Genomic DNA, 89732 nt, shown 5'->3' on the forward strand with positions numbered 1-89732 from the left:
GCCCAGCCCGTTGCCCTGCCAGCGCGGGTCCACCGTCAGGTTCAGCAGGTGGGCCTCGCCCGCGGCCACGCTCAGCACGGTGTGGCCCACCTGGCGGCCATCCACCTCGAGCACCCAGCAGTCATAGCCCACACGGATGCAGTCCTCGAAGATGCGGGCGGTCCACGGGTAGTCATAGGCCTCGCGTTCCACGCGCATCACCCCCTCCACATCCGCCGTCTGCATACGGCGCAACTCGGGCTGGACGCGGGGTTCGGCACTCATGTCGCAGCTTCCTCCTGAACGGGGTGAACGAAGGGGATACGGGGCGCTTCCGGGAGTTCCGAGCCCGGGAATGCTGCCCGGGTTCCCATCTCCACAACGGGAATCGGGTTACTCCAGGAAGGCCCGGGCGCGCTGCAGGTCCTGCCAGGCCTTGCCCTTGTCTCCCGGCTTTCGCAGCAGGTAGGCCGGGTGATAGGTCACCACCAGCGGCACGCCCTGATAGCGGTGCTGCGCCCCGCGCAGGCGTCCCAGGGGCTCCTCCGATGCCAGCAGGCTCTGGGCCGCGATCCGTCCCAGGGCGACAATGACCTGGGGCTGGATCAGGGCGATCTGGCGATCGAGGTAGGCGCGGCAGGCCGCCGCCTCCTCCGGTTTCGGGTCGCGGTTTCCGGGGGGGCGGCACTTCAGCACGTTGGCAATGAACACATCGTGGCCCCGGTCCAGCCCCAGGGCCCGCAGCATGTTGTCCAGCAGCTGCCCGGCACGGCCGACGAAGGGTTCCCCGCGCCGGTCCTCCTCCGCGCCGGGGGCCTCGCCGATGAACAGCCAGCGGGCGCGCGGATCGCCTACCCCGAACACGGTCTGCGTACGTTCGCGCGCCAGCTCGGCACAGGCCTGGCAGCCGCTCACGCGCGCCTGGAGGGCCTCCCAGTCCAGGGTCACGACGGCGGCATCCTGCGCCCCGCCCCCCGCATCCGCCGCCCCGGACGGCACCTTCGCGGCTGGGGCCAGCGGTTCGCCCGGGGGCACTTCGATCGCCGGGGCGGCCGCGACTCGCGAACGCCACACGGGGATGCCCATGTCCGCGAGGATGCGGCGCTGGCGCACCGACAGCGACATGCGACTACTCCCCCGAGGGCGCCCGGCGGCGATGCCGGCGCCAGCGCTCCAGGGTCAGCAGCGGACCGGACAGGGCGTAGATCACGAAGCCCGCGAGGAGGACCTTGGGCGGATCCAGGGCCAGCAGCATCAGCGCGACCACCACGCCGACGATCGCCAGGAAGGGCACCCGGTGCTTGAAGTCCATGTCCTTGAAGCTGAAGTAGGTCAGGTTACTGACCATTGCCGCCCCGGACAGCACGGTGACCACCAGGATGCCGACCACGTACGGATCGGCCAGCTCGGCGGGGATGCCCCAGTCCTCCAGCACCCAGACCATGCCGACCAGGATCGCGGCACTGGCGGGGCTTGGCAGGCCCTGGAAGAAGCGCTTGTCGCTGACCGCGAGGCGGCTGTTGAAGCGCGCCAGGCGCAGCGCGGCGGCGGTGGTAAAGAAGAACGCCGCCACCCAGCCGAAGTTGCCCAGGTCATGCAGTTGCCACAGGTAGACGATCAGCGCCGGCGCAACGCCGAACGAGACCAGATCCGACAGCGAATCGTACTGCGCGCCGAACTCGCTCTGGGTGTCGGTCATGCGCGCGACGCGCCCGTCCAGGGTATCCAGCACCATGGCCACGAAGACCGCGATGGCGGCGGTGATGTATTCGCCGTTGATCGCCGAGACGATGGCGAAGAAGCCGGAGAAGAGCACCCCCGTGGTGAACAGGTTGGGCAGCAGGAACACGCCGCGCCGGCGCCGACGATGCGGGGGCTGGTCGTCGGCGATGGTGTCCTCGCCCTCGATGTAGTCGGGTTCCGCGCGCCGGTCGCCTTCGTCGCCTGTACTCATTGCAGCATCTCCACGGCCCCCTCGGCGTCCCCGGTGGATTCGGACTCCGGCAGCCCGCCCAGCAGGGCGGAACCGGCCAGCACCCGCTGACCCGGCTCGACCATCACCTGCGACCCGGCCGGCAACCACACCTCGAAGGTACCACCAAAGCCGGCGAACCCCATGCGCTTGCCACGCCCCAGACGATTGCCCGGGACGTTGTTCTGCATGCGGATCATCCGCGGCCAGTGATCGACACTGAGGGCCAGGGTCAACCGCGTGCCCTCGTCGGTCTCCAGCGCGTAGGCCAGGCGGCCCTCCAGCTGCGCATCCGGGGCTTCGTCGGTTTCCTTGCCTGGCCAGACCCGTTCGCGGATCTCGGCCTCCTGCGGGGCGTGCACGTTGTACTCGCCCAGCCGCCGCTGGCGCAGGCGGATGCGGACCGCCGGCTTTTTCGTGAACGGGTCGCGGGCCTCGGCGACCGATTCGATGGTGCCATCGGCCGGGGCGATCACGCCCAGGGCCGGCGCCGGGGCCTTGCGCCGCAGGTCACGGAACACGGCCATCAGGAACACGGTGAGGATCACCATGAACAGGCCCAGCTCCGCCTCCCCGACCAGCAACGTGATGACCGCCATCCACGCGGCGATGATCACGAACAGGCGGCCTTCAGGGGCTAGCGGAAACAGCATCGGACGCTCGGCAGGAACGAAGGACCACGGCGGGCCGGAACGCCCGCCGCGGGGAGCCGCATCAGTTGCGGGACTTGTCGACCAGCTGGTTGGCCTTGATCCACGGCATCATGGCACGCAGGCGTTCGCCCACCTGCTCGATCTCGTGGGCGGCGTTCAGACGACGGTTGGCGGTCATCGACGGGTAGTTCATCGCGCCTTCCAGGATGAACTGCTTGGCGTACTCGCCGTTCTGGATATTCTTCAGCGCCTCGCGCATCGCCCAGCGCGACTCTTCGTTTATCACCTGCGGGCCGGTCACGTACTCGCCGTACTCGGCATTGTTGGAGATCGAGTAGTTCATGTTGGCGATGCCGCCCTCGTACATCAGGTCGACGATCAGCTTGAGCTCGTGCAGGCACTCGAAGTAGGCCATCTCCGGAGCGTAGCCGGCCTCGGTCAGGGTCTCGAAGCCGGCCTTGACCAGCTCCACCGCACCGCCGCACAGCACGGCCTGTTCGCCGAACAGGTCGGTCTCGGTCTCGTCCTTGAAGGTGGTCTCGATGATGCCGGTGCGGCCGCCGCCGATCGCGGAGGCATAGGACATCGCGATATCGCGCGCCTTGCCCGAGGCGTCCTGCTGGATGGCGATCAGGTCGGGGATGCCGCCGCCACGCACGAACTCGGAGCGCACGGTGTGACCCGGGGCCTTGGGCGCGATCATGATCACGTCCAGGTCCTTGCGCGGCTCGATCTGGTTGTAGTGGATCGCGAAGCCGTGGGCGAAGGCCAGGGTCGCGCCCTGCTTCAGGTTCGGTTCCAGCACGTCGCGGTACAGCGCGGCCTGGTACTCGTCCGGGGCCAGCACCATGATCAGGTCGGCGCCGGCGGTCGCGGCGTCGACGTCGGCCACCTTCAGGCCGGCCTCTTCGGCCTTGGCGCGGGAACCGGAGCCCTCGCGCAGACCCACGGTCACATCCACGCCGGAGTCCTTCAGGTTGTTCGCATGGGCGTGGCCCTGCGAGCCGTAGCCGATGATGGCCACCTTCATGCCCTGGATGATGGAGAGATCGGCGTCTTTGTCGTAGTAGAGATTCATCACAATTTCCTTGATATCAACCCCGTACGGGGCCCATGGCAAACAAACAGGTCCGGCACCGCAGGCAGCGCCGGACCCGGGGATTCAGATCTGCAGGCTGACGTCGCCGCGGGCGATGCCCATGACGCCGGAGCGCACGACCTCCAGCACGGGGAACGGCTGGAGCGCCTCGAGGAAGGCATCCAGCTTGGAGCCCTCGCCGGTGATCTCGACGACATAGGTGTCGTGGGTCACGTCAATGATGCGGCCGCGGAAGATATCCGCCAGGCGTTTCGCCTCCTCGCGGTCGGCGGCCTCCGGCACGCGGACCTTGACCAGCGCCATCTCGCGCTCGATATGCGGGTAGGCGGTCATGTCGAGCAGCTTGATCACGTCGATCAGCTTGTTCAGCTGCTTGGTGATCTGCTCGACGATCTCGTCGGAACCACTGGTGACGATGGTCATGCGCGACAGCGACGGGTCGTCGGTCGGCGCGACGGTCAGCGACTCGATGTTGTAGCCACGCGCGGAGAACAGCCCGGCCACCCGCGAGAGGGCACCGGCTTCGTTTTCCAGCAGGACACTGATGATATGACGCATACGGCTCTTCCCTGTACCCGGCTCAGACCAGGATCATCTCGTTCTGGCCGGCACCGGCCGGGATCATTGGATACACGTTCTCGGACTGGTCGGTGATGAAGTCCAGGAACACCAGGCGCTCCTTCTGCGCCAGGGCCTCCTTGATGGCACCCTCGACGTCGCCGGGCTGGGTGACCTGGATGCCGACATGGCCATAGGCCTCGGCCAGCTTCACGAAGTCCGGCAGGGCATCCATGTAGGACATCGCGTAGCGGCCCTGGTAGAAGAACTCCTGCCACTGCCGGACCATGCCCAGGTAGCGGTTGTTCAGGTTCAGGATCTTCAGCGGCAGCTGGTACTGGAAGCAGGTGGACAGCTCCTGGATGCACATCTGGATGCTGGCCTCGCCGGTGATGCAGCCCACCGTCGCGTCCGGATGCGCGAACTGCACGCCCATCGCGAACGGCAAGCCCACGCCCATCGTGCCCAGGCCGCCGGAGTTGATCCAGCGGTTCGGCTTGTCGAAGCGGTAGAACTGCGCGGCCCACATCTGGTGCTGGCCGACATCCGAGGTCACGAAGGCCTCGCCCTGGGTGAGCTCCCAGAACTTCTGCACCACGTACTGCGGCTTGATCAGCTCGGAATTCTGGTCGTACTTCAGGCAGTCCTGCGCCTGCCATTCCTCGATCTGCTTCCACCAGGTGGCCAGAGCCTCGGCATCCGGCTTGCCACCGTTCTCGCTCAGCCCCTTGATCAGTTCGCGCAGCACCGGCTCCACCTCGCCCACGATCGGCACGTCCACCTTCACGTTCTTGGAGATGGAAGACGGATCGACGTCCACATGCACGATCTTCGCGTGCGGGCAGAACTTTTCGATGTTGCCGGTCACGCGATCGTCGAAGCGCGCACCGATCGCGATCAGCACGTCCGCGTGATGCATGGCCATGTTGGCCTCGTAGGTCCCGTGCATGCCGAGCATGCCGAGGTACTGCTTGTCCGACGCCGGGTAGCCGCCCAGCCCCATCAGGGTGTTGGTGATCGGATAGCCCAGCTTTCGGGTGAACTCCGTCAGCGCCTCTGAACCCTTGCCCAGGATCACGCCACCGCCGGTGTAGATCATCGGCTGTTTCGCCGACAGGATCAGCTCCACCGCCTTGCGGATCTGCCCGGTGTGCCCCTTCGAGACCGGGTTGTAGGAGCGCATGTGGATGCTCTCCGGGTACTCGAACTCGCAGCTGTCGGCGGTCACGTCCTTCGGGATGTCCACCACCACCGGGCCGGGGCGACCGGTGGTCGCCACGTAAAAGGCCTTCTTGATGGTGGTGGCCAGGTCCTTCACGTCCTTGACCAGGAAGTTGTGCTTCACGCAGGGACGCGTGATCCCCACGGTGTCGACCTCCTGAAAGGCATCATTGCCGATCAGGCTGGTCGGCACCTGGCCGGTGAACACCACCAGCGGCACAGAATCCATGTACGCATCGGCGATCCCGGTGATCGCGTTGGTCGCGCCGGGGCCGGAGGTGACCAGCGCCACGCCGGGCTTGTCGGAGGACTTGGCATAGCCCTCGGCCGCATGTACCGCGCCCTGCTCGTGGCGCACCAGTACGTGGGAGACCTTGTCCTGCCGGTACAGCGCATCGTAGATGTGCAGTACCGCGCCACCGGGATAGCCGAATACGACCTCGACGCCCTCGGCCTGCAGGCTGCGGCAGAAGATTTCGGCGCCGGTGATGGCGGTGGAGGAACTTGCGGTCTCGGACATGATGGTCGACTTCCTTACCGGGGGCTTGTGCACGATCGTCGAGCGATCATGCACCACAAATCAAAATAGCCCACCATCCTAATATGAAATCGCCCCCATTTCACGCCATGACGCGCGGAATCGGTGCAATTCATGCAGCGCCGAGGAGCCTGCCGCAACCCGCGTTGGGGTTGTGCCCAGAGATGGCCACGGCCCCGGCGGGGCCTCGCCATGACCGGCACGAAAAATAATCGTCATCGCGAGGCGCGCAGCGCCGCGGCGATCTCCAGGGAGCACCCCGGATCAAGGCTCAGCTGTGCTCGGCCCCAGCCTGCGCGGTGGGCAGCTCGGCGAAGTGCTCGCGGGCGCGGGCCACCAGCTGCGGCGGCAGGCCGTTCTTCTCCGCGATGGTCAGACCGAAGGAGACGCCGGGCTCGCCAATCAGCAACCGGTAGGTGGGCGACAGGGTCTCCGCGTCGAACTGCATCGAGGCGTTGACGATGCCCGCATGCTGTGCGGCGTAGTCCTTCAGCGGCGCCAGGTGGGTGTTCACGATCCCGCGCGTGCCCCGCGCGCGCAGTTCGTCCAGCATCGCCATTGCCAGGGCCGCGCCCTCGTCCGGGTCGGTGCCCGTGCCCAGCTCGTCCAGCAGGATCAGGCTCTCGGGGCCGGCGTTTTCGAGGATGCGTTTCAGGACCTCCACATGCCCGGCGAAGGTCGACAGGTGGTGGAACAGGCTCTGGTTGTCACCAACATCCACCATCACCTGATCGAAACGCCCGATGCGGCAGTCCTGTTCGGCCGGGATATGCAGCCCGCACCACGCCATGGTGACCAGCAGGCCCAAGGTCTTCAGCGCGACCGTCTTGCCACCGGTGTTCGGCCCGGTGATCAGCAACAGCGGCTGCTCGCCATCCAGCCGGATCGACAGCGGCACCGGCTGCGGGCCGTTGCCCTCGGCAAACTGCAACAGCAGCAGCGGATGGTAGGCCTCGACCAGCTCCACGCCCGCCTCGGCCTCCAGCCGCGGGGCGTGGGCATTCATCTGGGCCGAGAGCTGCGCCGCGGCCGAGGCGAGATCGATCCAGGTCAGCGCGGTCAGCATCAGCTCCAGCGGCTCGCCGTACTGGCGCACCACATCGGTCAGCTCGCGTAGCAGGCGCTGCTGCTCGGTGTTGATCTGACCGTTGACCGTATCCAGCTGGTTGTTCAGCGGCACCGCCTCGATCGGCTCCACGATCTGGTCGCGCCCGCCCATGGCCGTGCCTCGGCGCACGCCCTTTACCGCGCTGGCGGCATCCCCGCGCAGCACCATCACGGCGCGCTCCTGGTGCCACTGAACCTTCAGCGCGTCCTCGCCCTTCTGCGCGACATCGGAGGCTGCCAGACGCTTCTTTACCACCGCCTCGACCTCGCCGCGCAGGCGGTTGCGCTCGCCAAAGGCCTCGACCAGTGATGCACTGGCGTCCTCGCGCAGCGAACCCCCAGGATTCAGGCACGCGGACAGACGCTCTTCCAGTGCCTCGGGCGGATACAGTTTGTTCAGGTCGGCCGGGTAGATCTCCGGCGTATCGGCGAGCTGGTCCGCCAGCTCGCGGGCATGACGCATGATGGTCTGCAGGTTGTGCAGCGCCTGCACCGGGAGGGCCGCGCCGGGATTGGCCGCCTGGCGCAGCGCCGCGCGCACGTCGGGAAGCTGGCCCAGCCGCGGCAGGGTGCCGGCGTCCAGGCGCTGGCGCGCGACGGTTACCGCCTTTTGCAGGGCCCGGGCGGCATCCAGGTTCGGCGCCGGCTCCAGGCCGCGCGCGGCATCGGCACCGTAGGGGGTGGCAGTCAGGCGCTCCAGCAGGCGCTGGATCGCGGGAAATTCGAGGGCCTTCAGATCAACCTGCATGGCATACCCTTGTGCGTGAATTCTCTATCGCAGCCAAGGTCCGGGACCCTGTGGGAGCGTGCTTGCACGCGAAGCCCCTGCCAAAGCCGGATGCAGGCAGGGCTTCGCCGGCAAGCCGGCTCCCACCAGGGAAAGACCCGGCTCCGGCTTACTCCTCGGCCTTCTTGAACATGCCAAGGTAGGCCTTCTTGTCCATCATCGGCTCGCGCATCACCGCCAGCATGTCGTCCAGGTGCGCCGGCGTACTCATGCCGACCAGCGAGGTGCCCAGCCCCGGCGTGGAACGGTTGAACTGCATCGCGCGCTGGGCCGGATTAGGCAGGCTGGCCAGCTGCTGCTCGACCACCTCCACCGACTGCTGCGCCAGATGGCCCTTGAGCATGGAGTGCGAGGCAATCATGTACACCTCGAGCTGGTGGGCGGCCTGCAGCGGGCTCGCCACGTTGCCCTGCCCGGTGGCGGTGTTGAAGCGGGTGAACCCCTCCAGCATCACCTGGTTGAAGGGGAGCATCGCGATCTTGAAGTGATGCCGGGCATGGTCGTCGCCGGTGACGGTCTGCGCGGCGCGCTCGGCCAGCCCCTGCATCGAGGTCAGCGACTGGAACACCGCGGCATCGGTCTCCTCGCGGAAGCCCTCGAAGGTGGAGATGCCGTAGGCGCGGATCTTCTTCTCGCGCGCGGCCCGCTCCAGCACCTCGAACACCGGCTCCAGCTTGCGGTTGGTCGCTTCCTTGCCGATCTCGTGGATGTGCACCTCGGGCTGGTCGATGATGAAGGCATCCAGCGTCTCCACCCCCATCAGCGAGCGCGACAGCTCCATCTGGTAGTGGATGTATTCCGGCGTCAGCAGGTGCGCGCCCTTGGCCAGGTCGTCCTTCGTCCCCATGCCCTGGGACTCGATCTCGCGCTGGAACCAGGCCTCCATGTCCTCCGGCGGCCCGCCGCGCAGCGTCAGGAAGCCGCCCTTGGAGATCAGGAACATCGCCTCGCGCGGGACCCCGGCCTCCAGCGCGGTGCGCACACCCGCCCCGACGGCCGCCAGCGAACGCCCGTACCGGTAGTGCGCGCCGGTATCCACCACGTTGACGCCCTCGGTCAGCCCGCGCGCGACGATCGCGGAGATCTGCGCGTCCACCTCGGCGGTGGCCGCGCCGCCGAAGGTGCCGATGCCGAGGCTCGACAGGCGCATCTTCGCGCGCGAGAACTCGCTGTAATGCCCCTCGGCGGCCTTGCCCTCGGCCACGAACTGCTCCGCGTAGCGGCGCGTTGCCTTGGCGTTGGCGTATCCGGGTATCAGTTTCTGCTCGGACTCCATGCGTCTCCTCGCTCGGTCGCAGCCATCCCTCATCCGGCCAGCGGGGGCTGGCCGACCCGGGCCGAACGGGGTCCGGGCGCGGGAGGAATCCTACGTCAGCGGCCAGGATTTGCGAAAACCCGCAACGCGAGCGGGCCACTACTGCGCCGTTTCACCCCAAATGCACTGCGCCCCGGCATATGCCGGGGCGCAGGGTCAAGCGCGGAAAGGCCGAGAGGGGCCGGGCGCCTAGTGGGCTGCTGGACCCGCGCGACCGCGCCGGCGTACGACTAACACCAGCAGGGCCAGGCCAAGCCCCAGCAGCAGGAACGAACCGGGCAGCGACACCGGCGTACCGTTGGTGAACCGGCCACTGAGGTAGAGCTCCTCGAAACCATTGTTCAGGTCATTCATGAAGAAATCGATCCCGAACAGATAGCCGGCCCCGGCAAACAGACTGAGGTCCATGGTCGGCGCGAACACGATGTAGTCCAGTCGGCCGCTCCCGACATTGGCATTGGCCTCGTACACGGTGCCGGATTCGCCGATCACCTCCACGTTACCGGGCGAGAGCGCCGGGTTGCCGTTGCCATCGTCGAAGATCCAGCGGGCCACGCGTTCCCCGGTCTCGGGGTCGTAGATGAAGACCTCGGCCTGCACCCACAGATCGGGGGAGCCCCCGGTCTGGTTGTGGTCGAAAATGAAGGTGGGAATCGTCGCGCCCGGATTGATGGCGTCGAGGTAGGCCAGCAGATTATCCACCAGGACCGGGCCATTGGCCTGCGTGCCCATGCCCCAGGTGCCGTCAAACTCCGAGGTATTGCCGCTGGGGAAAGGCATGGGGCTCTCGAAACTGTAGCTACCCCCCGGCCCGATGTTCTGATTGTCCTGGCCACTGGATCCCGTGCCCACGATCAGGTCGAGCGATCCCGTGCCCTGACCGGTGTACTGGTTCTGAGTGAGGAAGCCCCACTGGTACAGCAGGGAACCGGAATAGGAATAAAAGTCGTTGTACTGCAGCGCGACCGGGATCCCGTCGTAGGTTTCATCGATACCCGGAAGCTCGATGATGGCGGCATTCGCCACCGATCCCGCGAGCATCACGCCCGCCAGCACTGCAACCTGATTCGCCCACCACTTGCGCATCGCACCCACCTCCAGCTCCCGGCCCCGCGGCCTTCGAGGGCGCCCATCGCCCCTTGCTGGAATACGAAGCAAACGCCGGACCAAATCCGTAAGCGGCTGGTTTGTTTATGCGTTTTCGTGAATATGTTCACCCCGAGAGGCTGTTATGTAAAAAGATCCGACGCTGAACGCCGAATATCCACCGTAGAGGCGTCGGACATCTTTACACCGGGGACCGAGGGGACCGGTCCTCCACTAAGGACGCCGCCCCTGCCGCCGCAGGGCCAGGCCGCCCGCGCTAGCCGCGCAGCAAGGGGTGTGTGGCGCACAGCTGCGCCAGTCGCGCCTCGAGCTCGGGGCGGACTGGGCCCGAGCGGTCGGCGTCGAGGCGGGAGACGAACAGGTTCTCGTACCAGTCCTCCTCCTCGTCCATGTCCCAGTCGACCTCGCGCAGCAGGGCCTGGCCGGCCGCCGGGATCGCGGCGGGTAGCTCGCGACCAGTCAGCAGGGCCCAGACCCCGGTCCAGCAGCGTGCCAGCGCCAGCGGGTGATAGCCGCCACCGCCCAGGACCAGCAGCCTCGGTGTGCCGTCGGCGTGGCGCGGGCTGGTCTCGATCACGTCGTCGATGCACTGGAGGAAGCACTGGGTGGAGATGCCGAACTTGCCGAGCGGGTCCGGCAGCAGCGCATCGGTCCCGGCCTGGACCACGACCGCATCCGGCTGCCAGCGGGTGCGCACGGCCTCCCAGACGGCCGTGAAGGCGGCGCGGAACTCCGTGTCGTTGGTCTCCTTGGGCAGTGGCAGGTTCACGGCGTTGCCCAGCGGTCCGGTGTCCTCGATGCGGCCGCCCTCGAAGGGGTAGCCGTATTCGGTGTCCATGTGCAGGGAGACGGTGAGCACATCCGGGTCGTCGGTGAACGCGGCCTCGACCCCGTCGCCGTGGTGGGCGTCGATGTCCAGATACAGCACGCGCTGCCCGGCCTGACGCAGGCGCAGGATCGCCAGCGCCGGGTCGTTGAAGTAGCAAAAGCCACGGGCCTGGTCGGGGGCGGCGTGATGCATGCCACCGGCCGGGTTGAAGGCCATGCGCCCGCCCAGCACCACCTCGGCCCCCTGGATGGAGCCCCAGGTGGCAGTCGCCGGAGTAGCGAAGAAACCGGCGAAGAACGGGTTCTCGAAGTTGCCGATGTTGTGGCGGTCGCGGTAGCGCTGGAAGACCTTGCCCAGCGCCTCGGCGCGCTGCATCGCGGCCACGTATTCGCGGGTGTGAAACCACTCGAGCTCGGCCGGCTGGGCGCGGCGGGTGACGGCCATCTCCACCGGGGTGATCGCGTCGTAGGCCTCGATCAGGTCGATGGTCAGCGAGACGCGCGGGATCCCGAGCGGGTGGTTGTCGCCGTAGCTGTGCCCGCGATAGCGCGGGGCATGCAACAGCGTGGCATGACGACGGGCCGGCTCCGGGTGCCGGGCCGCAGCCCCGGTGGAGGCGTCGATGGCTTCGGGGGTGGCACTCACTGGCGCAGCCTCAGGTAGATCTCGGGCAGACGGCGCGGCAGCTCGTCCACGTGGTCGATGATGGTGTAGTGACCGGGACCGAAGATCGCCGGCAGGTACTCGGAGCCGGACGGGTCCAGGGTGATGCAGAAGGGGTGGACGCCGGCGTCCACCGCCTCCTTCATCGCCATGCGCGTGTCCTCGTGCAGGTAGCGCTGATCGCCGCCGTCGTCGTAGTCGGCCGGGCGGCCGTCGGACAGGATCAGCAGCAGCCGGCGCTGGGCCGAGCTGCGCCGGAATGCCTCCAGCGAGTGCCGAATGCCCGCGCCCATACGCGAGGCCAGACGCCCGGAAACCCCGGCGATGCGGGCGCGGACGGTGTCGTTCAGGTCCTCGTTGAAGTCCTTCAGCCAGTAGTAGTTGACCTGGTCGCGCTGCTTGGAGGCGAAGCCGGAGATCGCGTAGGGGTCGCCGACCTTCTCGATCGCCTCGGCGAACAGCATCATCCCCTCGCGCACGCGGTCGACGATCTTGCCCTGCCCGCCCGGGTGGCGCGCCATGATCGAGGTGGACATGTCCGCCAGCATCAGCACGGCGGTATCGCGGTGCTGCACCGCACGGCGGCGGTAGATGAAGGCCTTGGGCGACAGCCCCGCCTTCTTGTCGGCGATGTAGTCGATCACCGCCTCGGTATCCAGTTCGTCACCGTCGAGCTGTTTCCTGAGCGGCGCCAGGCGCATCGGGCGCTGCATCTCCAGGCCGCGGGTCAGGCGTTTCAGGGTGTCGGCGTTCTCGGACAGGATGGTGGCCGCCCGCTCCGGGTCCTCGTCGTCCAGCACCCGCTCGTAGAGATTCACCCAGTCGGAGATGTAGCGCTGCTCGCGGTAGTCCCACTCCGGATACGGGATGCCGTCCTTCTTCGGGGTGTAGGGCGCGGCGCGCTTGGCCACCTGCGCCGGCTGCGGGATGCCCGTGCCGATGCGCCCGCCGGTGCCGGAAGTCTCCTGCTGCGGGGTCTGGATGTCGGCGTCCGGGTCCTTCTGCGCCTGCTCCGGGGCCTGCTGCGGCTGTTCTTCCTGTTTCTGATGCTCGAAGCGGTGCTCGTCGTGCGCCTCGTGGTCGCGGAAGTCGGCCAGGCTGCCGTCGCGTTTGCGCTGCGGATACACCGGCAGCGACTGGTTCAGCGACAGCCCGGGCAGATAGGCCTCGGCGCGATCCTCGATGGTGATCTCGGGGAAGGCCTCGTCGGCGAACAGCTCCTCGCCGACCGCCCAGGCGGTTACGACGTCCGCGTCCGGCTCCAGCACACGCGCCAGACGCGGGTCCTGCGGCTCGTCGCGCAGCAGGGCCTGGTGGGCCTGCAGTGCGAAGTCGAAATAGACGCCGGCCACGCCCTCCGGGCGACCGTGGACCTCGGCCAGCGCCACCAGGCGTGGCAGGAAGTTCGGGATGCGCGGGGCCAGGCGCGCATTTACGCGCAGATCTTCGGCCAGATCGAACAGCACCTGGAAGCAGAACATGCGCGCCTCGAATGGCGCGAACAGCGGGCGCCAGGTGATGCGCGACTTGTCGTCCAGCGGCGGATGCTCGGCGCCGGCGCGTGCGAACAGGCGCTCCACGTCGCTGTGCGCATAGGTATCGAAGGCGAGATGCGCGGCCGCATGCTGGGTGGCGACGATCGCCTCCTCGCGCGAGTCCATCACCGCCGGCATGTACAGCCGTCGGCCGTCGGTCTCGAGCATCGGGCGGCCCTCGCCCGGCTTCCAGCTGGAATCGGCCAGCGGGATGTCGGCGTCCAGCCAGGCCATCAGCACCAGACGCAGGAAGCGCCCGTGCATGCGAGGGCGAAAGCCCGGCAATGCCTCCAGCAGCAGCTTCAGGCTCTCGTCGCTCTCCAGACGAAAGTAGGCCTCGCCGCGCGAGCGCCCGGCCTTCAGCAGGTCCGCGCCGCGCCGCGCCCAGGACAGCAGGCCCTGGTCGCCGACCAGGTTGCGGGCGATCGGTGCACCCTCGAGATAGGCGTCCAGGGTCAGGCCGCGTTCGTCGAACAGCGTCTCGGCCGGCTCGATCAGGGCGCGCAGGCCGTCGATGCCACGCCCGCCGGCGAGCTTCTCGAAGTCGGTCTCGAAATAGGCCCGGGCATCCGGCAGGCTGCGCGCGCACCAGCGCAGGCCGATCTCGGCCCACTCGCGCTCGCCTTCCTCGCCCCATGTGGCGTAGACCCGGTCGGCCTGGGCCATGAAGCCTTCCAGCGCGTAGTTGGAATTGACCCACTCCTTGAAGCGGGTCGCCTGTTCCAGCCACAGCTCCACCGTCTGCATGTGCTCGGCCAGCCGCGCGGAGTGACGCATAAAGCTCTTGCCGGACTCCCGGTCATGGAAGAACAGGTCGCGGGCCGTCTCGATCCAGCGCCGCGCAATGGTGACGCCAAACGGGCGGATGGCCGGCAGGGCCTCTTTGGTGTCGCGGTGGGCGACGAAGCTGATGTCCTCCAGGTGCTGGAGGATTTCCTCGATCTCGACGAGTTCTTCCGCCTCCGGTTTCGCGCCGCCGTTGGTCGCGGTATCGCTCACGCGGCTTCGGACTCGGGGAAGTGGGCGTCGAAGATCTCTTCCAGCGCCTGGATCAGCTCGGGGTCGTCGGTGATCGGGGCGATCATCGCGGCACGGCAGGCCACACGCGGGCTCAGACCGGCCTGCATCAGTTCGCCAGCATAGGCGAGTGCTCGGGTGGAGGTCGCCTCTTCCAGCCCATGGTCCTTCAGGGCCCGGGCCTTGCGCCCGGCCGCCACGAGTTTTTCCACGCGGTCGGCATCCAGGCCGCCGGATTCCTTGGCCACGATCTCGCGCTCGACATCCTCGGCCGGGTAGTCAAAGTGGATGCCGACAAAGCGCTGCTTGGTCGAGGGCTTCAGATCCTTCAGCACGGTCTGATATCCCGGGTTGTAGGAGATCACCAGCATGAAGTCCTCGTGCGCGTCGATGATCTGGGACTTCTTGTCCAGCGGGAGCTGGCGCCGGTGGTCGGTCAGCGGGTGGATGACCACGGTGGTATCGGTACGCGCCTCGACGATCTCGTCGAGGTAGCAGATCGCGCCCTCCTTGACCGAACGGGTCAGCGGGCCGTCCTGCCAGACGGTCTCCTCGCCTTCCAGCAGGAAGCGGCCGACCAGATCGGAGCTGGTCAGGTCCTCGTGGCAGGACACGGTCACCAGCGGCTGCCCCAAGGTGTGCGCCACATGCTCGAGAAAGCGGGTCTTGCCGCAGCCGGTGGGGCCCTTGAGCATCACCGGCAGGCGCTTCGAGTACGCCGCCTGAAAGATCTCGATCTCGTCACCCTGGGGCTTGTAGAAGGGGGCACCGCCCGCGTCCCCCGGCTTCTCGATGACATCGCGTTCCACACCGCGGATGCGGTTGATCAGGTTCTTCATGGGATCTCCGGCAGGGACTGGTGTATGCGCGTGCGCAGCGTTACCCTCCAGCGCGCTGGGCGGGCGGCCAATCGTGTTCGCGCAGGCTTTGTTGTATCATTTGCTGTTTATATTCTATCGAACCTGCGCACTTGCATGAACCAAACGCCCCACGGCTGCGGGGTTGGGCGTGCGAAGGCGCCCGTCACTCGGATTCAGCGCTTCAACAGAGGACCCGGTATGAAACTTGTCAAACTCGTCAAGCTGAACAACCTGCAGTACAACCCGAACCGCGACCCGGAGGTGTACCGCCGTCCGATCAACGAGGAATTCCGGGTCCAGGCCATGCTGAACGGCTCCGGCAGCGCCAGCTGCAAGTTCTCGGTGGAAGGCGAAACCCTGTGCGAGGGCAGCGTGTCCCTGCCGGGCAGCTTCGACTGCAAGTTCAGCTTTGATACCGCCGGCACCCGCATTGGCGACCTGGTGATCGAGGGCAACGGCGAGACCTTCCACGAGAAGATCCGCATCGACGTGCTGGAGCACGCCTGGATCGGCTGATCCCGGATCGCCCCACCCCGCGGCTCGCCCCGGGGCGCGTCACTCAAAGGCCCCGCGGCGACCCGCCCGGGGCCTTTCGCGTTCCGGGCCGGGTGCACCGGTGGCCCACGCCCCAACAACAAACCTAGACATACGGCTGGCACCGCCACCATCCCGGCAGCCCCCTCCGCAACCCTGTCATCTCGGCCGCCCCCTACCCTCCTGTCATCCCGGCCGCAGCGCAGCGGAGAGCCGGGATCTTTCGAGCCTGCCACCAACGCATCGCCAGCCCCAGGAGATACCGGACGACCGCTTTGCAGTTTCCTGGATGACGATGATTGGTGAAAGGTTCTTGCGAGCAGGATGCGGTTGAGCGCCGCGAAACGCATCCATCCGGGCACCCGGCAGCCCAAGGCCGCAAGATGATGCGATTCGCGGTGCTCATCACATCCTGCCCTTTGGTAAGCCAGATCCTTTCTCCGTGAACTCTGTTCCCTCTGTGGTGAAAAGCCCTTGACCTGGCCCTTCTTCGTGCCTTCGTGCGCTTCGTGGTGAAACAAAATGCAGTGGACTGAACGAAGAAAGCCCCGCCGGGGCGGGGCTTTCGGGTGCTGCGGGTAGTCCGTGCTGATCAGTCGATCACGCCGGTCACCCAGTACTGCACGTACTCCGGGTGGTCCTCGATGAAGCGGTCCACGGCCTCGGCGTAGGAGTTCTCCTGGGCGTAGAACATCGCCTCTTCCAGCACGTCCAGGTTCAGGTGCATGCGCGAGATCATCATCGCGACATCGTGATACTCCTCGGCGAAGCCCTCGCGGGCCAGGGCATGGATGCGCTCGAAGCCGCCCAGGGCCTCTTCCGGGTCTTCCAGGTAGCGCAGGTCATAGGCGCCGAACTTCCAGTGCGGGCTCCAGCCGGTGACCACGATCCACTCGTCACGACGGATCGCCCGGTCCAGCGCGGAGGTCATGCCCGCCCCGGAGGAGATCTGCAGGCTGTAGCCGTCCAGACCGTAGGTCTCGAGGGCCTCTTCCGAGAGCCGGGTCAGGCCCGCGCCGGGGTCGATCCCGGTAATGCGGCCGTCCAGGCGATCGCGGACCGAGTCCTTCTTCAGATCCTCGATAGAGCCGAGTTCATCCTCGGGCACGTAGTCCGGCACCACCCAGCCCAGGCGGGCATTGCCGTACAGCGGGCCGAGGTTCACCACGTCCTGCCCGACACGTTCCATATAGTCGGCATGGGTCCCCGGCAGCCAGGCCATCAGCATCATGTCGATATCGCCGGAGGCCAGGCCCTGATACTGCGGGGCGATGTCGGTCTGGATCAGTTCGACCGAATAACCCATCTCGTCCTCGATGACGCGTTCGGCCAGCTTGGTCACGAACTCGGCGTCGGACCATGCGGTCCAGCCGATCTGGATATCGTCGGCCTGCGCGGTGGACAGGCCCATGGAGGCGGCCAGCACGCCGCCCAGCAGGGTTGAAGTCAGTGTCTTGTTCATCGTGCTACTCCTTCCTTCGAGTGAAACGGATGGCGCCGCGCACGAGCCCGAATCAGCCGCTCGCCTTGCGCCGCAGCCCTACGCTCTGGGTGATCCGGTCGAGCAGGATGGCGAGGATCACGACGCCCAGGCCGCCCTCGAACCCCAGCCCGACATCGAGCCGCTGGATACCGGTCAGCACGGTATTGCCGAGCCCGCCGGCACCAATCATCGACGCGATCACCACCATGGAGAGTGCCAGCATGATGGTCTGGTTGATGCCGGCCATGATGGACGGCATCGCCAGAGGTAACTGAATCTTGGTCAGAAGCTGGCGCCGATTGCAACCAAACGCCAGCCCCGCCTCGATCTGCTCGCGGTTGACCTGGCGAATACCAAGGTTGGTCAGGCGCACCACCGGCGGCATGCAGAACACCACCGTGGCGATCGCACCCGGCACGGTGCCCAGCCCGAAGAAGATCGCCGCCGGGATCAGATAGACGAACGGCGGCATGGTCTGCATCAGGTCCAGCACCGGACGGATCGACGCCTCGACCCAGTCGCTGCGCGCCATCGCCACACCCACCGGCATGCCGATCGCCAGCGCGACGGCGGTCGCCGCGAGCACCAGCGACAGCGTCTTGATCGTGGGCTCCCACAGGTCCATCCCCAGGATCAGCCCCAGCGCCACGATGGCGAAGATGCCGAAGCGCCAGCTGACCCGCCACCAGCTGAGCCCGACCAGGATCAGCACCAGCAGCCACGCCGGGATCGCCAGCAGCGCCCCCTCGAAGGAGTTGGTCAGCAGCCCCAGGAACCAGGCGATGCCGTCCAGCGCGGGCTCCAGGTTGTCGAGGATCCAGTCGACCGCGGTCTCGATCCAGTCCCCCACGGGGATGTTGATGCGTCCTTCCATGTCAGTGATCTCCGTTCGCGGCGGCCGCGGTCCGGCTGCGATCCAGGGCCTCGACCAGGCGCTGCAGGGTCACCAGCCCCCGGAACTGTCCTTCCGCATCCACTACCGGGATGGACACCGACGCCTGCGCCGCCCGGCCCGGGAGATTCGCGAGAGGCGTGTCCTCGCCCACCGGCTCGACCTCCACGGCCACCTCGCTCGCGGGGCGGTCCACGGTCAGCTCGCCCAGGCGCTTGGCCTGAACCACGGACTGGAAACGCCCCGCGGCATCGACGATCACGGCCTCGTTGCCGGGCACGCGCGCAATGCGGCTACGGGCCTCGCCGGCCGTGGTATCCGCCGCGAGGACGGGGATGGTCTCGCTGTCCATGATGTCGCGCGCCTGGAACACCTGGGTGATGTCCACCCCGTGAAAGAACGAACGCACGTATTCGTTGGCTGGATCGAGGATGATCTCCTTGGGCGTGCCAACCTGCACCACCTCGCCGCCCTGCATGATGGCGATGCGATCGCCGATGCGGATGGCCTCGTCCAGGTCGTGGGAGATGAACACCACGGTACGCCGGTGCTCGCGCTGCAGATCCAGCAGCCGGTCCTGCATCTCGGTACGGATGAGGGGGTCCAGCGCGGAGAAGGCCTCGTCCATCAGCATGATGGAGGGGTCGGTCGCCAGCGCCCGCGCCAGTCCCACGCGCTGCTGCATGCCGCCGGAGAGTTCGTCGGGATAACTGCGGGCATGGGCCTTCAGACCAACCTGGTCGAGCGCCTCCAGCGCGCGCTCGCGGCGCCGGGCGCGGCCCACGCCGGCGATCTCCAGCCCCAGCGCAGCGTTGTCGATCACGGTCTTGTGCGGCATCAGCGCGAAGGACTGAAACACCATCGCCAGATCCTCGCTGCGCAGCCGGATCAGCTCGCGCTGACTCATGCGCGTGACGTCACGCCCGCGGACCTCGACGGTCCCCGCGGTCGGCTCGATCAGGCGGTTCAGCAGCCGCACCAGGGTGGACTTGCCGGACCCGGACAGCCCCATCACCACGAAGATCTCGCCTTCGGCGATATCCAGGTTGCAGTCCTTCACGCCCACCGTGTTGCCGGTACGCTCAAAGATGGTGTCCTTGTCGAGCCCGTCCTCGATCAGCCGCAGGCCCTCCTGCGGGTTCGGGCCAAAGACCTTGTACAGCTCGCGCACCCGGATGATGGGGTCCATTCGACGATCTCCCTGCAATACACCTCGCGGCGCCAGGCCCCGCGCGGGCCGATGGCTACCAGTCGTACTGGCGGACGAATTCGGGCAGCTTTTCGATCATCTCGTCGCGCCCGAAGAAGCGATCGGCGCGGGCCAGGCGCATTTCATCCTGGATGTCCTGATCGCCACCAAAGCAGAATACCGGAAGGTTGATCTGGTATTCCATGCGCAGCATCCGGATCACGTCGAGCGGGTCGTAGGCCTCGATCTCGTCCAGGTCCAGCAGCAGGAATCGGTACAGCAGGATCTCGTTCCACGGCCCGAGCTCATCCAGGTCGGTGACCTGGTGCAACTGCCACTCCGGCGGCAGCTGGGCCTGCAGGCGCTCGCCCATCGCGCCGTCCCGGGTCATCAGGATCAGGCGTTTCTCCAGGCGGCGTTCGATCGTCGGTTCGGACATGCGGCTTCTCCGGCGTTCGTGGGGAGGGGGCTCGGGACCGGGGCCTGTCAGGCCGCTGCGATTCCGCGATAAAGCCCGTCGATGCGGGCACTGATCTCATCCACCATGCGGGCATCGAGCTGGCCGTTCAGGCGCGAGCGCACGCGCAGGCGTTCCGGCGATTCACCGACCAGGCGCTCCTCCAGGATGGCGGTGGTGGCCGCATCCTCGCACCAGATCCGCGCGATATGCGACCCCTCGACGTGCAGGCGCAGGCGCCCGCAGGCCCCGCGGGTCTCGAACACGTGATTGTCGCGGTTCACGCGGATGCCATCGCGCACCGACGGCGATCCCTGGCCGTCGGCGAGGTCCGTCAGCTCCTCGCGCCCCAGCGCCAGCCACTGATCGAGGGTCGCCCGGTCCGGCTCGATCCGGCGTGCCGGAATGCCGAAACGGCGTTCCAAGACACCCTGGAGGGCCGCCTCGACCTGCGCGGGCGCGGGGACCTGCGGACACTGGCGGGCGCAGTCGGTCATGCCCGTCTCCAGCGCCGGGCGCAACCAGTCACGGTAGCCCTCGCTGGGGGCATACACGCAGGCGAGGAAGCGCTCGACCGGGAAATGTCGCAGGAAACTGGCGCCGAACACACAGCCCTCGTCGAGCGTTGCGGCCCCAGTCCCCATGATCTTGCGCCCCTGGACCCAGACATCCTGGCCCCGGGCCTCCACGCCCTCCAGACCGAGCGCGCGCAGCACATCCATGGCGATGCCCAGGCCCACGGCGAATAGGTGGCGATGCCCGCGGGCGAGCACCTGGCGCGGCTGGATCAGGAAGAAACAGGCCTGGTCGGCGTCCACCCAGACCGAGCCGCCGCCCAGTGGACGCCGCACGACCGGCACACCCTGTTCGGCGCAGGCGGCCAGGTCCAGGTCGGATTCCGCGTCCTGGCTGGCCCCGATCGAGATGTGCGGCTCGTGCGCCTGCACCCACAGGATACGCGGGGGCGCATCCGGAGCGGTGGAGGCCGCGACACCGGTATACAGCGCGTGGAGTTCTTCGGCGGATCGGGCCCCGGCGTCGATCCACTCCGGGGTTACCGTGGATGCGACCAAGTGTCAGCCCTCGGGCTTGTCCTGTCCGGCACTGGAGTCGTCTGCCTTGTCTTCCTGGCCGGGCTGGTAGAAATAGCGGAAATAGAAGTCACTGCGCGAGAGGTCCTCGTACAGCTTGGCGCGCTCCTCGACCCCGCTGCGCATGATCTCGACCATGGCCATCGCCTGCTCGCCATCGATGATGTGGATGCCGCCGGTCAGCTCCTGATCGGTATCAAGGAAATGCGCCGCCAGCTCTTCCGGCTCCTGGATATACACCAGGAAGGACTTGCAGTCCGGGTCTTCCAGATCCAGCGGCTGCATCACGATCTTGCCCAGCCAGGCCAGGCGCGCCACTTGGTTGAACTGGTGGATATCGAGCTTCTTGCCCTTCTTGTACTTGTTGAGTTCGTTGCGGATCTCGCCAATGTTGGCGATCTTCATCGATTTCATGGATGTGCGTCCTGCCGCGAATGTTGCGGGAGCATAAAACAAGTGCATGTCCGGATCGTAAAAAAACCCCGGCGGACCGGGGTTCTTGAGTGGGCTACGCGGGAATTCCGCGCACCCTTGCGCCGTTCCATGGCGCAGGCGGTCTCCAGCGGTCTTACCACTCGAAGCCGGTATCCTCTTCTTCGTAACCCGCGACTTCCTTCAGGGTCTCTTCCAGCGCGCCGGGCGAGCTGCGCAGCCGCATGAAGCTGTTGTCCCCCAGCATGCGCAGATCCGGGAAGTGCAGCGCCTTGCGGAAACGCATGTGCAGGGCCTCGACCTCGCCGCCGCGGACCAGGATCTCGATCGGCACCGTCGCGGTATGGCGGAACTCGCCCACATCCACGATGCCAAGCTGGTGCAGATCGGCCGAGTCCTGGGCCGCCCCGTCGGACTCGCGCACGGCCACGCCGATCACGGTCACGTCCTGGCCCGGAATATCCACCCGGTAGATCTCGCTGACCCCCGCGACCCGGTTGCCCAGGTTGCTGTCCAGCTCGCTCAACGCGCCCCTCCGGTTGCCATGACTGGCCAGCTCGTAGGGCGCATCGAAGCGCTCCATACCGAAGGTGTAGCGATAGCGATTCAGGTCGCGCTCGCTCATGCCGTCCTCGGACCCGAAGTCGCGCTCCGCTCCGAGGGTACTGGCCAGCCGGTCGCTGACACCGGACACGGGTGCGTCCAGGCGATAGGCATGACGGAAATACTCCAGGTTGTTGTAACTCACCTGCAGTTCGCCATCGACGGCCGTCACGGCCACACGGATCGGGGCGATGTAGCCGCCGCGTGCCTCGGAGCCGGCCACCGACAGCAGATCATCGTGGGTCACCACGACCACATGGCGGTCGTCACTGACCGGATATTCGCCCAGGAACCGGAAGTCGGCCCCCTCCAGGCGTTCCCGCACACGGGCCGCCTCGGCGGAGACATCCGTCCCCGAGTCGGTGTAGGCCAGCACGAACGGACGGTAATTGTCCGCCACCACGGTCTGGCTCGCCGCGAACAGCGCAACCGCCGCGACCATGCCGACGGCGCGGACACTCCCGCGAAAGGCGTGGATTGCTCGCATGGCATCCTCCTTTGAATTCTCTAATAAGTTCGAGCGGAACGCTCGACAGGAAGAAGGGCCCGGAACGCACCCCCGGTGCGTCACGAACTTCAGAATCACCCGCCCTCCCTGGCGGATCCGACCTTCCCCTCAAGGTCGGCGCGCCCCTCCCGGGCGCGTGACACCGAAGCTCCGCGGCGGTCAGGCGACCGCCCCCGGACCTCCCAATCAGAACCGGTACGCGTACCCGATCTCGAGCTCGTACTGACGCATCTCGATCTCGACTTCCTGAGCCGGGTCCAACGCATTCGGGCCGGAAACCCGCTGACGCGGGGCGTACATGGCTGCGAAATTGAGCTCGTGCTGACCGAACTCCTTGGTGAACCCTGCCGTGAAATGATCCTCCATCACGGCCGGCGCCAGGATATTCAGCACCACATCCTGGGAAGAGATCGGGTTTTCGCCGCGGTTGTACCCCACGCGCCAGGTCCAGCCGTTGCCGCCATCGATCTGGGCACCAAGCTTGAAGATGTTCACGTCATCCCACCCGAAGCCAGGACCGCCATCCGCCCCAAATTGAGCCTGCTGAACGTTGGCAACCGGATTCGCAATGGCATCAATCTCAGAATAGCGAATCTTTTGGTAATCGGCAGACAGCGTGATGTTTGGTGTCACATCGAGCGAGAAACCCAGGCCATAGGTCGACGGGATATCGAATTCGCCACCATTCGCGAACAGGCCTGCATATTTGTCAAAGTCCCCCGCGCGGATCTTCGAGCGATAGCTCGCACCGACGCGAGCCCCTTCGGCCAGCTCGGCCTGGAAACCGATCTGCCCACCATACCCCCACGAAGAATCCGTCCTGCCACTACTCAGATTCTCGGGATCCGAGCTATACCCGAAATCACCGAATGCACCGAGCCCTTCCGCGCTGAAACGCTGATAGCTGATGATCGGGCTAAAACCCACACTCACGCGCCCATCAGCAAACTTCTGCGCGTAAGTGGGAATAATCGCCAACTGCTCCAGGTTCACACCTGCCGTGCCGTCACAAAACGGCCCCGTACCAGCCGTGCCTGCTGGGCAGAACTGATTATCGAATGCCGGATAGTCCGTGTTCATCCCGCCATTACCGAGTAGCGCGATACCCCAGGACCGATCTTGGTCGATCTGCTGGACGAATCCGATCGAGGGAATGAAAAAGTTATTGCTATCGCTATCGACCTCCCCTGGCGCCAGGCCGAAGGTACCCTGCTGGCCAGACGGCATACCGGATACTTCATAGGAGCGCTCGGGACGGAAGTAGGTAAGCGAGCCGTCGATGCGGGTTTCCATGCCGGCGATGCCGGCGGGGTTGATGCCCGGGGCATAGGCGTCCTGGGAGATCGCCATCCCGACGCCCCCCATGCCCTTGGCCTTGGTGCCGTAGCCGTGGGCGAAGTAGCCGTTGGTGGCGTGCGCGACGCCGGCGGAGCCCATGGCCAGGCCGACCGCGATCGTCACCAGGCTGCGGCGAATGATGCGTGCTTCCATTTTGTATCTCCTTTGGTGGTCTTCTTGTTGTGTTGTGCGAACACCCCGGTTACGCGCGGCCCCCTTGTAATGCCGCCGGTCCGGTCTTGGTGGTGTCCCCACGGCCCGCGCCACGGTGACCGACCGTGTCGCGAGTTTTTCGGCAGGTCTGTTCAAGGGCACTCTTCGGAATGGCCTTGATAACCCTGCTCGAAACCTGAATATTCAAAAAGTCTTATTGATCCCCTGACGTGCGAAAGCCCCGGGGATGCCGGGGCTTTCGCTGGATACTACCACTATCGTTTTCAGGCTGTCTTCTCGTCTTCCGCCTCGTCGGCGTCGAAGTCGAAGGTGCCGACGTCTTCCCCGGCCATCTGCCGCTTGACGAACCCGACGTCGCTGCTGTTCAGCGCGAATGGGAACGACAGGATGTCCGTCGGGCTGGAATCGCCGTAAGGGCGATTGCAGGCCGAGACCTCCTCGTCCGACTTGCCGGGGCAGCCGGAGGTCTGGAACGGCTTGCCGGAGGCGATCAGTTCCTCGACCTCGGACTGCGGCAGACCGAAGTCCACCACCTGGCCGTCGGCGTTGAACTTCATGTCGTCGATGCGGCCACCGGCGTAGTCGATGACGAAGCGGCCCAGCTGCACGCGGCGCCACTGGTCACGCGGGACCGGGTTCCAGTCTTCCATCAGCGAGCCCTCTTCCGGGAAGAAGGCAAACATGTGGTTATGACCGCCCAGGTCGCGGATGCGCTGGCAGACCTGCAGGATCTCTTCCTCGGTCTCGCCCATGCCGCAGATCAGGTGCGCGCCGAACTTCTCCGGGCCGAAGATCTCGGCGGCCCACTCGATGGACTGCCAGTACTTGTCCCAGGTATGCGGGCTCTCCACCGACTTGCCACGGGTGCGCTCGAAGATCTCCGGGGTCACCGCGTCCAGCGCGACCGTGAAGATGTCCGCGCCCTTGTCGCGCAGGAGCTGGAGGTCTTCATAGCTCATGGTGGTCGGGTTCGACAGGATCGACACCGGGATATGGTTGACCTCGGCGACCCAGCGCTCCAGCAGCTCGACGGTGTCGGCATCGGAGTTCGGGTGCGTGATCATGGAGATGCACATGCGCTCGAACTGGCCGGCGTCGGCATGATTCTTGACGCGCTCGATCACCTCGTCGTACTTGGCGGTCGGCCAGTCGACGCGGATGAAGTTGCGATCGGCGTAGTCCCGCGATTCCTCGCGGTGGCGGGCCAGGCCGCAGTAGGAGCAGTTGGCGCGGCAGCCTTCCGGATAGGTCACCAGGAGGTTAAGGCAGTGCGTGCAGGACGTGCGATGCATCGTGCCCGGCACCAGGCCCAGCGTGATCGCGGCCGCGGTGGACATCTGCACGTACTCCGGCGAACGCATGTCCGGGGTCTTGATGTGATAGTCGGGCCGGTAAAAGTTGATCGGCGCGACCATCTCCTCTGCACTTGCACTCATGGGGTTCCTCCAGCGTTGTCTCGGGGATGCCAGGCATCCGTCGACCGGGTCCGATTACGCGGCCCGGTCACCATCGTTGAAATACTCGGAAAATGCAATCCATCCGCGGCGCTGGGTGGCGTCTTCCTGCGCCCGCGGGGTTCGCCAGTGTTCGTTGAGGAAGGCACGCCGTTCGCAGGCCCGCTCCAGCGCCGGCCCGTACTGGTCGCGCATCTCCTCGTCGTAGTCGGCGAAGGCCTCGGCATCGCCTTCCAGGTGGCCGATCGCGGCCTCGCCGGCGGCCTCGCCCGACACCACGGCGGCGGCGATGCCGGCGCCGGTGATGGGGTGGGTCAGCCCGGCGGCATCGCCGACAAACAGGACATCCCCCGCCACCAGTGACTCCCGCAGGCCGCCGACCGGGATCGCCCCGCCGGTGCGGTAGCGGATCTCTTCGCCCAGCAGGCCCTGCTCCACAAGCTGGGCGTGCAGGGACTCCAGCGGGGCCTTAAGGTCACCGGCGATCCGCTTGTCGGCGCCCAGACCAAGGTTGGCCCATTCCCCCTTGGGGAACAGCCACGCGTAGCCACCCGGATAATCGTCGGAGAGCCAGACATCGGTTGCGGTATAGGCCTTTTTCAGCGGCACGGTGTACTGGCGCGTCTGCACCGTGGGCAGAGACTCCAGGCCGAGCGATTCGGCGACCGGAGAATGCGGACCGTCGGCGGCAATCAGCACGCGATAGCCGACCTCCTGCTCCGCGCCCTGATGTTTCACCCGGGCGACGTGACGCTCGGCATCCACCGCCATCAGCGGCGTGGAGGTGACCAGCTGCGCCCCGTTCGCCTCGGCCGCACGGATGATGGCGCGGTCGAACTCGCCGCGATCCACCATCAGGCCGGGGAAGTCGGAATGCTCGACGGTGCCGGAGGGCAGGAAGCTCTGCATGGAATCGATGCGCTGCAGCAGAACGCCCTCGGGCTTTGCATAAGCGCCCATCGGGTTGGGGATAAACTCGGCGCACTGCACCGGCTCGCCAAACGCCTTGTTGCGCTCGACCGCCAGCACCGACAGCCCGGCCGCGGCACATACGCGCGCGGCGGAGGCCCCGCCGGGCCCCAGCCCCACCACCAGGACATCGACCCTGGACGGCAGCATCAGCGAAGGCTCCCTGCGCGGCTCACTGCGCGGCCGCCGAGTCGACCTCGGCCTGCGCCAGGGCCGACTGGATGGCGGCGATGAAGTCGTCGGCCGTGAGCTGCAGCATCTCCACGTCGCGTTCCGCGAAGAATGCACGCACGCGATCCTCCATCTCCGCCTGCGGCGTATCGCGCAGGGCAGCTTCCAGGTCCGCGATGGTACGCGCCGGCTTGACGAAGATATCGCCGGTAATCCAGAGCTGCTTGAGGCGCTTGCGCTCGGGATCGAGCGCCGCACCCACGCGCATCAGGCCACCGTCGGACTTGAAGATGCTCTCGAACATCGGGGCATCGGTCGCCGGGCGGTTGCGCTGGTACACCCACTCCTCGGTATCGATCTCGGCCAGGGCCGCGTCGAAGGCGCGACGCTCTTCCGGCAGCAGATCGGCGGCCTCGGTGCGCACACCGAACTCCTCGGCGAAGGCACGCGCGATGGCGTCCTTCACCACATCCAGGGCCGGCATCTCCTCCAGCAGCGTCGCCAGGTTCACGACCCGGTCCCGGGCGGACTCGATCGCCTTGTTCGAGAGCTTCTCGGCCGGAATGCGCAGGATGCGCAGCATGTCCTCTACATCGAATTCGATCAGCAGCGTGCCCTGATACATGATCGACTCGCCATCGAAGGCGCCGCCGGTACCGGAGATCTTGCGGCCATCGACCTCGATGTCGTTACGCGGGCGGAACTGCGCGTCCACGCCCAGCGAGCGCATGCCCGCGGCCGCCGCGTTGCAGATGCGGGCGGCGATCTGGCCCATGTCCGCCGTGCCGAGGAAGCGCTTGTCCAGGTACAGCTCCCAGCCGAGCTGCGTGGCATCGAAATAGATCGCACCGCCGCCGGTAATGCGCCGCTGGATCGCGATCCCGTGCTCCTTGCAGTACTCGGTGTTGATCTCCTGGTCGACGTTCTGGTGAAAGCCCACCAGCGCGCAGGGCTCGAACTGCAGGAAGCGCAGGGTATGCGGGGAAACGCCTTCCTGGTGACACTCCAGCAACGAGCGGTTGAAGGCCATGTTCTCGGCCGCCGGGCGCAGCCCGGTGTCCAGGACGCGCAGGGTCGTCTGATCGCGTTCAGGCATGACAGCCACCCCCGGATGCCACTTCGCCGCCTTCGGTCACGATGCGGATGCCGCCCAGGCCCTGGCGCGCCTTGCGCTCCTGTTCCCGACGGCGGGTCTCCTCCGCCACGATGGTGTCGAGGTCCAGCTCAACGCCGCTGCCGACGCCGGCGTCCTCGGCCATCACCTCGTCGCCGACCGCGATGGAACAGCAGGCCGGCGTGACCCGGACCTTCTTGCCCAGGCGCGCAGCGAGTTCCACCACACCCTCGGCCGGGTGCGCGATGCCGGACAGTCCCGCCATCACCGCGTAGCTGTCGATCTGGCTCTTGGCCTCGCCCGGCGGCCGGGCACACCCCAGCAGCAGCGACGTATCGCCCAGGCGCTCGCGCGCATCGTGGAAGAAGCGACCGACCGCGTGCACGTCCGGGGTCTCGAACGGACGGCTGGCCGGGGCGTAGAACGGCATGACCACCACCAACACCACCGCGTCGGGCAGATGGCGCGCCAGCATCTCCAGCGCGTTCCACTCGCCCAGCAGCTTGCCGTAGTGCAGGCCGATCACGATATGGGGGACCACCTTCATGTTGGTGTTCACCAGGCTCTCGAGCGTCTGCTCGAAGTCATCCACGCTACGGCGCAGGTGATAGACCTGGGTGATCGTGTCCTGGGCACCGATCACGTCCATCATAGCCGCGTCGATGCCGGCCTGCTCCATGGACAACGCGATGTCGTCATCCACCAGCGCCGTGTGCATGGCAATACGGAACTCGGGGAACTCGTCCTTGATCCGGCGGATGGTGGAGTAGTACGGGTCGTACTCCACCTCGTTGCGATGGTTGGAGCCTCCGGTCAGCAGCATGCCCTGGGCCCCCGACTCGATCACACCATTCACCTGGCGCCAGAGATCCTCCGGGGTGCGGACGGGGATCATCGGCTCCAGGATCTTCGCCTTGCAGTGATCGCAGGCCAGCTTGCAGTCACCGCCGGTGATGGACATGGCCGGCCAGGCACTCTTGCCGCAATCGGCCAGTTCCGTCGACTGATAGGACTTGAACGTCGGGGTGTAGAAGTGCACGGAACCCGGGTCACCGCTGTGTCGCAGGCTGTGCTGGAGGTCATCAACCAGCGACGGATCGACAGGGACGTCCTCGAGGGGCTCGACCCGCTGGATTACATCGTTCCAGCTCGTCATGGGCGTTCTCCGGGTTCGGCGAATTTCTTGAAGGTTTTACTCGGGTATTACCGAAAAAAAGGGGCCGCCGACCTCGAGGGAACGGCGGCCCGGACCGGAACCGGGATCAGCAGCCGCCGAAACCGTCCGCTTCCATCTTGGCTTCGAAGGCCGCCAGGGCATCGGAGCCGGTCTTCAGATCACCGACTTCGCCGTCCCAGTCTTCCGGCTTCAGCTTGATCAGCCAGCCTTCGCCGTAGGGATCTTCGTTGATCAGCCCCGGATTGGCAGCAACCTTGTCGTTGGTCTCGGTGACTTCACCGGTGACCGGGGTCTTCGCCGGACCCACCCACTTGCCGGATTCGACGGTGGTGCAGGACTTGTCCTTCTTGACCGTCTTGCCAACCTTCTTCGGGGTGTAGGACACGATCGTGCCCGCCAGCGAACAGGCGTAGGAAGTCAGGCCGACCGTCGCGGTACCGTCGCTTTCCTTGCGCACCCAAACGTTGTTTTCAACGTTGTACATCAGATCTTCCGGAATATCACAACCCCGAACTGCACCCATGTCTTCCTCCAGGAATATTCAAATAAAGCGGGAAAATTAAAACGTTATCGTTTTATCACTGCGTAGTATCAGGTCGGCTAGTTCGCTCGCCCGATTCACTTCATCGACTTCGTCGATGAGATCCGAAGACGCGTCGATTCTATACCCCGGCAGCGCGGGCTGGCAAACGTGCAGCCGCACTCCGGCGCGCTTCGCGTCCTGAATAAAATCCTTGATCAATTTGCCGTCTTCCATGGCCCGGAGATCGTCCGCGACCCCCTTCTCCATCAGGCGCACGCCTTCCATAGTGAAGAAGATATAGACATCCACGTCCATGGACGCCATCACGGAACCGAGATAGAACGGGGTGGCACAGCGCCCCGGCGTCGACGGGCCCGAGGTCATGATGATCACGACCGTCTGCTCGTCGTTGTCCAGGTAGTAGTCGTCGTCGAGATTCGCCATGGTTTCGCTCACCGCAGCTTGCGCTGGCACTGGATGTCGTCATCCTTGGCCCGCTTGCAATAGCCTTCCTCGGCCTTGTCCCCGGTGAGGAACTCCTCCAGCGCCGCCTCGACCCCATTGGTCGGCTCGACCCGGGCGATCCATGCATTGTACGGATCGGAGTTCAGCAGCACCGGATTCTCCAGCACCTCGTCATTGCCCTCGACGATCTTGCAGTCGATGAAGTTCGGGATCGGGCCTGCCCACTTGCCACTCTCGATGGTCGCCACCGGCTTGCCCGGGGGGCGTCGCGTGCCGGGGCGCCGAACGCGCACGTGGATGATCTTCCCCGCGATCGTCTGCGACAGGTCGGTCATCCCCACGGTCAGGGTGTCGTCGTCCTCGCGGCGCAGCCAGATCTGGAACTCGTCGTCGTAGAACAGTTCAGGGTGAAACTCGCAGCCGTTGCAATCCATGTTACGCCTCGTTCCCGGGACCGAGCGGACCCGTGCCTCCACAAAAAACGGGCGCCAGGCGCCCGTCTTCTGAACTCGTCAATGGGCCATGCTGGGCATGGATCGGGGGATCAGATGACCCCCTTCTCCTTCAGCAGACCGATCGAGTCACTCACGTTTTCGTGAATGCCCAGCTTGCGCGGGGACAGGCCCATAGCCAGACCCAGCAGCTGGGTGAAGTACAGCACCTTCACGTCGGTCTTGATCCCGAACTCGGTCTCGGCGCGCACCTGATGCATCTCCAGGCCGGAGTGGCAGGTCGGGCACTCGGTCGCGATCACTTCCGCGCCGGAATCCTCGGCCGACTGCAGCAGGTTCAGCACCAGCTGGGTCGAGGTGTCGGAGTCCGACAGCGTATGCGCCCCGCCGCAGCAGGAGGTCTTCAGAGGATACTCGACGTTCACCGCACCGGCGGCTCCCAGCAGATCATCCATGAAGTGCGGCTGGTAGCTGGAGTCGGAACCCGGACCATTGTCCTTCTCGGGGAAGATCTGGCGCGGCCGGGTATACATGCAGCCGTAGTAGTTGGCGACCTTGATGCCGTTCAGGCTCTTGGTCATCTTCTGCTTGATCCCCTCGGGACCCAGCTCTTCCATCAGCCACTCGAGCAGGTGCAGCGTGCGCACGTCGCCGCTGTAGACCGGGTCGTCCGACTTGCGCGCCAGATCCTGGACGGTATTCATCGCGTCCTCGGAGGTAGCAGTCTCGTACTCGGCCTTCTTCAGGTTGTGGTAGCAGCCGTTGCACGGCGCCATCACGGTGTCCATGCCCATCTGCTCGGAGGCGATCGCCATGTTCCGCGCGGACAGGTAGGTCTGCAGCATGGGATGGACATTCTTCACCTCCATCGCGCCACAGCAGTTCCAGTCCCGCAGGTTCTCCATCTCGAGACCCAGCGCCTTGACCAGCACGCGGGTGGAGCGGTCGTACGGCCCACCGGAGCCCTCGAGCGCGCAACCCGGATAGTAAGCAACCTTAGCCATGAGCGGCCTCCTTCTGTTCGCGCACGTAATTCTTCAGCACGTCCCCGGTCTTGCCCCAGGACTTCGTGCGCGGCGTATGAATCGTGTTGAAGCCCATCGCCATCAGATGCTTCACCGGCAGGTGCTTCATCATGCGGAAGATGAACACCTTCAGCCATTCCTGCACCAGCGGCTGGCCGGTCTTCTTGAAGAAGTTCTGCATGACCTTGCCGTCTTCGATGCGGCCGGTCTTGTAGATCTGGTCGGCAAACTCTTCGTCGAAGTGCGTGGACGGGGCCTTCTCGGTAATCCCTTCCTCTTCCATCCAGTGCGCCAGGGCCTTCATCACACCTTCCGGCTTCACGTCCTTCGGGCAGATGTTCGTGCACTTGTTGCACGAGACGCACTGCCAGATGATGTCCTTGTCCTTGACCAGCTCTTCCTTCATGCCCAGGCGGGTCAGGTAGATCCAGTAGCGCGGATTGAACTGCACGTTCTGCGCGTACATCGTGCAGGAGTTCGTGCACGAACCGCACTGCCAGCAGCGGTGGACGTTTTCGCCACCCGCGAAGCTCTGGATCTTCGATTCGAAATCGTCGTCGTAATCGCGCACCGTGCGCGGGGCGATCATGGTGTTCCAGTGGCCGGACACATCCACCCCGTCGACCACCAGCTCGTCGTGCTGCTGGAGGCGCTCGTCCTCGATCAGTGCCTTTTCATGTATTGCCATGACGTCTCTCCGAAAACCTGTGTAGCCAGGCTCAAGTTCGTTCCGTTATTCAATGCAGCGACGCATCGGTTCCTTTCAGGCGACCTTCCGGGGAGTCGATCCCCAGCATCTTGACAGCCAGTTCCAGCGGGTCCTGCTTGGTGCCGAACTGGTTGTCGATCATCCCCAGACTCATCGACAGCGACCGGGCATAGTCCGAATAGGCCTGCACCCAGACCAGGTCCGTCACGAACGGCAGGTCCCGATAGAAGCCTTCCTCGGCCAGCGCATCGAAAAACCAGCGCCGCGCCCCCTCGATCGCCCCGACCGAATCCCCGATGGGGATCGACCGGAGGGTGTCATTGCCGCGGATAAACTCCCGCAGCGCACCCGTCGTGGTCGACGTATCCCAGACCCAGCGACACACCAGCGGCATGGCCTCGGGGTCCGCGAAGTGCAGGATCTCGGCACCGAAGTCCCAGATCGCTCGCCGCAGCTTCTTGTCGTCGGCCGCCAGGTCCGCGAACCCGGCGAGGCGCTCGTTGACCTCGACATCCGGCCGGACCAGCGCCCGAACCCCGTCGACCAGCGCACCCTGTCGTTCGGCCATCAACGCGCCCAGCTTACGCCGGACCGAGAACACCAGACCGCCAAGGGTCCGGACATCTTCGGCATCGATCTCGTCGCCCTTGGCCACGATCGCGGCAAACACCTCGTGCTTCGACCGCAGGGCCTCGATGAAGGTCTCCAGTCCGTCGACCCCGCCGGCCTCGGCGATGGCCTCGTTCAGACTGTTCAGCTTCGTCGCAAGGATCTCCTTGTCGAAGCTGACCTCCAGCGGCTCCGGGGCAAGCCCGGAAGCCGCCGCGTCGCTAACGACCTCAGCCGGCTTTCTGAACCAGCGCATGCAGATCCGCAACCGCGCGACCACCAGCGGCGGCACCCTGGGCGATCGAGTCATCGATCGTCTCGGGACCGTAGGCCGCACCGCAGGAATAGACGCCCTTACGGGTGGTGCCACAGGTGTTGGTGTACTGCTCGGCGCGCTCCAGGAAGCCGTGCTTCTCGAGCCCGACACCGAAGACCTGCGAGATCTCGGGATTGTCGGCGTTCGGGTCCATGCCGATCGCGTGCACCACGATGTCGAACGGGATGACGATCGGACGCTTGACCAGGGTGTCTTCGCCCTTGACCAGCAGGCGGCCATCACCAGAGGCCGTCACTTCGGCGATACGCGCCTTGACGAACTTGGTTTTGAACTCTTCCTGGGACTTCCAGTAGAACTTGTCTTCGTACAGGCCGAAGGTCCGGATGTCCATGTAGTAGATGAACACGTCGGTTTCCGGCGAGATCTCCTTGATCTCCATCGCCAGGTTGGCGGACACGGTGCAGCAGATCTTGGAGCACCACTCGCGGCCGATCTGGCGGTCACGGGAACCCACGCACAGCAGGATGCAGACCCGCTCGGGCACACGGCCGTCGGACGGGCAGGCGATCTTGCCGCTGGCGACCATCTGCTCCATCTGGGTGGTGGTCAGGACGTCTTCGTACGTCCCGAAACCCCACTCCGGCTTGTTGATGGAGTCGAAATGGGTAAAGCCGGTGGCGAGCACCACGGCGCCGGCCTGGACCGATTCGCCATTGGTCAGGGTCGCGGTGAAGTTGCCGGCTTCGCCGTCCAGCTTCTCGACCTTGGCGCCCTTGTGCACGGTGGCGTTCGAGTCATCCTCGACACGCTTGACCATGCGGCCGATGGCGTCCTTCGCCCACTCGCCGGAGGGCACCAGCTTGGCGTAGCCCGAGAGGATCGGGGCGCCCCCCAGGACGTCTTCCTTCTCGACCATCACGGCCTTGAAGCCAGCCGAGGTGACATTCGCGGCGGCGGCCAGACCGGCCGGGCCACCACCCACTACTAGAACGGTATCTTGCTGCATCAGACCTTGCCCCCGTAAGCGAGTTCAGGATTGTAGAGGTATTCGATATTGCCGGCCTCGACCTCCTTCAGGTACTCCTGGAAGGTCTTCTTGGCCTCGGACCAGGACATGCCCATCTTCTCGACCAGGTCCTCGCAGGGCGACGCATGCCACTGCAGCTGGACGATCTTGAACGGATCCGCACCGCAGGCCAGGGCCGCGAACTGGACTTCCGCCATGATCGGAATCTGGAAGTTCTGGTTGTGGGCCTTACCGATCCACTGGTTCTTGTCCATGGTGGTGACGCAGCCGGTGTCGTTGGCCAGCATCACGTCGGCGTTGGCTTCCTCGCGGGCCACGCGGATCTTGCGATCCATCGTGAACGAGCGGGTGAACTCGCGCTCGGAGATGATGTGGCGGAAGCCGAAGCCGCAGCAGTCGTACCAGGTCGAGTAGTCGATCACCTGCGCACCCAGGGCCTGGGCGGTGGAGGTGATGATCGCGGTACGGTTGCCACCCAGCACGGACGGATCGTACACCGCGTCCTCGTGCACCATCTTGTAGTAATGGCAGGCCACGTGGGCGGTGGTGCGGATGTTGGAGACGTCGATGGTCTGCAGCTCGGAGGCGATGCGGTTGCGCATCACGTGCACCCACTCGGAGTAGTGGATGATCTCTTCCGGGATGACCAGCTTGCCGTCGACCAGGCGCCCCAGCTTGCCAAGGATCTTGGTGACCTTTTCGCGCAGCTCGGCGGACTCCACCAGATACTTGCGGATCTCCTTGTAGTTGCCGAAGGAGGTGCCGCAATGGACCAGCGGGTAGAAGTGACCCAGCTCGTGCCCGTGCTGCTTGCCGGAGACGTAGGCCTGGTGGAAGTTGCGCAGGAACACCGCCGCCAGCGACTCGACGTTCCCGATACCGGAACCGTGGTAGTTCCACGCGGTGCAGGAGGTCTGGTCGGTCTCGTCGAGGTAGTCCTTGCCCGGCTCGAAGCCGAACTTGTTCATGAACCACAGCAGCGAGGTCGGGTAGCCCGGGATGTTGCCGCACTGGCCGCAGGACTTGTGGTGCCACAGCTGCTTGGTCGGGACCTTCTTCTCCCAGCCGAACAGGGTGTTCACCGACATCGGCTCGTGCTGATCCTCGATGCGATGGATGATGATCTGGCCGTCCTTCTCGAGCTCGTACATATGCTCGCGGACGTCATCCATGCGATCACCAAGATCGATGGTGCGGCGGTCGACGTGCTTGCGCACCCAGTCGGTGGCCTTGACCGCGTCTTCCTTCGACAGATCGGTCGACTGGAAGAACGAACCGTGACCGGCAATGCCCTGGCCGTCGGTGTTGTGGTAGCCCGGCTTCATGGTGCCGGCGCCAGCGCCTTCACCATTCTGGTTGTGATTGCCTGGGGTCTGTTCACTCATAACGCTTCTCCTGATGTCTTGGATGCGGGATTCGGCGAGCGACTTATTCGTCGTCTTCCTCTTCCTGCTCCTCGAGCCAGTCTTCGTAGTCCTCGCGCTTCTCGTCGATGAAGTCTTCGATCACGTCGAAGAGGTTCTCGTCCATCAGTTCGAGGGACTTCAGGACCCCGGTCATTTCCCAGATGGTGTACATCTCGACCGAGGTCTTCAGGGACACTTCCCAGGCGGTCTCGACCGTCTGCAGCGTCTTCACCGGAATCGCCTTGCGCAGGATGCGCAGATCGCCTTCCACCTTCTGGATGTTGGGGCCCCAGTCAGGGAAGTGATCGGGCTGGATCATGTCGGGGGACAGCTGGTTACCCGTGGTGATCAGCTTGAGCATCACGCGGCCGAACGGACGGAGTACGTCCTTCGCGGACTGCATCTCGTGCTTGATGGCCACTTCGCGCATGATCGCGACCAGGCCACCGGGAGAGTTCTTGAACGGGCAGCGCGCCGCACAGGTCATGCACTGGGCGCAGGCCCAGATCTTTTCCTGCATCGCGTCGTAGATCTGCTCGACGTTCTCGGTCCAGAGCAGCTGGACGATCTCGCGTGGCGAGTAATCGTAGAACTGGGCGGACGGGCACGTGGCCGTGCAGATCCCGCAGTTCAGGCAGCCGTTGAGCTCGTGGTCGTAGCGAAAATCCCCGCGGATATCGTCGAAGATTTGCTGCATCTCAGCGTATGTCGCCATATCTCACACCTCTTCGCTTTAGGCGATGCAGGTTTCTTTGTGAACCTTGCGCAGCCAGCCTAGACCTCGTCCAGGCACCAATCCAGTTACCGCATGGCAACCGTCGTTATTCAGGATTCGGGGCGGTCAACCCTTGCGGATTGCCGCCCCGAATCAAGCGTTTGAAACGCTTCAGGCCTTCTTTACGAGGAAGTAGAACTTGCCGCCTTCTTCCTTGTGTTCCATCAGCTCGTTGCCGGTTTGCTTGGCGAAGGCCTGGAAGTCCTTCACGGCGCCCGGATCGGTGGCGATGATATGCAGAACCTGGCCGGCGTCCATCGCGGCGAGCGCCTTCTTGGCGCGCAGAATGGGCAGCGGGCAGTTCAGGCCGGAAGCATCGAGTTCTTGGTCAAAGTTGGCCATCGTTTCTCTCCTTTGAGTGCGTTTTATCAGTCGGGTACTGCAGTCCGAATCGGGCCCTGAACGCGACAGCCTCGACCGAACAGTTACCTGCCGAATTCCCCCTTATAGGCGAAACGGCATCGGAATACAACCGAATTCTAATCCGGGCTTACCACCGGCTTGCCCGTCTGTGCCCAGCCGACGATACCGCCACGCAGGCTGCTGGCGCAGTCGACACCCTGCTGGGCGAGAAAGGCACAGGCCTGCGCGGAACGCGCGCCACTCTGGCAGTAGATCACCAGCGGCGTGTCGTCGCCGGTGAACTCGTCCTTGCGCATCGGCAGGGTCGCCAGCGGGATCAGCTCGGCACCCGGAATGACCCCGCGCCCGGTCTCGCCCGGCGAGCGCACGTCGAGCAGGCGAAAGGTCTTGCCTTCGCTGCGCCACTGCTCCAGTTCGTCCGGGGTGATCTCGCTGAATCCGTACACGCTGTGCTCCGGGTCGTCTCGTCGTGGAATGCGAACTCTCGCGACTCCCGCCGGCATGCCTTCGGCGCTGACAGCGCAAGAGTGGGCGCGGAGCATAGCGAAACCGGCCGCAAATGCAAACAAGTCCGACGGCGGGCAGGTGGATGGTCGCCCGTGGCGAAAAGTTCTGCTATGGTCGCTCCCGCTTCAGGAAACGCTGATGCATACTGATCAGCTTCATTGCTTCGCGGAGGATATCCCGGTGGACAAGAGCGAATTCCAGGTGGACGGCCATTACGCCGTCACGCTGAAAGACGAAAACGGCAAGCTGCGCCCCGCCAACATCTATGTGCACGACATGCAGGACGACTACATGATCGCGCGCCGCACCTCCGGTGGCGACGTCGGCCTGCTGTTCAAGATGGGCTACGACGACATCGTTAAGAAGGTCCGGACTCACAAGGTACTGGATCGCAAGAAGTTCATGGTGCCCGAGGCGATGCTCAAGCCGAAGCTGTGGGAAACCCGTGACAGCATGCGCACCTATTCGTCGGCCCCGGGGCTTGGCAAGTAACTACGCCTCCCGGCATTGCCGCAATGCAGGGCCGGCGCCCGCCGGCCCTCGCGGCCTGCTGTTTATTGCTCATTTCCTGCTCGCCGCGCTGCTGGCGCTGGCACTACTGGCGGCCCCGCCCGCCCACTCCGGCGGGGTCTCCCTCCCTGATCTCGGCGAGGCCTCCGGCGGCGTCCTGACCCCCGCCGAAGAACGCGAGCTCGGTCGCTCGCTGCTGCGCGAGATCCGCCGCACCGCCCCGCTGGTCACCGACCCCGAGGTCGTGTTCTACGTGGACTCGCTCGGGCGCCAGCTCCTGGCTAACGCCCCCAGTGCAGACGGCCCCTTCTACTTCCTGACCGTAGACAACGGCCAGGTCAACGCCTTTGCGATGCCCGGGGGCATCATCGGCATTCACGCCGGACTGATCCTCGAGGTACGCGATGAAGCCGAACTGGCGGCGGTCATGGCACACGAGATCGCCCATGTGACCCAGCGTCACCTGGCGCGCATGTTCGCGCGCGGGCGCGACATCAACTTCACCACCGGCCTGGCGATCCTGGCGGGCATCCTCGCCTCCGCGGTCGACCCGACGCTGGGCTCGGCGGTCATCACCGGCGGCGTGGCCGGCGGCATCCAGCAGCAGATCAACTTCACCCGCGCGAACGAGGCCGAGGCCGACCGCGCCGGCATGCAGATCCTGCAAGGCACCGGGTTCGACCCGCACGCGATGGCGGATTTCTTCGAGCGGTTGCAGGAGCTCTCGCGCGGGGTCGGCGACCAGGTACCGGAATACCTGCGCACCCACCCGGTAACCCTCGACCGCATCACCGATGCCCGCAACCGGGCCAGCCAGATGGCCGCGACCGAAACCCGCGCCCGCGGGCCCGAATTCGAATGGATGCAGGCCCGCGTGCAGGCCCTGAAAGACCCGCGCCGCACCCTGGAGCGCTTTCGCGCGACGGACGCCCCATCCCCCGCGCGGCGCTATGGCGCAGCCGTCGCCTATCTCGAGCGCGGAGAGGCCTCCCGCGCGCGCGAACAACTGGAACGGCTCGATGCCGCCGATGCCCCCGGGCTGACCCTCGAGCTGGCGTTCACCGCCCTGCTGCGCGAGGAGGGCGAACATGAACAGGCCCTCGAGCGGCTCCAGGACCTGGACGCGGTGTACCCCGGCCACCCGGTGATCCGGGAACGCCTCGCCCGCGTACACCGGGATCTTGGCCAGCCCGATCGCGCGATCCGCATCCTGTCGGACATGGTCCGCCAGGAGGCCGCCCCCAACCCGGAGCTGCTGCGCCTGCAGGCCGACATCGCGGACGGCGCGGGCTATGTTGCAATCAGCCGCGAAGCCATGGCCGAATACTTCTTCCACCGCGCTCAGTATGAAGAAGCGGTCCGCCAGTTCGAGGCCGCCATGGACGCCTCGGATGCCAGCGATCGGGACCGCCAGCGTATCGAGGACAAGCGTGACTCCGCCCGCGAGACCGCGCGCGAGGCCCGCGAGGGGCGGCGCTAGGGAATGCACGCCGGCAACGGATCGTCTACCTCGCGTCGCAAAATGTCTTTACTGCCATTCACCACCAACCCGGAATAGAGAGGTAGGATTCCTCATGCACATCTCACGCCGAGAATTCATGCAGTTGCTGGCCGCCGCCAGCGCCGCCGGTTTCCCCCTGGGCACCGCTGCCTGCAGCAACAACAAGGGCGGCACCGCGGGTGATCCCTACGATGCGCTGGATCGCTTCGGCAACGTGCACCTGCTGCACTACACCGACTGCCACGCCCAGCTGAAGCCGATCTACTTCCGCGAACCGAACATGAACCTCGGCGTGGCCGACATGCGCAATCGCCCGCCGCATATCGTGGGCGAGCACTTCCTCAAGCACTACGACATCGAGCGCGACAGCATCTACGCGCACGCCTACACCAATCTCGACTTCATGGAAGCGGCCGAGAAATACGGTCGTGTGGGCGGCTTCGCGCACCTCAAGACCCTGGTCGACAAGCTGCGTGACTCCCGCCCGAACGCCCTCCTGCTGGATGGCGGCGATACCTGGGGCGGCGGCTCCGGCTCCGCGCTGTGGACCAACGCGCAGGACATGGTGGATGCACAGAAGCTGCTGGGCATCGACATCATGACCGGCCACTGGGAATTCACCTACGGCGCCGACCGCGTCGAAGAGGTCGTGAACGGCGACTTCGCCGACGCAGGCATCGACTTCGTGGCCCAGAACGTGCGCGACGTGGACTGGGGTGATCGGATCTTCAAGCCCTACGTGATCCGCGAGATGAATGGCGTGAACGTGGCGGTCGTAGGTCAGGCCTTCCCCTACACCCCCATCGCCAACCCGCGCTGGATGGTGGAGCAGTGGTCCTTCGGCATCCGCCCGGACGACATGCAGGAACAGGTCAACGCGGCCCGCGCGGAGGGCGCCGAGATCGTCGTCGCCCTGTCGCACAACGGCATGGACGTGGACATCAAGATGGCCGGTATGGTCGAGGGACTGGACGCCATCATGGGTGGCCACACCCACGACGCCGTGCCGCAGCCGCTGCCGGTGGAGCGCCCCGATGGCGGCACCTGCCTGGTCACCAACGCCGGCTCCAACGCCAAGTTCGTCGGCGTGCTGGACTTCGACTTCCGCGACGGCGCGATCCAGGACTGGGAATACCGCCTGGTGCCGGTGTTCGCCGAGATGCTGCCGGAACACCCGGGCATGGCCTCGTTCATCCACAACATGCGCAACAGCGAGGTCACCTGGAAGGGCGAAACCTTCAACATGGAGGAAAAGCTGTCCGAAGAACTGGCGGTCACCGACGACCTGCTTTACCGCCGCGGCAATTTCAACGGCACCTTCGACCAGCTGATCTGCGACGGCCTGATCGAATACAACGACGCCCAGATCTCCTTCTCCCCGGGCTTCCGCTGGGGCACCACGGTGCTGCCGGGCATGCCCATCACCTTCGAGCACGTGATGGACCAGACCGGCCTGACCTATCCGGAGATGACCCGCAACACCTTCACCGGGGCCCAGATCAAGGACATCCTGGAAGACGTCGCGGACAACCTCTACAACGCCGACCCCTTCTACCAGCAGGGCGGCGACATGGTGCGCGTCGGCGGCCTGAAATATGCCATCGATCCGACCGCCGAGATCGGCAACCGGATCTCCGAGATGGAACTGGACGGCCGCAAGCTGGATGCCGACAAGGAATACGTCGTCGCCGGCTGGGCCAGCGTGCAGCAGAATGTTCCGGGCGGTGTCGGGGTCGACATCTGGGATGGTGTCGCCGAATACCTGCGCAGCCTGGACGGCAACGTACGCATCAGCGACCTCAACGAACCCAAGGTCAAGGGTATCGGCGAGGACAACCTCGGTTTCGTTCCGACCACCGAGGACATGTACCGCCGCTCCTGATCGGTTGCCGGCACCCGTCCGGGCCTTGCCTGGAACGAGAAAGCCCCGCTCATGCGGGGCTTTTTTGTGGCTGCGCGGCTCTCGACAGCCGTGCTTGACCGGTTACCACCGGAACCCAAGACTGAGCGATCACGCCTGGACGTCAGACGTTCACCCAGCGCCCGCTGGCATCGCGGCAGGCCGTGCCCGTGATGGTCTCCGGATATCCGTCCATCGTTGCCTGCACCTGATACTCGCGGCAGTCCTGCCCCGAGGAACGGTAGGTGCGGGTGGGCGTGGCCTGATACTGATGCCCGGTGTTCGGATTGCGCCAGGTCGAGCTCTGCCGGTCCGGGACCGTCTCCAGCGTGCGCGACACCCGCATCCGGTCGACATCGTCCATGCTGCGCCCCACCGAACCGCCGATCGCCGCACCCGCCAGGGTGCCGGCAATAATCGCGGCGGTACGCCCGCGCCCGCCGCCGATCTGACTGCCGATCGCGCCCCCGGCGGCCCCGCCGATCAGGGCCCCGGTCTGCTGCTTGCTGATCGTCTGACATCCGGTCAGAAAGGCCACCGAACCAACCAATGCCATAATCAAAAACAATCGCCCTGCCATTTTCCACCTCCCGCCGTTTCCAACCGCCTTGATCGGACATCACGCGGTTAGCTTACGCCCGCGCATCTGAACGACAGGTGAAGGAATGGCGGACAGGAGGTGTACCCAGCAAGACACAGAAAGACGCCCGCAGCAGCCGCCAGGCACCCTGTAGGGAATAACGAAAAGGAAATGGTGGGCCGTGTAGGAATCGAACCTACAACCAATGGATTAAGAGTCCACTGCTCTACCAATTGAGCTAACGGCCCCCGGAACAAAAGGGGATGGGGTGACCGATGGGACTCGAACCCACGACAACCGGAGTCACAATCCGGGACTCTACCAACTGAGCTACGGTCACCACCGTGTCACTGTACAGCTACTTGCGCGAGGGGCGGCCCTGGCGCGCCCGGCAGGACTCGAACCTGCAACCGTCGGCTTAGAAGGCCGATGCTCTATCCGGTTGAGCTACGAGCGCGTTACCGCCGAGCATTGGGGCCATGGCGCCTGATTCGAACCTGCCTGCAAGCCTTGGCCGGGAGCCATGGTCGGGGTAGAGGGATTCGAACCCCCGACATCCTGCTCCCAAAGCAGGCGCGCTACCAGACTGCGCTATACCCCGTCGAGCCGTCCCCGCAAAAAGGGCCTACACAGCGAGCGCAGGATGGTAGCGCCGGAAGAGGGGACCGGTCAAGGAAAAAGGGGGAAATTTCGACCTGGCTCGCCCCCGGCAGCCGCCTGTCGTGGTAACGTCAAACCGAATCGTACGCAAGGCCGCGTCGCAGGGAGAAACGGATGCTCGACTGGGTAGCCAGTACGGCCATTGTGCTGGGGGCGGCAGGCCTTCTGTACGCCCAGTGGAAGCTCGCCCAGCTCCTGCGCCAACTGCCGCAAAGCCGCGTGCGTACGGGCTGGAAGATGATGGCCTTCCTGGTCCCGGTGTTCACCCTGGGCTATTTCGGCTACATCCCGTTGAACTGGGGCCTCTACCAGGGCCTGCCGGACCTGCTGGTCCCGGTGATCTTCCTGCTGGGCGGCTGTTTCGTCTGCACCGTGGTCGGCCTGACCTACAGCTCGGTGGAAAAGATCCGCCGCGTCACGCGGCTGGAGCATGAATCCATCACCGACCCGCTGACCGGTCTGTTCAACCGGCGGCACATGGATCGCCGGCTGGAAGAGGAGGTCTCCCGCGCGCGGCGCTACGGCCAGCCTCTCTCCCTGGTGATGCTGGACATCGACCAGTTCAAGCCGATCAACGACCGCCTCGGTCACCTGATCGGCGACTACATCCTGACCACCCTCGCCGAACGCATGCGACTGGTACTGCGGCGCTCCGACCTGGCCGCGCGTTTCGGCGGGGAGGAATTCGTCGTGATCGCCCCGCATACCGACCTCGAGGCGGCCATGGCCCTGGGTGACAAGCTGCGCAACGCAATCGCCGGTACCCCGATCACCCTGACTGGGCACCAGGCGGCCCCGCCCTGCGCCCCGGACGAACTGACCGTCACCGTCAGCGTCGGCATCGCCAGCCTCGCCAGCGACCCACAAGCCAGCGAGACCGCCGAGACCCTGATCGCCCGCGCCGACGACGCGCTCTATCGCGCCAAGCAGGACGGCCGCAACCGTTGCGAGGCCAGCCCCGCCACAACCAGCCTCTCCGCGGCGCTGTAACGGATTCTTCCTGCGTCCGCCGACAACACGGATTCCCGCCCGCGTCGGCTTGAGCGCCCGCCCCCGCCATGGGAAGATCGCGGGCATTCCTTCCAAGGCGAGACCCCATGACGGCCCAGCTCATCGACGGACGCGCGATCGGACAAAGTCACCGCGCACGGATCGCGACCGAGATCGAATCCATGACCGCCCGCGACCTGCGTCCGCCGGGTCTCGCCGTGGTCCTGGTCGGGACCAACCCGGCCTCCGAGGTGTACGTGCGCAACAAGCGCAAGGCCTGCGAACAGGTCGGCGTCGTCTCGCACTCCTACGACCTGCCGGCCGGCACCCCGCAGACCGACCTGCTGGCGCTGATCGACCAGCTCAACGCCGACCGCACCATCGACGGCATCCTGGTCCAGCTGCCCCTGCCCGACCACATCGACCCGGAAACGGTGATCGAGCGCATCTCTCCGGCCAAGGACGTGGACGGCTTCCACCCGTATAACGTCGGCCGCCTGGTGGCGCGCGTGCCGCGCCTGCGCCCGTGTACGCCCTGGGGCGTCATCCAGTTGCTGCGCCACATCGAGGAGCCGTTCAAGGGTCGCACCGCCTGCGTGATCGGTGCCTCCAACATCGTCGGGCGCCCGATGGCCCTGGAGCTGCTGCTGGCCGGCGCCACCCCGACCATCTGCCACCGCTTCACGCCGGACACCGCCGCCATCGCCCGCCAGTCCGACATCGTCGTCGCGGCCGTGGGCAAACCCGGCCTGGTCAAGGGCGACTGGATCAAGCCGGGGGCCACGGTCATCGATATCGGCATCAACCGCCGCGACGACGGGACGCTGACCGGGGACGTGGAATTCGATGCCGCCGCCGAGAAGGCCGCCTGGATCACGCCCGTGCCGGGCGGCGTCGGCCCGATGACCGTCGCGATGCTGCTGGACAACACCCTGCGCGCCCGCGCCTTCGGGACCCACGAAGCGGGCTGAGGACGCGCCCGGGCCCGCCCGGGACCCCGCTCAACCGGCCGCGGCAATCTCCTGCGCGGCCCGCAGCCGCGCCCGCACCCGCTCGCGCCCCAGATACTCCCAGATCCGCGGCAGCTCCGGGCCAAAGGTCTGCCCGGAGAGGGCTGCGCGCAGCGGCATGAACAGCTTGCGGCCCTTGGCACCCGTCGCGGCCCCCACGGCCTTGGCCAGCGCCGGGAAGTCCTCGGCCTCATCCAGCGCCGCCAGCGCGGCGCCATAGAACGCCGCCCCGGCCCCCGCCAGCTCCTCGCGGGCGCTGTCGCTGTACGGCATCGGGTCGTCCGCGAACGCCGCCACCCACACCGGGGCCTCGGCCGCCCGGCTGATGTTGTCCCGCAGCAGGCGCGCCAGGGCCGGTCGCTCTTCGGCGGCGACCCCCTCGAGCACACCGGCCGCTTCCAGATAGGCCTGCAGTGACTCGTCCGACAGCCCGCGCAGGGCCTCCGACTGCCAGTGTTCCAGCTGCTGCGGGTCGTGCCGGGCCGCGCTGTGCCCGATCCGCTCGCGGCTGAAGCCGGCCGCCAGCGCCTCGGCCGAGAGCAACTCGTCCGACTCGAAGCGATGCCCGAGCCGCGCCAGGTGGTTCAGGATCGCCAGCGGCAGATAGCCATCGGCGCGCAGCTCCTCGACGCTGGCGGAGCCGTTGCGCTTGGACAACGGCGCCCCGTCCTGCCCCATCACCAGCGGCAGGTGGTGATAGGCCGGCGCCACCAGCCCCAGCGCCTCCAGCAGCAGCATCTGGCGCGGGGTGTTGGCGATATGGTCCTCGCCGCGCACCACGTCGGTCACGCCCATCAGGGCATCGTCGATCGCATTGGAGAAGAAGAAGGCGGGCGTGCCGTCGGAGCGCCGGATCACGAAGTCGCCGATCTCGTCGGTCCGAAAGCTCACCGGCCCGCGTACCCCGTCCTCGAAACGGACCGTCCGGCCCAGCGGCACGCGAAAGCGCAGGGTCGGCTTCTGCCCCTCGGCCGCGCGCCGCTCGGCCTCCTCCGCGCTCAGGTGGGCGCAGGTCCCGGGATAGCGCGGCGGCTTGCCCTGGGCGCGCATGCGCTTGCGCCCGCGGTCCAGCTCGGCGGCCGAGCAGAAGCACGGATAGGCCAGCCCCTGATCGATCAACTGCCGGTAATAACCCGCGTAGAGTTCGCCGCGCTCGGATTGCGCGTAGGGACCGGCGTCACCCCCTGCGCCGAAGCCCTCGTCCCAGTCCAGGCCCAGCCAGCGGAGATCACGCTGCAGGGCCTCGACAAACTCCGGCCGCGAGCGCTCGGCATCGGTGTCCTCGATCCGCAGCAGGAAACGGCCGCCGCGCGACCGCGCCAGCAGCGCGCTGAACAGCGCGGTGCGGACGTTGCCCAGATGCAGCAGGCCGGTGGGACTGGGGGCGAAACGGGTTCGGGTCATGGTGTTCGTCATCGCGCGCATGGTAGCGGAGCGCCCGCGGCCTCACCAGCGCCGCCCCGCGACCTCCGCCCGCACGCTCCGGGCGAGGCGCGATTGAATGCGCATCCCCCGGGTGCGCCTGCTGGCAGCCCCCGCCGGTGGCGGGTACCATGCTCCCCTCGAATTCCCCGGAGGTCAGAACCATGCAGCGCATCCGCACCCGGCTTGCCATTGTGCTGGCCACCGCCCTTCTTGCCCTACTGCTTTCAGGAGCCCCCATGGCCGATACCAATCCGCAGGTCGCGATCGAAACCAACCATGGCCGCATCGTGCTGGAACTCAACGCCGAGGCCGCCCCGGAGACGGTCGCCAACTTCATGTCCTACGTGGATGATGGCTTCTACGACGGCACAATCTTTCACCGCGTGATCCCGGGCTTCATGGTCCAGGGCGGCGGCTTCGACAAGAACATGAGTCAGAAGTCCGCCGGCGAGCCGATCCGCAACGAGGCGGACAACGGCCTGAAGAACGAGGTGGGTGCGATCTCCATGGCCCGCACCCAGGATCCGCACTCGGCCACCGCGCAGTTCTTCATCAACGTGAACGACAACGACTTCCTCAATCACACGGCCCCGAATGCGCAGGGCTGGGGTTATGCGGTCTTCGGCAAGGTGACCGAGGGCATGGACGTCGTGCGTCAGATCGAGTCCGTGCCCACCGGGCGTTCCGGCATGCACCAGGATGTGCCGCAGGAGCCGGTCGTGATGGAAAGCGTGAAACGCGTCGAGGACTGAGCCACCCCGTGGCTTCGAGCGCGCCGGCCCTGGTCATCTCCGACCTGCACCTGGATCGCGAGCCCGGCCCCCTGCTGGAGGCCGTACTTGCCTTCCTGAAGGGGCCGGCGCGCAGCGCCTCGGCGCTGTACATCCTCGGCGACCTGTTCGAATACTGGGTGGGCGATGACGCCGGCTTCCCGGCGGCCGAACAGCTCGCCGAGGCCCTGCAGACACTCGAGATCCCGGTCGCCTTCATCCACGGCAACCGGGATTTTCTCGTGGGCCCGGACTACGCCAAACGGGCGGGGATGCAGCTGGCGCCCGAGCCATTGCATGCGGCCCTGCCCTGCGGGCCCGCCGTGCTGCTGCATGGCGATTCCCTGTGCACCGACGACACCGAGCACATGGCCTTTCGCCAGCAAGTACGCGGCGGCGAATGGCAGCGGGCGTTCCTCGCCCATCCGCTGGAGGAACGCATCCGCCAGGCCGAGGCCATGCGTGCCACCAGTCGTGACAACAGCCGGATGAAGGCCGACGCCATCATGGACGTGAATGCGAACGCCGTGGCGGACACCTTCCGCGACGCCGATGTCCCACTGATGATCCATGGCCATACCCACCGCCCCGCGATCCACGACCTGGCGGTCGATGGTCAGCCGCGCCAGCGCTGCGTGCTCCCGGCCTGGGACGAGCACCCGGGCTACCTGGAGGTCGCGGCGACCGGCCCCGTCCTGCGCGAACTGGACGGCTCGCCCTACCCGGCGCACCTGCTGCACGCCTGAACCACGCCCTTCGCGCTGTTGCCCGGCTCGCTCCGGGTCGTCGTCGGTGTTTCCGGCGGATTCGCTCGACCGCCTGCCTTGTTGTGGCTGGGCCTGGTTCTGCATCCGGTGTTAACGTGCCTTCGGTCCGCCGCCTGCCCGGCGCTGACTCGCCAGCGCGCCCCGAGGCACTTTCTTGCTTGCCCAAGAAAGTGCCCAAAGAAGGGCACCCGGATTTCGCCCGGGAACCTCGCTCCGGACGCGCTGGGCCGGCGGCGCTGAACTCGCTGCGCCTTCGGCTCCGCTCAGACATCCAGCGCCCCGAATTTATAGAAAACGGGCCGGCCCATCACGCCCTCCACGAGGGGCTCCATACGGGAGGCGAAGGTCAAAACCGAACGTGTCCCCACGTTTGCGCCTAACCATAGGCAACGCCGTCCGAAAGCCCCCGGCGCCCGCACCGCGGGCGCGGCACGCAACGGCCGAAGGCCGAGCGTGCCCAAGATGTGCGAAGACCTAGCCTTCATCCACTGGCTAGACCGTCGGGATGGCCGTTGTCTTGACCTTGACCCTCCCCGTTGTCGTCGCGCCGAGTGGAGAGGGTTTTCGCGGGATCAGAGGCGCTGGATGTCTGAGCGGAGCCGCAGGCGTAGCGAGTTCAGCGCCGCCCGCGAAAACCCTCGGAGCGAGGGAAACCCCGGCCCGCACAGCGGGCCGGGGTCGCGGCAGTCGGGCGTGTTTCTTGGTGACTTCTTTGCACGAGCAAAGAAGTCACTCGCGGCGCGCTGGCGAGTCAGCGCCAGGCAGTATGCGGACCGAAGGCACCGTAAACACCCGAGGCCGAACCAGGACCAGCCACCACGAGGCAGGCGGTCGGGGCTATGCCGACGGTTCGGTGGTGGCCTGGGCCGCCAGTTGCGCCATCTCGGAGTCGGTGAAGCCGGCGGCGCGGCGTGCCTCGTGGGCGAAGGGCGGGCGTACTCGGCCCGGCATGTACTCGGCCAGCAGCTCGAGGAACAGCGGCTCGGGATCGAGCCCCCGTGCATGGGCCAGCTCCCGGAACCAGCGCGTGCCGATCGCCACGTGGGCGACCTCCTCGCGCTGGATGATCTCGAGAAGCGCCACGGTCGCGTGATCGCCCGCTGCTGCCAGGCGCTCGATCATGCCCGGGGTCACGTCCAGCCCGCGCGCCTCCAGCACGCGCGGCACCAGGGCCATGCGGATCATCACGTCGTGGTCGGTCGCGAGTGCGGCCTCCCACAGCCCGTTGTGGGCCGGCAGGTCGCCGTAGTCCGCCCCCAGCTCGTTGAGCCGCGCACGCAACAGCCGGAAATGGCGCGCCTCCTCGGCCGCCACCTGCAGCCAGTCGCTGACGAACGGCGCCGGCATGTCGCGAAAGCGATAGACGGCGTCCAGCGCCAGATTGATCGCGTTGAACTCGATATGCGCGACCGCGTGCACCAGCGCCACCCGCCCGGCCGTGGTGTGCAGCCCGCGCCGAGGAAGATCCTTCGGGTGCACCAGCACGGGGTGTTCGGGCCGCCCCGGTACCTCCATGCGTTCCGGTGCCGGGGCACTCCCGGCCTCCAGCTCGCCCGCCCACCAACCGCGTATGAGCTCCAGCGCCCGCTCGCACTTGGTCTCCGGGTCCCGCTCGCGCAACGCGGCCTCGGCCGCGCGATAAACGACCGGGGACTCCGGCGCGGATTCAGGATTCGGGTTCGATGCTTGCATGCGGCACAGGATACCCGCTCAACGCTCGCCAGTCGGCATGCTGCGGCGCAGCAGGATGGAGTTGCCGATGACCGACAGCGAGCTGGCGGTCATGGCGATCACGCCGATCATCGGGTGCAGCAGGCCGACGGCGGCGATGGGGATGGCGGCGCTGTTGTAGCCCCAGGCCCAGAACAGGTTCTGGACGATCTTGCGGAAGGTCAGGCGCGAGAGCTGTACGGCCTCGACGACCTTGGTCAGCTCGCCGCGCACCAGGGTCACGTCGGCGGCCTCGATGGCCACGTCCGCGCCGGCGCCGATGGCGATGCCGACGTTTGCCTGCTGCAGGGCCGGGGCATCATTGATGCCGTCACCCACCATCGCCACGTGGTCGCCGTACTCGGCCTGCAGTTCGCGGATCGCCTCGACCTTGCCCTCCGGAAGCACGCCGGCGCGGACCTCGTCGATCCCGACCTGCGCGGCCACGGCCTTCGCGGTGCGCTCGTTGTCGCCGGTGACCATTACGCAGCGGATGCCCAGGCCATGCAGCTGTTCGATGGCGCTCTGCGACTCTTCCTTGAGGGTGTCGGCGACCGCGACGATGCCGGCCGGTCGATCGCCGATGGCCACCAGCATCGCGGTCTTCCCGGCATCTTCGAACTGCCGCAGCGATTCCAGCAGGCCGGACGGATCCAGGCCCTGCTCCTCCAGCAGCCGCTGGCTGCCGACCAGGACGCGTTCCCCGTCGAGGTGGGCCTCCACCCCGCGCGCGGTGTGCGACTGGAACTGTTCGACCTCGGCAATCGCCAGTTCCTGGTCGCGCGCGCCCTGCACGATGGCCTCCGCCAGCGGGTGCGCGGAGCCGGCCTCCACGGCCGCGGCCGCGCCCAGTACGCGGGCGTCATCGAAGCCCTCGGCCGCGATCACGTCGGTCAGGGCCGGCTGCCCGCGGGTGATGGTTCCGGTCTTGTCGAGCACGATCACACGGATGTCCTTCAGCGTCTGGATCGCGGAGCCCGAGCGGATCAGCACCCCGCGCTCGGCCCCCATGCCGGAGCCGACCATCAGCGCGGTGGGCGTGGCCAGCCCCAGCGCGCAGGGGCAGGCGATGACCAGCACGGCAATGGCCGCGAGGATGGCCAGCACGATCGGCGGCCGCTCCGAGTCCACCCACGGCAGGAAGCCCTCGCCCCAGATCAGGATCGGCTGCAGCGCCCCGGAGAACGCCAACCAGGCCGCGAACGCAGCCAGTGCGATCACCAGCACCGCCGGCACGAAGCGCGCGGTGATACGGTCCGCCAGCTCCTGAACCGGCACCCGCGAACCCTGAGCCTCGTTCACCAGACGGATCACCTGCGACAGGAAGGTGTCGGCCCCCACACGGGTCGCACGCACCTTCAACCGCCCCTGCTGGTTCAGGGTCGCGCCGAGCACGCTATCGCCCTCGCCCTTGTCCACCGGCACCGACTCGCCAGTGGCGATGGATTCGTCCACGGTGCTCTCGCCGGCAACCACCTCGCCATCGGTGGGGATCTTCTCGCCCGGGCGCACGATCATCACCTCGCCCACCTGCAGCGATTTCACCGGCACCTCGATCTCTTCGCCGTCGCGTTCCACCCGGGCCGACTTCGCGCCCAGATCCAGCAGCTTGCGGATCGCAGAGGAGGCCTCGCCCTTGGCGCGGTACTCCAGGTAGCGCCCGAGCATGTGGAAGGCCATGATGGTCGCGGCCATCTCGATGAACGAGGTCATCGGGTAGACAAAGCCGATCAGCCCCAGCAGATAGGGCGGCAGCGAGCCCATGGAGATCAGCACGTCCATGTTCAGACTGCCGCTTTTCAGCGCGCGCCAGGACGAACGGTGGGTGGCCGCACCCCCGGCCATGAACACCACCGGGAACGCCAGCACGGCGATGATCAGCAGATAGCCGGGGATCTCCTGCCAGAACATGTGCGGCATCATCAGCACCATGATCGCGATGGTCGGGATCATCGCGATCCACAGCCGGCGCCAGGCCTGCTTCAGATAGGCCGCGTCAATCTCGGCATCGTCCGCCTCGCTGCCGGCCTCCTCGGTCTCCAACGCCGCCACGTCATAGCCGGCCCCCTCGACCGCGGCGCGCAGGGCCTCGGCGTCGGGGCCACCGGGACCGGGTTCTATGGTCACACGGTGATCACCGATGTTGGTGCGCACCGCCTGGATGCCCTCCAGCTTCTCGATCGCACCCCGCACGATCCCCGCGCAGTGGTCCGACCCCATGCCGGGTACCACCAGACGCACCGTACCGGCGGCGCCCGTTTCGCCCTCGACTTGGGCGACGTCGTAGCCAGCCCCCTCGACCGCGGCCCGCAACCCCTGCGGGCCCACCTGCTCGGGGTCGTATCCCACGGTCACCCGGTGGCGGGCGATATTGGTCCCCACCGAGGCCACGCCGGGGGTCTTCTCCAGCGCCGCGCGCACGATCCCCGCGCAGTGGTCCGACCCCATGCCGGGGACGATCACCACCGCCTCGCGGGTGTCCGCTGGCCTCGCTTCCGTCGTCATCGCGCGACTCCTCAGCGATTGCCGAACAGGTACTTGATCAGGGCGGCGATCCCGAGGATCAGCAGCACCAGGACGAGCAGCCCGATCAGGCCCCCGCCAAGACCCATACCGCCCATCCAGCCAAAACCTTGTTCATTCATCATGATGTAGTCCTCCCCGGGACAGAGTGAAAGACGCAAAGCGCGGTAATGCGCAGTGCGTGGGTGATGCGCGATCACCCGGAGCCGGGTGGAACCCCGGCCAGGGAGGAATCAGAGGGGTGGGCGCAGATCCGGTGCCGCGGGGGTACCGGGGCCCATGGCGACGGGAAGGGAAACCAAAACGGGCGCGGCCGCCGTGACCGGCGTGCCGGCGGGTGAAGGCAAACCCGAGACCCCGCAGACGCCACAGACCGCGCAGGGCATCTCGCAGGCCGAGGGCTCGGCCGGGATCACGAAGTCTGCAGACAAGGACTCCGACGGCGATCCGGCTGCCTCACCCGCGCAGTGGTCCGCCGCAGTCATGCGGTCCGCGGCATCCCCGTGCATCATCCCGGCACCAGCGATCGGCGCCAGCAACAGGGCGGCGACGATCAGCAGGTTCAGCAGATGGTGCAGGGCTCGCGACACGTGTCGGCCTCGAAAAGGTATTCTGCCTGCAAGTCTAGCAGCCGCACCGGCGTTCGGCGTGACACAGATCAAGCCGCGCACGCGTGTACGTTGATCCGTGTTTCCCTACAGCACCGGCGCCAGCAGATAGGCGGCCCGCGCGGCCACGCGGCGCCACAGCGGCAGGTCGTCCACGTCCTGCCGGGTCATCTCGCGCGAGCGGGCGAAGTCGGCCTCGAACATGCGGGCGGACTCGTGGGCAAACCCCGGATCCAGCACCAGCGCGGTGACCTCGAAGTTCAGCCGGAACGAGCGGTTGTCCAGGTTCACGGTCCCCACCGCCGCGCCCATGTCGTCCACCACGAAGGCCTTGCCGTGCAGGAAGCCCTCCTGATAGCGGTAGACGCGCACGCCGGCATCCAGCAGCGGCCCCAGAAAGGCATAGGCCGCATGCGTGGTCAGCGGGTTGTCGGTGACCTCGGGGATCAGCACGCGCACGTCGACGCCACTGAGTGCGGCCAGCTTGAGCATGCCCTGTACGCCCTCGTCCGGCACGAAGTACGGGCTCGCGATCCAGATACGCCGATCAGCCGCATGGATAACCTGTTGCATCATCAGGCTGGCGGTCTCGAATTCGTCCGCCGGGCCGGAGGGCAGGATCAGTACTGGGACGCCGTCGTCCGCCATGATCGCCGGCTTCCATTCCAGCTCCGGGATGTCTTCGGTCGCCCAGTGCCAGTCCTCCAGGAACACCGACTGCAGCGCGAGGGCGGATGGCCCCTCGATGCGCAGGTGGGTATCGCGCCAGGGTCCGGTCTTCGGGTCCCGCCCTAGATACTCGTCCCCCACGTTCAGGCCGCCCACCCAGCCCTGTTCGCCATCGGCGACCATGATCTTGCGGTGATTGCGGAAGTTCAGCTGAAAGCGATTGCCCCGCCCGCGGGTCGAGTGGAAGTGCTGCACATGGACGCCCGCGTCGCGCATGGCGTCCAGATAGCTGCCGGGCAGGCGGTAGCTGCCGATCTCGTCGTACAGGAAGTAGACCTCGACCCCGTCCTGCGCCCGCTCCACCAGCCGTCGCTTAAGTTCGCGCCCGATCTCGTCATCGCGCACGATATAGAACTGCACCAGCAGGTAGCGCTCGGCCTGCTCGATCCCCTGAAAGATACTGTCGATGGTCGCCTCGCCATCCACTAGCAGCTCGACCTCGTTACCGTGGAGAAACGGCCAGCGGGCGAGCCGCTGCACCCCGTCCAGGTGCTTGCTCGGCTCTTGCGCGATGTACTGGTGGGACCACAGCTCCTCTGTCTTCGGCTGCAGGGCCCGCGCCAGAGCGGAGTCTTCGTCACGGCGCGCGACCACGTAGCCGCGAAACTCGCTGGCGCCGAATACCCAGTAGGCCGGCACGGCCACATAGGGAACGGTGTTGAGCGACACGATCCAGGCCACCGCGCCCTGCGGCGTCCGCGTGGACATCAGCGCATCCAGCGACGACAGGAACCCCAGCAGGTGGAAGCCAATAACGACCGTCAGCAGTACGCGCCAGCGCGGACGCCGGCGCGGCTTCGGATGGACATCACCGGATGCGGGTCTGGACATATCCGTGCGGTCGACCCGGGAGCCGCGTCAGAGCGCGTCGAGCCCGCGGGCCAGATCGCGCTGGATGTCGGCGACCGCCTCCAGCCCGACCGCGACCCGCACCAGGGCCTCGGTAATGCCCTGAGCCTCCCGCTTGTCCGGGTCCACACGGCCGTGGGTAGTGGTGGCCGGATGGGTGATGGTGGTCTTGGTATCGCCCAGGTTCGCGGTGATCGACAGGAATTTCGTTGCGTCGATCACCGACCAGGCGGCCTCGCGCCCGCCGGCGACCTCGAAGCTCAGCACGCCGCCGAAGCCACTTTGCTGGCGCTTGGCGATCGCATGCTGCGGGTGGGATTCGAGCCCCGGGTAATGCACGGCGGTGACCTTCGGGTGGGCCTGCAGCCACTGCGCCAGGGCGAGGGCGTTGTCGCTGTGGGCGCGCATGCGCAGGGCCAGGGTCTCCAGCCCCTTCAGGAACACCCAGGCGTTGAACGGCGACAGGGTCGGCCCGGCGGTGCGCAGGAAGCCGTAGACGTCCTTGCCGACGCGCTCGGCATCACCGACCACCGCGCCGCCCAGGCAGCGCCCCTGGCCGTCGAGGAACTTGGTCGCCGAGTGGATGATGATGTCGGCGCCCAGATCCAGCGGGCGCTGCAGGATCGGCGTGCAGAAGCAGTTGTCCACCGCGAGCAGCGCGTCGTGCCGATGCGCGATCTCCGCCAGCGCGGCAATGTCCACCACCTCGCCCAGCGGGTTGGACGGCGTCTCGCAGAAATACAGCCGGGTATTGGGCTGCGTGGCGGCCTCCCAGGCCTCGAGGTTCGACAGCTCGACGTAGGTCACCTCGACACCGAAACGGCCGAGGTAGTTGTTGAACAGCACCGTGGTCGTGCCGAACACCGAACGCGAGCAGACCACATGATCGCCGGCCTTCAGCAGGCCCATCATGGTCGCGAGGATCGCCGACATCCCGGAGGCGGTGGCCACACAGGCCTCGCCCCCCTCCAGCGCCGCCAGGCGGTCCTGGAAGGTACGCACGGTCGGGTTGGTGAAGCGCGAGTAGATGTTGCCAGGCGACTCCCCGCCGAAGCGCGCCGCGGCCTCCGCGGCCGAGCCGAACACGAAGCTGGAGGTGGGGAAGATCGCCTCGGAATGCTCCCCCTCCGGGGTGCGCTGGTAGCCATGTCGGATGGCTACGGTCTGCGGGTCGTAATCGGCAGGGTCGAAATCGGTCATCGGGGCATCCTTGGCTGCGGGATGCCACAGTGTACCGGGCTCAGTGCGCCGGCTGCAGGCGGTCGGCGACGCGGGTCAGCAGCTCGTAGCTGATGGTGCCCGCCGCGCGCGCGACCCGCTCCACCGGCAGCCCCTTGCCCCACAGCGTGGCAAGATCACCGACCCCGGCCTGGGGGCAGTCCGTCAGGTCCACCGCCAGCATGTCCATGGACACGCGGCCGATCAGCGGGCAGATCCGGTCACCGACCCGCACCGGCGTGCCTGACGGGGCATGACGCGGATAGCCGTCGGCATAGCCCATCGCGACGATCCCGGCGCGACCCGGTCGATCGGCCGTCCAGGTGGCGCCATAACCCACGCGGCTGCCCGGCTCCAGCGGCTGGGTCGCGATGACCGGGGCCTGCACCGTCATCGCCGGGCGCAGCTCGCCCTCAGGTCCTTCGGGCGGACGATCCTCCGGCACGGAGGCCGGGTGTGCCCCGTAGAGCATGATGCCGGGCCGCGCCCAGTAGTCGCCGGACGCGGCCCCCTCACCGCCCGAGCCCCAGCCGGCGAACAGCGCAGCGGAGTTGGCCACGCTGCGGTATCCCGGCCACGCCCCGACGGCGCCGGCAAAGCATTCCAGTTGGTGAGTATTCTGCGGGTGGCCGGGCGTGTCGGCGCAGGCCAGGTGTGTCATCCAGTGCAGCCCCTGCTGCCCGTGCCCGGCGGCCTGGAGGCGCATCGCCACCTCGCCCGCCTGGCGCGGCTCGAAGCCCAGGCGGTTCATGCCGGTGTTCAGCTTGACCCAGACCTCGGGGAGGCGGATGCCAGAGGCATCCAGATGATCGAGCTGAGCCGTGTCATGCAGGACCGGCTGCAGGGCGAACTCGGCACAGGCGCGTGCGTCGCTGGCATCGTGCGGCCCCTGCAGGACCAGCACCGGACCGTCGAAGCCGGCCGCGCGCAGCGCCCGGGCCTCGCCGACCTGGGAGACGGCGAGCCCGTCGCTGGCCGCCGCCAGGGCCTCGGCGGCCCATATCAGCCCATGGCCGTAGCCCTCGGCCTTGATCACCGACCACATCGGGACACCGGGCGCCAGGCGTCGCGCCACGGCCAGGTTGTGCCGCAGGGCCTCGGGGTCGAGCTGGATGGTCGCCGCTCGCTTCACGTCCCGGGTCAGGCCTCGTGGCCGATCTCGCCGTAGACGTCGGGGGCGTAGTTCTCGAAACGGGTGAACTGCCCGCGGAAAGTCAGGCGCACGGTGCCGATGGGGCCGTTACGCTGCTTGGCGATAATGATCTCGGCCGTGCCCTTGTCCGGGGACTCCTCGTTATAGACCTCGTCGCGGTAGACGAAGGCAATAATGTCGGCGTCCTGCTCGATGGCCCCGGACTCGCGCAGGTCGGACATCACCGGGCGCTTGTTCGGGCGCTGTTCCAGCGAGCGGTTGAGCTGCGACAGCGCGATCATCGGGACGCTCAGTTCCTTCGCCAGGGCCTTCAGCCCGCGCGAGATCTCGGAGATCTCGTGGGCCCGGCTCTCGCCACTGCCGGGAAACTGCATCAACTGCAGGTAGTCGACGACGATCAGACCCAGCCCCTTGTGTTCGCGCATCAGGCGGCGGGTGCGCGCCCGCAGTTCGGTGGGCGACAGCGCCGGTGTGTCGTCGATGAAAAGGGGCGCCTCGGAGAGCATCTGCACCGCGCTCGTCAGACGCGGCCAGTCGCCGTCCTCCAGGCGCCCGGAGCGCAGCTTCTGCTGGTTAATCCGGCCCATGGAGGACAGCAGGCGCATGGCCAGCTGCTCGCCGGGCATCTCCATGGAGAAGATCGCGACCGGCTCGGAGTTCTTCATCGCCACGTACTCGGCGATGTTCATCGCGAACGAGGTCTTGCCCATGGACGGACGCCCGGCGACGATCACCAGATCGCCCGGGTTCAGTCCGGAGGTCAGGGCATCCAGATCCTGATAGCCGGTGGCCACCCCGGTAATCGGGTTCTGGCTTTCGTAGAGATACTCGATCTGGTCGACCGCCGCGGTCAGCAGCGGCTTCATCCCGCGAAAGCCCTGGGCCCCGCGCGCGCCCTGCTCGGCGATGCGGAACACCTTCTGCTCCGCCACGTCCAGCAGTTCCTTGGAGTCGCGGCCCTCGGGGGTATAGGCCGAATCGGCGATCTCGGTGCCCACCGAGATCAGCGACCGCAGGATGGAGCGCTCGCGGACGATATCGGCGTAGGCCACGATGTTCGCGGCACTGGGGGTTTCCGCTGCCAGGCGGCCGAGATAGGCCATGCCCCCCGCGGATTCCAGCTCCGCGGTACGGTCCAGCTGCTCCGACACGGTGACCATGTCGAACGGGGCATTGCGATCCGCCAGCGTGGACACCGCCCGGAAGATCAGGCGGTGGTCGTGGCGATAGAAGTCTTCTGCGGTAATGCGGTCCGCCACCCGGTCCCAGGCGGCGTTATCCAGCATCAGGCCTCCGAGGACTGCCTGTTCGGCCTCCTCGGAATGCGGGGGGACCCGCGGATTCGGAGTCATGGGCGAGTTCATGCGACGAACCCGCCCACCTGCCGGGTATCAGCGACCCGGTGGGGCCACCCTCCCGACATCCGACGGATCACTCTTCGCCGATCACAACGACGCGAATGTCCACATCCACGTCCGAGTGCAGGTGCAGCCCGACCTCGAATTCGCCGGCGGTACGCAGCGGGCCTTCCGGCATGCGCACTTCCTTCTTCTCGACTTCGGTGCCCTTGGCGCTCAGCGCGTCGGCGATGTCCGCCGGGCCGATGGAGCCGAACAGCTTGCCTTCGCCACCGGCCTTCGCGGTGATCTCGAGCACAGTGCCGTCCAGCTTTTCCTTGCGCGCCTCAGCAGCGGCGAGGGCCTCGGCGGCGGCCTTCTCCAGTTCGGCGCGACGCGCCTCGAACTCGGCGATGTTCTCGGCGGTGGCGAACGTGGCCTTGCCCTGCGGCAGCAGATAGTTGCGCGCGAAACCGGGACGCACGTTGACACGGTCACCCAGGGTGCCGAGGTTATCGATCTTTTCCAGCAGAATGACTTCCATCTTTGTATTCCTGTAACGTTTGATCAGCCCCCGAAGGGGCGCATTCTACACCGGTCTCGGACCGGTCTCACGGATTGTTGTCGCCGCCCTGCCCACCCGATGCGGAGCCGGGGCCCAGCCGCGAGCGGATGTCCGCCCAGGCGTCGATGACGCCGATGGTGGCGAGCAGCAGGAACATCTGCGGCATCGCCAGCGCCAGCAGGACGTACATCCCCACCAGCCAGAAGCTGCTCATGCCCTGACGGAAGGTCAGCGCGTGCATCAGCGCGATCCCCTGCAGGAAGAACAGCACCGCGAGGATGAACGCCAGTTCGGTCGCCAGCGGCACCGGGCCCAGATGGCCGATCCCCGCCAGCAGCAGCGTGGCCGCGCTTGTGGCGCGCCCGAACTGCAGTGCCCGAAACTCCTCGCCGAACGCCCCCGGGTTGTACAGCAGCGCCTGCCAGTAGCGACCCAGGAGCACCGAGAGCGTGAGGCTCAGCAGCAGGATCCCGGCAAACAGCCCGGTCAGGTACGGGGCGGCGCGGCGCAACGCCGCCTCGAGTTCCTGCGGACCGGTCTCGCTACCTTCGACCAGGGGCCCCAGCAGTCTCATTCCGGCCTCGGCCCAGGTGGACTCGAGATCCGGGACGAGCATATGGACGGCCAGCACCCCGAACCCGGCGACCCCGGCGGCGGCCTGCAGCGTGCTGCGCCACGAGACGGTCCGTCGCAGCAGCTCCGCCAGCAGCGCCACCGGCGCCCATTGCACCACCCCGGCCACCACCCCCGCGAACAGCGGGGCCTCGGGCATCAGGGCAAACATCGCCACCCCGAGCACGACCGCGGACAGCGCCATCACCAGCAGCGCCTGCCCGAGCCCGATGCGCAGGCCCACCAGCGCGATCAGCGCACTGCTGAGCAGGGCCACCGGCGGCAGGAACAGCCCTGCCACGCCAAAGCCGGCGACCGCGCCCACGGCGCGGCCCCGGCTTTTCATCGCGAATTCGGCCAGTACGCGCATGGCGACGGCCCCCGGCGAACCGGTACGTGACTTAGTGGTTGTCGCTGTACGGCAGCAGGGCGAGGAAGCGCGCACGCTTCACGGCGGTAGCCAGCTGACGCTGGTACTTCGCACTGGTGCCGGTGACGCGGCTGGGCACAATCTTGCCGGTCTCGGTGACGAAACCCTTGAGCAGGTTCAGGTCCTTGTAATCGATGTAATCGATGCCTTCGGCGGTGAACTTGCAGTACTTGCGGCGACGCGGAAAACGGGCCATGTCAGATCTCCTTAAATCAATCGGTCAACGAACGGGCGGGACTTACTCGGCGGCGGCCGAGTCGTCGGAGGCGGCTTCGCCACCCTCGTCGTCGCGCTCGCGGCGACGGCCCTTGGAGCCTTCCTCTTCCTGGCCCTTGGCCAGCGGGGAGGTCTCGGTCACTGCCTCTTCCATGCGCATCGCCAGGTGGCGCAGCACGGCATCGTTGAACCGGAAGGCGCTGGCGAGCTCTTCCATCGCCTCTTCCGAGGCCTCGATGTTCATGAGCACGTAGTGGGCCTTCACCAGCTTCTGGATCGGGTAGGCCAGCTGACGGCGGCCCCAGTCTTCCAGGCGGTGGATCTTGCCTTCGTGGCCTTCGACCAGGCCCTTGTAGCGCTCGATCATCGCCGGGACCTGCTCGCTCTGGTCCGGGTGGACCAGGAATACAACTTCGTAGTGACGCATCGGGAACTCCTTGCGGGTATCAGCCTCCCGTCCACGCGGTGAGGCAAGGGTTCGACTCCGCGGGCGCACCCGCGGGGCAGAAAGGCGCGATACGATAACCGAAGCGGGCGACAACAACAAGCGACGAACAGGCCAGGCGGCCGACGCCCTCAGTCCGGCGCGCCGGCCTGGCGCTGGCGCACCGCCTCGAACAGGGTTACCCCGGTGGCCACGGAGACATTGAGGCTCTCCACCGTCCCGTGCATGGGCAAGGCGGCCAGGTGGTCGCAGGCCTCCCGGGTGAGCCGGCGCAGGCCCTCGCCCTCGGCCCCCATCACGATCGCGGTCGGCGGGCGCAGGTCCAGCGCGTAGAGCCTTACCCCGGCCTCGCCCGCAAGGCCGACGGTCCACATGCCGGCCTGCTTGAGCGCGGCCAGTGTCCGCGCGAGATTCCCGACCGTCACCACCGGTACCGTTTCGGCCGCGCCCGATGCCACCTTGATGGCCGCCGGGGTCAGGGCAGCGCTGTGGTGGCGCGGCATGACCACCGCGCCGGCCCCCGCCGCATCGGCGGTGCGCAGGCAGGCCCCGAGGTTGTGGGGGTCGGTGACCCCGTCAAGAACCAGCACGAGGTCCAGACCATCGCGCACCCTTTGGATCAGGCTCTTTTCATCCACCACCGGACGCGGGGTGCAGTGCACGATCACGCCCTGGTTCTGGAATCCCGGGTGCTGCTGGTCCAGGCGCTCGCGGCCCACCCGCTCCACCGTGAGACCACAGGCGCGGGCACGGTGCAGCAGGCGCTCCAGCGCGGGCTCGACCGGGTCGGTCGCGAGTTGCAGGCGCTTCACGCGTTCCGGGGCACGCTCCAGTACCGCCGCCACCGCATGAATACCGCCGAAGGTCTCCGCGCGGCTGCCCTTGCCGCCCTTGCTCACCACATCCCTCCACGGGACACAGCCGGCCGCGAACCCGCCGCGCGCTCGCGCGGGGGTACTGTCCCTCGCGATGGATGGCCCTGCGCACTCACCGGGTGGTGCCTCAGGACGAGGAGGGACGCCGGCGACGGCTGCGGCGACGGCCGGAACCTGCGGGCTTCTTGCCCGCCCCCTGGGCTTGCGGCTCCGACTCGACGATGGTGTTGCCGTCCTTGTCGGCCTCCGGTCGCGGCGGCGGGACCGCCTCGTTGCCGGGTTCCGGGGCATCGGGAATACCCTCGTCAGCGTCGGACGCCGGGGCCGCCTCGTTCCCCGGCTCGGGAGCCGGGTCCGGGGTCGTGTCACCGGAGGCCGAACCACGGCGGCGACCGCCGCGACGGCGACGCTTCTTCTTCGGTGCCGGGGCCTCGTCGTCGGCGGCGGGTGCCTGCGGCTCGGCCGGAGCCGGGTCCGCCGCAGCTTCGGCCGGCTGGGTCTCGTCCGCCGGGGTGGCGGCCGGGGCGGTCTCGGCATCCTTGCGGCGCTTGCTGCGGCGGCTGCGCTTCTTCGGTGGCGCGTCCGTCGGCTTCGGCTTGCCCGGTTCCCCGGCCAGCGCGAGGTCGATCTTGCGATCATCCAGACTCACCCGGGCCACCTGCACCTGCAGTTCGTCCCCAATACGGAACACCCGCCCGCCGCGCTCGCCGGTCAGGGTGTGACGGGTCGGGTCGAAGTGGTAGAAGTCATTGTCCAGGCTGGTCACGTGGACCAGGCCCTCGATGTAGACATCCTTGATCTCGACGAACAGCCCGAACCCGGTTACGCCGGAGACCACGCCGGTGAAGGTCTCCCCGACCTTGTCCTGCATGTACTCGGCCTTCAGCCAGGCCTCGGCATCGCGGGTCGCATCGTCGGCGCGACGCTCTGCCATCGAGCAGTGCTCGCCCAGGGATTCCATGTCGCTGTGCGAATACGGGAACGCCTTGCCACTGCCCTTGCGCAGCACATGACGGATGCCGCGGTGCACCAGCAGGTCGGGATAGCGCCGGATCGGCGAGGTGAAGTGCGCGTAGTCGTCCAGCGCCAGACCGAAGTGCCCGTCCAGCTCCGGGGCGTACACCGCCTGGCTCAACGAGCGCAGCAGCACCGTCTGGATCAGTTGCTGGTCCGAGCGCTGGCGCGCGGCCTTCAGCACGGTGGTGTAGTCGGCCGGCGTAGGTTCGGCCCCGCCGCCCAAGCTCAGGCCCGCGCCATTCAGGAACTCGCGCAGTTCCTCGACCTTTTCCGCCGGCGGCTGGTCGTGGATACGATAAAGCGCCGGCACCTTGTGCTTCTTCAGGAACCGCGCCGCCGCGACGTTCGCCATGATCATGCATTCCTCGACCAGGCGATGGGCATCGTTGCGCTCGGTCGGGACGATCTGCTCGATCTTGCGGTCCTCGCCGAATACGATTTTGGTCTCGGTGGTGTCGAAGTCGATCGCGCCGCGGCGATTGCGGGCCGCGTGCAGGGCCTTGAAGGCCTTGTGCAGGGTCTCCAGGTGCGGCATCACATGGGCGTTCTGCTCGCGCAGGGCCGTGTTGCCGTCGAGCATCGCCGCCACGTCGTCGTAGATCAGGCGCGCGTGGGAGCGGATCAGGCCCTCGTGGAAGCGATAGCTCTTCAGCGCCCCGCGCGCGCCGATCTCCATCTCGCAGACCATGCTCAACCGATCCACCTTCGGGTTCAGCGAGCACAGGCCGTTGGACAGGGCCTCCGGCAGCATCGGGATCACGTTGTCGGGGAAGTACACCGAGGTGCCGCGGGTGCGGGCCTCGCGGTCCAGGGCCGCATCGCGCTCGACATAATGGGACACGTCGGCGATCGCGACCCACAGGCGCCAGCCCTTGCCCTCCGGCTCGCAGTACAGGGCGTCGTCGAAGTCGCGGGCATCACTGCCATCGATGGTGACAAACGGCTTCTCGCGCAGATCCAGACGGCCCTTCTTGTCCTTCTCGGCGACCTCGGCACCCAGTGCGTCGGCGGCGGCCGTGACCTCGTCCGGCCACTCGTGCGGCAGGCCATGGGCACGGATCGCGATGTCGATCTCCATGCCCGGGGCCATGTGTTCGCCCAGGACCTCCAGCACATCGCCCTTCAGGCGCGCGGTGCGCGAGGCGGATTCGCGGATACGCACCACCACGATCTGGTCGTCCTGCGCCTCGCCCAGGCCGTCCGGCGGCACCAGGATGTCGTGGGTAATCCGCTTGTTGTCCGGGGTCAGGACACCGACCCCGTCCTCGATCTTCAGGCGCCCGACCACCTGGGTGGTGTTGCGCTCGAGGACCTCCACGATCCCGCCTTCACGGCGGCCGCGGCGATCCACGCCCATGACCCGGGCCAGCGCCCGGTCGCCATGGAATACGCCGCGCATCTGCTTGGGCGACAGGAACAGATCGTCGTCCTGCTCGTCCGGCACCAGGAAGCCGAAGCCGTCCGGATGCCCGATCACACGGCCGCGGATCAGATCTTCCTGGTTGACCGGCAGATAGGCCCCTCGGCGATTGCAAAGGGCCTGGCCGTCGCGCTCCATCGCCTTCAGGCGGCGGCGCAGGGCCTCGAGGCGATCGTCATCGTCGATCTGCAGCCGCTCCGCGATCTCGTCGTAGGACAGCGGGTTGTCGGCTTCCTGCAGGAGCCCGAGGATGAACTCGCGGCTGGGGATGGGGTTGTCGTACTTCTGCGCCTCGCGCTCGAAGTTGGGATCGGCGGGGGTCTTGCGACGTTGTCTTGGCATTCAGTGAACTCTGTGGATGTTGCAATGGGCAGCCCCTCGCCGGGAACCCGGCCGGGCGCGCAAGGGAAACGCTGATTCATGTGCACGCTCGCGCTCGAGCCGCTTTCCAGCGTGCGAACAAGATGCGATGAGCGCAGTGTAGCCGAGCGACACCAGCGGACCGCAACACCAGCGGGTACATGAATCGGCGCTTCCCGAAGCGCCCATTATGAGGCATGCAGAATTTTGTTGCGCAGCGCGGCTTCGCGCCGGCCCGCCGGCGCCCGTCCCGGACGGCGAATTTCGGCCCCCGAGGCGTTGACAGCCTCGCGGGCGCGCACTATATTGCGCGCTCCTGAAGCGCAGGACACTCGGTTTTCACCGCTGTGTCGTCCCTCGTGCCGAGGTGGCGGAATTGGTAGACGCGCTAGCTTCAGGTGCTAGTGGGGGTAACCCCGTGGAGGTTCAAGTCCTCTCCTCGGCACCATTTTTCTGCTTCAACACACTCCCTGAACCACCCCGTAACGCGCGGCATCCACATGGATGGCGTGGATTTTTTCGTGGGCGCTGCCTTCGCGGGCGCGGCCCGTGGAGCATTCACCCGGGCCATTCGCATACCACATGGGCAAACCTCGACGCCGCTTCATACGCACGCGTCATGCGCACCCGCGTGCACAGGCGCCGCCCCCCCGGGCCGGGACATCACCGAAGCCCGCGCTTGCTGACGCCCCGACCGTCCGGGCGAGATATCAGCTGTCGAACGGGTCGCGCAGCACCAGGGTTTCGTCGCGATCCGGGCCGGTGGAGACCATATCCACCGGGACCCCGACGACCTCGCTCAGCCGCTCCAGATAGGCGCGCGCATTCGCCGGCAGCTGCGCGTACTCGCGGATGCCGACCGTGGACTCCGCCCAGCCCGGCATCTCCTCGTAGATCGGGGTGCAGGCCGCATAGGCCTCGGCCCCAGAGGGCGGCACCTCGCGGCGCTCGCCACCACAGTCATAGCCGACACAGATCTGCACACTCTCCAGCCCGTCCAGCACATCCAGCTTGGTCATGCACAGGCCGCTGATCGTGTTCACCTGGACCGCCCGCTTCAGCGCGACCGCGTCAAACCAGCCGCAACGCCGCGCACGACCGGTGGTGGAGCCGAATTCGTTGCCCTGGCGCGCAAGGTGCTCGCCCATGTTGTCGAACAGCTCGGTGGGGAACGGCCCCGCCCCCACACGCGTGGTATAGGCCTTGGTAATCCCCAGCACGTAGTCGATGTCCCGCGGGCCCACCCCGGAGCCGGTGGAGGCGCCCCCCGCGGTGGTGTTCGACGAGGTCACAAACGGATACGTGCCGTGGTCGATGTCCAGCAGCGTGCCCTGGGCGCCCTCGAACATCACGTCCTTGCCCTGCTCGCGCAGCGCGTGCAGCCGCCCGGCCACGTCCGTGACCATCGGCTGCAGTCGTTCGGCGTGCGCCAGGCACTGCTCCAGCACTTCCTGCTGATCGACGGTCGGCGCCTTGAAGTAGTGCTTCAGCGCAAAGTTGTGATAGTCCATCACCTCGCCCAGCTTGGCCGCCAGGCGTTCGCGGTGGAACAGGTCGTCCAGACGCAGGCCGCGACGCGCCACCTTGTCCTCGTAGGCCGGCCCGATGCCGCGCCCGGTCGTCCCGATGGCCGCCTTGCCGCGTGCCTTCTCGCGCGCATGGTCCAGTGCCACGTGGTAGGGCAGGATCAGCTGGCAGGCATCCGACAGACGGAGGCGGTCGGCGACCGGCACCCCCTTGGCCTCCAGCTCCTCCATCTCCGTGATCAGGGCCTCGGGCGAGAGCACCACCCCGTTGCCGATCATGCATTCCACGCCTTCGCGCAGGATGCCGGACGGGATCAGGTGCAGAACAGTCTTCTCACCGCCGATCACCAGGGTGTGGCCGGCATTGTGCCCGCCCTGGAAGCGGACCACCGCGGCCGCGTCCTCGGTCAGACGATCGACGATCTTGCCCTTGCCCTCGTCCCCCCACTGGCTGCCCAGCACGACTACAAAACGTCCCATCGTCATCAATGCTCCACTACCGTCCATTCGCCGTCGCGCTGCTCCAGACGCGCGCCGGCGGGTGATTCATTGTCCTGGCCATCCAGCTCGCGCACCACGCGCACCCCGCGTGCGCGCAGGTCCGCGATCGCGGCCTCCAGGGCCGCATCGCCGCTGGCCGGCGCATGCACGCTTTCCCGGGTCGGGGCCGCCACCCCGCCTTCGCGGCGCACGAAGGCGCGCAGATCGGTACTGAACCCGGTCGCCGCGCGCGCACGGCCGAATACCCGCCCGATGTCGTTATACCGCCCCCCACGGGCGATGGCCTGGCCGGAACCCGGGACGAAGGCGGCGAACACCAGCCCCGTGTGGTAGGCGTAGCCGCGCAGTTCCGCAAGGTCCAGGTGCAGCTCCAGCCCCGGCTCGCCCGCCTCGAGGCGCGCGACCACGGCTTGCAGGTGATCCAGCGCCACCTGCACCTCCGTCGGTGCGCCGTCCAGGGCCCGGCGGGCCTCGTCCAGTACCGTGGCGTCCCCGTTCAGATCGACCAGCGCACGCAGGCGCGCGCAGGCGACCGGGTCCATGCCAGAGGCCTGCCAGGCCGCCAGGGTCTCGTCGATCTCGGGCACGCTCTTGCGCTGGAGCTGGTCAAAGAAGTCCTGCTCCTGGCTCTCGTCGAGGCCGGCGTCGCGCGCCAGGGCGCGATAGATCCCGACATGGCCGAGATCCATGCTCGGGCGGTCCACGCCGCAGACGGTCAGGGTGGCCAGCATCAGACGGATGATCTCGAGATCGCTGTCGATCCCGTCGTGGCCGAACAGCTCGGCACCCGCCTGCAAGGGACTGCGCGAGCCGGACCATTCGTCCGCGCGGGTACGCAGGGCGGTACCCACGTAGCACAGGCGATTCGGCCCCTGCACCCGCAGGCGATGCGCGTCGATACGTGCCACCTGCGGGGTCAGGTCCGCGCGCACACCCATCATGCGCCCGGTGAGCTGATCGGTGAGCTTGAAGGTCTGCAGATCAAGGGCATGCCCGGCCCCGGTCAGGAGGGATTCCAGATACTCGGCCAGGGGCGGCATCACGAGGTCGTAGCCCCAGGTGTCGAACTGGTCCAGCACGCGGCGCCGGAGCGCCTCGAGACGCCGCGCGGCATCCGGCAGGGCCTCCTCCAGGCCGTCCGGCAGCAACCAGCGGTTGATATCGGTCATGTCATCCCTGTCCTTGTCCTGTCATCCACCACGCCCGGCCCGCCGTCCGGCAAAAGTCGGGCCCGGATACTTCCGGGCCCGTTGCAAACGGCGACCTTCGGGGCGGCCGCAGCCACCCGGTTTCCGCCCCGCTCAGCGGGGCGGCAGCGGCGCCGGACGTTCGCCCCCGGGGGCATTGAAGTACTGGAAGAACTCGGAGTTCGGTTCCAGGATAAAGGTGCTGTTCTCGCCGCTCATGCTGTTGCGGTAGGCAATCAGGCTGCGATAGAAGCGGAAGAAGTCCTGGTCCTCGCCGAACGAACGCCCGAGGGTCTCGGTCGCCCGGGCGTCACCGGCACCGCGGATCTCCTCGGAGTCGCGATAGGCATTCGCCAGGATTACCGTGCGCTCGCGGTCGGCCCGCGACCGGATACGCTCGGCCTCTTCCTGCCCGCGGGCCCGGAAGTCCTGGGCCACGCGCTGACGCTCGGCCCGCATGCGCTCGTACACCGACTCGGATACCTCGTCGGGCAGGTCCATGCGGCGGATGCGCACATCCACCAGATTGATGCCCAGCTCCTGAGCGGTCTCCAGTGCCGTCTGACGCACCGCGCCCATGATCGTCAGGCGCTCGCCAGCGACCACATCCTGCAGTTCGAAGCGGGCGAACTCGTTACGCATCCCGTCGCGCAGGATCTGCGCCAGGCGCTCCTCGGCCAGACGCTCGTCGCCGCGCGTGGCGCGGTAGAACTGTCCGACATCGTCGATCCGCCACTTGGCGTAGAAATCGACGATGATGTTCTTCGCCTCGGAGGTCAGGAACCGATCCGGCGGGATATTCAGCGTCATGATCCGGGCGTCGAACTTCTCGACGTTCTGGATCAGGGGGAACTTGAAGTGCAGGCCCGGGGCCGGGTCGACCTCGCGGATCTCCCCCAGGGCAAACTTGATCACGCGTTCGCGTTCGTCAACGGTGTAGGTCGACAGGGCAACGACGATACCGAGCACGACCACGGCAATACCGGCTATGCGGAGCATTAGCGCACCTCCCGCGAACGCTGGGCGGCCGGGTCGCGATCACCCAGCCGGCTGCTCGTACCCGAGCCACTGTTGAAGACACTGCGGCTGGTATCCAGCGGCCGCGGTGTCGGTGTGTCGCCGGAGCTGTTTCCGCTGCGTGCGGCGCCCTGGAACAACTGATCCAGCGGCAGCATCATCAGGTTGTTGCTGCTGCCCACGTCCAGCATCAGCTTGCGCGAATCCTCGAGCACGGCCTCGACCGCCTCCAGGTAGAGACGATCCCGGGTCACATCCGGGGCCTGCTGGTATTCGGCCAGCAACTGGTCAAAGCGCGAGGCATCACCCTCGGCCCGGGCGATCACCTGATCGCGATAGCCCTCGGCCTCCTCGATGATGCGGGCGGCCTGACCACGGGCCCGTGGGATCACGCCATTGGCGTAGGCCTCGGCCTCATTGCGGAAGCGCACCTCGTCCTCGCGGGCGCGGATCGCGTCGGCGAAGGACTCCTGCACCGGTTCCGGCGGCTGCGCCTGCTGCATGGACACGGCGGTGACGATGATGCCGGCACCGTAGGCGTCCAGGTTCTCCTGCATCACCACGCGCGAGGACGAGGCGATCTCGCCACGCCCCTCGCCGAGAATGAATTCGAGGTTGTTCTTGCCGATGCGCTCGCGGATCGCCGACTCCATCACCCGGTTCACCGTGGCGTTCGGGTTGCGGACATTGAAGAGATAGTCGACCAGGTCGAGGATGCGGTACTGCACCGCGATATCAACATCGATGATGTTCTCGTCGCCGGTCAGGATCAGCGCGCGATGCTCGAGCGTCCGGACGTTGTCGACGTTCTCGATCTCGATGCGCTCGATGGGATAGGGCAGATGCCAGCCCGGCCCCGGGTTCTTCACCTGCTGGAACTCGCCGAAGCGCAGCACCACGCCGCGCTCGCCTTCCGAGATGATGTGGAAGCCGGACGCCAGCCAGACCACCAGCGCGATAATCAGGCCGAGGCTGACCAGGGCCTGGGCACCCCGGCCCATGCCGCCACTGCCGGAACCGCCCGAGCCGCCGCTGCCGCCCCCGCCGAAGATACCATTCAGCTGACGCGACAGCTTGCGCATCATCTCCTCGAGGTCGGGGGGCTGATTGCCACCCCCGCCGCCACCGCTACCGCGCTGGCCGCCGCCACCCCCACTCCAGGGGTCGCGGTTGTTGTTTCCCGGTTCGTTCCAGGGCATTGACTGGACTCCGTCGCTCGCTCAGGGCTGGCCTGCCGCGACATCCGCGGACACCGGCAGGCATAAGGAGTCACATTCTAGGGAGCCGCCCCAACCCGGGCAACCTCGCCCGGAGGGAAAGGCGGGTTACTCGCCACCTTCGAGGACCACGAAGGCCTGGGCGTATTCGCGTTCGTCGCTGATGCTGAGATGGATCGCGCGCACACCGAGGCGGTCTGCCGTGGCCCGGGCCCGCCCGGCCAGCACGAATTCGGGGCGCCCGCGAGCGTCATGGGTCACCCCCGCCTCCGACAGCGCCATGTCGGCCCCGACCCCGCAGCCCAGCGCCTTGGCCAGCGCCTCCTTGGCGGCAAAGCGCCGGGCCAGAAACCCGGCCGGTTCATGGGATGGCAGATCGGCCCGCTCCAGCGGATGCAGGATGCGCTCGGCGAGGCGGCGGCCGTGGCGCTCCCACATGCCGCGCATGCGCGCGACCTGCACCAGATCGGTCCCGATCCCGAGGATCATCGCGCTCAGACCGGGTACTGCCCGGCCGGCAGCCCCTGGCGGGCAGCATCCATCAGCCCGCGCATGTGACTGACCGCCTCGGGCAGGCCGGTAAACAGGGCCCGCGCGACGATCGAATGCCCGATATTGAGCTCGTGGAAAACCGGGTTGGCCGCGATCGGGCGCACGTTGTCGTAGTCCAGCCCGTGGCCGGCGTTGATCACCAGCCCCATCTCCCGGCCGGCGGCAGCGGCCTCGTTAATGCCGGCGAGCAAGCGTTCGCGCTCGGCCGCATCACGGGCGTTGGCATAGGCACCGGTGTGCAGCTCCACCACCGGCGCGCCAATGGCCACCGCCGCCTCCAGCTGGCGCGCATCCGGCTCCACGAACAGCGAGACCTCGATCCCCGCGGCGGTCAGGGGCGCGACAAACTCGCGCAGGCGCTCCAGCTGCCCCACGGCATCCAGCCCACCCTCGGTAGTCAGCTCCTCGCGCTTCTCCGGCACGATGCAGCACGCCTCCGGGCGCAGCCTCAGGGCAATCGCCTGCATGCCCTCGGTGGCCGCCATCTCCAGGTTCATCGGGACCTTGAGCCGGGGCTTGATCCCGAAGACATCGTCGTCCTGGATATGGCGGCGGTCCTCGCGCAGGTGCAGGGTGATGGAGTCCGCGCCGCTGGCCTCGGCCAGGCGCACCGCCTGCATCAGGTCCGGATACGGCGTATGCCGCGCCTGGCGAATGGTGGCGATGTGATCGAGATTGACCCCGAGCTTGAGCGGAGCAGGATGCGACATGAGGCGGTGCCCTTGGTTGGATGCGGTCCCGAAGCCTACAGCAGACCCCGGGTGCGCAGGGGCCGACCGGCCAGGTGGATGTCGATCAGCCGGCGCATGAAGTCGCGACTGACGCGGGCATGATTATCCGGCACGTCCTCCCCGGTGGCCAGCGCCCGCAGCGCCGAACCGGGGATCGCCTCGCCCCGTCCGGCGGCCACGGGCTCCAGTCCGGCCTCCGGGTCGTAGCGATACCAGCCATCCGGGTCCAGCTCGGCCGGCTCGACATGCTCCAGCCCGGAGTCCAGCGGGGCAAGCAGGGCCCATTCGGCACGACGCAGGGCGGTATCGGCGCGTTCGCCCGCGGCCAGCCGGGCGTAGGCGGACAGCAGCGCGGGCAGGGCCTCCGGGATCGGGGCCTCGCGCGGGTACAGGCGCAGGATCAGCTCGTTCAGGTACAGCCCGCAGACCAGGGACCGTCCGGTCAGCGGGAAGACCCGCTGCTGCTCAGCGACGCTGAGGGTGGGCAAGTCGCCGCGCCCGCGCCAGGCCAGATCCAGCAGCACGAACGGCTGGACAGACCCGGCCTTGCCGCGCACCACCGCCGACAGGCGGCCGCTCCCGGCGGTCAGCAGATCCAGCACGCGGCTGTTCTCGCGCAGCGGGCGGGCGTGCAGCACGACCCCCTGGGTGACCGCCGACCCCGCGCCACTCATGCCCGTCGCGGGGCCCTCATCGGGGTTCTTCGATGCCGAGTTCGCGCAGGGCTCGCGGGTTGCGGGTCCAGTCGGCCTCCACCCGCACGGTCAGACGCAGCATGACCTTGCGCTCCAGCAGTTCTTCCAGCTGGACGCGGGCCGCCTGGCCGATCCGCTTGAGGCGCTGGCCACCCTTGCCGATCACGATTCCCTTCTGGCTGTCGCGCTCGACCAGGATGACCGCGTCGATGTGTGTCGTGCGCGGCTCGTCCGACCAGTCCTCCACGCGCACCGCCACCGAGTACGGAACCTCCTGCCCCAGGTGCTCGAGCATGGATTCGCGGATCATCTCCTCGGCGCGAAATCGCTGCGGACGATCCGAGAGCTGATCGGGGTCGTACAGGAACGGGCCCTGCGGGAGGTGCGTCCGGATCTCCGCGATCAGGCCCTCCAGATTGGAGCCGGTCTTTGCCGACAGCGGCACCACGCCGGCATAGTCGAAGCTCGCGGCCCGGGCCTGGATGAACGGCAGCAGGTCCTCCTTCGCGCGGAACTGGTCGACCTTGTTGATCACCAGCAGCGCCGGGCGCCCGGAATGCCGGATGGTCTCTTCGATGCGCTCGTCGCCCGGGCCGAACTGGCCGGCCTCGACGATGAAGCAGACCAGGTCGGCATCCGCCAGCGCCTGGCTGGCCGTGCGGTTGAGGACGCGGTTCACGAGCTGGGTGCGCTCGGTGTCGATGCCGGGCGTATCCATCAGCACGATCTGGTCCTGCCCCTCGGTCACGATCCCGAGGATGCGGTTGCGCGTGGTGTGGGGCCGCCGGGTCGTCGCCGCCAGCTTCTCGCCGACCAGACGGTTCATCAGCGTGGTCTTGCCCACGTTGGGCCGGCCGATCAGCGCGATCAGACCACAGCGCGTGGATTCGCCCGCGGGGCGGTCATCGGTTTCGCTCATTGTTCCTGTACCTGTTGCAGGCGCTTCAGGGCGGCCTCGGCCGCGGCCTGCTCGGCGCGGCGCCGCGAGGAGCCCTGGCCGCGCTGCCCCCAGCCCTGGGTGGGAAGGTGCACCGCCACGGTGAACTGGCGCTTGTGATCGGGGCCGGCCACCTCCAGTACCTCGTAGACCGGAAGCTCCGCATTGCGGCCCTGCAGCTGTTCCTGAAGGCGGGTTTTCGGGTCCTTCAGCGACTCGGCCGACGGCAGATCCTGCAGGCGCTCGGCGTAAAGCGCCAGGGTGAACTCGCGCGCGGCCTGCATGCCGGCCTCCCGATAGGTCACCCCGATCAGGGCCTCCACGGCATCCGCGAGGATGGAGTCGCGGCGCTGACCACCACTCTTGCGCTCGCCCTGGCCCAGGTTCAGCGTGCCCTCCAGTCCCGTCTCGCGCGCCAGCGCGGCCAGCGACTCGCGATTGACCAGCGCGGCACGCAGGCGGGTCAGGTCGCCCTCCGGGGCGTCCGGGAGCTGCTCGTACAGGGCGTCGGCGATCACCAGGCCCAGCACGGCATCCCCGAGGAATTCGAGACGCTCGTTGTTGCGCCCGCCGGCACTGCGGTGGGTCAGCGCCTGGCCCACGCCCTCGCCGTCGCGCACAGCCGGCGGCAGCAGGCTGCGAAAGTCACGACTCACGAAAACACCCCTGGAGGCATGCAACAGATCGACGCCGCCGTCCTCAAGGGGCGAGTGTCTCGCTGTTCGAGAAGCGCGCCACCACGTCCACGTTGCCGAGGAATTCGCGGCGCACCTCGTATTCCAGGTTCAGGCGGCGGCCATCCCCGTGCTCGGTCACGCTGAAGTTGTCCTCGCCGATCCCGTCGTATACCGAATTGATCTGGAACCGGCGATTGATCTCGCGCCACAGCTCGCGCTCGCTCTTGTCGGCGGCGCCGGTCTGGGTGGCCACATCCTGCATGATCGAGCGCACGGTCAGGAACTGGGTGTACTGCGTACCCATCTTGATCACGAAGGTGCCGACCAGCAGCGCGAGGAAGATCAGCGCAAGAATCGTCACCGCGCCCGCGCCCTGCATCGAGTGTCTGGAATGTCGCATGAATACCCTGCCCCTGGTTGCCTGCTCCCGCGGAATACGGCCTAGCGAATCGCCTGACCGATCCGGGAAAAGTCCCGATGGCCTTCATTGTAATCCCAATGCAGCCAGATGAAGAGCGCCCGGCCCACCAGGTGTTCCTCGGCGACGAACCCCCAGACCCGGCTGTCGTTGGAGTTGTCGCGGTTGTCACCGACCATGAAGTAGTGACCGTCGGGGACCGTGACCGAACCGTCGAGGCTCGCCTGCTGCTCGCGCATCAGGGTGTTGTAGGTGCGTCCATCCAGGGTCTCCTCGAACATCGACGCGCCCGACATGACCTGCCCGGAGCCCTCGCCCTCGAAGGTTCCAACCCGCTCGGCCGGCTGCGGCTCGCCATTCACGTACAGCACACGATCGCGGAACGCGATGGTATCGCCCGGCAGACCGATGACCCGCTTGATGTAGTCCTCTTGCGGGTTGCGGGGATACTTGAACACCACGACCTCGCCACGCTCCGGCTCGCCGGTATCGAGGATCTTGGTGCGGGTGACCGGCAGGCGGATCCCGTAGGAGAACTTGCTGACCATGATGAAGTCGCCCACCAGCAGGGTGGGCATCATCGACCCGGAGGGGATGCGGAAGGGCTCGGCCACGAACGAGCGCAGGATCAGCACGATCAGCAGCACCGGGAAGAACGAACGCGAGTAGTCCACGAACCAGGGCATCGCCCGCTGGCGCTCCGGGCTGCGACGCCGCCGCAGGATCACCCAGCCCAGCCAGATCAGGCCGGTCACGGCGGTTGCCAGCACCAGGATCAGTTCGAGATTTGCCATGCCGTGTCCTCTGTTCCCGGCCCGCCGGGGAGTGCCCGACGGCCCTTCCGGGCCGCAGGCCTGATTGTCACTTCTTGTCGTCGTCCACCGACAGCACCGCCAGGAAGGCCTCCTGCGGCACATCCACCTTGCCGATCGACTTCATGCGCTTCTTGCCGGCCTTCTGTTTCTCCAGGAGCTTGCGCTTGCGGGTTACGTCGCCGCCGTAGCACTTGGCCAGCACGTTCTTGCGCATCGCCTTGACCGTGGCGCGCGCGATAATCTTGGAACCGATCGCCGCCTGGATCGCCACCTCGTACATCTGACGCGGGATGATCTTGGCCATGCGCTCGATGATCTCGCGCCCGCGCGACTCGGCATGGTCGCGATGCACGATGGCCGACAGCGAGTCCACGCGGTCGCCATTGATCAGGATGTCCACGCGCACCAGCGGCGCTGCCTGGAAGCGCAGCGGCTGGTAGTCGAACGAGGCATAGCCGCGGGTCGCGGACTTCAGCCGATCGAAGAAGTCGAGCATCACCTCGGACATCGGCAGCTCGTAGGACAGCTGCACCTGGCGCCCGAGGTACTGCATCTTCGTCTGCACACCGCGCTTCTCGACACACAGAGTGATCACCGCCCCTACATACTCCTGCGGGACCAGGATATTCGCCTCGATGATCGGCTCGCGGATCTCGGCCACCTCGTTGTTCGCCGGCAGCTCGGAGGGGTTGTGCACCGAGACCACCTCGCCGTCGTTGCGCTCCACCTCGTAGACCACGGTGGGCGCGGTGGTGATCAGGTCCAGGTCGTATTCCCGCTCCAGGCGCTCCTGCACGATCTCCATGTGCAGCATGCCGAGGAAGCCGCAGCGAAAGCCGAACCCGAGCGCCTGCGAGGTCTCCGGCTCGAACGACAGCGCCGCATCGTTCAGGCGCAGCTTGTCCAGCGCCTCGCGCAGGTCGTTGAAGTCGTCCGCACTGACCGGGAACAGCCCGGCGAATACCCGCGGCTGGATCTCCTGGAAGCCCGGTACCGGCTCGTCCGCCGGGTTGTTGAAATCGGTGAAGGTGTCGCCCACCTTGGCCCCGGAGATGTCCTTGATGGTCGCGATCAGATAGCCGACCTCGCCAACCTCCAGCGTCTTGCGGTCCACCGGCTTGGGCGTGAATACGCCGACCCGGCTGACCTCGTGCGCCCGCCCCACCGACATCGCCTTGATCTTCTGGCCCGCGTAGAAGCGTCCGGCCTTGACCCGCACCAGCGCCACCACGCCCAGGTAGTTGTCGTACCAGGAGTCGATCACCAGCGCCTTGGGCGCGGCCTCGGCATCGCCCTCCGGTGGCGGGATCCGGCGCACGATCTCCTCCAGCAGCTCGGCGATGCCCTCGCCAGTCTTGGCGGAGACGCGCAGGGCATCCGTGGCCTCGATACCGATCACGTCCTCGATCTCCGCGGCCACCCGGTCTGGCTCGGCGGCGGGCAGGTCGATCTTGTTCAGCACCGGGACGACCTCGAGCCCCTGATCGATCGCGGTGTAGCAGTTGGCGACACTCTGCGCCTCGACGCCCTGCGAGGCATCCACCACCAGCAACGCACCCTCGCAGGCATACAGCGAGCGCGAGACCTCGTAGGAGAAGTCCACATGCCCCGGGGTGTCGATGAGATTCAGCTGATAGCGCTCACCGTCCTGGGCGTCGTAGTACAGCGAGACGCTCTGCGCCTTGATGGTGATCCCGCGCTCGCGCTCCAGATCCATCGAGTCCAGCACCTGCTCGGACATCTCGCGTTCGGTCAGGCCATGACAGCCCTGGATCAGGCGGTCCGCCAGCGTGGACTTGCCGTGGTCGATATGCGCGATGATGGAGAAATTGCGGGTAAGGCGGGTTTCGGTCATGCAGGGGCCAGTTGGTCCAGCAGTGCCTTTCGGTCGAGGAAATGGCAGCAGAGAATGTCGCCGTCGACCGCAAGCACCGGGACCTTGACGTTGAAACGCGCCTGCAGCTCCGGGTCCTCGTCGATGTCGACGACCGTAAGCGCGAAAGTATAACGGCTTTTGAGGGCCATGATCTCGGCCAGCATGTCATGGCAGAGACCGCAGCTCTCGCGGTGATAAAGCGTCAGTTCGGTCATCCGCAAACGATCGGGAGGGCTGCCGACCGGGCCGACAACCCTCCCTTGCTCCATGGCGGCCCCGGGGCGTGCGCCCCGAAGGCGGTCTCAGTCCCGCGGGATGCGCAGGGCGATGTAGGTCGGGTTGTCGCCGCGATACACCAGGACCGGCACCGTCCGCCGGTCGCCGACCTCGGCGATCTGTTGCTCCAGCGTCTCCGCCGAGTCGATGGCATGGCCGCCGAACTGCACGATCACATCGCCGGGGCGCAGGCCGGCGGAACGCGCCGGGTTGTCGACGACCTCCCGCACGACCACGCCGGCGTCCACGTCCAGCTCCGCGGCGCGTTCGGCCTCCAGCGGCTCCAGGACCATCCCCAGCAGGCTCTGCGGCTCGGTCCGCTCCGGCGTCTGCCGCTGTGGCCCGCCACGCTGGGCCGAGATGTCGTCCGGCAGGCGCTCGATCTCGACCGTGATGGTGCGGGTCTCGTCGCCGCGGCGCACTTCCACCTCGGCCTCGGTGCCCACCGGCGTGCGCCCGACGATCGGCGGCAGAGCGGAGGAGTTGGGCACCTCGATGCCGTTGAACGACAGGATCACGTCACCGGTCTCGAAGCCGGCCTTCTGCGCCGGGCTGTCGGCCTGCACTCGCGCGACCAGGGCGCCAGTGGGCTTGTCCATGCCGAAGGAGTCGGCCAGCTCGCGCGTGACCTCCTGGATCAGCACGCCCAGCCAGCCGCGCGTCACCTCGCCGTGTTCCCGCAGCTGCTGCACCACGTCCTCCACCATCTCGATGGGCACGGCGAAGGACAGGCCCATGAAGCCGCCCGTGCGGCTGTAGATCTGGGCATTGATGCCAATGACCTCGCCATCCAGATTCAGAAGCGGCCCGCCCGAGTTGCCCGGATTGATCGCCACGTCGGTCTGGATGAACGGGACGTAGTTCTCGGTCGGCAGGTTGCGCCCCTTGGCGCTGACGATGCCGGCGGTGACGGAGTGATCGAAGCCGAACGGCGAACCGATCGCCAGCACCCATTCGCCGACCTTCAGGTCGGACGAAGAACCCAGCTTCAGGGTCGGCAGGTCCTCGGCGTCGATCTTCAGCAGGGCCACGTCACTCTGCGGGTCCTTGCCGACGATCTCGGCGTCGAACACGCGCCGGTCGGACAGATGGACGACGACCTCCGAGGCTCCGTCCACCACATGGTTCGCGGTGATGATGTAGCCATCCTCGGTGTAGATGAAGCCGGAACCCAGCGAGTTGCGTTCGAAGCTCTCCGGGGCGCGCTCGCCCGAGCCGCCCGGACCGCCAAAGAAACGCTCGAACAGGTCCTCGAAGGGCGTGCCCTCGAAGTCCGGCATCTGGCCGCGATGCGGATTCTCGCGCTCGCGGGTGGTGGCGATGTTCACCACCGCCGGGCTGTGTTCCTCCGCCAGCGGCACGAAGTCCGGCAGCATGCGCGCCGAGGCCGGCAGCGACAGGGCGAGAAAGGTCAGGGCCACCAGTGCCCATTGCATCGGTTTCATCATCATCTGATCCGCATTGGGAAGTCGAAGGTTCAACGCTCTAGAAAGCCGCACCCACCCGCAAGTTCCCGCGGGCGCACACAGACCCTCAGGGTCGCGGCGTGAGCACGGAGCCGGCGGAGCCATGCACCCCCGAGGCCGGATGACGCTCCAGCAGCACCGGCGCCAGATCCGGCGCCCGACGGCGCAGCCAGACGCGTACCGCATACAGGCCCGCGGCAAAGCCCAGGGCGCCGGCGAGCAGGTGTATTCCCTCGCCCAGCCCGGGCGCGACCAGCATCATCAGGCCGGGCGCCGCCACCAGCCCGGCCAGTGGCAGCAGGTACATTGCAAGGGCCCCTGAGACCAGGGCCTGGTCACGGATCCCCAGGGTCACGGTATCCCCGGGCTGCAGCGTTCCAGGATGCCCGACGGTCACCTCCACCGCCTTGCGGCCGAGAACCTCGGAGAGCACCCCGCTGCCGCAGCCCGAACGGGCCGAACAACTGCCGCAGGTCGACTGGCGCTCGATGCGCACGCGCGCCGCATAGCCCTCCACCGACAGCACAATGCCCTGTTCGCGGATCCATTCACTCATGCTGCGCCCCGCGAGGAATCATTCACCGGAGTGGTACACGATCGCATCCAGCACACCCTGAACCGTGGCCCGCGGGACGTCGCCCACCGCGGTTACCTGGTGCCCGGCAATCGAGCGGGCCGCGCCGTGCGTGGCGCCCGCGCGGGTCGTGCCCTCGAACATTCGCTCGCCACTGGTCTTTTCGATATACACCGAAACCGAGGCAAGGCCGTCGCTCAGCACGAAGTGGCGCAGACGGGCCTCGCCATCCCCGACCGGACGTTCGGTCGCGGCGATCGCGGTAAAACCGTCCGGCAGCGCATCGAAGTGCCAGCCGTCCATGCCCGTCTGTTCGTCCCATTCGGGCTTTTTGTGGCCACGATCGGCCCGCACTTCGACCCGCTCCGCGTCTTCCTGCGTGGGCTCGAGAGCACCCTCGGCGACCTCCTCCAGACGCTCGAGACTGGTGAACGCGAGACGTTCCAGCAGATGGCCATGCCCGTCGTACAGCTCGCTCAGCAGCGGGAGCGCGGTTTCCGTATGCAGGCAGTAGCGATGACTGTAGCGCAAGGTATCGCGCGCCCGCGCCAGGATCATGCGGCAGTCGAGACCGGCCACGCGGTCCGCGCCCATGTCCTTCAGTTCATAGTGATCGTGGCGCTCAAGCAGGAACACCGGCGCACCGGCCGGTCCGTGCGGGGGCTCACCCGCCGCCGCCCGGGCACCCTTCAGGGCACTCAGCCGGTCGACCGAACGCAGGATCTCGCGCGGGGCGCCGGTCAGGGTCTCCAGACGTTCACGGTAGCCACCGTTCTCGGCGGCGTGTACCACACGGATGGCGTCCAGCCGATCGTCGCGCTGGAGCACGAAGGTCCCCTGGTAACTCTCCGAGTGCAGGCTGCCGGTCATACGCTGCAACCAGTCGGCGGGGGACGCCTCCCCCGCCAGGACCGGCAAAGGCAGACAACAAAGCGCGGTAGCGGCAACCAGGGCGTACGCGAGGCTGCGGCGCATCACGCGTTACTCGTCACTCACCGAAAAGCGAACACGACCCAGGGCGGTGGACCCCGGCCCCATCAGTTCCGCATGGTTTTCGAGGTATCGGGCAAAGCGCGGATCCAGGCCTTCCGGCTCGGTGGCCGGCGCCTCGGAACCCGTGGTGCTGACCCGCTGGATACCGTCGGCCAGCTGCGCCGGCGTGCCCTCGCTGGCGACCGGCGTCGCCTCCGGCGCACCGGAGTCGGGGCCGATCATCTGCATCCCGACCAGGGTGACCATCGCGACCGCGGCGGCGACGCCAGTACCGGCCACCGGCTTCAGCCAGCGCGGCTGATCCGGCTTGCGCGCGACCGACAGCGGGGCCTCTTCGGCCAGGGCCGCCTGGACGCCGTCCATGAAGCTCGCGGGTGCGGTGCGACGCATCCCCCCGCGCAGACTGTCGCCGATCAGGTGATAGCGTTCCCAGCGGGCCCGATCCTCCTCGGACCGCACCAGTTCGTCCATCAGGCGACGCGTCTCGAAGTCATCCGTTTCTCCGTCCACCAGAGCCGACAGACGTTCGTTCTTGGAGACTTGTTCTTTCATGGCGCTACTCGTTCAGTTGTTGTCTAGCAACGGACGCAAGGTCCGGTCGATGGCCTCGCGGGCCCGGAAGATGCGCGAGCGGACCGTGCCGATCGGGCATCCCATCGTCTGCGCGATCTCCTCGTAACTCAGTCCCTCGATCTCGCGCAGCGTGATGGCCATCCGAAGGTCGTCGGGCAATTCCTCGATGGTGCTACGCACCGCCCCTTCAATCTCTTCGGACAACAGCTCCCCCTCCGGGGTTGCACTGTCCTTCAGGGCGGAGTCACCGCCCATCTGTTCCGCGTCCTGCGCATCGACCTCGGCCTCGGGCCGACGCCGTCCCTGGGAGACAAGGTGGTTCTTGGCCGTGTTGATGGCGATGCGGTAGAGCCACGTATAGAACGCACTCTCGCCGCGAAAGTTCGCCAGCCCCTTGTAGGCCTTGATAAAGGCCTCCTGGGACACATCCAGGGCCGCCGCATGGTCATGGACATAGCGCCCGACCAGGTTGACGATCTTGTGCTGATACTTCAGCACCAGGATGTCGAAAGCCGCCTTGTCGCCGTTCTGAACTCGCTTGACCAGGGCCTCGTCGGAAGCCTTCTCGCTCATGCGGGGACTCCCGCCAGCACACCGGTCTCCGGTAATCTATGGTGCATGGACCGCCTGACTCGCATTAAGTTCGCTTTGCGCACAACACTGTTGCGCAAGGGCCACATTTTGCTCTGGCAACAAGCGCAGCACGTTACCTGACCCATGGGGACAGTACAACAACCGCGCCTGGCGGACGTCCTCGTGATCGGAAGCGGCGCGGCGGGGCTCTCCGCGGCCCTGCACCTGGCCCCGCATCGACGCGTCACCGTGATCAGCAAGGGTCCGGTCGACGAGGGTTCCACCCGCTATGCCCAGGGCGGCATCTCCGCAGTACTCGACCGCACCGACTCCTTTGACGCCCATATCCAGGACACCCTTGACGCCGGTGCCGGCCTGTGCGACCCGGACGCCGTGCGCCGCACCGTGGCGGCGGGCCCCGAGGCCATCCACTGGCTGCTCAACCTGGGCGTGCCGTTCACCCGGGAACCCCTGGAAGGCCGCAGCCGCCTGCACCTCACCCGCGAGGGCGGGCACAGCGCGCGCCGCGTGGCGCATGCCGCCGATGCCACCGGCCGCGCGATCGAGGAGGCACTGGTGCGCAACGCCTCGGGCCAGGGCAGCATCGAGGTCTTCGAACGCCATGTGGCGGTGGACCTGATCACCCAGCCGGTGGATGGCAGCCGCCGAGTGATCGGCGCCTATGTGCAGGACGCGAAGACCCGCGAGGTGGAGACCCTGCTGGCGCCGACCGTGATCCTGGCCACCGGCGGGGCCAGCAAGGTCTATCTGTACAGCTCCAACCCGGACGGCGCGACCGGCGACGGCATCGCCATGGCCTGGCGCGCCGGCTGTCGCATCGCGAACATGGAGTTCATGCAGTTCCACCCGACCTGCCTGTTCCACCCGAAGGCGAAGTCGTTCCTGATCTCCGAGGCGGTGCGCGGCGAGGGCGGGGTGCTGCTCCTGCCCGACGGCGAGCGCTTCATGCCGCGCTTCGACGAGCGCGCGGAACTGGCCCCGCGGGATATCGTCGCCCGCGCGGTCGATCACGAGATGAAACGCCTCGGCATCGACCACGTGAACCTCGACATCAGCCACAAGCCGGCCGAGTTCATTCGCGAGCATTTCCCCACGATCTACGAGCGCTGCCTGGAATTCGGCTTCGACATGACCCGGGAATCGCTGCCGGTTGTCCCGGCTGCCCACTACACCTGTGGCGGCGTGATGGTGAACCACTTCGGTCAGACCGACCTGCCCGGGCTGTACGCCGCCGGCGAGGTGTCCTACACGGGGCTGCACGGGGCCAACCGCATGGCCAGCAACTCGCTGCTGGAGTGCCTGGTCTACGCCCGTGCCGCGGCCGATCACATCCTGTCGCAGACCGATCTGCCCGCCCCCGAGCAGCTCCCGGTCCCACCGGCCTGGGACGAGTCCCGGGTCACCGAGTCACAGGAAGAGGTGGTGGTGGCCCACGACTGGGACGAACTGCGCCGCCTGATGTGGGACTACGTGGGCATCGTGCGCGCCCGCGAACGGCTGCACCGCGCCGAGCGGCGCATCCGCATCCTGCAGGAGGAGATCCACGAGTACTACAGCCACTTCCGCATCTCCCCGGACCTGCTGGAGCTGCGCAACCTGGCCATGGTCGCCGAGATCATCGTGAAGAGCGCGCTGTCGCGCCAGGAGAGCCGCGGCCTGCACTATATCCGCGACTACCCCGACACCGATCCGGCACTGGACGGACAGCCCACGATCCTCGCCCCCGACAACGCCCTGCGCCCGCGCGACACCCGCCGCCCGTAAGCCACCCCGTCATTGCGAGTCGCCACAGGCGACGTGGCAATCGATGTGCTCAGCCACCTGATCCCGGCGCACTGCCAGCGTTGGGAGATTACTCGCTCCGCTCGCCCTTCGGGCCGGCCTGCGGCCGTTCAACGCAGCTTCGCTGCTTTTGTGCTTCGTCGCCTGCGGCGACTCGCAATGACCAATTCAGACCGCCGCCTGGCGCACTACCACCACTTCTCGTATTTCAGCTGGGCCTCGGGGATGCCCCATTCCGCCAGCAGGGTGGCCATGTCCTCGATGAACTCGCGCGACCCGCAGAAATAGAACAGCGCATCGCGCGGCAGGTCCAGCGACTCCAGCAACGCATGACTGATGCGGCCGGTATGCCCCAGCCAGTCCTCCGCCTCGCGCGTTACCGTCAGGCTGACGTCGATGTTCGGTGCCGCGGCCATCGCCTCCAGCTCCTGCGGGAACAGCACCTCGTCCTGGTGGGCCACGCTGTAGACCAGGTGGGCATAGACGTCCGGCATCCCGGCATGGATCGCGCGCAGGATGCCGAACAGCGGCGTGACCCCGATGCCCGCCCCCAGCAGCACCACGTTCTGCGCCATGCCGGGCTCGAAGAAGAAGCTGCCCTGCCCCGGCGTGATGTACACCGTGTCGCCCTCGCCGACCTCCGTGTGCAGGTAATGGGTCGCCGCATGATGATCCGCGTACTTGATGGCCAGCTGCAGTCGCCCGTCCGCGCGCGGCGCGGAGACCACCGAGTACCCCCCGACGAAGGGCTTGCCCTCCGCCTGCGGGATCACCAGGTCCAGCCACTGGCCGGCCTTGCTGGAAAACCGCTGCGGGTCCGCCGCCAGGGTGAATACCTTGATCAGCGGGGTAACCTGCTCGATGGTCTCGATCCGGGCGGGCAGAAAGTGGTCGGGCAGCTCAACGGCTTCGGTCATGTCGGGTCCTTGGTATCGAATGTGTCCCGGGTCGCGCATTCAAGACGCCGCGCCTCCTGGTAAAGGGTCTCCTGGCGGTCGAAATCGAGCCCGGCCAGGGTCTCGCCGCTGGCCGCGGCCAGCGCCTCCATCTGGCGGAAACGGGCCTCGAACTTGCGCGTGCTGCCGCGCAGCGCGCCCTCCGGGTCCACCCCCAGATGCCGCGCCCAGTTGCTGACCGCGAACAACACGTCGCCGACCTCCTCGGCGATGCGCGCCGGCGGCTCGCCCTGGTCCACCGCCGCCTGCACCTCGGCCAGCTCCTCGTGAATCTTGGCGACCACCGGGGCCGGGTCGTCCCAGTCGAAACCCAGGCGCGCGGCGCGGCGCTGACTCTTCACCGCGCGCGACAGGGCCGGCAACGCCAGCGGGATATCGTCCATCGCGCTGGTCTGGGCGCGCGCCGCACGCTCGCGCGCCTTGTCCGCCTCCCAGGCGGCCTCGCGCTCGGCATCCGAGCCGTGCTCGACATCGGCGAACACGTGCGGATGCCGGCGCACCAGCTTGTCGCCAATCGCGCGGGCGACATCATCCAGATCGAAGCGACCGGCCTCCTCGGCGATACGCGCCTGGAAGACCACCTGGAACAGCAGATCCCCCAGCTCGTCACGCAGCTCGCAGGCATCCGCATCCGCGCCCTGGTCGCGGGCGATCACGTCGGCCAGCTCGTAGGCCTCTTCCAGGGTGAACGGGACGATACTGCCCGCGGTCTGCGCCCGGTCCCAGGCACAACCGGCCTCGGGATCGCGCAACCGCGCCATGATCGCGCGCAGACGTTCCAGCGGGTGCGGCGACGCGAGCGAGCCCGGCGCGTCAGCGGGAGTGTGGTCGGTCATCGCGGGAGTGTACGGGGTCCGGTGAGCGGGAAAAACCGCCCACCGGATGAACGTTCGGGTCCGGCGACTCCGGGCAGAGCCCCGGTCGTTGTCGGTCAGCCCTGCTGATCGGTCTCGCAGAGGCGCTTCTTCTCGTCCGGCAGGTTGTCCGGACAGATCCCGCAGCCCTCGTTGCCGGGCAGGGCCCAGTCGATCTTCTTCGGATACGGCAGGTCCATCTCGTCCATGATCTTGACGAACTCGGCCTCCGGCTTGCCCTTGCCCAGGCGCGGGTTGCGCATCTTCTCCTGGCCGATGGTGGTGATCTGGCGCTCCTCGTAATCGTGCGCGGGGTACACCAGGGTCTCGTCCGGCAGGGTGAAGAACTTGTCCTGGATCGAGTGGTACAGCGTCTTGGCATCCCCCGACTGGAAGTCGGTGCGGCCGCAGGCCTCGATCAGCAGGGCATCACCGGAAAACAGCATCTTCAGGCCCACGTGGTCCATCAGATAGGCGTGGTGCGCATCCGTGTGGCCCGGGGTATACAGCGGGTTGATCACCAGGTTGCCCACCTGGAAGGGCTCGCCCTCGCGCAGGCCGAAATCGCGGCAGGGCAGTTCGTCCATCGCCGGACCGCCCAGCTTGCAGCCGGTCTTCTCGCGCAGCATCCGCGCACCGGTGATGTGATCAGCATGGATATGGGTCTCGATCACGTAGTCGAGACTCAGGCCCATCTCCTGCAACACGCGCAGATCGCGGTCGACGGTCTCGATGACCGGGTCGATCAGGGCCGTCTTCCCGGTATCCGGGCAGCTCAGCAGATAGGTATAGGTGGACGACTCGTCCTCGAACAGTTGCTTGAACAGCATTGCGATCGCCTCCATGGCCCGGAGGGCCGAGAATGTATGGACCTGATGCTAGCGAGACGGTTCGGGACAGGCCAAACCACCCGGACTTTCCATGCAGGTGTTCCCCTGCGATCTCTCGGGAACGGAACGAGTTCCGCGCGTGGGGGCACTTCTGTCGAGCCAGGCGGCCGGCTATCATCCGCGGCTGACCATTCGCACCCATCATTCGAACGCAATCGGGGGACTCATCATGGAAGCCAGCCAAGTGGCCGAACTCATCCGCGCCGGCCTGCCGGAGGCCCAGAAGGTCGAGGTCACCGGGGGCGAGGGCAAATTCGAGGCCCTGGTCATCAGCCCGCAGTTTGCCGGCATGAACGCGGTCAAGAAACACCAGACCGTCTACGCCACCGTGCGCGAACAGATCGACTCCGGCGAAGTGCACGCGCTGTCCATCCGCGCCTTCACGCCGGAGGACGCACCGGACGCCTGAGGCGTCCACCGCATCTGCCCATGCTGTCACCCAAGGGCCGCGAGGAGATCGAGCGCCTGCTGGAAGGAGGACTGGTCCAGGACTGGGGCGAGGCGGAGACCACGCTGCGCAACGTCACGCGCATGCTGCTGACCACCCGCCCCGACCTGCTGCGCCTGTACTTCACCCCCGAGGCCTGGGAGCAGATCACCGCCTGGCCACAGAAGAAGGCCGCCAACGCGATCATCGCGGCCCTGCGCGCCGGGGTGGTCGACACCCTGGGGCGCCCGGCCATCGTCAACCGCGAACAGGCCCGGTTCTACCTGCTGTGCTTTCAGGATGACCTCGCCGAGCGCGTCGACGCCTGGTGCCGCGAGCATCCCGAGGAGTGCCCCCGGCGCAGCCGCAAGCACAGCAGCGCCCTGCCCGGGCGCCCGGACGCATGAGCCCCTCCGCGATCCAGACCTGCGGCGACCCCGGCCTGCGGGAGGCCCTCGCGGACCTGCTGGCGCGCTACGGCCTGCGTCTGGTGACACACCCGGCCCGGGCCCCGCTGCCCGGCACCTGGTGGGGCGAACCCGAGGCCGGGATTATCGGCCTGGAGGTCCACGTGCGCCCCGACACCCCGATCCACTCGGCCCTGCACGAGGCCGGACACGTGATCTGCATGGACGCCGCCCGGCGCGCGACCCTGCACACCAATGCCGGCGGCGACGACCTCGAGGAATGCGGTGTCTGCTACCTGCAGATCCTGCTGGCCGACGCGCTGCCCGGGGTCGGCCGCGAGCGGCTGATGCGAGACATGGACACCTGGGGCTACAGCTTCCGCCTGGGCACCACCGCCGCGTGGTTCCGCGAGGATGCCGCCGACGCGCGCCGCTTCCTGCAATCCCACGACCTGATCGACCCCGACGACCGGCCGCGCTTCGCCTGCCGCGGGGCCGCGGCGGCGGTTCCTGTGGCGGGATCGGATGCTACACTGGCGTCCATTGACTAGATCGCGCACGCGCGTCCGCCCCGCTGCCCTTCCTGCGGCGGCGCGACGCGGGAATGGATTGCACAGCACGGACCGGGAACCGCCCCATGGATAGCACCAGCATCGACACCCTGCTTCAGGACCTGGACCTCACCTCCGGCCTGTCGGACCAGGCCCGCAGCGAACTCGCCTCGGCCTGCCTGGCACGGGAGCTGGACGCCGGTCGGCGCCTGCGCCCGCAGGAGGTCGAGGACCGCTACCTGTTCCTGGTAAGCGGCCAGCTGGTCCGCGTCAGCGGCGGCAGCCCGGCGCGCATCACCCTGGATGCGGCCGCCCCCGACAGCCCGCTGCAGATGTTCGACCAGAACATCGGCCAGCAGGACTTCCTGATCACCGAGAAGACCTGCCAGATGCTGGAGATTCCGACCGCGGCCCTCGAAAAGGCCCACAGCGCCTCGCTGGTCGTGCATGACACCGACCTGGACGATACCGAAGGCGCCTTCTTCGGCGAACTCTACGACCTGATCACCAGCAACCGGCTGGAGCTGCCGACCATGCCGGAGATCGCGCTGCGCATTCAGGAGCTGACCAACGACCCGGACGCCGACCTCGACAAGCTGACCGAGGTCATCCAGCGTGACGGCACCATCGCCGGGGCGTTGCTGCACGCGACCAACAGCCCGTTGTTCCGCGCCGCCAAGCAGATCCAGTCCGTGCGTGACGCGGTCAACCGCCTCGGCTTTCGCAACACCCGCATGCTGGCGATGAACATGGCGCTGCGCCAGGCCTTCAAGGCCAAGCACGCCTCCACTCGCGACGCCATGGAGGCCAGCTGGAAGCATGGCGCCCTGCAATCCGCCTACAGCTACCTGATCGCGGACTCGCTCAAGCTGCTGGACCGCGAACGCGCCCTGCTGGCCGGGCTGGTCGCCGGGATCGGCGCGGTCCCGATCATCCAGTTCGTGGAACTGCGCGAGGACCACCCCGACACCGAGCGCGTGCAGTCGCTGGTCCGGCGCCTGCGCAACCTCGCCGGTGTCCTGGTGATCAACTACTGGGACCTCGGGGGCGACCTGGTCACGGTCGCGGAGCATGCCGGGGACTGGGGCTATCGCGCCGGCGAACCGGATTACGCCAGCATCGCGCTGGTCGCGGAATGGGCCGCCCGACGCGCCGAGGGCGAAACCGTGCCCGATGCGGCCGAGGTCGCCGCCTTCGGCGTGCTCGGGATCGAGCCGCCGGCGCCGGGGGAACCGATCGCGTTCCTCGAGGAACGCGCCGAGGACCTGGCCGAACTCCGCGCGATGTTCAACGTCTGAACCCCCGTGATCGAAAAACGCCTTCCACAGCTGCGCCCGTTCGCCGAACTGAGCGAGCGCGCCCGCGACAAGCTGTTGCAGCATGCCCGCACCATGACGGTGGATCCGGGGTTCAAGCTGCATGCGCGCGACGAATTCCGCAGCATGATCTTCCTGCTGGAGGGGCGGATGATCCTGGCCAGCGGGCGCAACTCGGTCATGCTCAACGGGGACTCCAGCGAGGCCCTCAACCCGCTGTTCGAACCCCACGACTATCACAGCCATGCGATCGCCGCGACCCGCGCCACCCTGGCGATGCTGGACCGCAAGGTCTACGAGACCCTGGTCGACGGCGGCGGGCAGGACAGCGTCGAAGTCAGCGAGATCGAGCTGTCCGACCTCGAGGGCGAGCTGTTCGGCAGCATCTACACGCATGCCTACTCGGGCGAGCTGGCCCTGCCCCAGCTCCCCGAGGTGGCGCTGCACCTGCAGCAGGCCCTGAAAGATCCGGACGTCTCCATTGCCGAGGCCACCCGCATCATCGAGGAAGATCCGAGCGTCGCGGGGCGCCTGTTGAGCGTGGCCAACAGCCCGGCCATGGGCAGCCGCCGCGAGGTGTCACGCCTGCAGGATGCCGTGGCCCGACTGGGGCTCGAACGCACCCGCCAGCTGGTGATGGCCCTGGCCATGCACCAGGTCTTCATCCATCGCGACAGCCCCTACCACGACCTCCTCGAACGTCTGTGGCGCCGCTCCGCGCGCATCGCGGCCATCAGCTGCGTGCTCGCCGACCAGTGCGAGGCAGTCGATCCGCAGACCGCCCTGCTGGCTGGACTGCTGCACCGGGTGGGCGCCCTGCCGGTGATCGCCGAGGTCGCCCGCACCCACCCGGAGCGCACGCCGGAAGAGGTCGAACGGGTGTTGTTTCGTCTCGAAGGCCTGATCGGCGAACTGGTTGCCCAGCAATGGGATCTGTCATCCGATATCATTGACGCCATTCGCGATTCCGGCGGCCCGGAGAACCCCGAGGCCCCTGTCCTGACGGACATCGTGCGTATCGCACGCGCCGCGTGCCCGCGAGATGCCGAGGACGACCCGCTTGCCGACCGCATCCCGCTCGCCGATCTGCGGGCCGTGGAACGGCTCGGCTTCATCCTCGACGAGGATGGCAGCCTGCCCGCGATCGAGACCGCGCGGCAGGAGGTCGAGGAACTGATTCGTCAGGTTGCCTGACCCGGTACCGCCCAGTCGCCCCACGTCGGCCGCCCACACACCGGCCGCCCGAGAGATTCAGGGAAGGTCCATGGACACACGCACCCGCCCCCAGCCCGGAGAGAAACAGCGCGCCGCCGACAAAGTCGCGCGCATCCCGGTCAAGATCAATCCCACCGAGCGCCCGCAGCGCAAGCCCAAGTGGATTCGCGCCCAGAGTCAGGCCCGTCCCGAGGTGCAGCGCATCAAGGGCATCCTGCGCGAACAGAAGTTGCACACCGTCTGCGAAGAGGCCAGTTGCCCCAACCTGGGCGAATGCTTCGCCCACGGCACCGCCACCTTCATGATCATGGGCGACATCTGCACCCGTCGCTGCCCGTTCTGCGATGTGGCCCACGGCCGCCCGGAGGCACTGGATGCCGACGAGCCGCGCCATCTGGCCGAGACCATCCAGGCGCTGGGCCTCAACTACGTGGTCATCACCTCGGTGGACCGCGACGACCTGCGCGACGGCGGGGCCGGGCACTTCGTGGACTGCATCCGCGAGGTGCGCAGCCTGAACCCGAACACCCGGATCGAGATCCTGGTGCCGGACTTCCGCGGGCGCATGGACCGCGCGCTGGAGATCATGCACCAGGCCCCTCCGGACGTCTTCAACCACAACCTGGAGACCGTTCCGCGCCTGTATCGCGAGGCGCGCCCCGGCGCCGACTATGCCTGGTCGCTGGACCTGCTCCGGCAGTTCCGCGAGCAGCACCCCGGCGTGCCGACCAAGTCCGGCCTGATGCTGGGGCTGGGCGAGACCCGCGAGGAGTTGCTGGAGGTCCTGCAGGACCTGCGCGAGCATGGCTGCGACATGCTGACCCTGGGCCAGTACCTGCAGCCGTCGCGCCACCATCTGCCGGTGACGCGCTTCCTGTCGCCGGAGGAGTTCGACGAGCTGGGCGAACGTGCCCGCGAGATGGGCTTCAAGCAGGTGGCCAGCGGCCCGATGGTCCGCTCGTCCTACCACGCCGACCTCCAGGCCCAGGGCCTCGAAACCGCCTGACCCGCCCTGCCGTTTCCAGCCTCTGGGCCATCATCCCGTGCCCCGAGGCTGGCGCTGGCGCTTCGAGCCCCGGTGATTGCGATGGCTTCGTCCGGCCGCCTGCCATGATGTGGCTGGGCCTGGTTCGTCCTCCGGTGTTTACGTGCCTTCGGTCCACGTACTGCCGAGCGCTGACTCGCCAGCGCGCCGCGAGGTCCTTTCTTGCTTGCCCAAGAAAGGACCCAAAGAAGGGCACCCGGATTTCGCCCGGGAACCTTGCTCCAGGGCCCTCGGGCCGGCGGCGCTGAACTCGCTACGCTGCGCTTCGCTCAGACATCCAGCGCCTTCTTCCGGCCCGAGGACCCTTCCGCAAGGGGCTCCATACGGGAGGGGAAGGTCAAAACAGAAGGCATCCCAACGCCACGACACGACAACGGCCCTGCCGCCTGAACCCCCCGGCGCCCGCACCGCGGGCGCGGCACGCTATGGCCGAAGGCCGAGCGTGCCCAAGATGTGCGAAGACCTAGCCTTCATCCACTGGCAAGACCGTCGGGACAGCCGTTGTCTTGACCTTGAGCCC

At 67.1% G+C, this 89732-nt stretch carries 89 protein-coding genes and 5 tRNA genes (1 of these 94 running past the window's edge); 16 read left to right on the forward strand and 78 right to left on the reverse strand.

Translation table 11 applies throughout. From position 1 onward, the window contains the following. The 13 genes from rimI to F614_RS0108350 all read right to left on the reverse strand — a co-directional run. Positions 1-264 carry the 5' portion of a ribosomal protein S18-alanine N-acetyltransferase gene (gene rimI / locus F614_RS0108290; RefSeq protein WP_018878531.1) on the reverse strand. Its footprint begins 216 nt before the window's first position, so only the first 264 of its 480 coding nucleotides appear in the window; it begins with the start codon at positions 262-264; the stop codon falls past the left edge of the window. A gap of 108 nt (positions 265-372) precedes the next feature. Then, entirely contained in the window at positions 373-1104 is a 732-nt protein-coding gene (locus F614_RS0108295; protein WP_019558698.1) for a uracil-DNA glycosylase family protein, read from the reverse strand. A 4-nt stretch (positions 1105-1108) separates the two neighbouring features. Next, entirely contained in the window at positions 1109-1933 is an 825-nt protein-coding gene (pssA, locus tag F614_RS0108300; protein WP_018867524.1) for a CDP-diacylglycerol--serine O-phosphatidyltransferase, read from the reverse strand. Continuing rightward, complete coding sequence (locus F614_RS0108305) at positions 1930-2604, reverse strand: phosphatidylserine decarboxylase (RefSeq protein ID WP_019558699.1); 675 nt, start codon at positions 2602-2604, stop codon at positions 1930-1932. Before F614_RS0108305 ends, pssA begins: the two co-directional genes overlap by 4 nt. A gap of 61 nt (positions 2605-2665) precedes the next feature. Continuing rightward, positions 2666-3682 carry a ketol-acid reductoisomerase gene (gene ilvC / locus F614_RS0108310; RefSeq protein ID WP_018862774.1) on the reverse strand — a complete coding sequence of 339 codons (1017 nt, stop codon included), beginning with the start codon at positions 3680-3682 and terminating at the stop codon, positions 2666-2668. Positions 3683-3766: 84 nt separating this feature from the next. After that, positions 3767-4261, reverse strand: coding sequence for an acetolactate synthase small subunit (gene ilvN / locus F614_RS0108315; protein ID WP_018867526.1), 495 nt, complete (start codon positions 4259-4261; stop codon positions 3767-3769). Between the two features lie 22 nt (positions 4262-4283). Next, positions 4284-6002, reverse strand: a complete 1719-nt coding sequence (ilvB, locus tag F614_RS0108320; RefSeq protein WP_018878533.1) for a biosynthetic-type acetolactate synthase large subunit — start codon at positions 6000-6002, stop codon at positions 4284-4286. A 289-nt stretch (positions 6003-6291) separates the two neighbouring features. Beyond that, positions 6292-7875: a DNA mismatch repair protein MutS gene (locus F614_RS0108325; protein ID WP_018877046.1), complete on the reverse strand. Its 1584-nt coding sequence runs from the start codon at positions 7873-7875 to the stop codon at positions 6292-6294. Positions 7876-8023: 148 nt separating this feature from the next. Next, the gene (locus tag F614_RS0108330; protein ID WP_018867529.1) at positions 8024-9190 is read right to left on the reverse strand and encodes an aldo/keto reductase; all 1167 of its coding nucleotides are present in this window, start codon (positions 9188-9190) and stop codon (positions 8024-8026) included. A gap of 228 nt (positions 9191-9418) precedes the next feature. After that, entirely contained in the window at positions 9419-10315 is an 897-nt protein-coding gene (locus tag F614_RS0108335; protein ID WP_018867530.1) for a hypothetical protein, read from the reverse strand. 277 nt (positions 10316-10592) lie between these two features. Further along, positions 10593-11810, reverse strand: a complete 1218-nt coding sequence (locus tag F614_RS0108340; protein ID WP_019558700.1) for an acetoin utilization protein AcuC — start codon at positions 11808-11810, stop codon at positions 10593-10595. Then, on the reverse strand, positions 11807-14362 hold the full coding sequence (locus tag F614_RS0108345) for a nitric oxide reductase activation protein NorD (protein WP_019558701.1): 2556 nt from the start codon (positions 14360-14362) through the stop codon (positions 11807-11809). The genes F614_RS0108340 and F614_RS0108345 overlap by 4 nt, the downstream gene beginning before the upstream one ends. Then, positions 14359-15219: a CbbQ/NirQ/NorQ/GpvN family protein gene (locus tag F614_RS0108350; protein ID WP_018867533.1), complete on the reverse strand. Its 861-nt coding sequence runs from the start codon at positions 15217-15219 to the stop codon at positions 14359-14361. The genes F614_RS0108345 and F614_RS0108350 overlap by 4 nt, the downstream gene beginning before the upstream one ends. Positions 15220-15438: 219 nt before the next feature. Between F614_RS0108350 and F614_RS0108355 the strand changes: the two genes are divergently transcribed. After that, complete coding sequence (locus F614_RS0108355) at positions 15439-15756, forward strand: hypothetical protein (protein WP_019558702.1); 318 nt, start codon at positions 15439-15441, stop codon at positions 15754-15756. A gap of 610 nt (positions 15757-16366) precedes the next feature. Here the strand turns inward: F614_RS0108355 and F614_RS0108360 are convergent. The 23 genes from F614_RS0108360 to F614_RS0108470 all read right to left on the reverse strand — a co-directional run bounded on the left by F614_RS0108360 (position 16367) and on the right by F614_RS0108470 (position 36903). After that, positions 16367-17236 (reverse strand): glycine betaine ABC transporter substrate-binding protein, encoded by an 870-nt coding sequence (locus F614_RS0108360; protein WP_018879886.1) that lies wholly within the window; start codon positions 17234-17236, stop codon positions 16367-16369. A gap of 52 nt (positions 17237-17288) precedes the next feature. Then, positions 17289-18131 (reverse strand): proline/glycine betaine ABC transporter permease, encoded by an 843-nt coding sequence (locus F614_RS0108365; protein ID WP_018877051.1) that lies wholly within the window; start codon positions 18129-18131, stop codon positions 17289-17291. Between the two features lies 1 nt (position 18132). Beyond that, positions 18133-19338 (reverse strand): glycine betaine/L-proline ABC transporter ATP-binding protein ProV, encoded by a 1206-nt coding sequence (gene proV, locus F614_RS0108370; RefSeq protein WP_018881368.1) that lies wholly within the window; start codon positions 19336-19338, stop codon positions 18133-18135. A 55-nt stretch (positions 19339-19393) separates the two neighbouring features. Next, entirely contained in the window at positions 19394-19777 is a 384-nt protein-coding gene (locus F614_RS0108375) for a hypothetical protein (protein WP_019558703.1), read from the reverse strand. A gap of 47 nt (positions 19778-19824) precedes the next feature. Next, positions 19825-20868, reverse strand: a complete 1044-nt coding sequence (locus F614_RS0108380) for a lipoate--protein ligase family protein (RefSeq protein WP_019558704.1) — start codon at positions 20866-20868, stop codon at positions 19825-19827. Positions 20869-20871: 3 nt separating this feature from the next. Further along, complete coding sequence (locus F614_RS0108385; protein ID WP_018867540.1) at positions 20872-21300, reverse strand: hypothetical protein; 429 nt, start codon at positions 21298-21300, stop codon at positions 20872-20874. A gap of 154 nt (positions 21301-21454) precedes the next feature. Next, positions 21455-22408: a hypothetical protein gene (locus F614_RS0108390; protein ID WP_019558705.1), complete on the reverse strand. Its 954-nt coding sequence runs from the start codon at positions 22406-22408 to the stop codon at positions 21455-21457. 207 nt (positions 22409-22615) lie between these two features. Beyond that, positions 22616-23920 carry an OmpP1/FadL family transporter gene (locus tag F614_RS0108395; RefSeq protein WP_019558706.1) on the reverse strand — a complete coding sequence of 435 codons (1305 nt, stop codon included), beginning with the start codon at positions 23918-23920 and terminating at the stop codon, positions 22616-22618. A 284-nt stretch (positions 23921-24204) separates the two neighbouring features. Beyond that, positions 24205-25377 (reverse strand): radical SAM protein, encoded by a 1173-nt coding sequence (locus F614_RS0108400; RefSeq protein WP_018867543.1) that lies wholly within the window; start codon positions 25375-25377, stop codon positions 24205-24207. A gap of 54 nt (positions 25378-25431) precedes the next feature. After that, a complete protein-coding gene (locus F614_RS0108405; protein WP_018877056.1) occupies positions 25432-26514 on the reverse strand; it encodes an NAD(P)/FAD-dependent oxidoreductase in 1083 nt (360 codons plus the stop codon). Between the two features lie 22 nt (positions 26515-26536). Then, positions 26537-27631, reverse strand: coding sequence for a biotin/lipoate A/B protein ligase family protein (locus F614_RS0108410; protein ID WP_018877057.1), 1095 nt, complete (start codon positions 27629-27631; stop codon positions 26537-26539). Further along, positions 27624-28805: a radical SAM protein gene (locus tag F614_RS0108415; protein ID WP_018877058.1), complete on the reverse strand. Its 1182-nt coding sequence runs from the start codon at positions 28803-28805 to the stop codon at positions 27624-27626. Before F614_RS0108415 ends, F614_RS0108410 begins: the two co-directional genes overlap by 8 nt. Before the next feature lie 106 nt (positions 28806-28911). Then, the gene (locus F614_RS0108420) at positions 28912-29349 is read right to left on the reverse strand and encodes a glycine cleavage system protein H (RefSeq protein WP_012982053.1); all 438 of its coding nucleotides are present in this window, start codon (positions 29347-29349) and stop codon (positions 28912-28914) included. Between the two features lie 36 nt (positions 29350-29385). Next, positions 29386-29793: a DsrE family protein gene (locus F614_RS0108425; RefSeq protein ID WP_026279299.1), complete on the reverse strand. Its 408-nt coding sequence runs from the start codon at positions 29791-29793 to the stop codon at positions 29386-29388. 8 nt (positions 29794-29801) lie between these two features. Continuing rightward, positions 29802-30248, reverse strand: a complete 447-nt coding sequence (locus tag F614_RS0108430; protein ID WP_018867548.1) for a glycine cleavage system protein H — start codon at positions 30246-30248, stop codon at positions 29802-29804. A 110-nt stretch (positions 30249-30358) separates the two neighbouring features. Further along, positions 30359-31270: a CoB--CoM heterodisulfide reductase iron-sulfur subunit B family protein gene (locus tag F614_RS0108435; RefSeq protein WP_018867549.1), complete on the reverse strand. Its 912-nt coding sequence runs from the start codon at positions 31268-31270 to the stop codon at positions 30359-30361. Then, on the reverse strand, positions 31263-31979 hold the full coding sequence (locus tag F614_RS0108440; RefSeq protein ID WP_018867550.1) for a 4Fe-4S dicluster domain-containing protein: 717 nt from the start codon (positions 31977-31979) through the stop codon (positions 31263-31265). Before F614_RS0108440 ends, F614_RS0108435 begins: the two co-directional genes overlap by 8 nt. A gap of 49 nt (positions 31980-32028) precedes the next feature. Beyond that, positions 32029-32901, reverse strand: a complete 873-nt coding sequence (locus tag F614_RS0108445) for a hypothetical protein (RefSeq protein ID WP_019558707.1) — start codon at positions 32899-32901, stop codon at positions 32029-32031. Next, on the reverse strand, positions 32840-33868 hold the full coding sequence (locus F614_RS0108450) for an FAD-dependent oxidoreductase (RefSeq protein WP_018877060.1): 1029 nt from the start codon (positions 33866-33868) through the stop codon (positions 32840-32842). Before F614_RS0108450 ends, F614_RS0108445 begins: the two co-directional genes overlap by 62 nt. 23 nt (positions 33869-33891) lie before the next feature. After that, positions 33892-35298 (reverse strand): heterodisulfide reductase-related iron-sulfur binding cluster, encoded by a 1407-nt coding sequence (locus F614_RS0108455; RefSeq protein WP_018867553.1) that lies wholly within the window; start codon positions 35296-35298, stop codon positions 33892-33894. Positions 35299-35341: 43 nt separating this feature from the next. After that, on the reverse strand, positions 35342-36016 hold the full coding sequence (locus tag F614_RS0108460) for a 4Fe-4S dicluster domain-containing protein (RefSeq protein ID WP_017941141.1): 675 nt from the start codon (positions 36014-36016) through the stop codon (positions 35342-35344). A gap of 189 nt (positions 36017-36205) precedes the next feature. After that, the gene (locus F614_RS0108465) at positions 36206-36436 is read right to left on the reverse strand and encodes a sulfurtransferase TusA family protein (RefSeq protein ID WP_017941140.1); all 231 of its coding nucleotides are present in this window, start codon (positions 36434-36436) and stop codon (positions 36206-36208) included. Positions 36437-36573: 137 nt separating this feature from the next. Beyond that, the gene (locus F614_RS0108470; RefSeq protein WP_018867554.1) at positions 36574-36903 is read right to left on the reverse strand and encodes a rhodanese-like domain-containing protein; all 330 of its coding nucleotides are present in this window, start codon (positions 36901-36903) and stop codon (positions 36574-36576) included. Between the two features lie 199 nt (positions 36904-37102). Here F614_RS0108470 and F614_RS0108475 point away from each other — a divergent pair, with 199 nt between their 5' ends. The 3 genes from F614_RS0108475 to soxB all read left to right on the forward strand — a co-directional run bounded on the left by F614_RS0108475 (position 37103) and on the right by soxB (position 40857). Then, the gene (locus F614_RS0108475; RefSeq protein ID WP_018867555.1) at positions 37103-37456 is read left to right on the forward strand and encodes a hypothetical protein; all 354 of its coding nucleotides are present in this window, start codon (positions 37103-37105) and stop codon (positions 37454-37456) included. 76 nt (positions 37457-37532) lie between these two features. Beyond that, a complete protein-coding gene (locus F614_RS0108480) occupies positions 37533-38954 on the forward strand; it encodes a M48 family metalloprotease (RefSeq protein ID WP_026329836.1) in 1422 nt (473 codons plus the stop codon). A 94-nt stretch (positions 38955-39048) separates the two neighbouring features. After that, positions 39049-40857, forward strand: coding sequence for a thiosulfohydrolase SoxB (gene soxB, locus F614_RS0108485; protein WP_018877062.1), 1809 nt, complete (start codon positions 39049-39051; stop codon positions 40855-40857). Positions 40858-40999: 142 nt separating this feature from the next. Here soxB and F614_RS0108490 read toward each other — a convergent pair whose 3' ends face one another. The 5 genes from F614_RS0108490 to F614_RS0108510 all read right to left on the reverse strand — a co-directional run bounded on the left by F614_RS0108490 (position 41000) and on the right by F614_RS0108510 (position 42056). Continuing rightward, positions 41000-41431: an RT0821/Lpp0805 family surface protein gene (locus F614_RS0108490; protein ID WP_018877063.1), complete on the reverse strand. Its 432-nt coding sequence runs from the start codon at positions 41429-41431 to the stop codon at positions 41000-41002. 196 nt (positions 41432-41627) lie between these two features. Then, a tRNA-Lys gene (locus F614_RS0108495) sits at positions 41628-41703 on the reverse strand. 16 nt (positions 41704-41719) lie between these two features. Beyond that, a tRNA-His gene (locus F614_RS0108500) sits at positions 41720-41795 on the reverse strand. Between the two features lie 40 nt (positions 41796-41835). Beyond that, positions 41836-41912 (reverse strand) — tRNA-Arg (locus tag F614_RS0108505). Between the two features lie 67 nt (positions 41913-41979). Beyond that, positions 41980-42056, reverse strand: a tRNA-Pro gene (locus F614_RS0108510). 173 nt (positions 42057-42229) lie between these two features. Here F614_RS0108510 and F614_RS0108515 point away from each other — a divergent pair. Continuing rightward, positions 42230-43105 (forward strand): GGDEF domain-containing protein, encoded by an 876-nt coding sequence (locus F614_RS0108515; protein WP_018867252.1) that lies wholly within the window; start codon positions 42230-42232, stop codon positions 43103-43105. 107 nt (positions 43106-43212) lie between these two features. After that, a complete protein-coding gene (gene folD / locus F614_RS0108520; RefSeq protein WP_018867251.1) occupies positions 43213-44076 on the forward strand; it encodes a bifunctional methylenetetrahydrofolate dehydrogenase/methenyltetrahydrofolate cyclohydrolase FolD in 864 nt (287 codons plus the stop codon). Positions 44077-44106: 30 nt separating this feature from the next. Here the strand turns inward: folD and gltX are convergent, their stop codons facing one another. After that, positions 44107-45540, reverse strand: a complete 1434-nt coding sequence (gltX, locus tag F614_RS0108525; RefSeq protein ID WP_018867250.1) for a glutamate--tRNA ligase — start codon at positions 45538-45540, stop codon at positions 44107-44109. A 236-nt stretch (positions 45541-45776) separates the two neighbouring features. Here gltX and F614_RS0108530 point away from each other — a divergent pair, with 236 nt between their 5' ends. Further along, on the forward strand, positions 45777-46292 hold the full coding sequence (locus F614_RS0108530; RefSeq protein WP_018137548.1) for a peptidylprolyl isomerase: 516 nt from the start codon (positions 45777-45779) through the stop codon (positions 46290-46292). An 8-nt stretch (positions 46293-46300) separates the two neighbouring features. Next, on the forward strand, positions 46301-47056 hold the full coding sequence (locus F614_RS0108535) for a UDP-2,3-diacylglucosamine diphosphatase (protein ID WP_018867249.1): 756 nt from the start codon (positions 46301-46303) through the stop codon (positions 47054-47056). Positions 47057-47340: 284 nt separating this feature from the next. Here F614_RS0108535 and F614_RS14985 read toward each other — a convergent pair whose 3' ends face one another. The 15 genes from F614_RS14985 to rnr form a co-directional block, all read right to left on the reverse strand. Next, complete coding sequence (locus tag F614_RS14985) at positions 47341-47562, reverse strand: hypothetical protein (RefSeq protein WP_081619701.1); 222 nt, start codon at positions 47560-47562, stop codon at positions 47341-47343. A gap of 352 nt (positions 47563-47914) precedes the next feature. Beyond that, entirely contained in the window at positions 47915-48769 is an 855-nt protein-coding gene (locus tag F614_RS0108540; RefSeq protein WP_038037306.1) for a ferritin-like domain-containing protein, read from the reverse strand. Between the two features lie 18 nt (positions 48770-48787). Then, a complete protein-coding gene (locus F614_RS0108545; RefSeq protein ID WP_019558710.1) occupies positions 48788-51292 on the reverse strand; it encodes a heavy metal translocating P-type ATPase in 2505 nt (834 codons plus the stop codon). Positions 51293-51303: 11 nt separating this feature from the next. After that, on the reverse strand, positions 51304-51435 hold the full coding sequence (locus F614_RS15055) for a hypothetical protein (RefSeq protein ID WP_017940982.1): 132 nt from the start codon (positions 51433-51435) through the stop codon (positions 51304-51306). A gap of 108 nt (positions 51436-51543) precedes the next feature. Further along, positions 51544-51900, reverse strand: coding sequence for a hypothetical protein (locus tag F614_RS0108555; protein WP_019558711.1), 357 nt, complete (start codon positions 51898-51900; stop codon positions 51544-51546). Positions 51901-52005: 105 nt separating this feature from the next. After that, positions 52006-53478: a cardiolipin synthase gene (gene cls / locus F614_RS0108560; protein WP_019558712.1), complete on the reverse strand. Its 1473-nt coding sequence runs from the start codon at positions 53476-53478 to the stop codon at positions 52006-52008. Positions 53479-53505: 27 nt separating this feature from the next. Further along, positions 53506-54696 carry an O-succinylhomoserine sulfhydrylase gene (locus F614_RS0108565; RefSeq protein ID WP_019558713.1) on the reverse strand — a complete coding sequence of 397 codons (1191 nt, stop codon included), beginning with the start codon at positions 54694-54696 and terminating at the stop codon, positions 53506-53508. Between the two features lie 40 nt (positions 54697-54736). Continuing rightward, positions 54737-55846, reverse strand: coding sequence for an alanine racemase (gene alr / locus F614_RS0108570; protein WP_019558714.1), 1110 nt, complete (start codon positions 55844-55846; stop codon positions 54737-54739). 8 nt (positions 55847-55854) lie between these two features. Continuing rightward, positions 55855-57219 carry a replicative DNA helicase gene (gene dnaB, locus F614_RS0108575; RefSeq protein WP_019558715.1) on the reverse strand — a complete coding sequence of 455 codons (1365 nt, stop codon included), beginning with the start codon at positions 57217-57219 and terminating at the stop codon, positions 55855-55857. Positions 57220-57298: 79 nt separating this feature from the next. Further along, entirely contained in the window at positions 57299-57748 is a 450-nt protein-coding gene (gene rplI / locus F614_RS0108580; protein WP_018867240.1) for a 50S ribosomal protein L9, read from the reverse strand. 67 nt (positions 57749-57815) lie between these two features. After that, positions 57816-58751, reverse strand: coding sequence for a hypothetical protein (locus F614_RS0108585; RefSeq protein WP_019558716.1), 936 nt, complete (start codon positions 58749-58751; stop codon positions 57816-57818). 31 nt (positions 58752-58782) lie between these two features. After that, complete coding sequence (gene rpsR / locus F614_RS0108590) at positions 58783-59007, reverse strand: 30S ribosomal protein S18 (protein ID WP_017940974.1); 225 nt, start codon at positions 59005-59007, stop codon at positions 58783-58785. Between the two features lie 42 nt (positions 59008-59049). Next, positions 59050-59454, reverse strand: coding sequence for a 30S ribosomal protein S6 (rpsF, locus tag F614_RS0108595; RefSeq protein WP_019558717.1), 405 nt, complete (start codon positions 59452-59454; stop codon positions 59050-59052). Between the two features lie 149 nt (positions 59455-59603). Continuing rightward, positions 59604-60371, reverse strand: a complete 768-nt coding sequence (gene rlmB / locus F614_RS0108600; protein ID WP_019558718.1) for a 23S rRNA (guanosine(2251)-2'-O)-methyltransferase RlmB — start codon at positions 60369-60371, stop codon at positions 59604-59606. A gap of 103 nt (positions 60372-60474) precedes the next feature. After that, positions 60475-63126 carry a ribonuclease R gene (rnr, locus tag F614_RS0108605; protein ID WP_019558719.1) on the reverse strand — a complete coding sequence of 884 codons (2652 nt, stop codon included), beginning with the start codon at positions 63124-63126 and terminating at the stop codon, positions 60475-60477. A 379-nt stretch (positions 63127-63505) separates the two neighbouring features. Here rnr and F614_RS0108610 point away from each other — a divergent pair. Then, positions 63506-63592, forward strand: a tRNA-Leu gene (locus F614_RS0108610). A gap of 262 nt (positions 63593-63854) precedes the next feature. Here the strand turns inward: F614_RS0108610 and F614_RS0108615 are convergent. The 18 genes from F614_RS0108615 to rpoE all read right to left on the reverse strand — a co-directional run bounded on the left by F614_RS0108615 (position 63855) and on the right by rpoE (position 79748). Beyond that, positions 63855-65156, reverse strand: a complete 1302-nt coding sequence (locus tag F614_RS0108615; RefSeq protein ID WP_018867234.1) for an adenylosuccinate synthase — start codon at positions 65154-65156, stop codon at positions 63855-63857. Further along, positions 65156-66340, reverse strand: a complete 1185-nt coding sequence (locus tag F614_RS0108620) for an ATP phosphoribosyltransferase regulatory subunit (RefSeq protein WP_019558720.1) — start codon at positions 66338-66340, stop codon at positions 65156-65158. Before F614_RS0108620 ends, F614_RS0108615 begins: the two co-directional genes overlap by 1 nt. 132 nt (positions 66341-66472) lie before the next feature. Further along, on the reverse strand, positions 66473-67357 hold the full coding sequence (gene hflC, locus F614_RS0108625; protein ID WP_018867232.1) for a protease modulator HflC: 885 nt from the start codon (positions 67355-67357) through the stop codon (positions 66473-66475). Next, on the reverse strand, positions 67357-68574 hold the full coding sequence (gene hflK / locus F614_RS0108630) for an FtsH protease activity modulator HflK (protein WP_018881564.1): 1218 nt from the start codon (positions 68572-68574) through the stop codon (positions 67357-67359). The genes hflC and hflK overlap by 1 nt, the downstream gene beginning before the upstream one ends. Positions 68575-68700: 126 nt before the next feature. Next, the gene (gene acpS / locus F614_RS0108635) at positions 68701-69081 is read right to left on the reverse strand and encodes a holo-ACP synthase (protein ID WP_019558721.1); all 381 of its coding nucleotides are present in this window, start codon (positions 69079-69081) and stop codon (positions 68701-68703) included. A gap of 5 nt (positions 69082-69086) precedes the next feature. Continuing rightward, complete coding sequence (gene pdxJ, locus F614_RS0108640) at positions 69087-69854, reverse strand: pyridoxine 5'-phosphate synthase (protein WP_018867229.1); 768 nt, start codon at positions 69852-69854, stop codon at positions 69087-69089. A 35-nt stretch (positions 69855-69889) separates the two neighbouring features. Continuing rightward, positions 69890-70549 (reverse strand): DNA repair protein RecO, encoded by a 660-nt coding sequence (locus F614_RS0108645; protein ID WP_019558722.1) that lies wholly within the window; start codon positions 70547-70549, stop codon positions 69890-69892. A gap of 16 nt (positions 70550-70565) precedes the next feature. Continuing rightward, positions 70566-71489: a GTPase Era gene (gene era, locus F614_RS0108650; protein WP_018878318.1), complete on the reverse strand. Its 924-nt coding sequence runs from the start codon at positions 71487-71489 to the stop codon at positions 70566-70568. Then, positions 71486-72163, reverse strand: a complete 678-nt coding sequence (rnc, locus tag F614_RS0108655) for a ribonuclease III (protein ID WP_018867226.1) — start codon at positions 72161-72163, stop codon at positions 71486-71488. The genes era and rnc overlap by 4 nt, the downstream gene beginning before the upstream one ends. 43 nt (positions 72164-72206) lie before the next feature. Next, on the reverse strand, positions 72207-72563 hold the full coding sequence (locus tag F614_RS0108660; protein ID WP_019558723.1) for a DUF4845 domain-containing protein: 357 nt from the start codon (positions 72561-72563) through the stop codon (positions 72207-72209). A 62-nt stretch (positions 72564-72625) separates the two neighbouring features. Then, positions 72626-73396, reverse strand: a complete 771-nt coding sequence (gene lepB / locus F614_RS0108665; RefSeq protein WP_018877078.1) for a signal peptidase I — start codon at positions 73394-73396, stop codon at positions 72626-72628. 67 nt (positions 73397-73463) lie between these two features. Continuing rightward, a complete protein-coding gene (gene lepA, locus F614_RS0108670) occupies positions 73464-75272 on the reverse strand; it encodes a translation elongation factor 4 (protein ID WP_018867223.1) in 1809 nt (602 codons plus the stop codon). Further along, positions 75269-75508: a glutaredoxin family protein gene (locus tag F614_RS0108675; RefSeq protein WP_017940958.1), complete on the reverse strand. Its 240-nt coding sequence runs from the start codon at positions 75506-75508 to the stop codon at positions 75269-75271. The genes lepA and F614_RS0108675 overlap by 4 nt, the downstream gene beginning before the upstream one ends. An 87-nt stretch (positions 75509-75595) precedes the next feature. Then, positions 75596-77020: a DegQ family serine endoprotease gene (locus F614_RS0108680; RefSeq protein WP_018867222.1), complete on the reverse strand. Its 1425-nt coding sequence runs from the start codon at positions 77018-77020 to the stop codon at positions 75596-75598. A gap of 82 nt (positions 77021-77102) precedes the next feature. Continuing rightward, positions 77103-77591, reverse strand: a complete 489-nt coding sequence (locus F614_RS0108685; protein WP_018878315.1) for a SoxR reducing system RseC family protein — start codon at positions 77589-77591, stop codon at positions 77103-77105. A gap of 18 nt (positions 77592-77609) precedes the next feature. Next, positions 77610-78584 (reverse strand): MucB/RseB C-terminal domain-containing protein, encoded by a 975-nt coding sequence (locus tag F614_RS0108690; protein ID WP_081619298.1) that lies wholly within the window; start codon positions 78582-78584, stop codon positions 77610-77612. A 6-nt stretch (positions 78585-78590) separates the two neighbouring features. Continuing rightward, a complete protein-coding gene (locus F614_RS0108695) occupies positions 78591-79154 on the reverse strand; it encodes a sigma-E factor negative regulatory protein (RefSeq protein ID WP_018881561.1) in 564 nt (187 codons plus the stop codon). A gap of 12 nt (positions 79155-79166) precedes the next feature. Continuing rightward, on the reverse strand, positions 79167-79748 hold the full coding sequence (gene rpoE / locus F614_RS0108700) for an RNA polymerase sigma factor RpoE (RefSeq protein WP_018867218.1): 582 nt from the start codon (positions 79746-79748) through the stop codon (positions 79167-79169). A 144-nt stretch (positions 79749-79892) separates the two neighbouring features. Here rpoE and nadB point away from each other — a divergent pair, with 144 nt between their 5' ends. Next, positions 79893-81533: an L-aspartate oxidase gene (nadB, locus tag F614_RS0108705; protein WP_019592816.1), complete on the forward strand. Its 1641-nt coding sequence runs from the start codon at positions 79893-79895 to the stop codon at positions 81531-81533. 206 nt (positions 81534-81739) lie between these two features. On the opposite strand, the gene F614_RS0108710 is transcribed toward nadB, so the two are convergent. The 3 genes from F614_RS0108710 to F614_RS0108720 all read right to left on the reverse strand — a co-directional run bounded on the left by F614_RS0108710 (position 81740) and on the right by F614_RS0108720 (position 84191). Next, a complete protein-coding gene (locus F614_RS0108710) occupies positions 81740-82468 on the reverse strand; it encodes a ferredoxin--NADP reductase (RefSeq protein WP_018878831.1) in 729 nt (242 codons plus the stop codon). Beyond that, positions 82465-83343, reverse strand: coding sequence for a nucleoside triphosphate pyrophosphohydrolase (gene mazG / locus F614_RS0108715; protein WP_018878832.1), 879 nt, complete (start codon positions 83341-83343; stop codon positions 82465-82467). The genes F614_RS0108710 and mazG overlap by 4 nt, the downstream gene beginning before the upstream one ends. A 95-nt stretch (positions 83344-83438) precedes the next feature. Then, positions 83439-84191, reverse strand: a complete 753-nt coding sequence (locus tag F614_RS0108720; protein WP_019558724.1) for an MBL fold metallo-hydrolase — start codon at positions 84189-84191, stop codon at positions 83439-83441. Between the two features lie 229 nt (positions 84192-84420). On the opposite strand from F614_RS0108720, the gene F614_RS0108725 reads away from it, so the two are divergent. From F614_RS0108725 to lipA, 6 genes are all read left to right on the forward strand, one after another. Next, positions 84421-84660 carry a BolA family protein gene (locus F614_RS0108725; protein ID WP_026329837.1) on the forward strand — a complete coding sequence of 80 codons (240 nt, stop codon included), beginning with the start codon at positions 84421-84423 and terminating at the stop codon, positions 84658-84660. Positions 84661-84680: 20 nt separating this feature from the next. After that, the gene (locus tag F614_RS0108730; protein WP_019558726.1) at positions 84681-85085 is read left to right on the forward strand and encodes a hypothetical protein; all 405 of its coding nucleotides are present in this window, start codon (positions 84681-84683) and stop codon (positions 85083-85085) included. After that, entirely contained in the window at positions 85082-85636 is a 555-nt protein-coding gene (locus F614_RS0108735; protein WP_019558727.1) for a hypothetical protein, read from the forward strand. Before F614_RS0108730 ends, F614_RS0108735 begins: the two co-directional genes overlap by 4 nt. 86 nt (positions 85637-85722) lie before the next feature. Beyond that, positions 85723-86934 (forward strand): HDOD domain-containing protein, encoded by a 1212-nt coding sequence (locus F614_RS0108740; RefSeq protein WP_019558728.1) that lies wholly within the window; start codon positions 85723-85725, stop codon positions 86932-86934. Between the two features lie 6 nt (positions 86935-86940). Further along, a complete protein-coding gene (locus F614_RS0108745) occupies positions 86941-88146 on the forward strand; it encodes an HDOD domain-containing protein (protein WP_018877068.1) in 1206 nt (401 codons plus the stop codon). A 70-nt stretch (positions 88147-88216) separates the two neighbouring features. Next, on the forward strand, positions 88217-89173 hold the full coding sequence (lipA, locus tag F614_RS0108750; protein ID WP_018877067.1) for a lipoyl synthase: 957 nt from the start codon (positions 88217-88219) through the stop codon (positions 89171-89173). The last annotated feature ends 559 nt before the right edge of the window (positions 89174-89732 follow it).

Origin of the sequence: Thioalkalivibrio sp. ALE12 (assembly GCF_000381105.1) — a bacterium.
GTDB lineage: Bacteria > Pseudomonadota > Gammaproteobacteria > Ectothiorhodospirales > Ectothiorhodospiraceae > Thioalkalivibrio.

Bases quoted from the DNA above. Each gene is read 5' to 3' on its own strand.
- F614_RS0108295 (WP_019558698.1), bottom strand. From the start codon at position 1,104: ATGTCGCTGTCGGTGCGCCAGCGCCGCATCCTCGCGGACATGGGCATC.
- pssA (WP_018867524.1), bottom strand. From the start codon at position 1,933: ATGAGTACAGGCGACGAAGGCGACCGGCGCGCGGAACCCGACTACATC.
- F614_RS0108305 (WP_019558699.1), bottom strand. From the start codon at position 2,604: ATGCTGTTTCCGCTAGCCCCTGAAGGCCGCCTGTTCGTGATCATCGCC.
- ilvC (WP_018862774.1), bottom strand. From the start codon at position 3,682: ATGAATCTCTACTACGACAAAGACGCCGATCTCTCCATCATCCAGGGC.
- ilvN (WP_018867526.1), bottom strand. From the start codon at position 4,261: ATGCGTCATATCATCAGTGTCCTGCTGGAAAACGAAGCCGGTGCCCTC.
- ilvB (WP_018878533.1), bottom strand. From the start codon at position 6,002: ATGTCCGAGACCGCAAGTTCCTCCACCGCCATCACCGGCGCCGAAATC.
- F614_RS0108325 (WP_018877046.1), bottom strand. From the start codon at position 7,875: ATGCAGGTTGATCTGAAGGCCCTCGAATTTCCCGCGATCCAGCGCCTG.
- F614_RS0108330 (WP_018867529.1), bottom strand. From the start codon at position 9,190: ATGGAGTCCGAGCAGAAACTGATACCCGGATACGCCAACGCCAAGGCA.
- F614_RS0108335 (WP_018867530.1), bottom strand. From the start codon at position 10,315: ATGCGCAAGTGGTGGGCGAATCAGGTTGCAGTGCTGGCGGGCGTGATG.
- F614_RS0108350 (WP_018867533.1), bottom strand. From the start codon at position 15,219: ATGAAGAACCTGATCAACCGCATCCGCGGTGTGGAACGCGATGTCATC.
- F614_RS0108355 (WP_019558702.1), top strand. From the start codon at position 15,439: ATGAAACTTGTCAAACTCGTCAAGCTGAACAACCTGCAGTACAACCCG.
- F614_RS0108360 (WP_018879886.1), bottom strand. From the start codon at position 17,236: ATGAACAAGACACTGACTTCAACCCTGCTGGGCGGCGTGCTGGCCGCC.
- F614_RS0108365 (WP_018877051.1), bottom strand. From the start codon at position 18,131: ATGGAAGGACGCATCAACATCCCCGTGGGGGACTGGATCGAGACCGCG.
- proV (WP_018881368.1), bottom strand. From the start codon at position 19,338: ATGGACCCCATCATCCGGGTGCGCGAGCTGTACAAGGTCTTTGGCCCG.
- F614_RS0108375 (WP_019558703.1), bottom strand. From the start codon at position 19,777: ATGTCCGAACCGACGATCGAACGCCGCCTGGAGAAACGCCTGATCCTG.
- F614_RS0108385 (WP_018867540.1), bottom strand. From the start codon at position 21,300: ATGAAATCGATGAAGATCGCCAACATTGGCGAGATCCGCAACGAACTC.
- F614_RS0108390 (WP_019558705.1), bottom strand. From the start codon at position 22,408: ATGCGAGCAATCCACGCCTTTCGCGGGAGTGTCCGCGCCGTCGGCATG.
- F614_RS0108395 (WP_019558706.1), bottom strand. From the start codon at position 23,920: ATGGAAGCACGCATCATTCGCCGCAGCCTGGTGACGATCGCGGTCGGC.
- F614_RS0108400 (WP_018867543.1), bottom strand. From the start codon at position 25,377: ATGAGTGCAAGTGCAGAGGAGATGGTCGCGCCGATCAACTTTTACCGG.
- F614_RS0108405 (WP_018877056.1), bottom strand. From the start codon at position 26,514: ATGCTGCCGTCCAGGGTCGATGTCCTGGTGGTGGGGCTGGGGCCCGGC.
- F614_RS0108410 (WP_018877057.1), bottom strand. From the start codon at position 27,631: ATGCCTGAACGCGATCAGACGACCCTGCGCGTCCTGGACACCGGGCTG.
- F614_RS0108415 (WP_018877058.1), bottom strand. From the start codon at position 28,805: ATGACGAGCTGGAACGATGTAATCCAGCGGGTCGAGCCCCTCGAGGAC.
- F614_RS0108420 (WP_012982053.1), bottom strand. From the start codon at position 29,349: ATGGGTGCAGTTCGGGGTTGTGATATTCCGGAAGATCTGATGTACAAC.
- F614_RS0108425 (WP_026279299.1), bottom strand. From the start codon at position 29,793: ATGGCGAATCTCGACGACGACTACTACCTGGACAACGACGAGCAGACG.
- F614_RS0108430 (WP_018867548.1), bottom strand. From the start codon at position 30,248: ATGGATTGCAACGGCTGCGAGTTTCACCCTGAACTGTTCTACGACGAC.
- F614_RS0108435 (WP_018867549.1), bottom strand. From the start codon at position 31,270: ATGGCTAAGGTTGCTTACTATCCGGGTTGCGCGCTCGAGGGCTCCGGT.
- F614_RS0108440 (WP_018867550.1), bottom strand. From the start codon at position 31,979: ATGGCAATACATGAAAAGGCACTGATCGAGGACGAGCGCCTCCAGCAG.
- F614_RS0108455 (WP_018867553.1), bottom strand. From the start codon at position 35,298: ATGAGTGAACAGACCCCAGGCAATCACAACCAGAATGGTGAAGGCGCT.
- F614_RS0108460 (WP_017941141.1), bottom strand. From the start codon at position 36,016: ATGCAGCAAATCTTCGACGATATCCGCGGGGATTTTCGCTACGACCAC.
- F614_RS0108465 (WP_017941140.1), bottom strand. From the start codon at position 36,436: ATGGCCAACTTTGACCAAGAACTCGATGCTTCCGGCCTGAACTGCCCG.
- F614_RS0108475 (WP_018867555.1), top strand. From the start codon at position 37,103: ATGCATACTGATCAGCTTCATTGCTTCGCGGAGGATATCCCGGTGGAC.
- soxB (WP_018877062.1), top strand. From the start codon at position 39,049: ATGCACATCTCACGCCGAGAATTCATGCAGTTGCTGGCCGCCGCCAGC.
- F614_RS0108490 (WP_018877063.1), bottom strand. From the start codon at position 41,431: ATGGCATTGGTTGGTTCGGTGGCCTTTCTGACCGGATGTCAGACGATC.
- F614_RS0108515 (WP_018867252.1), top strand. From the start codon at position 42,230: ATGCTCGACTGGGTAGCCAGTACGGCCATTGTGCTGGGGGCGGCAGGC.
- folD (WP_018867251.1), top strand. From the start codon at position 43,213: ATGACGGCCCAGCTCATCGACGGACGCGCGATCGGACAAAGTCACCGC.
- gltX (WP_018867250.1), bottom strand. From the start codon at position 45,540: ATGCGCGCGATGACGAACACCATGACCCGAACCCGTTTCGCCCCCAGT.
- F614_RS0108530 (WP_018137548.1), top strand. From the start codon at position 45,777: ATGGCCGATACCAATCCGCAGGTCGCGATCGAAACCAACCATGGCCGC.
- F614_RS14985 (WP_081619701.1), bottom strand. From the start codon at position 47,562: ATGAAGGCTAGGTCTTCGCACATCTTGGGCACGCTCGGCCTTCGGCCG.
- F614_RS0108540 (WP_038037306.1), bottom strand. From the start codon at position 48,769: ATGCAAGCATCGAACCCGAATCCTGAATCCGCGCCGGAGTCCCCGGTC.
- F614_RS0108545 (WP_019558710.1), bottom strand. From the start codon at position 51,292: ATGACGACGGAAGCGAGGCCAGCGGACACCCGCGAGGCGGTGGTGATC.
- F614_RS15055 (WP_017940982.1), bottom strand. From the start codon at position 51,435: ATGATGAATGAACAAGGTTTTGGCTGGATGGGCGGTATGGGTCTTGGC.
- cls (WP_019558712.1), bottom strand. From the start codon at position 53,478: ATGTCCAGACCCGCATCCGGTGATGTCCATCCGAAGCCGCGCCGGCGT.
- F614_RS0108565 (WP_019558713.1), bottom strand. From the start codon at position 54,696: ATGACCGATTTCGACCCTGCCGATTACGACCCGCAGACCGTAGCCATC.
- dnaB (WP_019558715.1), bottom strand. From the start codon at position 57,219: ATGACTCCGAATCCGCGGGTCCCCCCGCATTCCGAGGAGGCCGAACAG.
- rplI (WP_018867240.1), bottom strand. From the start codon at position 57,748: ATGGAAGTCATTCTGCTGGAAAAGATCGATAACCTCGGCACCCTGGGT.
- F614_RS0108585 (WP_019558716.1), bottom strand. From the start codon at position 58,751: ATGCGCGTACTGGCCGAATTCGCGATGAAAAGCCGGGGCCGCGCCGTG.
- rpsR (WP_017940974.1), bottom strand. From the start codon at position 59,007: ATGGCCCGTTTTCCGCGTCGCCGCAAGTACTGCAAGTTCACCGCCGAA.
- rpsF (WP_019558717.1), bottom strand. From the start codon at position 59,454: ATGCGTCACTACGAAGTTGTATTCCTGGTCCACCCGGACCAGAGCGAG.
- rnr (WP_019558719.1), bottom strand. From the start codon at position 63,126: ATGCCAAGACAACGTCGCAAGACCCCCGCCGATCCCAACTTCGAGCGC.
- F614_RS0108615 (WP_018867234.1), bottom strand. From the start codon at position 65,156: ATGACGATGGGACGTTTTGTAGTCGTGCTGGGCAGCCAGTGGGGGGAC.
- F614_RS0108620 (WP_019558720.1), bottom strand. From the start codon at position 66,340: ATGACCGATATCAACCGCTGGTTGCTGCCGGACGGCCTGGAGGAGGCC.
- hflC (WP_018867232.1), bottom strand. From the start codon at position 67,357: ATGCTCCGCATAGCCGGTATTGCCGTGGTCGTGCTCGGTATCGTCGTT.
- hflK (WP_018881564.1), bottom strand. From the start codon at position 68,574: ATGCCCTGGAACGAACCGGGAAACAACAACCGCGACCCCTGGAGTGGG.
- acpS (WP_019558721.1), bottom strand. From the start codon at position 69,081: ATGATCCTCGGGATCGGGACCGATCTGGTGCAGGTCGCGCGCATGCGC.
- pdxJ (WP_018867229.1), bottom strand. From the start codon at position 69,854: ATGTCGCATCCTGCTCCGCTCAAGCTCGGGGTCAATCTCGATCACATC.
- F614_RS0108645 (WP_019558722.1), bottom strand. From the start codon at position 70,549: ATGAGTGGCGCGGGGTCGGCGGTCACCCAGGGGGTCGTGCTGCACGCC.
- era (WP_018878318.1), bottom strand. From the start codon at position 71,489: ATGAGCGAAACCGATGACCGCCCCGCGGGCGAATCCACGCGCTGTGGT.
- F614_RS0108660 (WP_019558723.1), bottom strand. From the start codon at position 72,563: ATGCAGGGCGCGGGCGCGGTGACGATTCTTGCGCTGATCTTCCTCGCG.
- lepB (WP_018877078.1), bottom strand. From the start codon at position 73,396: ATGGCAAATCTCGAACTGATCCTGGTGCTGGCAACCGCCGTGACCGGC.
- lepA (WP_018867223.1), bottom strand. From the start codon at position 75,272: ATGACCGAAACCCGCCTTACCCGCAATTTCTCCATCATCGCGCATATC.
- F614_RS0108675 (WP_017940958.1), bottom strand. From the start codon at position 75,508: ATGACCGAACTGACGCTTTATCACCGCGAGAGCTGCGGTCTCTGCCAT.
- F614_RS0108680 (WP_018867222.1), bottom strand. From the start codon at position 77,020: ATGATGATGAAACCGATGCAATGGGCACTGGTGGCCCTGACCTTTCTC.
- F614_RS0108685 (WP_018878315.1), bottom strand. From the start codon at position 77,591: ATGAGTGAATGGATCCGCGAACAGGGCATTGTGCTGTCGGTGGAGGGC.
- F614_RS0108690 (WP_081619298.1), bottom strand. From the start codon at position 78,584: ATGCGCCGCAGCCTCGCGTACGCCCTGGTTGCCGCTACCGCGCTTTGT.
- F614_RS0108695 (WP_018881561.1), bottom strand. From the start codon at position 79,154: ATGAAAGAACAAGTCTCCAAGAACGAACGTCTGTCGGCTCTGGTGGAC.
- rpoE (WP_018867218.1), bottom strand. From the start codon at position 79,748: ATGAGCGAGAAGGCTTCCGACGAGGCCCTGGTCAAGCGAGTTCAGAAC.
- nadB (WP_019592816.1), top strand. From the start codon at position 79,893: ATGGGGACAGTACAACAACCGCGCCTGGCGGACGTCCTCGTGATCGGA.
- F614_RS0108710 (WP_018878831.1), bottom strand. From the start codon at position 82,468: ATGACCGAAGCCGTTGAGCTGCCCGACCACTTTCTGCCCGCCCGGATC.
- mazG (WP_018878832.1), bottom strand. From the start codon at position 83,343: ATGACCGACCACACTCCCGCTGACGCGCCGGGCTCGCTCGCGTCGCCG.
- F614_RS0108720 (WP_019558724.1), bottom strand. From the start codon at position 84,191: ATGCTGTTCAAGCAACTGTTCGAGGACGAGTCGTCCACCTATACCTAT.
- F614_RS0108725 (WP_026329837.1), top strand. From the start codon at position 84,421: ATGGAAGCCAGCCAAGTGGCCGAACTCATCCGCGCCGGCCTGCCGGAG.
- F614_RS0108730 (WP_019558726.1), top strand. From the start codon at position 84,681: ATGCTGTCACCCAAGGGCCGCGAGGAGATCGAGCGCCTGCTGGAAGGA.
- F614_RS0108735 (WP_019558727.1), top strand. From the start codon at position 85,082: ATGAGCCCCTCCGCGATCCAGACCTGCGGCGACCCCGGCCTGCGGGAG.
- F614_RS0108740 (WP_019558728.1), top strand. From the start codon at position 85,723: ATGGATAGCACCAGCATCGACACCCTGCTTCAGGACCTGGACCTCACC.
- lipA (WP_018877067.1), top strand. From the start codon at position 88,217: ATGGACACACGCACCCGCCCCCAGCCCGGAGAGAAACAGCGCGCCGCC.